The organism is Litoreibacter albidus, from assembly GCF_900107015.1.
GTDB classification, from domain to species: Bacteria; Pseudomonadota; Alphaproteobacteria; order Rhodobacterales; family Rhodobacteraceae; genus Litoreibacter; species Litoreibacter albidus.
On sequence record NZ_FNOI01000004.1, the window covers coordinates 113828 to 226266 of the forward strand.

Genomic DNA, 112439 nt, shown 5'->3' on the forward strand with positions numbered 1-112439 from the left:
CCACCGCCAAAACGGGGACCAGCCGAGGGCGGCTGGTTTGAGCACATGAAGTCGCTCTATCTTCTGCTGTTGCTTCTTGGCCTATCCACCGCCGCCATTCACCTGATGACCGGCGTGCGCATCTTTGGCGTGGTGATGGCGCTGGTGCCCGCCGCGTCAGTCCTTTGGATCGCGCTTCAGCACCGTAACCGCCCCGCCCCGCTGCAAAACATAACCAGCCGCGTGCGGGCTTTCGCCACGTCCGACATACCGAACCTCAAGAAAGAGCTGACGCTTTTGACAATGGCAGGCTTCATCGGCTCACTGGGTGCCGCCACGCTCTCCCCGTTTATTGAAGGCGCAGGGATAAACTTTGCAGCCATGCCGACGTGGATATTGGTCCTTTGCGTTTTCTGGTTCATCCCCGTCACCGGCCAGCTGGGCATGAACCCCATTCTAGCGGTGTCGTTGTTTGCGCCGTTCCTGCCCTCACCGGACGTGTTGGGGATCGACCCCGCGATATTGGTCTGCGCAATGACGAGTGGCTGGGCACTTAGTGGCGTAACCTCCCCGTTTACGGCTTCGGTCTTGCTGATCGCGGCATTCGGCAAAGTCAGCCCGCTGCACGTCGGCCTGCGCTGGAACGGCGTCTATGCGTTGGTCTGCGGCGCGACGCTGTCTGTCTGGTTGTTTTTGCTGACTTACATCTGACCCCAGAAAGCGCGGCAGCCTTAGTGCGGGTCGTCGTCCAAGGAGCCGTGGATCGCGAATTGTTCCAGCCCAGCCGCTTGCGCCTCTATCGAGCGATAGCTTTCACGCACGCCAACCTCCGCAAGCTCCCGCGCGACGGTCAGCAAAGTATTCGCATCATGCTCTTCACACAGATCGGCCATCTGGGACAGCTCCTCCAACGCGACCTTGCGGGCGACGTCGATGCTGGGTGCGCCGTAAATCTCGACAAAATGCTGAGCGAGACGATCCGCCAAGACATCACGTTCCGCAGGTTCGATCTGGGTCACAGCCACAAAGCTGACACGACCAAAGGTCTCGCAGCCCATCCAGCCGTTCGCAAAGGCCTGCCGCGCCTTGCCCGTCAGGTCAGCCTCTGACCAGTTAGAGAACTCAAAGCCGCCGGAAATGCACCATTCCCCCGTGCGGGCCGGATTGTGAAACACGCGAGTGTCGCTTTCATCGAAGTGGATAGCGCGGGCAAGTTTCATGTGGCCTCCGTCAGCAGGTCAGTCAGGGGGATCAGTTGTGAACCCTCGTGGGTCTTCAACAGCAGACCCAGATTTTCATCAAGGCCAATGAACGTGCCTTGGCGTCCGACAACCGTCATTTCCGTGTCGCGCCCATGCGCCACCGCGAGCCAGTTGCGGTGCAACCGCGCTGGCCCATCATCTGCCCAAGCGTTAATTTCAACCAATGTGTGCCTGATCCACGCCTCAAGCAGGGTGACGGCGTCAACCTCCCCACAGCCTTCCGCGTAGAGTGCTGTGGCATCCATTGTGAGGCCGGTTTCTTCTGACGGAGGCCATAGCTCCAGCGACAAGCCAATGACCAGCCATTCGGGCAATTTGTCTGGATCATCGTTCGACGCCGCCATTTGCAGCCCACCGCAACGCGCGCCGTTCACGTAGATGTCGCCGTCCCATCCAAGGTGTACCGCGACCTCGGGCGGGGCCAATGCGCCCAACGCGTTTTGGAACCCCACACCGCAAAGCGGCAACATACAAGCCGCTTCACGCAACGGCACCTCCGGCGCAAGCACCACCGCTGCCCGTAATCGGTCGTGCGCCAGATCATAGGTCACCAAGCCCGCATCACACACATCTGCGGCCTTCGCGCAGGCGAGCGCGAACGGATCCGCGCCACCTGCATCTAAGCCAGTAAACAATGGCGGGAAGGATGGCGTCATGCGTGGCCTTGGGCGATCAATTGCTGCGCGACAGAGCGGAAGCCAGCAGCCTGCGCGCTATCAGGTTTAGACACCACGATCGGCGCCCCTCCGTCTGCCGCCAGTCGGATATCCAGATGCAGCGGAATTTCGGCGAGCAAGGGAACGCCCAGCTTCTCAGCCTCTGCCGCGACACCGCCGTGCCCGAAGGTATGTTCCTCGTGCCCGCAGTTGGAGCAGATGTGGGTCGACATGTTCTCTATCATTCCAAGGATTGGCGTGCCCAATTGGTTGAACATATCAATCCCCTTGCGCGCGTCCAAAAGCGCCACATCTTGGGGCGTGGAGACGATGATTGCGCCATTCAGCTGGGACTTTTGCGCCAGCGTCATCTGCACATCGCCTGTGCCCGGTGGCAAGTCCACGATCAGCACATCCAATGCGCCCCATTGAACCTGTGTTAGCATCTGCTGAAGTGCGCCCATCAGCATAGGCCCACGCCAGACAACGGCTTGGTCGTCATTGGTCATCAGACCGAGGGACATCATGGTCACGCCGTAATTGCGCATCGGTAGAATGGTTTTCCCGTCCGGTGACGCCGGTCGGCCCGACACGCCCAACATGCGCGGCTGCGACGGCCCGTAGACATCCGCATCCAGAAGCCCAACGCGACGCCCCTCCGCCGCCAATGCACACGCCAGGTTGGAGGCCACAGTGGATTTACCCACGCCCCCCTTGCCCGAAGCCACTGCAATGATGCGGTCAACGCCGGGTATTTTCTCGGGACCGGCGGGTTCCGCTGGGCGGTTGAGCTTCAGATCAGGTGGCGCGGATGGCGCGCTGTGCGCGGTCATAACAACGGACAGCTTTTTAACGCCATCCAACGCGCCGATCTTCGCCTCGACCTCATCCTTCAGCGCGCCGTAGGCGGCCGCGTGGTTGCCACTGACCTCCAACACGAAACGCACCGCGCCATCCTCTACGGTCAGCGCTTTGACCAATCCGGCCTCCACCAACGGTGTGCCGCTGACCGGATCGCTAAGTGTGTTAAGCGCGGCCAGTACATCCTCACGTGCAAGTGTCATATGCGGCTCAACCCTTGATCGTGCCGGTCACAACGTGTTCCAGATCTACACCGTCAACAGTCAGCACCACGCGTGCCTCGAATTCCTTACCTTCGGTGCCATCGGCGGTGCGAAAGGCTTCCTCGATCGCTTGCTGCGACGTCACGCCAACCTGCTTGAGGAACTTGCGCATGGACATGTTGAGATCATCACTCATTTTATCGTCTCCTGTAATCTGGGTTAGTGGTCTTTACGCTTGGACAGGTAATCGTCTGTCGTGCGTACAGCCGGACGCTCCGCGCCGGTAAATGGGTTATTTTGCGAATGGAATTGCGCCTGAACGCGGCAGTTGTCACACATCTGGATCATCCGCGATGTCGCGGAGTTGGCAAACATCGCGTGGTTGCCCGCCAACTTTTCCATGATCTTCTCGACAGTGGACTTCACCCCGAAGAGGCTGCCGCACTCAACACAGGCGAACGGCTCTTCTTCGTTCAACACCTCTTGGCTGAGGGCCGCGTCCGTTAGGTTCATCTGTGGCTGCAATGTAATCGCATCCTCCGGGCAAACATTGGAACACAACCCGCACTGCAAACAGGCGTCTTCTTGGAAACGTAGCTGCGGCATATCGGGGTTATCCACCAATGCGCCGGACGGGCATAGGGACACACAAGCCAAGCAGAGCGTGCAGGCGTCGGTATCGACGAGGACAGCGCCGTAGGGTGCATGATCCGGCAATGACAAGGTTTCCGCCTCTGGTGACAATGCCTTTGCGGACAGCCGTGCGATTTGGCGGCGCGAGCCGAGCGGCAGGATAGGGTTCGTCACCTGCGCCCCTGCCACGTCGCGGGCAAACAGATGCGCCGACAACGCATCGGGGTCCGCGATATCAAGCAAAGCGACCGCGTCAGCCGCGCCCATAGCCGCCGCCAATTCCGCCTGCGCTTGCAGCACGTCACGGTCGCTTTGGGGGGCCAAGACCACATCAACACCGGTGAAGCCCGTCGCCAATGCGGCAAGCATCTCGGCATGGCCAAACATGGCCAACGCGTCAATTTCCATTGGGATAACATGTGCTGGCAGGCCATCGCCGTAGCGCGCTGCGAGGCGGATCATCTCTGCGCCGTGCGCGTCATGCACCAGTAAAACGCCCCCCTGACCGCCAGCCTTGCGGTAGGTAGAGGCCAGTGCACTAATCCTACGGAACACATGATCCACGGGCGGCGCATCATAGCTTATGGCACCAGACGGGCACACCGCCGAACACGCGCCACAGCCAGCACAGACCAACGGATCAATCGTCACATGTTCGCCCGCCGGTAGAATCGCGCCAGTCGGGCAGACATTCAGGCAGTTTGAACACGCAGGCTGCTCCGCCCGCGAATGCGCGCAGAGCTGCGTCTCGAGCCGAATATGAAGCGGCTTCTCGAAGGTTCCGAGCATCTGGCTGGCCTCTAGAATGACGTCCGCCACAGCCGTTAGACTTGCAGGGTCGGCGCGCAGGTAGCCGTCACGTTTTTCATGCGCCGGAAACAGCGGCGTCTCGCCAGACAGATCAAGGATCACATCGCAATCCGACTGCGCCCCGTCGCGTGCCGCAGTCAGGGTCGCCGCGCCGCGTCCACCAGGCAGAACTTGTTGGAATGCATCGATAGAGACGTGAAACTGACCCAACGTGCCTGCTGTGCGGTGCAACCGGCCCACGCAAATATCATACCCACTCACGACGCGTACGTCTTCGGCAGATGGCACCAGCACCGTCACCGCAAGAATGTCGGACAATTTTTCAGCCGCCTCGAACGACGCCTCCGTGCCCCCGACGATGAGGCACACTCCGTCGGACACAACGTCCAGCGTCTTCGGCAAAGGTTGCCCTAACGCGGCATCAGCCACCAGCGCAGCCATCTTCGGGGCGGTGTCGCGCGTGTCGGCGGTCCAGCCGGCGCGGTCACGGATGTCAACAAATGCGGGCATTTCGGTGCCAAGCTCTTCGGCCAGATCGGCAAAACGCGGGACTTCCTGCTGGCAGGCGATCATGACATCGCCACCCGCCATCGCCTTGGCCGCGACATCTATCTCGGACTGGCAAAGCGCCGTGTGCAACTTGGAGCATTGACGGCCAGTTGCCACGCCCAACGCGGCCGCGTCGACAGCTTGCGTTCCCAAACAATCGCAGATCAGCAGAGTTTTTGTCATTTGGCCCCCTAACGGCGATATACGTAAGACGGAATGACATCGGATGAAAGACGATCCGGCGATTTAGGCCAACGATTTTCTCGCTGCTGTCTGGCGATGCCTCCGAATTGCTGCAGCGCGGCTGAAAAAACCGTTCAAAAACGAGTGTTCAATTCTACATGGACCTTTGAATTTCGCCTGAAATCAGTACACTGTCGTCGAATCCTAATTATCTACAGCCAGCGGGTGCCAGCTTGTCCTTCGTCTTCCCCAACTCCCAGTCCATCCCCGTTGGGGTTGTGATCCGCAAGTCACCGGGCGTGACGCGGTGGGCCAAATGGGCTTGGCGGGCGATCGATATGCTGCCAGGCGCGGGCCCTGCGGACTGGACGGTATTGCGGCGCGACGGCGACTCAACCGAATTCCACGCGGCCACCCTGCCCCTAGAACTCTATGTTTCAGACACCGAGGCCTATGTGCACGAGCTGCAAACGCGCCAGCCGTCGATCTATGTTGTGTTAAGCCCGAACGCGGCCTCAACGGATATCCCGTGGAAAGTTTCACTGGTCACGGCCTCCCCCTATGAGGCGCAAGATTACTGCGACTCCTCTGAGGTTTTGGTCGAGAAGCTGCCAATGCCGGAAGGTATGCAAGCTTGGGTCGGGGACTTCGTGAGCCGCCACCACGAAGAAGATGCCTTTGTGAAGCGCAAACGCAGGAATTGGCGCGACGATGACGCCGAGGACGGTATTGGTGATCCGCGCATATCAAAGGATAGTGACGTTTACAGCTCCCCGCGCCGACGCAGGGAAGCGCTAAATTGAGCCGCAATGCCACATTTTGGGAACGACGCCGCGCCGCCGTTCAGGCCGAGGAAGAGGCCGCCGTTGTCGCGCAGCAAGAAGCTGCGGACGCGGAGCATCAACAGGCCTTGGCGGAGCGGAGCGACGAGGACATCCTGTCAGAGCTTGGCCTGCCCCACCCAGACACCCTGACAAAAGGCGACGACTTCGCCGCGTTTATGGTCAAGGCCGTGCCAGAGCATCTGCGCAAACGTGCGCTGCGCAAGCTATGGCGCAGTGATCCGGTTCTGGCCTGTGTTGACGGGCTAAATGACTACGACGACGACTACCTGACCGGCAGCTTCAACAACGCCCCGATCAAAACAAACTATCAGGTCGGCAAGGGACTGCTGGAACATGTGTTGGATACCATGCGTCCGGATGAAGCAGCGACGCCAATTGCGCTCGACAAAGAGGACATTCTGGCCGAAGATGCCCCAAGGGAAGATCCGGTGGAGCTTGAGGAGGCATCCGCGCCAGACACGCCAACGGTGTTGGCGGAGGCCCCTGATCATAGCAAGCCACGCAGGATGGTGTTTTATTTCGACGGGGGCAGCACATGACAGTGGCGCACGCACATTCCGACATTGCCGAAGAGGACCGCCTGCGTGCTGACCTCTACAATTATCTTGGCCTAATGCTGGCTGGCCCACCTGACGAATTGCTATTGGCACAGACGGCAGACCTTACCGGTGACGCCTCCCCCTTGGGCGAAGCAATTGGCGGCTTGGCGCGGGTTGCAAAAGTGACAAAGCCGAAAGCCGTGAGCACAGAGTACAACGCATTGTTCATCGGCCTTGGACGCGGCGAACTTCTTCCCTACGCCAGCTACTACATGACCGGCTTTCTGAACGAAAAACCCTTGGCGAACCTGCGCGCAGATATGGCGGCGCTTGGCATCACGAGGGCGGAAAACACGTTTGAGCCAGAGGACAACATCGCCTCCCTGATGGAGATGATGGGTGGCATGATTGTCGGGCGATTTGGCGCGCCAGCGACTTTGCAACGCCAAAAAGACTTCTACAACAAGCACATCGGACCATGGGCCACGCATTTCTTCACTGATTTGCAGGGCGCCAAGGGATCGGTGCTTTATGCATCTGTCGGGGCCGTCGGCTCTGAATTTCTGAACATAGAGCAAGAAGCATTTCGAATGATGACAGGCTGACGGCCTGTCGCGCAACCGGCGGCAAGGGCCGCCTTATTATAAAGACAACGGGAAAAGGACGTAACAAAATGACCGATGAAAAACAGGGCACGACCCGTCGAAACTTCCTTAAGATTGCTGGCGCCGCTGCACCAGGCGCCGTGGCAGTCGCGACTGGCAGCGCTGCACAAGCCGCCGAGCCTGCGCAGGTCGATCTGGCGTCACAAACCATGCAAGACACCGAACACACCCGCGCCTACCTCGAAAGCACCCGCTTCTAAAGTAGTGCATGTTTCCGGCGCAACGCTGGGATATACAATCAAGATCAGTACCAAGACTGCGGCAAAGCAGATGTAGGGAGAACAACCATGCTGAGGAAAAAGACAAACGGCAGCGCACGCCGGTCCGCGAGACCAGCCGTCGCAAGCGCCTCTTCAACCACCGTTGACCGCCGGACCTTCCTGCGCGGCTCTGGGCTCGCAATCGGCGGCTTGGCCGCAGTTGCAGCCACAGGCGGTACTGTTTCGCAGGCCACAGCACAATCGGCTGCGGAGCGCGCGATTGAGATTAAGAAAACTGTCTGCACCCATTGCTCTGTCGGCTGTACGGTCATCGCCGAGATCGACAACGGCGTCTGGACCGGCCAAGAGCCTGGCTTTGATAGCCCGTTCAACCTCGGCTCGCACTGCGCCAAAGGCGCATCGGTTCGCGAGCACGCCCACGGCGAGCGTCGCTTGAAATACCCGATGAAGAAAGAAAACGGAGAGTGGGTTCGTCTAAGCTGGGAACAGGCGATCAACGAGATCGGCGACGGCATGATGAAAATCCGCGACGAGAGCGGGCCAGATTCTGTTTACTGGCTGGGGTCTGCGAAGCACAGTAACGAGCAAGCGTATCTGTTCCGCAAGTTTGCCGCGTATTGGGGCACCAATAACGTCGACCACCAAGCGCGCATCTGTCACTCCACTACCGTGGCTGGCGTCGCGAACACATGGGGCTACGGCGCCATGACCAACAGCTACAACGACATTCACAACTCCAAAGCGATGTTCTTGATCGGCTCCAACCCCGCAGAGGCGCACCCCGTTTCGCTTTTGCACATCCTGAAAGCCAAAGAAGAAAACAACGCGCCGCTGATTGTCTGCGACCCACGCTTTACCCGTACCGCGGCCCATGCCGACGAATATGTCCGCTTCCGCCCCGGCTCCGACGTGGCGCTGGTTTGGGGCATCCTGTGGCACATCTTCGAGAACGGCTGGGAAGACAAAGAGTTCATGCGCACCCGCACATGGGGCATGGATGAAATCAAAGACGAAGTGAAACGCTGGACGCCGGAAGAGGTTGAGCGCGTAACGGGCGCCCCGGGCGAGCAACTGGAACGCGTGGCACGCACGCTGGCCAACAACCGTCCCGGCACCGTGATCTGGTGTATGGGGGGCACTCAGCACTCCAACGGTAACAACAACACCCGTGCTTACTGCATTTTGCAACTGGCCCTTGGCAACATGGGGACAGCAGGTGGTGGCACGAACATTTTCCGTGGCCACGACAACGTGCAGGGTGCGACGGACTTGGGCGTTTTGGCTGATACATTGCCAGGTTACTACGGTTTGTCAGCTGGCTCTTGGGCGCACTGGGCGCGGGTTTGGGACGAGGACCTTGATTGGCTCACGGGACGGTTCTCCGACGCCACTGTGGGCGACACGAAGATGATGAACCTGACCGGTATTCCGGTCAGCCGCTGGATTGACGGGGTACTGGAAGACAAGGCGAACTTGGACCAGCCCGACAACACCCGCGCGATGGTTCTTTGGGGCCACGCCCCTAACTCGCAGACCCGCATGAAAGAGATGAAGACCGCGATGGAACGGCTCGACATGCTGGTCGTGGTTGACCCCTACCCGACGGTGTCTGCTGTTATGCAGGACCGCACGGACGGCGTTTACCTTTTGCCAGCCTGCACGCAGTTCGAGACACGCGGCTCCGTGACCGCTTCCAACCGGTCGCTGCAATGGCGCGAGCAGGCGATTGAGCCGCTATTCGAGTCCCTGCCCGATCATACAATTCTTGCGAAGTTCTCCGAGAAGTTCGGGTTCCACGACAAAATCTTCCGCAACATCGCGATCGAAGAGAACGGCGAGCCGAACGTTGAGGACCTGACACGCGAATTCAACCGCGGCATGTGGACCATCGGTTACACGGGACAAAGCCCTGAGCGCATGAAAATGCACATGGCCAACCAGCACACCTTTGACCGCACTACGCTACGCGCCAATGGTGGCCCCGCGGACGGTGACGTTTACGGGATGCCATGGCCATGCTGGGGCACCCCAGAGATGAACCACCCGGGCACCCCGATCCTTTACGACATGTCGATCCCAGTAGCCGAAGGTGGCCTGACATTCCGCGCCCGCTTTGGCGTGGAGCGGGACGGCGACAACCTTCTGGCCGAAGGCGTCTATTCCAAAGGCTCCGAGATCAAGGATGGCTACCCAGAGTTCACCATGAAAATGCTGATGGATCTGGGCTGGGAAGGTGATCTGACCGAGGAGGAGAAAGCCAGCATCAACAGCGTTGCGGGTTACCCCGAAGGTGCGCCTTTAACGACTGAACCAGCGGACACTGGCGACGCCGGCGCCAACGAAGAAGTTGGCGAGACGTCGCAGCAAGGTGAGCTGCCGTCCGACTACGACCAAGCCGTCGGCGGCGTGAACTGGAAAACCGACCTTTCAGGCGGCATTCAGCGGGTCGCGATCGCGCACGGTTGCGCGCCATTCGGCAACGCCAAGGCGCGCGCGGTTGTTTGGACCTTCCCTGATCCGGTCCCCCTGCACCGCGAGCCGCTCTATTCGAACCGTCGCGACCTCGTGGCCGACTATCCAACCTACGAGGACAAGAAGTTCTGGCGCGTGCCCACGATGTACAGCTCCATCCAACAGAACGACTTCTCCGGTGACTACCCGATCATCCTGACCTCCGGCCGCTTGGTCGAATATGAGGGCGGCGGTGAAGAGACACGGTCCAACCCATGGCTGGCTGAACTTCAGCAAGACATGTTCGTCGAGGTGAACACCCGCGATGCCAACAATCTGGGCATCCGTGACGGTGAGCAGGTTTGGGTCGAAGGTCCGGAAGGCGGCAAGGTCAAAGTTATGGCCATGGTGACAGAGCGTGTTGGCGAGGGCGTGGCGTTCATGCCGTTCCACTTCGGCGGGCACTTTGAGGGCAAGGATTTGCGCGACAAGTACCCAGAAGGCGCCGACCCATATGTTTTGGGTGAATCCACCAACGTCGCACAAACCTACGGCTATGACAGCGTAACTCAGATGCAAGAGACCAAAGCGACTCTTTGCAAAATCTGGACAGCATAAAGGAAACCAATCATGGCTAGAGCAAAGTTTCTCTGCGACGCTGAACGCTGCATCGAATGCAACGCCTGCGTAACGGCATGTAAAAACGAACATGAGGTCCCTTGGGGCATCAACCGTCGCAAGGTGGTCACCGTCAACGACGGGAAGCCGGGCGAACGCTCCATTTCTGTCGCATGTATGCACTGCTCCGACGCACCCTGCATGGCCGTGTGCCCTGTAGACTGCTTCTACCAGACGGCCGACGGCATCGTGCTGCACTCCAAAGACCTGTGCATCGGTTGCGGCTACTGCTTCTACGCGTGCCCGTTCGGCGCGCCGCAGTATCCACAAGCGGGCAACTTCGGGTCGCGCGGGAAGATGGACAAATGCACGTTCTGTGCAGGTGGGCCGGAAGAAAACCACTCCTCCGCTGAATTCGCCAAGTATGGCCGCAACCGCATTGCGGAGGGCAAACTGCCAATCTGCGCGGAAATGTGTTCCACCAAGGCGCTGCTTGCAGGGGACGGTGACACCGTGTCCAGCATCTACCGCGAGCGCATCGTTGCACGCGGCTTCGGCGCAGGCGCTTGGGGCTGGGGTACAGCCTACGATCAAAAAGGCGGCTAACCCCGCCCGTCAGGACTAAATTGAACGGGCGGCCAAATTCTGGCCGCCCGTCTTTTGCGAAACACTAGAGGATTGCTCAGATGCTTCGTCTATTTGCAGCTTTTTTGCTTATCTGCAGCCTTATGGCCCCCGCTTTGGCGCAAGAGGCTGCCCCGAACCCGCGCGCGGAAACTGGCGGGGCTCAAACGCTTGAAGACATTATGCGGCGCCAATCGGCGCAGCAGGTCGACGAGACCTTCCGCAGCTCTGTAACTGGTGACCCGGACGCCGCAGCCCCGACGACGGCGCCGCTGGGCACGCGTGGGGGCCAGTCCGATCCTGATCTGTGGCGCGCCCTTCGCTATGATACCGCCGATGTACGTACCCAGACACGTGGCCCTGCTGCGAAAACCTTGATCCAAGACGGCGGCATGTGGTGGTTGCGGTTCCGCGAAGGCCCGCTGCTGACCTATGGCGCGGCCCTCTTGGGCATAACGCTGGTTTTGCTGGCGCTGTTCTACCTGATCCGTGGGCGCATCCGTATTGACGGCGAGAAGACCGGCCGCACAATCACCCGCTTCACGAGTGTTGAACGCTTTGGCCACTGGTTGCTTGCAAGCTCCTTCCTGATCCTTGGCGTAACCGGCCTGATCTCCTTGTTCGGGCGAAAGGTGCTGATACCTGCCTTCGGGCACGATGCGTTCTCAACCGTCGCCATTGCCACAAAGTGGATTCACAACAACATCTCATGGGCCTTCATGCTGGCCTTGGTCATCATCTTTGTCTTCTGGATCGTCCACAACCTACCAGACAAGACTGACCTGAAATGGCTGGCCCAAGGTGGCGGTATTTTCGGGGGCGGACACCCGCCTGCGAAGAAGTTCAACGCCGGTCAAAAGCTCATCTTCTGGTCCACCATCGTGCTCGGCACATCCATCTCGGTCTCCGGTATCGCCTTGTTGTTCCCGTTTGAGTTCAACTTGTTTGGAGCGACGTTCAGCACGTTGAATGATTGGGGCGTTCCGGGCTGGGTCGGGCAAGACGCCCTACCCCATCCACTCGCACCACAAGAAGAAATGCAATACAGCCAGCTCTGGCACGCTATTGCGAGCTTCGTCCTCCTCTCCATCATCCTCGCGCATATCTACATCGGCTCCGTCGGTATGGAGGGTGCGTTCGATGCCATGGGCAGCGGCGAAGTAGAAGAACAATGGGCGCGCGAGCACCACAGCCTGTGGGTCGACGAGGTGAAGAACGCAGAAAAAAACCAAAGTAGGGAGACGTAGAATGAAGGCTTTTCTATGCGCTATGATTGCTTTGGTGGTCATCGCTTTCGGGGCCAACCAGATCCTGCTGAACAGCGGTTTCTCGGCCCAAGACACCACGGCGTCGCCCAGTAACGTTAGGCTTCACGACTGATCACGTAACCTGGAATCGCGGCACACGACCGCACTAAGGCCAGCTTTTACGACCTGTAAACCAAAAAGGGACGGAGCAACATGCTCCGTCCCCTTTGCGTTAGTTATTCCGTATCCCCTAAGTGGCTAGCCGCACTTGGAATGTCCACAGGATCCGCATGTCATGCACCCCTCGACCATACGCAGGTCGAACTGGCCGCAGCTCGGGCATGCAGGCCCGCGGCCCTCGGACAAGTTAACGACTTGCGCTTGGGGGTCTGATTTCAGCCCCATCCCCTCACCTTCGATGAAGCCGGTTGCGATCATGTGTTTCTCGATCACGCCGCCAATCGCTGCCAGAATGGACGGGATGTATTTCCCCTGCATCCATGCCCCGCCACGTGGATCGAACACCGCTTTGAGTTCCTCAACCACAAACGACACATCACCCCCGCGCCGGAAAACTGCCGAGATCATTCGAGTGAGGGCGACTGTCCACGCAAAGTGCTCCATGTTTTTGGAGTTGATGAACACTTCAAACGGGCGACGGTGGCCGTTTAACACAATGTCATTGATGGTGATGTAGATCGCGTGCTCCGAGTCGGGCCACTTCACCTTGTAGGTCTGCCCTTCGAGTTCCGCTGGGCGATCGAGCGGTTCGGACATATAGATAACATCCCCGTCTGTTGCCGTCTCGGGGTTCTCCGACGGTGTGGTGTCCGCGGTCTCGCTCACGCTCAAAACCGAGCCGGTCACCGCATTCGGGCGGTAGGTTGTGCAGCCTTTGCAGCCACTGTCCCAAGCTTCCATGTAGACGTCTTTGAAGTCGTCGAAGCTGATGTCTTCAGGGCAGTTGATGGTCTTGGAGATCGACGAGTCCACCCACTTTTGCGCCGCCGCTTGCATGCGCACGTGATCCAACGGGGCAAGGGTTTGCGCGTTCACGAAATAGTCCGGCAATGCCTTGTCACCAAACTTCTCGCGCCACAGGTTTACCGCATAATCAACGACTTCCTCCTCGGTGCGGGAGCCGTCTTTCTGCAATACCTTGCGTGTATATGCGTAGGCAAAGACCGGCTCGATCCCCGAAGAGACGTTGCCCGCGTAAAGCGAGATGGTGCCGGTTGGCGCGATAGATGTCAGCAGCGCGTTGCGAATACCGTGTTCACGGATCGCGTCGCGCACGTCCTCATCCATCATCTGCATGGTGCCGGACGCCAGATAGGCCTCCGCATCAAACAAGGGGAACGGGCCTTTTTCCTTCGCCAAATCAACCGACGCCAGATATGCGGCGCGCGCGACCGCGTGCAGCCAGCGTTCCGTCAGACGCGCCGCCTCTTCAGAGCCATAGCGCGAGCCAACCATCAACAAGGCATCCGCTAAGCCTGTGACGCCCAACCCGATGCGGCGTTTTGCGGCCGCTTCGCGGGCCTGTGCCTCCAGCGGGAATTTGGATGCGTCCACAACGTTGTCCATCATCCGCACGGCGACACGGACCAACTCGTCCAGTTTGGCCTCGTCCAGATCGGCCCCTTCTTCGAATGGACGATCGACCAGTTGCGCCATATTGATCGAGCCCAACAGGCAGGCCCCGTAAGGTGGCAACGGCTGTTCGCCGCAAGGATTTGTTGCCGCAATCTGCTCCACGTAGGACAGATTGTTGGCCTTGTTGATACGGTCGATAAAGATCACGCCTGGCTCTGCGTACTCATAAGTGCCGCACATGATTTTGTTCCACAAATCCACCGCGCGCACTGTCTCATAGACCTTCCCGTCAAAGACCAAGTCCCACGGACCGTCAGCCTTTACGGCGTCCATGAAGTCGTCGGTGATCAGCACGCTCAGGTTAAACATGCGCAGCCGTGCGGCGTCTTGCTTAGCAGCGATGAAAGCCTCCACGTCAGGGTGATCACAACGCATCGTCGCCATCATGGCCCCGCGACGCGACCCCGCCGACATAATCGTGCGGCACATCGCGTCCCACACGTCCATAAAGGACAACGGGCCGGAGGCATCGGCGGCGACGCCCTTAACATCCGCGCCCTTGGGACGGATGGTCGAGAAATCATACCCGATGCCGCCGCCTTGCTGCATGGTGAGTGCGGCTTCTTTCAACATCTCGAAAATACCGCCCATGTTGTCTGGGATCGTGCCCATCACAAAACAGTTGAACAACGTCACCGAGCGGCCTGTGCCCGCGCCTGCAATGATGCGGCCTGCGGGCAAGTATTTGAAATCTGACAAGGCGTTGTAAAACGTCTCTTCCCACGTGGCGGGGTCGCTCTCTACTTTGGCCAAGTCCTTGGCAATACGGCGCCATGTGTCCTCGACGTCCGCATCAATTGGCGCGCCTTTCGCGTCCTTAAAGCGGTATTTCATATCCCAGATTTGCGCAGCGATGGGGGCAGCGAAAGCGGTCATAACGGTCGGTCCTTAGCAAATGGGAATCGGATTGAAGTCAGCAGTCGGAGGACTACTATAGATAGCTACAGATAGGGAACCAATGGCATATACTAATCTCGTCAAGCTCAGTGTCGGCACGGAGAGCGTCGCCAACCTACAGGACTGGCAAAACATGCGTCGGGCAGAGTTGCCGGACGGTTTGCCGCGCCATGTTACCAGAATGTGGCCCAAACGCGAAGCGGAGTTGTTGAATGGCGGCTCAATCTATTGGGTCATCAAGGGCTCCATCCAAGCCCGCCAGAAGATTTTGCGCTTGGACGAAGTGATTGGCAACGACGGCATACGCCGCTGCGCCATCGTGCTGGAGCCTGAAATTATTCTAACCGCTGCCGTCTTGAAGCGCCCGTTTCAAGGCTGGCGCTACCTGAAGCCAGAAGACAGCCCGCCCGACCTTTCCGCGCAGCGCGAAAATGACGACGCCTTGCCGCCAGAAATGTCCGCCGCTCTAGCGGATATCGGTATTTTCTAGCCCAAGGACTTCGAGAAACCCGCTAAGATCGCAATCTGCCCAATCAGCGGACTTGCTCACAAACAACGTGGCTTGCGATGCCAGTATCGGCCCGTCAGACAGCATCCGCAGGTGGTTCGCCTCCAACGTCGCGCCGGTTGATGTGATGTCGGCCACCGCCTCAGCAGTCAGGTTCGCAACGGTCCCCTCCGTCGCACCTTGGCTGTCCACCAACTGGTAGTCGGCTACACCGTGGTGTTGCAGATATTCGCGCACCAAACGGTGGTACTTGGTCGCTATCCGCAGGCGAAAGCCGTGCTCTTTGCGGAATGCGGCGGCGGCGGCGTCCAGATCATCCACCGTTTCCACGTCGGACCAGAAGTTCGGCACGGCGATGATAAGGTCGGCGTGGCCAAAACCCATCTCGGCAACCGGCGTTACCTTTTCGGACCAAAGCGGGATTTTCTCGCGCACCATATCAGTGCCCGTCACACCAAGGTGGATGCGCCCTGCTGCCATCTCGCGCGGGATTTCGCCCGCAGACAGCAGCACAAGCGAAACGTCGTCCACGCCCGACACCTCAGCCGCGTATTCGCGGTCAGACCCTGTTCGCGCCAACGTCAAACCGCGCGCAGCGAACCACGCGAAGGTGTCTTCCATCAAACGCCCTTTGGACGGTATTCCCAGCTTGATCATTGCAGCGCCTCCAACAATTCGGGCCGGATCACGCCACCCACTGCAGGGATCGAGCGCCCCTGCCCCAGCATCCGCGTCAAAGCGTCATAACGCCCGCCCGTTGCAACAGGCACGGGTGTGTCACCGTGGAATCCGAACACAAACCCGTCGTAATATTCCATCGTGGTACGCCCGTAGGCCCCTGCGAAGTTCACACTCTCCACATCCACACCGCGTTTCGACATCGCATTCAAACGCGCCTCAAGCTGGTCCAGCGCGGGGGAGATCGCAGGCATATCCCCCGCAATCAGCCGCAACCGCGCCAAGGCTTTGGGTGCCACGTCAGCGACGCCGAGGATCGATTGGATGGCGTGTAGTTCCGTAGGGTCCAAGGGTGGCGTCTTCGCGTCTTCACGCAGTGCCGCGACGCGTGTTTCCACTTCAGCAGCGGAGCGCAGGCCGATCTCTGGCACATCGCTTGGAATATCGGCCACCACTCGAGTCGACGGAACGCTGAACCGGTTCAGCAGCGCGCGAAAGCGCTCAGGCCGCCACAGATGCCGCAGCAACGCACTGCGCCGCCGCTGTGTTGTCGACAACCCCGCCACGGCGGCGATCAAGATGCCAATGTCGCCGGTGTGTGCTTTCACAGGCGCATCCTTTAACGCGGATGAGAACAACGCAAAGACATCAGCATCAGCGCCCGCAGGGTCCGAGCCATCAAAGACTTCGTAGCCCACTTGCAGGAATTCCGATGGACGGCCATTGCCCGCCTCTTGCTTGCGAAACACCAGACCTTGGTAGGTGTAGCGCGCAGGCTCCGCCCCGTCTTCCATGTGCCGCTGCACAACCGGAACAGTGAAATCCGGGCGCAGCATTTGCTCACCCAACACGGGGTCGGAGGTCACATAAGCACGCGCGCGAATGTCCTCGCCGTAGAGGTCGAGCAAAGTGTCTGCGGGTTGCAGCACCGAGGTTTCTACCGGCACGGCACCGGCATCACGAAACAGGCACGAAAGCCGCTCTGTTTGTTCACGCACGCGGTCCATACTCTAGCCCAGCATTTTCTTGATTGTGGCGACCAGATCGGCCCGCGCAACTTCGCTTTGCGCAGGCTGGCCCTTCCATTCCTCTAGCGTCGCGGTCTTGGCAATCTCCGCGCCAAGCACCAAGTCTTTGACCTGCACAACACCGCGCTCGGCCTCGTCCGAGCCTTCGATGATAGCAATAGGAGAGTTCCGCTTGTCCGCGTATTTCAGCTGGTTGCCGAAGTTCTTGGGGTTGCCCAAATAAACTTCCGCGCGAATGCCCGCGCGGCGCAACTCCCCCACGATGCCTTGGTAATGCGCCATACGCGCACGGTCCATCACGGTAACGATCACCGGACCCACGGTTTCCTTGCTCATGCGGCCTTTGGCCTGCAACGCGGCCAGCAGACGGTCAACGCCGATGGATATCCCTGTGGCCGGAACTTCTTGGCCGGTGAAACGCTTGACCAGATCGTCGTAACGTCCGCCCCCCGCAACAGAGCCAAACTGGCGCGGGCGGCCCTTTTCGTCTTTTATCTCAAAGGTAAGTTCCGCCTCGAAAACGGGACCGGTGTAGTACCCAAGGCCACGCACAACGCTAGGGTCGATCTCGATGCGGTCAGAGTTATATCCCTGCGACGCCATTAGCTCCGCAATGGTTTCCAACTCCTCGACACCCGTCACACCGGTCTCGGATCCCGTCACCAATTCATTCAGCCGCGCCACCGTCGCAGCCCCGCTGTCACGTTTCGCTTGCATGAAGCCCATGACGATTTCCGCCTGCTCATCACTAAGCCCCGCGCCCTTCGTGTAGTCGCCGCTATCATCTTCGCGCCCCGCGCCAAGCAAGGCGCGTACGCCGTCCGTGCCAAGGCGGTCCAGCTTGTCGATGGCCCGAAGAACGATCCCACGTTCGGTCACAAATTTATCCGGATCGGACGGGTCCAACACGCCCGCCACTTCCATCACCCCGTTCAAAACCTTGCGGTTGTTCACGCGCACAATGTAGTCGCCGCGCGGGATGCCAACGGCTTCCAAGGTATCCGACAGCATCGCGCAAATCTCGGCGTCAGCGGCGACCGAGGACGCGCCCACAGTATCGGCGTCGCACTGGTAAAACTGGCGGAAGCGCCCGGGCCCAGGTTTCTCGTTGCGCCAAACCGGCCCCATCGCATAACGGCGGTAGGGCGTTGGCAGATCGTTGCGGTTCTGCGCGTAGACACGGGCCAGCGGCGCGGTCAGATCATAGCGTAGCGCCAGCCAATCGGCGTCCTCGTCTTCTTGCCATGCGAACACACCCTCGTTAGGGCGGTCGACGTCGGGCAGAAACTTGCCAAGGGCCTCAACGGTTTCTACGGCGCTACTTTCCAGTGCCTCGAATCCGTAAAGCTGGTAGACTTCTGATATCTGGTCCAGCATCGCCTTGCGCTGAGTGACCTCCGCGCCAAAATAGTCGCGAAACCCTTTCGGGGTGACGGCTTTAGGGCGGGGCTGCTTTTTGACTTTGGCCATGACACGCTGTCCTGCTTGTATTGTTTGGCCAAGGCTTTACCCCGCAGCCCTTGCGGGGGCAAGCAAAGCGCCATATCTGCGACATGAAAACCGGAGGATACAATGACTGACACGACCCAGCTGGAAGAGAAAATCGCCCATCTGACCCGCACGGTCGAGGATTTGTCCGATATCGTTGCGCGCCAAGAGACTGAAATCGCAACCCTGACCCGTCGCGTGGAAATGCTGTTGCAACGTTCTGCGGAGCAGGAACTCGACGTCGGCGGCACTGCCGTTTTAGCGGATCAACGCCCGCCGCATTGGTAGGGCTAGACCTCTTCCACCATCACCACGCCGCCTAGCGACTTGATCGCGCCTTTTACCTGCGGGTTCACTGCGAAGCGGTCGCCAAGTGATACCTCGACCTCCCCCGGCAAGTCCGGTGACATCAAGCACAGCGAGACGGGGCCGCGTGAGCGGATTTTCGGGTCTTGGCCCGACCGCTCCAACACCGACGCAATAGCCGCAATCGCGCTGTCGTCTTCGACAAATATCTTAAGTCCGATGGACCCCGCGTCCGCCACGGCGCCGTCCACAGGCTGCGCGCCGCGACACAACAGCTTCAACTGCTCGGATTCCAGCGTCGCCTCGACGGTCAGCACCACATTGGCACCTGTCACCATATGCTCGCCGGATTTCTCCAACGTGTCGGAGAAGACGGTGACTTCGAATTGCCCCGTCGGATCTGAGGCCTGCACGAACGCGAACCGGTTGCCCCGCGCCGACTTACGGTCCTGACGCCCAGCGATGTTCGCCGCAAGCTGCGCGACGAACGGCCCACCTTGGGCGCGGTTCTCCACCTCTGTCAGGGTCATCACGCCTTTGCGTTTCAGCGACAGCATGTAGTCATCCAGCGGGTGGCCCGACAGGTAGAACCCAATCGCCTTGAACTCCTCCATCAACCGTTCTGCGGGCAGCCAGTCATCCACTGGAGACAAGCGCGGCTCTGGCAGGTCATCGCCTGCCTCGCCAAACAGCGATACTTGGTTGGAATTGCGCTGCTCGTGGATCGCGGCGGAATAGTTCACCAACCCGTCGAGCGACGCGAACACACGGTGGCGGTTCGAATCCAGCTGATCAAACGCGCCGGAGCGCGCAAGCATTTCCAACGGGCGTTTGCCCACACGTTTCAAGTCGACGCGCCGCGCCACATCATAAAGCGTGGTAAACGGCGTGCCGTCGCGCCCTTCAACCACCAGCTTCATTGCCTCGACACCGACGTTCTTCAACCCGCCAAGCGCGTAGACCACGCAGCCGTCCTTCACAGTGAACGTCGCATCAGAGCGATTCACGCAAGGCGGCACCACCTCGATGTCCATGCGTTTGGTGATCTCGTCGAAATACACCGCCAACTTATCGGTAAGGTGCAGATCGCAGTTCATCACGCCGGCCATGAACTCGACGGGGTGATTGGCCTTCAGCCAAGCCGTCTGGTAGCTGACCACCGCATAGGCGGCGGCGTGAGATTTGTTAAAGCCGTAGTTGGCGAATTTCTCCAACAGGTCAAAGACCTCGCGGGCCTTCTTGGCGTCGACGCCGTTCTCCTTGGCGCCTTTCTCGAATTTCGGACGCTCCGCATCCATCGCCTCTTTGATCTTCTTACCCATCGCACGGCGCAGCAAGTCGGCGCCACCAAGCGAGTAGCCCGCCATAACCTGAGCGATCTGCATAACCTGCTCTTGGTAAACGATGATGCCTTGGGTCTCGGCCAGAATGTGGTCAATCGATGGGTGGACGGACTCTAGCTCTTTGGTGCCGTTCTTCACCTCGCAATAGGTCGGGATGTTCTCCATGGGGCCGGGGCGGTAAAGCGCCACCAGCGCCACGATGTCCTCAATACATGTGGGTTTCATGCGCCGCAGCGCATCCATCATGCCCGAGCTTTCCACCTGAAACACAGCAACCGTTTTGGCGGCGGAATAGAGGTCGTAGGATTTCTTGTCGTCTAGCGGGATCGCACCAATGTCGTTTAACGCGCCTTCCGGCGGCTCGAACAAGGTGTTGCCTTCGGCGTCGATATGCAACGGTCGCAGGGGCGTGATCAGGTCGATGGCGTTTTGGATGACGGTCAGCGTTTTTAGGCCCAAGAAGTCAAACTTGACCAAACCGGCTTGCTCGACCCATTTCATGTTGAACTGCGTCGCTGGCATGTCGGACCGCGGGTCTTGGTACAGTGGCACCAACTCGTCCAGCGGACGATCACCGATCACCACACCCGCCGCGTGGGTCGAGGCGTTGCGCAAAAGCCCCTCAACCTGTTGGCCATAGTCTAGCAGGCGTGCGACGACCTCCTCGTTCTTCGCCTCCTCACGCAGCTTTGGCTCATCGGCGAGGGCCTTCTCGATCGACACCGGCTTGACCCCTTCGACAGGGATCATCTTCGACAGGCGGTCAACCTGCCCGTAAGGCATCTGCAACACCCGCCCGACGTCGCGCACCGCCGCCTTGGATAGCAGTGCACCAAAGGTGATGATCTGCCCCACCTTGTCGCGGCCATACTTTTCCTGAACGTAGCGAATGACTTCCTCGCGGCGGTCCATGCAAAAGTCGATATCGAAGTCGGGCATGGAAACCCGTTCGGGGTTCAAGAACCGCTCGAACAGCAGGGAGTACCGTAAAGGGTCCAGATCGGTGACGGTCAGCGCATAGGCCACCAGCGACCCCGCACCGGACCCACGGCCCGGACCCACAGGGATGTGGTGGTCCTTGGCCCATTTGATGAAGTCGGCCACGATCAGGAAGTAGCCGGGGAACCCCATGCCCTCAATGATGCCCAACTCGAATTCCAGCCGCGCCTCGTAGTCTTCAACGCTGGCCGCATGGGGGATCACCGCCAGCCGCGCCTTCAGCCCCTCTTCGGCTTGGCGGCGCAATTCGACCACCTCGTCATCGGCAAACTTCGGCAAAATCGGATCGCGTTTATACACTTTAAACGCGCAGCGTTTGGCAATCTCGATGGTGTTTTCCAGCGCCTCCGGCAGGTCGGCGAACAGCGTCGCCATCTCTTGTGGCGACTTGAAGTAATGCTGCGGCGTCAGACGGCGACGACCTTCTTGCTGGTCCACATACGCGCCCTCAGAAATACAGATGAGCGCGTCATGCGCCTCGTACATGTCGGGTTTCGGGAAGTACGCGTCATTGGTGGCCACCAAGGGCAAGCCCAGCGCGTAAGCCATCTCCACATGGCCGCGCTCCGACTTTTGCTCAGCTTCCGGCAGCCCGCCATCTACCGGATGACGTTGCAATTCCACATACAGCCGGTCTGGGTAAATTCGCGCGAGATCACGCATCAACTGGTCAGCCTTGGGCGTCTGTCCCGCCCTAAGCAACCGACCGATGGGGCCATCCGGCCCACCCGTCAGGCAAATTAACCCTTCGCTGTGCACATCCAACTGCTCCACCGAAACCTGAGGCAGCGCACCATCGGAATCAATGTAGAGGCAGGAATTCAGCTTCATCAGATTTTCGTAGCCGCGCTCTGTCTGAGCAAGCAAAACGATAGGTGCAGGCGCCTTGGGGCGCTCCCCTTGAACGGCCTTTTCATAGGTCAGATCAACCTGACAGCCGATGATAGGCTGCACACCCTCTCCCGACGCGTATTCGGAAAACTCTAAGGCCGCAAACATGTTGTTCGTGTCCGTCAACGCGACGGCGGGCATGCCTGCCGCTGCGCACAGGCCGGGCAGCTTCTTCAGGCGCAACGCCCCTTCCAGAAGGGAGTATTCGGAGTGGGTGCGCAGGTGAATGAATCGGGGGGAATTGCTCATGCCGCTACATTAGGTTGCGCTAAGCCCGCCGAAAACCCCGAAACGATGATCGTCAGCGCCCTCTGTTGTTGCAGGTTGCGTGCCGTCAGGTTAGTTAGGATCATGGCTAACCATTCACTCGATACGCTCTTCGCCGCCCTTGGCGACCCGACACGCCGCGCCATCATAGAGCGGCTGGCCCACGGCCCCGCAGCGGTCAAGGAACTGGCCGCCCCACACGACATGGCGCTGCCGTCATTCTTGCAGCATATAAAAGTCATGGAGGCTGGCGGCATCATCGCGACCCGCAAGGAAGGCCGTCAACGCATGTGCCGGATGGAACCCAACGCGCTTATCCCGTTGCAAGGTTGGTTGGAATGGCAACGACTGGCTTGGGAAGCCCAAATTCATCAACAGAAAGACTGAAACGCTTGCCAAAAGGCGTTTCCTGCGCTTTCCTGCGTAGCAACAAAATCCCACGCGCCTTCTACGTCGCATCGAAGGCATGCAGTTTTGGGATAACATGACACGTAACGCGGCAGGATAATTTCCATATGCTAACGTTTCTTCTGAACGGAGAGACCGTGGAGGCCGAGGTCGGCCCGACCGAGGCCTTGCTCGACTTTCTGCGCGAACGGCGCGCCCTGACAGGGACAAAAGAAGGCTGCAACGAAGGCGACTGCGGCGCGTGCTCTGTGATCGTCACCGACGAGCATGGCGTATCCAAGGCGATGAACGCCTGCATCTTGTTTATGCCCCAACTCGCAGGCCGTGCGGTGCGCACGGTGGAGGGCGTGTCCGGACCGCACGGTGAGTTGCATCCCGTGCAACGCGCGATGGTGGATCACCACGGCTCTCAGTGCGGGTTCTGCACGCCCGGCTTCATCACCACGATGGCAGCGGCGCATAAGAACGGCGCGACCAATCACGAAGACCAGCTGGCCGGAAACCTGTGCCGCTGCACAGGCTACGCCCCCATCATCCGCGCCGCCCAAGAGGCTGAGGCGCAGCCAGTGCCCGACTGGATGGACGACCGCGCGGTGGGCTCTGCCCCGCCCTACCCTATGCCGGAAAGCTCCGACGCGCTGGCGGCGTGGTACAAGGACAACCCTGACGGCACCCTGATTGGCGGGGCCACCGATGTTGGCCTCTGGGTGACAAAGCAGCTGCGTGAGTTGAACAACATAGCTTTCACCGGACGTTGCGCCGACTTGCAACGCATTGAGACCACGGAAGACGGGCTGCGGATTGGAGCGGCCTGCACGATCTCGCAGCTTCTGGAAGCCGTGGCACCGCTATACCCGTCTTTCGCCGAAATGCTCCGGCGGTACGGATCAACCCAAGTGCGCAACGCAGCCACCATTGGTGGCAACATCGCCAATGGCTCCCCCATCGGGGACGGCCCGCCTGCGTTGATCGCCCTTGGCGCGACGCTTCATTTACGATGCGGCGATACACGCCGCGACATGCCGCTTGAGGATTTCTTCATCGAGTACGGCAAGCAAGACCGCCAAGCCGGCGAGTTCGTGGAGTTTGTGACAATCCCGAAGCAGCGCGACACCGTGAAATGCTACAAACTATCGAAACGCTTTGACCAAGACATCTCTGCCGTGTGCGGATGCTTCAACATCGTCGTCGCAGGTGGCTCAGTCGCGAAGGCCCGCATCGCGTTCGGCGGCATGGCCGGCACGCCAAAACGGGCAACACATGTGGAGAACGCCCTGATCGGCAAAGCATGGTCAGAGGACAACATGGAAGCGGCGCTCGACGGGTTCGACAAGGACTACACCCCGATGAGTGACATGCGCGCATCGGCCGAGTACCGCATGCAAACCGCCAAAAACATGCTCCGCCGCGCCTACGTTGAAAGTCTCGGGATCCCCACCTCCGTGCTGGAGGTGCACCCATGAGCGTCGGCAAAAACACCGCCCATGACGCGGGCCCGCTGCATGTAACAGGCGCGGCGCGCTATACCGATGACATCCCGACGCCACGCGGCACGTTGCATCTGGCCTTCGGCCTCAGCACCGTGGCCAAGGCCGACATTTTAGGAATGAATCTCGATGACGTCCGCAGCGCGCAGGGCGTTGTCGACGTCCTTAGTGCCGCAGACCTGCCGCACGACAACGACGTCAGCCCGTCAAACCATGATGAACCGTTGCTCGCGGATGGCACCGTCCACTACTTGGGCCAGCCGCTGTTCATCGTTGTCGCAACCTCCCACTTAGCAGCGCGCAAAGCTGCGCAACTGGCCAAAGTGGACTACGCGGAGCAGACGCCAATCCTAACGATCGACGACGCAATGGCCGCGAATTCCCGTTTCGAGGACGGCCCACGCATCTACACCAAGGGTGACGCGGATACATATCTCGCGAAAGCCGCACACCGCGTACAAGGCAGTTTCGAGATCGGCGGCCAAGAGCATTTCTATCTGGAAGGTCATGCCGCGCTTGCCGTACCGCAGGAAGGCGGCGACATGGTCATCCATGCGTCATCGCAACACCCGACCGAGATCCAGCACAAAGTAGCAGAGGCCCTTGGCCGCCCGATGAACGCCGTGCGCGTCGAAGTCCGGCGCATGGGCGGCGGGTTCGGTGGCAAGGAAAGCCAAGGCAACGCGCTGTGCGTCGCCTGCGCGGTGGTTGCAGACAAACACGGCCACGCGGTGAAAATGCGCTATGACCGTGACGACGACATGATTATCACAGGGAAGCGTCATGAGTTTCGTGTGGATTACGACGTGGGCTTTGACGAGCATGGCCGCATCGCTGCGGTGGACTTCACGCACTATGTGCGTTGCGGCTGGGCGCAGGATTTATCCCTACCGGTTGCCGACCGCGCGATGCTTCACGCGGACAACGCTTACAATCTGGAACACGCCCGCATCACCTCCCACCGACTGAAAACCAACACTCAAAGCAACACGGCTTTCCGTGGGTTTGGCGGCCCGCAAGGGGTGATCGGGATCGAGCGGGTGATCGACCACATCGCTGACGTCTTGGGCATGGACGCCTTGGATGTCCGGCGCGAGAACTTCTATGCCTCCGCCGATAGCGACACCACACAAACCACGCCCTACGGGATGGAGGTCACCGATAGCATCATCCAAGAGCTGGTCGATGAACTGGTGCTCTCATCCGAATACCACACCCGCCGCCAAGCCGTGGCGGAGTGGAACGAGAAAAACCCCGTCCTGAAGCGCGGCATCGCGCTGACGCCGGTGAAGTTCGGTATTTCCTTCACGCTGACCCACCTGAATCAGGCGGGCGCGTTGGTGCATGTCTACCAAGACGGCTCCATTCACCTGAACCACGGCGGCACCGAAATGGGTCAGGGACTGTTCACCAAGGTGGCCCAAGTCGCGGCGCAATCCTTCGGGGTGCCCCTCGACATGGTCAAGATCACCGCCACCGACACCGGCAAGGTGCCCAACACATCGGCCACCGCCGCGTCGTCGGGCTCCGATCTGAACGGCATGGCAGTGCTGAACGCCTGCGAAACCATCAAAGCACGCATCGCGGCGCATCTGTCTGACGGCGAGGTTAAGTTCGACGGGGGTATGGTCCTATTCGACGGCCAGAAACTCAGCTTTTCTGAGGCCGCCGCGAAAGCCTACGAGAACCGGATTTCACTGTCCGCGACGGGTTTCTACGCCACGCCCGACGTCCAGTGGGACCGGATCAAGGGCCATGGCCGCCCGTTCTTCTACTTCGCCTACGGCGCCGCTGTGACAGAGGTGGTGATCGACACCCTAACGGGCGAGAACCGTATTCTGCGCACCGATATCCTGCATGACTGCGGACGATCCCTGAACCCTGCGCTCGACATTGGCCAGATCGAGGGGGGCTATGTTCAAGGCGCGGGTTGGCTCACCACTGAGGAACTGGTCTGGGACACTAAGGGCAATCTGAAAACACACGCCCCCTCGACCTACAAAATCCCGACCGCATCGGACCGCCCCGAGGTCTTCAACGTCGTGCTTTGGGATGGCGAGAACCGCGCCGATACTGTTTTCAAGTCCAAGGCCGTGGGCGAGCCGCCGTTCATGCACGGCATTTCCGCATGGCTGGCGCTCTCTAACGCGATTGCAGCTTGCGGCGACGCCTATCCAGACCTTGATGCGCCTGCGACGCCAGAGCGTATTTTGATGGCCTGCCAGAAGCAGCGCGCGTGAGTTTCGACGCCCATGCATTGCGTCACGCGCTCGAACAACACGGTCGTGTCGCTAGGATCGTGATAGCAGCAGACCACGGTTCCTGCCCGCGCGAAACGGGAACCGCCATGCTGGTTTGGTCTGGCGGACAATCGGGGACAATTGGCGGCGGTGCGCTGGAGTTGGAGGCCGTGAGGCGCGCCCGCGTCGCGCAGTCCGCATCAGTCACCCGCGTACCGCTTGGCCCAGCTTTGGGGCAATGCTGTGGGGGGGCTGTCACCTTGGTAACAGAGGTGTTTGATACGGTGCCGCAACTTGAAACCGGCTTCGCACGCCGCGTTCAGGGCGACAGCCCGCAGCCCTTGGCAATCACGCGTGCTATGGCAAATGCGCGCAACGGCTCTGGCGAGCAGTTGATTTTCGAGAGCGGTTGGATCTTCGAACCCGTAGAACCCGCACGGGTCCCACTATGGGTTTGGGGGGCCGGTCATGTCGGGCGTGCCATTGTAAATACCGTGGCCCCTACGCAAGCCTTCGATATAACCTGGATCGACAGCGCGTCGGATCGCTTTCCAATGGACCGACCTGCCATCCCGCATGTGACGGAGCTTGTCGCGACCAGTATTCCCGACGCCGCCCATCTGGCCCCGAAGAATGCACGGCACCTCATCCTTACCTACTCCCACGTCTATGATTTCGAACTGTGCCATCGCCTGCTCAGCCATGGGTTTGGAGCTGCGGGGCTTATTGGTTCCGCCACTAAATGGGCGCGATTTAGGTCGCGACTTCAGGACCTTGGCCATAGCAGCGCACAAATTTCACGCATACGCTGCCCAATCGGTCAACCGTCGCTTGGCAAACACCCGCAAGCCATTGCGGTGGGCGTGACAACTGAGCTACTTGTGTCGTTGCAAACGAAGACCTTGGGGAAGGATGTCGCGGTTTGATGGATGAACGGTTGAGCATAGCAGGTGAAGACCTGCTGACGATCGAGGGTCTGACCAAGGCCTACCCCGGTGTTGTTGCGAACGACCACGTCTCCCTCTCTATCCGCCCCGGAGAAGTGCACGCGCTGCTGGGCGAAAACGGCGCCGGAAAATCCACGTTGGTCAAAATGATCTACGGGCTGGTCAAGCCCGACGCTGGCACAATGACATTTAAGGGCGCGCCATTTGCCCCCGCCGAACCCCGCGCCGCGCGTGCAACGGGGGTGGCAATGGTGTTCCAACACTTCTCCCTTTTTGAGGCATTGGATGTTGCGGAGAACATCGCCCTTGGTATGGAAAACCCGCCAAAGATGCGTGACCTGTCGGCCCGCATCCGCGAGGTCTCCGAGACCTACGGCCTGCCGTTGGACCCTGATCAACTGGTTGGTGACTTGTCCGCAGGGGAGCGCCAACGGGTAGAGATCATTCGCTGCCTGCTGCAAAACCCCAAGCTCTTGATTATGGACGAGCCTACCTCGGTTCTGACCCCGCAAGAGGTCGCGATCCTGTTCCAGACCTTGGAAAAGCTGCGCGGCGAGGGTTGCTCGATCCTTTATATCTCGCACAAACTGGAAGAAATTCGCGCGCTTTGTGACTACGCCACAGTCCTGCGCTTGGGCAAGAAAGTTGCCACCTGCAACCCGCGTCAAGAAACCGCCCGCGCCATGGCCGAAATGATGGTCGGCGGGGAGTTGCATGTCCCGCAGAAAACACCGCGCCAGCCACAAGACGTCGCATTAGAGATCACCGCCCTAGATGTTGCGGCACGTGCGGCGTTCGGCACATCCCTGAAGGGCATCAACCTGTCGGTACAAAAAGGCGAAATTCTTGGCATCGGTGGTGTCGCAGGTAACGGCCAAGACGAGCTGTGCTCCGTGATCTCGGGCGAAATTCTGTCACCGGACGCGAAGGTTAAACTGGCGGGTGCGCCCATAGGTCAACTTGGCCCCAACGCGCGCCGTGCGTTGGGCGTGCTGGCCGCCCCAGAGGAGCGGTTGGGCCACGCCGCCGCGCCGGACATGTCTCTCACAGAAAACGCCCTGCTGTCGGGTGCCGTGCGAGAGGGCTTGCAAAGCCACGGCATGATCGACTGGGGCAAAACCCGCGAATTCGCGAAGCAGATCATCCAGAAGTTCGACGTCAGGACCCCCTCTCCCAATACCGCAGCGCGGGCACTGTCCGGAGGCAACCTGCAAAAATTCGTCATTGGTCGCGAGATCATTCAGAACCCGACTGTCTTCGTCGTCAACCAACCGACATGGGGCGTTGATGCCTCTGCCGCAGCGGCGATCCGACAGGCACTGTTGGACCTTGCGGCCGCAGGTGCGGCGATCGTCGTGATCAGTCAGGACTTGGACGAGCTCATGGAAATATCCGACCGCTTCGCGGCGCTGAACGAAGGCCGCCTTAGCGCACCAGTCGAAGCGGCAGGACTGACAGTGGATCAAATCGGACTGATGCTGGGCGGGGCCCATGATCTGGAACCCGCGAAGGTGGCACAGCTATGATTACCCTAGAAAAACGCCCGCAACCGTCCAAGCTGTGGACAGCAATCACCCCCGTTCTGGCGGTTATCGCCACGATGATCGCGGGCGGACTTATGTTTGCGCTGCTCGGAAAAGACCCGTTCATCGCCATTCGCACAATTTTCTGGGACCCGCTGTTCAACGAGCAATTCGCGGCATTCTCGCGACCGCAACTTTTGGTCAAAGCCGCACCGCTGATCCTTATCGCGACCGGTTTGGCCATGGGGTTTCGTGCTGGCGTCTGGAACATTGGGGCCGAGGGGCAATACATCATGGGCGCCATTTCTGGCGCGGCTGTGGGCTTGGCCTTCCACCCGACGGAAAGCGTTTTCATCTTTCCATTGATGGTCGCCGCTGGCGCATTGGGCGGCTTCCTTTGGGCGATGATCCCCGGCATCCTTAAGGTGAGGTTTCACACCAACGAAATTCTGGTTTCCCTGCTGCTGGTCTATGTGGCGGAGTTCATTCTGGCCTCGATGGCCTTGGGCGCGTTGCGCAATCCAGAGGGCAATGGCTTCCCGGGGTCACGCAATTTTAAGGAGTACCCTTCCGCCTTCAACGCGGAGCTATTGCCGAACACTGGCCTTCACTGGGGCGTTGTCGCGGCTATCGTCGCCGTAATTTTCGCATATATCTTGTTCTCGAAACACATGATGGGCTTTCACATCCGCCTCGCGGGGCAAGCCCCCAAAGCCGCGCGCTTCGGCGGGGTGGAGCCTGCACGGTTGATCTTGTTCTGCCTTGGCACATCCGGCGCACTTGCTGGCCTTGCGGGGCTGTTCGAGGTCTCCGGTCCGGCAGGTCAAATCAGCATCGACTTCAACGTGGGTTACGGCTTCACCGCGATCATCGTGGCCTTCCTAGGCCGCCTGAACCCGATTGGCATATTGCTGGCCGGTTTGCTGATGGCGCTGACCTATATCGGCGGCGAGTTGGCAAGCTTCATGCTGGGGGTGCCGTCTGCGGCCATTCAGGCGTTCCAAGGGATGCTGCTGTTCTTCTTGTTGGCGGTCGATGTGCTGACCAACTACCGCATTCGATTTGGCAAAAGGGAGGTTGTGTAAATGGACCTTTCAGCAATCTCCCCCACCCTGTTGGTCGCGTCCCTTATGGTCGCCGCAACGCCGATCTTGCTGGCCGCACTTGGCGAGTTGATCGTTGAGAAGTCCGGCGTTCTCAACCTCGGGGTTGAGGGCATGATGATCACCGGTGCCATTTGCGGTTTTGCAATTGCTGTGGAAAGCGGCTCCCCCGTGTTGGGCTTTGCCGCAGCCGCAGTGGGCGGCGCGGTGCTTTCCCTCATATTCGGGCTACTCACGCAGATCCTGTTGTCCAATCAGGTGGCCACCGGCCTCGCGCTGACGCTGTTCGGTTTGGGGCTGTCGTCGATGTTGGGGCAAGGCTATGTCGGGCTGCGCCCGCCAAGCGTTGAGAAACTTAACTTCGGCCCCTTGGGCGACATTCCTTTCATCGGCCCTGTGCTCTTCAATCACGACTGGATGGTCTATGTGACCTTGCTCTTATGCGTGGGTTCTTGGGTGGTACTTAAGTTTACCCGCGTCGGGCTAATCCTGCGCGCGGTGGGTGAAAATCACGATGCTGCCCACGCGCTTGGCTATAAGGTAGTCAAAGTCCGATTGCTGGCGATCATGTTCGGCGGGGCCTGTGCGGGGCTTGGCGGAGCGTATCTTAGCCTGATCCGCGTGCCGCAATGGACCGAAGGCATGACCGCCGGTGCAGGCTGGATCGCGCTGGCGATCGTGGTGTTTGCCTCGTGGCGCCCCTTGCGTGTTCTGCTGGGTGCCTATCTTTTTGGCGGCGTGACCGTTTTACAGTTGAATTTGCAAGCCGCAGGCTTGGCAATACCTGTGGAATACTTGTCCATGTCTCCGTATCTGATAACCATCGCCGTGCTGGTCATTATGTCTGCCCCGCGCAAGGGTGGAAAAAGCCGCGCTTCACTTGCCGCGCCTGCCTGTCTGGGCCGCGCATTCCACGCCTCCAACTGAGGCCAACATAAGTTCTAAACCTGGGGAGAAACCACACATGAAACGCAGAACCATCCTTGCAGGGGCCGTAGCCGCCCTTGCCATGACCAGCGGCGCATTTGCCGAAGACAAAACCAAAGTAGGCTTCGTCTACATCGGGCCAGTCGGCGACGGCGGCTGGACATACGAGCACGACCAAGGCCGTTTGGCTGTTGAAAAAGAGTTCGGCGACAAGGTCGAAACCATCTACCAAGAGAACGTGCCTGAAAGTGCCGACGCAGAGCGCGTTATCACGCAAATGGCCTTGTCCGGCGCGGACCTGATCTTCACGACGTCTTTCGGCTACATGGACCCGACGCTGGCCGTTGCGGCCAAGTTCCCGAACGTGAAGTTCGAGCACGCCACCGGCTTCAAACGCGCTGACAACGTGTCGACATACTCCGCACGCTTCTATGAGGGCCGTGCAGTGCAAGGTCACATCGCGGGCAAGATGACCAAGACCAACAAGGTCGGCTACATCGGGTCCTTCCCGATCCCTGAGGTTATCCGCGGCATCAACTCGGCCTACATCCACGCCAAGAAGGCAAACCCAGACGTGGAGTTCAGCGTAGTTTGGGCCTACACATGGTTTGATCCAGCAAAAGAAGCCGACGCGGCGACCGCGCTGATTGAGCAAGGCGCGGACGTAATCTTGCAGCACACCGACTCCACCGCACCGCAGGCAGCGGCTCAAAAGGCTGGTAACGTGATCACCTTTGGCCAAGCATCCGACATGTCGGAATATGCGCCAATGCCACGCGTTTCCTCGATCATCGACAATTGGGGCCCCTACTACATCGCCCGCACCAAGGCCGTTATGGATGGCACTTGGGAAAGCACCGACACTTGGGACGGCATCGCGCCGGGCATGGTTGGCATCGGTGAAATCTCCGACGCGGTTCCAGCGGACGTGAAGGCTGAAGCCTTGGCGCTGAAAGACAGCATCGCAGACGGCTCCTACATGCCGTTCACCGGCCCCTTGAAAAAGCAGGACGGCTCCGACTGGCTGGCTGACGGCGAAACAGCTGATGACGGCACTTTGGCTGGCATGAACTTCTACGTTGAAGGCATCAAAGGTGACATCCCGAACTAAGGGGCGCCATCAAATGACGACGAAGGCCCGCGCATCATCGCGGGCCTTTTTTGTGCTTACCGCATGCGGCCTAAAGCGTCGGAAACAGGTACAGCCCAAGCAGCAACAAGCCAAACAGGGTTAACGACAGGTTAAATCCGCGCCGCCACGCAGGCGCGTCAGCCAGCCCAAGATACCGCGATAAAATTAGACGCGACTTCAATAGGGCCAGCACGAGCACGACAATACCTGTGATCCGCGTGTCAGCCCCGCCACCCACCAACGTAGAGGCTGCAGCGGTCAGTCCGCTGAACACAAGTAGCGCAAGCCAAGCGCGGGTGAGAGCGTCCATTTTCAACATGCTCATGCTAGTAAGTAAATTACGGGAAACAGCAGAACCCAGACTAGATCGACCATGTGCCAGAAGGCGGCCCCCATCTCGACGTCCTCCGGCGTGTCCCGCCAAGCCACCAGCAACAGCACCAAAACACCCGCCACAACATGCGCCGCGTGAAACCCGGTTAACAGAAAGTACAACATGAAGAACGGGTGGGTGTCGTAGCTGATCCCCTGCGCGGCCTTATCGGCAAACTCGGCGGACTTGATGGCAATAAAGACCGCGCCCAACGCCGCCGCTACAACGAGCGCCAACCGCGCCGCAGTGCGCCTAGCGTTCAGACGGAGATGCAGCCCCTTCGCGGCCAAGTATCCGCTTGTGATCAAAATCACCGTGTTCACCGCCGCGCTCGTGCGATCCAAATGCGATTGCGCCTCGGCGAAGCCGATTGGATCACTGATGCGCAGCGACAAAAACACGACAAGCCCCGCGCCAAAAATCAGCAGTTCGCTGATGATCAGAACCCACATCATCAAATCGCCCGGAAGCTCCTCTAGCAGGCTAGGTGGTGCGTGGTCAGTCATCTCTTGTCCTTTTAAACCGCCCGCCAAAAGCGCTGCGATGTCTTTGGCCCTGACTATGGCAGCTTCGCACTGGCGGAGGGTTGTTCTAGGACAATGACGCGCGGAATGATCTTTATTGCCGGCATGATCTCTGCCAGTCTCATGGGCATGACACATTTGATCACGGCCAACGGGGCCCCCGCATCCAAGCTTTGCTTCGGCACCATGCAGTTCGGTGGCAAGGCTGATATCGTCGCCAGCCAGTCCATGTATGAGGATTGCCGAACCGCAGGCATCAACTTCTTCGACACGGCCTACGTTTACACCGGCGGTCAGTCGGAAACGATGCTTGGTCGCTTTGTACAGTCCGAGCGCGACGACGTCATCGTCGCCACCAAGGCCGCATACGACAAGCCCGCGACCAAATCCAACGTGCTGCAATCCTTCGAGGAAAGCCGCGAGCGGATGAAGATCGACACGGTTGATCTGATGTATCTGCACAGGTTTGACCCGGACACTCCTCTGTCTGAAAGCCTCGAAGCGCTGGCGGAGCTGCGCGAAGACGGGTTGATCCGGTATATCGGCATTTCCAACTTCGCCGCATGGCAAGTGATGAAAGCGGCGCAAGCGGCACGAGGTTTGGGCGCGACGATTGATGTGCTGCAACCGATGTACAACCTCGTAAAGCGGCAGGCAGAGGTGGAGATCCTTCCCGCCTGTGCAGACCAAGGTATCGCGGTTGTGCCGTATTCACCATTGGGCGGCGGGTTGTTGACTGGCAAATATGCCCGCGAGGACGCCAGCGGTCGCTTGGCCGAAGATGCGCGCTACAACGCGCGGTACGATGTTGCGTGGATGCATGAAGCCGCCGCCGCCCTGCCAGCAATCGCGGCGCAAAACGGGACCGACGCCGCCACATTGGCGGTGGCTTGGGTCGCCAAAAATCCGCACATCGCTGCCCCGATCATCTCCGCACGCTCCAGCGAACAGTTGGCCCCTTCATTAGCCGCCTTGGACTTCGAAATGGGTGACGCTTTGTATGACCAACTGACCGCGTTAAGCCAAGCCCCGTCCCCCGCCACAGACCGCCTCGAAGAGGTATGAGCGATTTTCTTGTGATCGGCGGCGGCATCGCTGGCGCATCCGCTGCGGCGCGGCTGTCAGAGCTGGGTAGCGTCACTTTGCTGGAGCGCGAAGACGCCCTTGCCTACCACGCCTCCGGCAGGTCCGCCGCCATGTTCGAGGAAACTTATGGAAGTCCCTCCACCGTCGCGCTGAACCGTGCGAGTAAGGATTGGCACCTGAACGTGAACGGCTCGCGGGACATGCCGCGCGGTATGATGTTGTTGGGGCGCGCTGGAAATGAACAAGCTTTCACCGACGACATGAAGTCTATGCATCTGCGTCGTCTCACGCTCGAAGAAGCCCAAGACTTGTTCCCCGTGTTGGACCCAGAAACCGTTCTTCAAGTCGCATACCACGAAGCCGCGTGGGACATCGACACCGACGCGGCAATCCAACGCTTCATCCGCCAGCTTCGCGGCAATGGTGGCACAGTGGTAACGCGGGCCGACGTCACAAAAATCACGAAAACAAGTGATGGCTGGCAGGTGACTGCGGACGAGACATATACGGCGCGCCAGATCATAAATGCGGCGGGGGCTTGGGCGGAGCAGATTGCGACGCTCGCGGGCGTCGCGCCGTTGGGGCTGCACCCCCTGCGCCGATCCATGGCGCGTGTCTCCGCACCGGACGGCTATAACGTTGCGCGGTGGCCGATGTTGTTCGGCCCCGGGGAGGAATGGTACGCCAAACCCGACGCGGGGGCGTTGCTGATCTCCCCCGCGGACGAAACGCCTGTTGCCCCAATGGATGCGTGGGCCGAGGACATGACATTGGCGGAAGGCATTGCCCGCTATGACGCCCATGTGACGCAGCCGGTTCAGCGCATGATTGCGAACTGGGCGGGGTTGCGCACCTTCACCCCAGACCGGTGCCTGGCCATTGGCGCGTCAGACACGGCAGGGTTCTGGTGGTGTGCGGGGCAAGGTGGCTACGGGTTTCAAACCGCGCCTGCCGCCAGCCAGCTATTGGTCGACCTGATAAGCGGCGACCAGTCCGAACTGGACGCCGAAACAGTTGCAGCCCTATCGCCCACGCGGTTTCAAAGCTAGCAGGGAGGGGCGTCGCCGCCCCCAACCCGACTTAACCATCGACAAGGATGGTCGCGTTCTTGGGGTCATACGGGCTGTCTTCAACGACCGTTGCGTCCCACAGCTTGCGTTGCATGCGGACCTGCACCTTGGTGCCCACCGCCGCCAAATCCGGCGTAACATACCCTATGCCGATGCTTTTCCCAAACGCGACGGAGTAGCCGCCCGACGTCAAACGCCCCACTTTGGTATCACCGGAATACAACGCCTCGCGCCCCCACGGATCCGCGTCGTCGGGCCCGTCGATCATCAGCGTTACACATTTGGACCGGATGCCCTTGGCCTCCATGGCCGCCTTACCGTGGAAGTCTTTTGACAAGTCCACGAAGCGCGGCAGGTCGGCCTCTAACGGGGTCGCGTCGCGGCCCAATTCCGTGCCGAAGGCACGGTAGGACTTCTCCATTCTGAGCCAGTTTTGCGCCCGTGCGCCCACCAGTTTCATGCCATGCGGCTCACCTGCTTTTTCCAGAAGGTCGAAGAGGTAATTCTGCATCTCAATTGGGTGGTGTAACTCCCACCCCAGCTCCCCCGTGTAGGCGACGCGGATAGCATTGACGGGACACATGCCTAACTCGATCTGCTTTGCACTCAGCCACGGGAAACGCTTGTTGCTAAGCGCAGTTTCAGGGTCGCGGTCCTTGATCACCGCATTCAGCACATCGCGTGATTTTGGACCGGCAATCGCGAACACGCCCCATTGCGTCGTGACATCCTGACATTCGATCCGCCCGAACTGAGCTTCCTTGTCCTCAATGGCCTTGCGCAGGTAATCCGCGTCATAGGCCGTCCACGCACCAGCGGATACGAGGTAGAATTCGTCATCTGACAGCCGCACGATGGTGTATTCCGTGCGCGTGGTGCCTGCGTCAGTGAGGGCGTAGGTCAGGTTGATGCGCCCCACTTTTGGCAGCTTGTTCGTGGTGAACCAATCCAAGAATGCCTCTGCGCCCGGCCCTTTGACCACGTGCTTGGTGAAGGCCGTGGCGTCCACAAGGCCCACGCCCTCTCGGATGGCTTTGGCTTCCTCGACGGCATATTGCCACCAGCCGCCACGGCGGAAAGAGCGGCTGTCATGGTCGTTGAATCCCGTCGGCGCATAATAGTTCGGGCGCTCCCAGCCATTGACCCAACCAAACTGGGCACCGCGCGCAGCTTGGCGATCGTAGGCGGGGGATGTTCGCAGCGGCCGCGCGGCGGGGCGTTCCTCGTCGGGGTGGTGAAGGATGTAGACGTGTTCGTAGCACTCTTCGTTCTTGCGCGCGGCGAACTCTGTGGTCATCCACGAGCCGTAGCGTTTGGGGTCAAGCGACGCCATATCGATCTCTGCTTCGCCCTCGACCATCATCTGGGCAAGGTAGTAGCCGGTGCCACCCGCTGCCGTGATCCCGAAGGAGAACCCCTCCGCCAGCCACATATTGCGCAGCCCGGGCGCGGGGCCGACAAGTGGGTTCCCGTCGGGGGTGTAACAGATGGGGCCGTTGAAATCATCCTTGAGGCCGCATTCCTCACACGACGGAATGCGGTGGATCATCTCCATATATTGCTGCTCTATCCGCTCCAGATCCAGCTGGAACAGATCGGCGCGGAAGCTGTCAGGCACGCCATACTCGAACCGCGTGGGTGCGTTCTTCTCGTAGACGCCCAATATCCAACCGCCGCGCTCCTCACGTACGTAGCTCTGCGCATCCGCATCCCGAATAACGGGATGCTCGGGGTTGGTTTTGCGCCAGTCTACCAGCGCAGGGTCCTGCTCCATCACGATGAACTGATGCTCTACAGGGATCGCTGGGATCTTGATCTTCAAAAGCTCCGCCGTGCGTTGCGCGTGGTTGCCGGTTGCGGTGACAACATGTTCCGCCGTGATCACGGCCTGCTCCTCGGAGGCCACGAGGTTGCCGCCCTTTTCCACCATTTTGGTGACGGTCACGCGCCATTCCGACCCTGTCCATTCGTAGCCGTCAACTTGCCACTTCCGTTCCACCGTCACACCATGTTGGCGCGCTCCCTTCGCCATCGCCATGGTGACGTCGGCGGGGTTAATGTAGCCGTCGGTGTTGTGGTAAATGGCGCCCTTCAAGTCATCCGTGCGGATCAGGGGCCAGCGGTCTTTTATTTGGGCGGGTGTCATCCATTCATGCGGTACGCCGACCGTTTCAGCAGTCGACGAATAGAGCGCATATTCGTCCATTCTTTCTTGGGTACGGGCCATGCGCAGATTACCGCAAACTGAAAATCCGGCGTTTAGGCCGGTTTCCGCCTCTAGCTGCTTGTAGAACTTGATGGAGTAGTCGTGGATGTGGGTCGTCGCGAAGGACATGTTGAAATAGGGCAGCAAGCCCGCCGCATGCCAAGTGGAGCCAGACGTCAGCTCGTCGCGTTCCAGCAGCATTGTATCCCAGCCCGCCTTGCCCAAATGGTAGGCGATGGAGGTCCCAACGGCACCGCCGCCGACGACCAATGCTTTGACATGCGTTTTCATTTTAACCGACTCCCATTGGGCTTACTTAGCTTCTGTCTAGCAAGGCATTCGCCAATTCCAGATCACCATTCGACCCAAAATCCACCATTTCCGACAACACAAGCACAGCCAGTTGCGCCAAGATTGCCGCGCGGATATTCTGCTCGGAATTGTTCTCCCTCAATTGGATTAGATCCCATGCTACGTTCCGTCGTTTTTCTAGCTGCCCTCACCCTCGCCTCGCCCTCCGTCGCCGCACAATGCGGGAACAGTGCTGGCGGGTTCAACGCGTGGAAAGCAGCCTTCGCAAGTGAGGCGGCGTCGGCAGGCGTTGGCCAGCGCGGACTCGCTGCCTTGGCTGGCACAAGCTATGCGAAGCGCACGATTGCTGCGGACCGCAATCAGAAGAGCTTCAAGTATTCCTTGGATAAGTTCATGAAAGTGCGCGGCGCGGACACCATCATCGCCCAAGGCCGCAAACGCAAAGCCAAGAGCGCGGGCTTCTACAGCTCTCTAGAGCAAAAGTACGGTGTTCCCGCTGGAGTCATTATCGCCATCCACGGGATGGAAACCGGCTTCGGCCGATTTATGGGCGACAGCAACGTCGTCTCTTCTATCGCGACTTTGGCCTACGACTGCCGCCGCTCCGACTTCTTCACCGGCCACACGTTAGCAGCCCTCAAGCTGGTCGACCGCGGTATCATCTCCCCGAACTCCGTGGGCGCGAAACACGGCGAAGTCGGTCACACGCAATTTCTGCCAGGTAATGTGCTGAAATACGGCCAAGACGGAAACGGCGACGGTCGCATTGACCTGAACAACCTATCGGACGCACTGGCGTCCACGGCGAATTTCTTGAAAGGAAAGGGCTGGAAGCGCGGCGCTGGATACCAAGAGGGCCAAGCCAACTTCGCGGTGATCAAGCAATGGAACGCGGCTGGGGTGTACCAAAAGGCAATTGCCATCATGGGCGGCAAGATCGACGGGTAACCCCGCGAAATCTACCCCTGGATGTAGAAGAGCCCCGCTAGACCAGCGGGGCTCTTTTCGTTTATGCGGCAGCGGCGAAGTTAATCACCTTGTGTGTGCCAGCGTCCGCAGTTCCATCGCCCATATTGGCGCGCAGAACCTCGAAGCCGAACATCAGCGGGTTGCCCGGAGAGGACCAAATGGCAGCTTCACGCAAAGGCATGTGCAGCAGGCAAATCTTTTTGTCCTCGCGACCATCTTCAAAGAAGGCGGCCGCTACAGCGGTCCAGATTTCGTCCAGCTTCGCCTCATCTTGGCTTTGATGGATTGGGCCTGACAAGCACGCGTAGTAATCTTGCGACGTGCTTTGGACGCAGAAGTGCGCCGTGCTGCCCTGCCCCACCGCACGCACCAAGTCGGTGTCGGTCGATGTGATGAACCACAATTCGCCCGTGTCACGGTCGAAGTAGTGGGTCATCGGCTGCATGTGCTGGCCAGAGCCTTCGACCCCAAGCATGCCCGCACGGATATCATCAAGCTGGTCGAACAGTTGGCCACGGGCATCGGTTTCAGTACGGTCAGTGTCAGCCATGATTAGCTCGCCATGAAGCTGTCGACTTCGGCGCGCGCTTCTTCCTTGGTTTTCCCGTATTTCTGCTGCAGCAGGCCTTCGATCTCTTCGCGCTTACCTGCGGCTTGATCCAACTCGTCGTCGGTCAGCTCACCCCATTTTGCTTGGGCTTTGCCCTTCCACTCTTTCCAGTTGCCTTCGACTTGATCCCAATTCATCTCGTATTCCTTTCATTCGGTTACGGTATGAAGGGACAACGGGCCGCGGCCCGAAATGTTCCGGATCGCAGGGGAAATCCGCCGACAAGTCCGGCAGAACGTTAGAGCGTCCCGGGAACGACTTGATCTGGGGGACGGTGGCCGTCTGCGAAGGTCTTGATATTCAGCAGGACTTTTTCGCCCATCTCTAGGCGCCCCTCACGGGTCGCCGACCCCATATGCGGCAACAGCACCACGTTTTTTAACTCGCGCAAGCGCGGGTTGATTTGGGTGCCGTGCTCAAACACATCCAAGCCCGCCCCCGCCAAATCGCCAGCCCGCAGCATCCGCGTCAGCGCGTTCTCGTCAATGACCTCCCCACGGGACGTGTTTACGATCACAGCGTCGGGCTTCATGAGCTTTAGGCGGCGTGCGTTCATCAAGTGATAGGTCGAGGGCGTATGCGGGCAGTTGATCGACACAACGTCCATCCGCGCGATCATCTGGTCGAGGCTCTCCCAATAAGTTGCCTCCAAGTCGTTCGCGATGCCCTCATGAACCTTTTTACGGTTGTGGTAGTGGATCTGCATTCCAAACGCACGTGCGCGGCGCGCCACAGCCTGCCCGATCCGCCCCATGCCAAGAATGCCAAGACGGCGCCCAGAAATGCGCCCTCCCATTAAGGCCGTCGGGGACCAGCCGTCCCAGTCACCCGATTGCATGACCGCGAGGCCTTCGGGAATGCGGCGGGTCACCGCCAGAATCAGCGCCATCGTCATATCGGCGGTGTCTTCCGCCGCAGCCCCCGGTGTGTTCGACACGAGTATCCCGCGCTGACGTGCGGTGTGCACATCAATGTGGTCCACCCCCGCACCGTAGTTGGCGATCAGCTTCAGCTTTTCGCTCGCTTGCCCAAGAAGCCCCGCGTCAATCTTATCCGTCAATGTCGGGACCAGCACATCAGCGGTTTTTACGGCCTCTACCAGTTCTTCCCGTGTCATGGGTACGTCGTCGGACCGCAAGGAGACATTGAACAACTCTGTCATTCGGGTCTCTACATGCTCGGGCAACCGTCGCGTCACGACAACACTCAGCTTCTGGTTTGGCATAAGGGCTCATCCTTGAGTGGAATTTCTGCACCCATAGTGACAAGATCGCAGCCAAAGGGGCAAGCCAAGAAATGCCCCGCATAAAACAAGCGCAGCAGTGCAAGCAGGACGATTAATGAAACGGGTTATCAAGATTGCGGCTTTGGTCGCATGTTTGCTATGGTCTCCAGTGCTGGCCCTCGCCGCAGAGCGTGGCCCCGTCACCAACCTACCGCTTCCGCGCTTTGTTTCGCTGAAGGCCGCCGAGGGCAACGTGCGTCGCGGCCCATCCCTGTCCCACCGCATCGACTGGGTATTTAAGCACCGCAATATGCCTTTGCAGATCGTAGCAGAGCACGGCCACTGGCGACGCGTCATCGACCGCGACGGCGCAGGCGGTTGGGTCCATTACTCCTTGTTGTCCGGCTCCAGATTCGGCCTGATCGAGGAAGACATGTCCCCGATCTACAAAACCGCAGACACCGGCTCGCTTATCGTGGCACACGCTGAAATGGGCGTCGTCGCGCGGCTGGGGCAATGCGATAAATACTGGTGCCGCGTGACTGTAGACGGCGCAAAAGGCTGGATGCCCCGCGAAAAAATGTGGGGACTTATGCCCGGAGAGATCCGCGAGTAGCCGTCCGCGACAGTGCTAAACCAAAAAGCTGAACCGCGCCGCCACATCTCGCCACAGCGCCTCTGACGCGGCAGTCAGAAGCTGGCCCTTGCGCATCGTGGGATGGTACGCACGCCCGTCCAGAAGGCGCGCGACACCGCCAGCTTCTTGGTAAATCAGCACACCCGCCGCGTGGTCCCACACATTGAGCATCCCGTTCAGGCAAAACTGCGCCCCGCCCTGAGCCAGCGTGCGGTACTCATGGCAAGAACAGCGCAACGACAACGTTCGCCGAAATGCTGGTAGCTCTGCCGCGATCTTCGCTTGCTCCGCTTTGGTGAACAACGAAATGCCAACAAACCCGAAACAATCGGTCGCCTCTGCCGGCGCATCCAACAAGAGCCGCCGGCGCTTGCCCTTCGCGTCGCGAAACCATGCGCCCTGTCCTTTTTGCGATACGATCCAATCGTCGTAGCTAGGGTCATACAGCATGCCGAACACTGTTTCCCCGTCCTCAACGACCGCTAAAATCACACCGTAGGTAGAGAGCCCGTGGGCGAAGTTCCACGTTCCGTCGATGGGATCAATGACAACGACCTGCCCCTGCCCCACGCGGTCTAGAATAGAGGCGTCAGCGGACACCGCCTCCTCCCCCACAATCGCAGCGTCGGGCAGCAGCTTTGCCACTGCCGCCGCAATGGCTAGCTCAGCCGCACGATCGGCAACCGTCACCAGATCATCTGGGGCCGATTTGCTGTCGATGTCAGACGTATCCAGATTGCGAAAGAACGGCCTGACTTCTTTGGCCGCAACATCGCGGACGATCTGGATAAGCGCGTCCACCTGCTCAGACGTAAGGCTCACGCCACGTTATCTAACCCGCGCCCCTTTAACAAAGCCTCCACCCCCGGTAGCCGCCCACGGAACTCTGTGTAAAGCTCGTCCGCCTCACGCAGCCCGCCGACGGACAGGATATGTGTCTCCAGTTTCTGCGCCGTGGCCCCATCGAATGCGTCACCTGCGTCCTCGAATGCCTCAAATGCATCTGCGTCCATGACCTCTGACCACATGTAGCTGTAGTACGCGGACGAATATCCGTCCCCAGCGAAGACATGCGCGAAATGTGGCGTGGCGTGGCGCATCCGGATCGCGGGCGGCATGCCCATCGCGTCCAGAATTTCGCTTTGCCGCGCCATCGGATCGGCGGGCGCGTCGCCTGAGTGGAATTCCAGATCAACCATCGCGGAGGCGACGTATTCAACGGTCGAGAAACCTTGATCATACGTGCCCGCGTCCAGCATACGCTTTAGCATATCAGCGGGCATGGGCTCGCCGGTCTCCGCGTGGGTCGCGAATTTTTGCAACACTTCAGGGACCTCCAACCAGTGCTCGTACAGCTGGCTGGGCAATTCAACAAAGTCACGTGCCACGGACGTGCCGGAGATGGATTCGTAAGTCACATCGGACAGCATCTGGTGCAAAGCATGACCAAACTCGTGGAACAGCGTCCGCGCGTCGTCGTAGCTTAACAAGGCGGGGCTGCCTTTCGCCGGTTTAGCAAAGTTGCAGACATTGATCACATGCGGGCGGATGTCGGCGCGCAGTTTTTGCTGCGACTGCATGGCAGAGCACCACGCACCGGACCGCTTGCCGCCCCGTGCAAAGTAGTCACCGATAAACACCGCGATGTGCTTTCCATCTCGGGTGACATCCCATGCGCGGGCGTCAGGGTGATGCAAATCGGCGGTGATCGGCGCGAACTGCAAACCAAAAAGGCGCGTCGCACAGTCAAACGCGGCCTCAATCATCCGGTCCAGTTGCAAGTAGGGCTTGATCGCGGCCTCGTCCAAGTCATGCTCCGCCGCGCGGCGTTTTTCGGAATAATAGCGCCAATCCCAAGCTTCCAGATCGCCGTTGATCCCGTCCGCATGCATCATTTCCGTCAGCTTTTGGGCGTCCAGATCGGCTTGCGCCTTTGCTGGGTGCCAAACTTGCGTCAGCAAATCGCGCACCGCGTCCGGCGTTTTGGCCATTTCGGTTTCCAACTTGTAGCTCGCAAAGTCTTTATACCCCAACAGTTTGGCCCGCTCTTCGCGCAACTTCAGGGTTTCCGCAGCGATGGCGCGGTTGTCGGTGTCGCCGCCGTTGGCGCCGCGTGCGACCCAAGCCTCATAGGCCACTTCACGCAGGTCGCGTCGCGGTGAAAACTGCAAGAACGGCACGATCAGTGAGCGCGACAACGTCAGCAGATAGCCGTCCTCGCCAGCGGCGTCAGCCGCCGCGCGGGCCGTTGCCACGACGAAATCCGGCAAGCCTTCAAGAACCTCCTCCGACAGCGGCATGGACCAGTCCCGCTCATCCGCCAGCAGGTTCTGGGTGAACTGCGTCCCGATCACTGCAAGCCGTTCTTTGACCTCTTTCAAACGGTCAAAATCAGCCCCTTCCAACTGCGCGCCAGCGCGCACGAAACCGCGCCGCGTCAGCTCCAGCACCCTCAATTGTTCCGCCGTCAGGTTCAAATCGTCTCGCTTGTTCCACAGGGTTTCGACGCGGGCGAACAGCTTGGGGTTCATCGAGACTTCCGATCCCCATGCCGCCAGCTTCGGGGAAAACCCGCGCTGCAACGCTTCGCGGGCCGGATTGCTGTCAACGCCAGCAAGCATGTAAAATGGCGCCAGAACCTTGTGCATTGCCTCACCCATCAGTTCCAACGCGTCGATCGTGTTCTCGAACGTTGGCGCGTCGGCATTATCCGTGATTGTGGCCAGTTCAGCGCGCGCTTCGTCCAACGCGGCGTCAAATCCCGGGGCGAAATCATCATCAGATATGTCGGCGAATGGCGGCAGGCCGAAGGGGGTATTCCAGTCAGCGAGAAGAGGATTGGTCATAGGGTCTAGCTCCTTTGTGCCCAACCTATGCGCTTACGCGCCGGATGCAATCAATCCTGACCGGGTTGGCGCATATGCCGTTCGAATCTGCGTAAAGCCAACGACAAGGTGACCGTCAGTGTCAGGTATATGAGCGCCACCACGTTGTAGGTCTCAAAGTAGCGAAAGTTCCCCGCCGCAGTGACTTTACCCAGTTGGGTAATGTCGCCCACCCCTAGAACGGAGACCAAGCTGGAATCTTTGACCATCGCGACAAAGTCATTGCCCAGCGGTGGCAGAATAGTGCGAATAGCTTGCGGGAAAACGATGTAGCGAAACCGTTGCCAGCGGTTCAATCCAAGCGTCTGCGCCGCCTCCACCTGCCCGTGATCTACAGAGGCAAGCCCCGCGCGAAACACCTCCGCGATGAACGCAGAATAGCCGATGGCAAGCGCCAGTGTGGCCCGCCACAAGAGCGGAAATTGCCGCGTGCGGATGAGTTCCACATCAAACGGTTGAAGCGCCCAATTCGCCAGCGCCACCAACCCCGGGGCCAGAACGAACGCCACATAGAGCAGCAATACGATGATCGGGATGCCGCGCACGACTTCGGTGTAGAACCGCGCAATCTGGCGGACGATGATGCTGCGGGAGGTGGACATCAACGCCAGCCCAAGGCCCATCAATGTCGCAACCGTGAAGCCGACCAGCGTGACAGTCACCGTAATCTTGATGCCCTTGGACAGCGTGCCAAGCACCTGCGAATACAGCTCATCCGCCACCACTTGGTAGCCCAGATAGGCAACGACGCCCCCAAGCAGCACCAGCCAATAGGGGAAGTCGTCAGAACTTTTTGATGGGCCAAGCACCTAGAATTTAGCCGCCGAGTTTGTAGTCCAAGAACCACTTCTTATTGAGCGCATCCAAGGTCCCATCCTTATCCATATCAGCGATGGCCGCGTTGATCGGCGCGACCAGTTCGGACCCTTTGGGGAAGATGAAGCCGAAGTCCTCGGTGCCCAGTTTTTCGCCCACGATCTTCAACGCACCCTCCGATGCGGCCACATAGCCGTTGCCCGCCGTGCTGTCAGTCAACACCAGATCAACGTCGCCCGTGCGCAGCGCTTGCACGCCCGCGCCGAAGGTCTCAAACTTGATGATGCGCGCATTTTCCTCGTTGCCATCCAGCACGTCGTAGACGCCCACATAAAACGGTGTGGTCCCCGGCTGTGCCGCCATCAGCAAGTCTTCGTCCGCCGCAAAGGACGCAGCATCGTTGAACCGGTCTTCATCACCGCGGACCATCATGATCATCTCGGACGTCATGTAGGCGTCGGAAAAGTCGACTTTTTCCTTGCGATCATCACGAATGGTGATGCCGGTCATCCCCATATCATACTGCTCTTGCGAGACGGCAGGGATCATCGCGTCCCAGCTTGTATTCTCATAAACCACTTTGAAATTCAGACGCTTGGCAATCTCCGCAACCGCATCGTACTCCCAGCCAATTGGTGTGCCAGTGCCTGGCTCGATGAATTGCAGGGGCGGGTAAGCGTTCTCGGTGGCAACGACGACCTCTTTGCCGTCCAAGTCGGGCAAATTCCCGTCGGCCAGAGCAGTGGTCGCGGTAAGGGCGGCAAGTGCCGCGGCAGCGAAACGAAGCATGGATCAGGTTCCCTGATTTGTTGAACTACGGGAACCTATCTGCCACCCATAGGGAATGGCAAGGCAAGCCGTCCAAACCATTCGCCGCGTGTACCGTCGTTCAGGCTTTTTTCGCGGCTGGTTTCTTTTTGGCTTCCAACGCTTCAAGACGCGCCGTCAGGGCTATGTTTTCTTCACGCGCCTTCTGCGCCATCAGTCGCACGGCTTCAAACTCGTCGCGTGTGACGAAATCGCGGTCAGCCAACCAGCGGTCCATCATGCCTTTAAGGGCATTGTCGGCCTCGCCTTTGGCACCTTGGGCCACACCCATCGCGTTGGTCATCAGTTGCGACATGTCGTCGAAAAATTTGTTACGGGTCTGCATCTAATCACTCCTTCGTCACCTGCCCCTATATGGGTCGGGTTGAGCGCGCGCACAAGGTTGACTTCGTCGCAGCCTCAGCGCACCAACCGCTTATGACAATATTTGCCCTGCCCTTCCCCGACATCAGCCCCGAAATCTTCACCTTGGAGTTGGGGAGCTTCGCCTTTTCGCTGCGCTGGTACGCCCTTGCTTATATCGTTGGACTCATCGTTGCGTGGCGCATCGTCGTGGGCCTGATGAAACGTCCCGCATTGTGGGGCGAGGGCGGCGCGCCGATGACCAAGGACCAGCCGGAGGATCTGCTGACGTGGATCATCCTAGGCGTCGTATTGGGCGGGCGCCTAGGCTACGTGATGTTTTATCAGCCGGGATACTACCTGTCGAACCCTGCAGAAATCCTGAAGGTATGGGAGGGCGGCATGTCCTTCCATGGCGGATTTCTTGGGGTTGTGGTCGCGGGGCTTGCCTACTGCTGGAAGTACAAACTACCCGCGATGCGCGTCGGTGACGCGGTGGCTGTGTCCGCGCCCATCGGCCTGATGCTGGGTCGTATCGCCAACTTCATCAACGCGGAACTTTGGGGCCGCCCGACCGATATGCCGTGGGGCTTCGTGTTCCCCGGACAGGCGGCACAAGACTGCCCGGGCGTGGATGGGCTCTGCGCGCGCCACCCCTCGCAACTATATGAAGCTGGTCTTGAGGGGTTGCTACTCGCGACCGTGATGCTGTGGCTGGCATACCGCCGTGGTTGGCTCATGCGCCCCGGCGCAATGATCGGTGTGTTTTTAACCGGCTACGGCTTGGCCCGTGGCTTCGTCGAATTCTTTCGCCAGCCTGACGCGCAATTCGTCTCGGACGGCAACCCGCTCGGCTTGGCGTGGCATCTCGGCGGCTATGGACTGACAATGGGGCAAATCCTGTCCCTTCCGATGATCGTGCTGGGGCTGGCCCTGATCGTGCGGGCCAAACGTCGATGAATGCGCTGCGCGACCTGCTCACCCGCCAGATCGCAGTCGATGGCCCGATAAGCTTGGCCGACTATATGCAGACCTGCCTGCTGCACCCTGAACACGGCTACTACGCGACCCGCGACCCCTTCGGCGCTGCAGGTGACTTCATCACCGCGCCAGAAGTCAGCCAGATGTTCGGGGAGGTCTTGGGCCTGTGCCTCGCTCAATCCTGGATCGACCAAGGCCGCCCTGATGCCTATCTCGCGGAACTCGGTCCCGGTCGCGGCACCCTAATGCGCGACGTGTTACGCGCAACGGCTGGCGTGGCGGGGTTCCCGCGAAAAGTGGTGCTGGTAGAGGCCAGCTCGCATCTGCGGGATGTCCAAGCCGAAACCCTGAACGGGCATGACGTTGAGTGGGTAGAACACGCAGCAGCCCTGCCAGACGGCCCTATACTCCTGCTCGCCAACGAATTTTTCGACGCGCTGCCCATTCGTCAGTTCATACGCGCCACTAAAGGCTGGAGCGAGCGGCGCGTCGGCCTGCACGACACCACGCTGGCCTTCGGCCTGACCGAGGATACCCGCGTTGATGCTCTGTCACACCGCCTTGCCGACACAGGTGTGGGCGACGTGGTGGAGCTGTGCCCGTCCGCCGCGCCAATCATGACCGAAATCGCCGCGCGCGTGTCCCAAGGTGGGGCTGCGATCATCATCGACTACGGTGACTGGCGGTCCTTGGGGGACACATTCCAGGCCTTGAGGTCGCATAAACCCGTTGACCCGCTCGCCACCCCTGGCGCGGCAGACCTGACAGCGCACGTCGACTTCGAGGCGTTGTCCGCCGCCGCAACCTCTTGCAACGTTAGCCCGATGACCCCGCAAGGGCTGCTTCTTGAGCGCTTGGGCATCACCACGCGCGCACAGGCTTTGGCGCGAAATATGACCGACGACGCATTGGAAACCCATATCGCAGCGCATCGCCGCTTGACGCACCCCGATGAAATGGGGACGCTGTTCAAAGCAATTGCCCTGACGCCGCACGATGCCCCCCTGCCCCCAGGCTTTGACCGAGCGAGTTCGACATGACATTGGAAATCCTTACCGCAGATAGCCTCGGCCCTGTCCGGCACGGCTTCTTCACGCGCAAAGGCGGGGCCTCATCGGGCATTTTCGAGGGGTTGAATTGCGGACAAGGCTCGTCAGATCAAACGGAAGCCGTGCTGACCAACCGCGCCCGCGTGGCGCAGGCCATGCAGGTCGCGCCCGACCACCTCGTTTCTTTGCATCAGTGCCACTCCGCCGACGTTGTCGTTGTGGACGGCCCCCTCGCCGAAAAACCCAAAGCAGACGCCATGGTCACCGCGACCGAGGGCTTGGCATTGGGCGTTTTAACCGCCGACTGCCAGCCGGTACTATTTCATGATGCCCAAGCCAAAGTGATCGGCGCGGCGCATGCGGGATGGGGCGGCGCGCTTGACGGTGTACTCGAGAATACCGTCGACGCCATGGTTGCTCTGGGAGCCGCGCGCGAAAACATCCACGCCGTCGTCGGCCCCTGCATTAGCCAAGCGGCGTATGAGGTCGGACAAGAGTACTTCGAGCGATTCTTGGACGCGGACCCCAGCTATGCGAGGTTCTTTGCGGGCGGGCACGGAGACAAAATGCAGTTCGACCTGCCTGCATTCGGGCTGCAACGGCTGCGCGACGCTGGCGTGCACGCCGAATGGACGCGCCACTGCACCTATAACGATCCCGCGCGGTTCTATTCCTACCGGCGCAGTGTCCACCAGAAAGAGGCCGACTACGGACGCCTGATTGCAACAATCAGGCTCTAGAATCGCGTTTGTCTCGCGAAACATGACGACGGCATGGCACGGTGCGGCCTTAATCACGCCTTAAACTTCCGCTGCTACTAACCAGCCCATGCAGCAGATTTCCTCAATAACCTTTGAATTACTGGCCTTTGCGTTCCTCGCTGTTGTGGTCGTCCTGCGCCACAATCGGCTTCAGAATACTTCGCAAAAAGTTAACACACGACATTCTGATGCCCCATTGCCGTGGTGGATTGGTCCTGTCCCCAAATGGGACACGAATTCATCTAATGGGGCCATAAAGCAGCGACGACGCCGCAGTGCCCCAACCAACTGAGACGGAGCAAAGCTATGCGCAAGAACAACCGCTGGATGACTTGGGTGCTGGAAGAAAGCGCGCGTGTTGATGTCGCAATGCCTTGGGCACGCGGTGCCCGTAGCGCCCCCAAAGCGCGCTTGCCGCTCAGTGCACCGAGCCTCAGCAAAGTGGCGCGCCAAGTGATACCCGCCACGCCGACAGCTTACCGCGCGGTCGCAGGGGCACGCTAACGCGGCCTTAACAGCGACAATTCAAGACGCCAACTGAACACCGGGATGAAGCGGAGAGACCGCTGCTTCATCCATCCTCGACACTGCCGTACTGCTTCAAGAACGGCTGCATGTCGCGTTCAAACCGCTTCCACGCACCGACGGACGACGAATACATAGGTTGACGCACCTGCGTGGCCGACAGCGTTCTCACCTCCCGCTTGGTCTCGTAGAACGATAAACACGTGTCTTCCCACTCCAGCCCTGCCGCCGCGACAAGCGCTTTGGATTGTCCTTCGGGGTCTGCAATCAGGTCTTCGTAGCGTATTTCGTGGAACCTGTTCGGGCACCTGTCTCGCCAGAAATCCACCATGTCTTCAAACTGGCGCAGGAAAATTGCAATGTGATCCAGCCGGTTGGCATAGCGGTGCAGCCCCGCCTTGAACTGGTTCTTGTAAATAGACAACGCATTGTCGCGCGGATCACGGCGAACCACTACAAAGCGGGCGTTCGGCATAAGTTTCGCCAAAAACCCCAAGGTCGCGTAGCTGGAGATCGACTTGTCCGTGACATGCGGCACGTCGGGGAACAACCGCGCCAAATCCGCCTCAAACTCCCTCACGGCCTCCGCGCATTTCGCCCAAAACATCTCGCCACCGCCACTTTGCCCCGTGATCAGATCTGCGATTTTCGGCTGGATAAGCCCCATCTCCCCGCCACCCTCGACGCGCGAATGGGAGGCCAGAATTTGCTCCACCAGTGTGGTGCCGGAGCGCGGCGCGCCCGTAACGAAGATAGGCGCAGCCGTGCTGGTTGGGACAGCCATGTCACCAAACTCGTCGAACAACTTCCGCGTCCGCTCCGCAATCGCCTCCACCGCCGCCGCGTCATAAGGATAGGCTTTCGCCAAAGCATGATTGGCTTGATCAAGGTAGCCGAACACCTTGGAGTGCTGGCCACTGTCCTCCATCGCTTTCGCCAATGCATAGGCCAAGTTCGGCAGGTCTTCGTCGCCCGCGCGCCGCATTTTCAACGCGGCTTTCATCTTAGGAATATTCGGGTCGTCCGCTGCCATTTTCGTCAATGACGCATAGGACGCGTAGTGCCAGCCAGCCTTGGGCGACAGATCTATTGCCTTTTGCAACGTCGCCCGCGCCTCGTCCAGCTCTCCCATAGACTGCAACAAACTAGATTTGCGCGACAGCAGCAGCGCATTCGTCGGGGCTAGCGCCAAGCCGTTCTCGATCTGCTCGCGCGCCAGCGCGTACTGCTTCAACTCGACCAATGCCGCGCTGTATTCCGCGAAAACTTGAGGTTGGCGAAATCCACCCGAAAGCGCCGCCTTAAACAGCTGCGCTGCCTTCTCCCACGACTTGGCGCGAAGCTGTGCAAGCCCCTCGTAAAACGCAAAGGCGGGGGTTTGCTTCAACACTGGGCTGGCGCGTTTACGCAGCAACTCGAAATTCTGCGGGTTGGGGTGTTTGCTCGCCATATCCAGATAGCTGATCCAGATCGCGGGCTCATTGGGGCGCAGCTTCAACGCGGCCTCAAAGCCCGATGCAGCTTGCGCGACTTTGCCAAGCAGCACGGACACTTCGGCAAGGTTGAAGTGCACCTCTGCCAAGTTGGGCGCGCCTTTCAGCAGCTTTTTGTACCCGCGCTCCGCGTCGCCCAAACGACCCGACAGCTGCGCTTGGCGGGCCTTGGCGAATTGATCCTTGATTTGCTGTTTACCTAATGTCGCCATGGACTTGCACCCTACCCCTGCTTCTGAAGCAGCACGCTATCATTGGCGCTATGAGTTATCCAGTCTCCGACAGCAGCATCAGCGCAGCGGAGCTTTGACTGCGACGCCAGACGGGTTGCGGCGCGGTTTGCGCATGGTGCGCACCTGACAAGCTTGGCATAGAAAAGCGGCGCGCCAGTGGCTTGACGCTGGGGGCCACGGTGCGCGCGGGCAGATCACGAAAATTATGCGCGAATACTCGCTCGCCGAGGAAGCTATACACAGCACCCAGCACGCGCTCCGGATCACTCAGCAATCGCTCGTAGTCGAGCAGCAACAAGCGGTCGGCGGCGGCGCTACCGAGCAAGTCTTGCACCTGCCCCATTGGCGCACCGATTAAGCCGTCTTTTGACATGAGCGACGCAGGGGAACGTGCGTCGCCAGTCTCCTCCGCGATCTCGGCAGCGATGCGTGCGGGGTCGCGCACCATGACAACAAAGCGCGACAACGGGAACAAGGTGCTCAGCCGACGCATATGTCCGAGCCACTTCGGGTTGTTGTCGATCACCACGGCATCTAGTGGACGCGCGTGGTGAACCGCATCCAGCGACCCACGCAACAGCGCCGCACGGGTATCACCATCTAAGTCTGACAGGGGCGAATCAGGCGCCTCGCGACCAGCGTCCAGAAGCCCGAACACCTGTTCTGCCGCACTGTCGCTCGACACGGAAAACCGCGGGTTTTGCGCCAGCAGCCCCGCAAAGTGACGCGCCCCCGCCGTAGGAAAGCCCGCCACAAAGTGGTAGCGGGTCATGGAGACGACCTTTAGCACCTGATCGTTGCTCTTTAACTGCACCATTCGCCTCTTTGTATGGGTGTTCCAAGTGTGACAGACCGATTCGTGGCTGTCCATCGCGCTCTGCATCACGCGCGGCTTACGATTTCCATCGTATTGAGCGCTCGGTAGAAACGGTGGGAAAGCTGCGCAGCGATTGTTCACGTAAGGCAGCTCACTGACGCCAAATATTTGACTTTACCCCTTCAAACAGCGCATTGTGGGGCTCTTATAAACAAGCAGTTCTGCGCGCCGGTGGGGACCGACGCAGTCACGCTACGACCTGAAAAAGGGACGACGCATGGCCTATAATCCCCATCTTTCCAACGACCTTCGCGCCCCGCAATCTACCGAAATGTACCGCACCGCCGCACAGCCCCGCAGGCGTGCGGTCGCCCGCCCCTACGACATCGCGTGGCTTACCCCGCAAGGTGAGCCGCGCTACGAAACTCTGGTTGCTCCCTCGCAACCCGTTATTGAAAGCGCCTGCGCAAACATGGCGCGCGGTGCGATTGTCGCGACTGCAAATGGACCGGTTGCCGTCGAAGACCTGACACCCGGTATGATGATCCACACGTCGGAGCATGGCCCGATCCCCCTGCAGTGGATCGGATCTTACGAGATGTCCCTGCGCGAGGCGCAATCCACCGACCGTGGCGCGCTCTACCGCGTCACCAGCGAAACATTCGGCCTGTCCAAGCCGTCGCAGGATTTGCTGGTCACGCCGCGCGCGCACATCTTGTTCTCCCACCCGAAATGCAAGGCGCTGTTCGGCGTTGATCAGGCATTCGCACCCGTGCGCGCGTTTGAGGACGGCATGTCGGTGTTTTCGGTTCAGCCCGTGTCGCCTGTTGCTGTTTTCAACTTGGGCTTTGACCGCCAGTCGACCATCAAGGTCAACGGTCTGGAAATGGAAAGCTTCCATCCCGGCCCGCACGCAGAGGCTTTGCTGGATCACGAAACGCTCTACGCGCTGCTTCGACTATTTCCACAAGCACGCGGTTTGGACTTCTTCGGCCCGCAACTCATCAACCGCCTGACCACATTCGAGGTGCGCGCCCTTCGCGAGGGGGCTTAGACGATCTGCGACAGTCTTTCTTCGACAATCTCGAACGGCACACCGGGGTCGTCTTTGGCGACGCGGATAACCAATGACGTCTTCACGCTGGCCACATTCTCCGCCGACGTCAGTTCTTCCGTTAGGAAGCTTTGAAAACTACTCAGGTCTGGCGCGACGCATTTGAGGATGAAATCAACTTCGCCGTTCAGCATGTGACACTCTCGTACCAGCGGCCAGTCCTTGCAGCGCGCCTCGAAGGCTGACAGGTCGGCCTCCGCTTGGCTTTGCAGCCCCACCATCGCAAAAACCTTCACCTCAAACCCAAGCGCGCGCGCCTCCACATTCGCGTGGTAACCGCGGATATACCCCGATTCCTCAAGTGTGCGCACACGGCGCAAACACGGCGGCGCGGAGATACCCACCCGTTTGGCCAGCTCCACATTTGTCATGCGCCCGTCGGCCTGCAACTCCGCTAGAATTTTGCGATCTATCTCGTCAAGTTTTGACACGGCCATTGGGGACTCCTTCGTTGCCATTTGTCTTACTCCACGGCAGCCTCACGCGCAATAATATTTCAAGCATGCGCAACATATTAAATGATATGCAATTTCCACGGACCCTTTGTTAAAGAAGCCCAGCCTGTCGCAAAATGACTCCCGCCCCCTTTCGCTTGCGGTTCGCGCCAATTATATGTTGCTGACCTCAAAAAACGCCGATGGGAATCCGCAATGACCGACACGCGCCACACCAAAGTTTTGATCATCGGCTCCGGCCCAGCAGGATACACCGCCGGGGTATACGCATCGCGCGCGATGCTGGAACCGATCTTGGTTCAAGGGATTGAGCCAGGCGGCCAGCTGACCACCACCACAGAAGTCGAAAACTGGCCCGGCGACACCGAGGTGCAAGGCCCCGACCTGATGGTGCGCATGCAAGATCATGCCAAGGCAATGGGCTGCGAAATCATCAGCGACATCATCACAGACCTCGATACATCGTCGCGCCCGTTCAAGGCGAAAGGCGACAGCGGCACGCTCTACACCGCCGACGCGGTTATCTTGGCAACCGGCGCACGCGCAAAATGGCTGGGGCTTGAGAGCGAAGAGAAATTCAAAGGCTTCGGCGTGTCAGCTTGTGCGACTTGCGACGGCTTCTTTTACCGCGGTCAGGAGATCGTCGTGATCGGGGGCGGCAACACCGCCGTTGAGGAAGCCCTGTTTCTCACCAACTTTGCATCCAAAGTGACCCTCATCCACCGCCGCGACGAGTTGCGCGCGGAACGCATCCTGATCGACCGCCTGCAAAAGAACCCCAAGATCGAAACATTGTGGTTCCATGAGCTTGCAGAAGTCACCGGCACCGAAGCGCCGCTCAGCGTTGAAGGCGTGAAGGTTAAGCACACCAAAACCGGTGTGGTTACAGAGATCCCGTGCAAAGGCGTGTTCGTGGCGATTGGCCACGCGCCGTCTAACGAGTTGGTTAAAGATGTGTTGGAAACTCACATGGGTGGCTACGTGGTCACAAAACCCGACAGCACCGAAACGTCGATCCCCGGCATCTTCGCCGCTGGCGACCTGACGGACCACAAGTACCGCCAAGCCGTCACCAGCGCCGGTATGGGCTGCATGGCCGCACTGGAGGCAGAGCGTTTCATCGCTGAGGAAACCTGACCCGCACACCGAAATATAACGTTAACAAGAGGGCGCCCCGAGAGATCGGCAGGCGCTCTTTTAGTGTTGCCGAATTGTAGCGCTGCATGTCAGGTTGCTTTCCCCGCAACTCCCCCCTTGTTTTTGGCGCAGAGTCTGCGATGTGTTCATGCGTGAACACACTTTGAGTCGACGTGATGACCCTACTGAGTAAACCCGCACTGGACGACGAAGACCTGCTCTTCCGACTTCTGCGCCAGCTTGATCTGGCGCCGGGCGCGTCCCAGCGGGCGACAGCCACAGCGCTAAAGGTGTCGCTCGGGCGGCTCAACTCGCTGCTGCGCGCGGCAGCGGACGCGGGGCTAATCACCGTGGACCAACGCGCTGGCCCCGACAAACGCCAACGCTTCGCCTATGCCCTAACCACCCGCGGGGCCGCGAAGAAAAACCAACTGATCAGTGCTTTCCTCAAACGAAAGCTTTCCGAATACCACGCCCTTCACGCCGAGTTAACCGGCACCAAATCAAGCATTTCCCCCTTAAGCGACAGGACTAGACTTATGAATAATTACCTAACACCCATTCCAGAACTCTACGTGTCGTACGACAGCGCCCAGAAGATGAAGACCGAAGCGGCGAACCTAACCTCGTGGGATCTGACGCCGCGCCAGATCTGCGATCTGGAGCTTTTGATGAACGGCGGCTTCAACCCGCTTAAAGGGTTCTTGTCCGAAGAAGACTACAACGGCGTCGTCGAAAACATGCGTTTGTCCACAGGCGAACTCTGGCCAATGCCGATCACTCTAGATGTGGGCGACGACTTCGCGCAGTCCGTTGAGGTCGGTCAAGACATCGCCCTGCGCGACCAAGAAGGCGTGATCCTTGCGATGATGTCGGTCACGGACAAATGGGAACCTAACAAAGCCAATGAGGCGGAGAAGGTCTTTGGCGCGGATGACAGCGCCCACCCAGCAGTGAACTACCTGCACAACCAAGCAGGCAAAATCTACCTCGGCGGCCCCATTACCGGCATCCAGCAGCCCGTGCATTATGACTTCCGCGCCCGCCGCGATACCCCGAACGAAATGCGCGCATACTTCCGCAAAATGGGGTGGCGCAAAGTTGTGGCCTTCCAAACGCGCAACCCGCTGCACCGCGCCCACCAAGAGTTGACGTTCCGCGCCGCGAAAGAGGCGCAAGCCAACCTGCTGATCCACCCTGTCGTTGGCCTGACCAAACCCGGTGACATTGACCACTTCACCCGCGTCCGCTGCTACGAAGCGGTGCTGGATCAATACCCATCCTCTACAACGTCCATGAGCCTTTTGAACCTTGCCATGCGTATGGCTGGCCCACGTGAGGCTGTCTGGCACGGGCTGATCCGCAAAAACCACGGCTGCACCCACTTCATCGTTGGCCGCGACCACGCAGGCCCCGGCAAAAACTCTGCAGGCGAAGACTTCTACGGCCCCTACGACGCACAAGACCTGTTCCGCGAGCATCAGGAAGAAATGGGCATCGAAATGGTCGACTTTAAGCACATGGTCTATGTGCAGGAGCGCGCCCAATACGAGCCAGCCGATGAAATCGAGGACCGCGAGAACGTCACGATTCTGAACATCTCAGGCACTGAATTGCGCCGCCGCTTGGCCGAAGGCTTGGAAATCCCGGAGTGGTTCTCCTTCCCTCAGGTGGTTAGCGAGTTGCGCAAGTCCCGCCCACCTCGCGCCAGCCAAGGCTTCACCGTGTTCTTCACCGGCTTCTCCGGCTCCGGCAAATCCACGATCGCCAACGCGCTCATGGTCAAGCTGATGGAAATGGGCGGACGTCCGGTGACACTTCTGGACGGCGACATCGTTCGTAAAAACCTCAGCTCGGAGCTGGGCTTCTCGAAAGAGCACCGCGACCTGAACATCCGCCGCATCGGCTATGTCGCGTCCGAGATCACCAAGAACGGCGGCATCGCAATCTGCGCGCCTATCGCCCCCTACGCCACGACCCGCCGCGCGGTGCGCGAAGATGTCGAAGCCTTTGGTGCCTTCATCGAAGTGCACGTCGCGACCTCCATCGAGGAATGCGAGCGCCGTGACCGCAAGGGCCTCTACAAGCTGGCCCGCGAAGGCAAGATCAAGGAATTCACAGGCATTTCAGACCCCTACGACGTGCCAGAGAACCCCGAACTGTCGGTCGAGACCGAAAATGTGGAAGTCGACAACTGCGCCCATCAGGTGATCCTGAAGCTGGAATCGATGGGCCTGATCAAAGGTTAAATCGTAAGCTTTCAAGAAAAAGGCCCTCCAGAACCGGAGGGCCTTTTTTATTTCTACCCCTGCGGCGCAATCAGGGCAGCATGGTCCCGCGCATCACAATGCGCCCCTGCCCCGCGACTTTTACGCCTGTGATTGCGTCGCGCGGGCCCAAAACCTCTACGCGCGCCAATCCAGGCCGGCCCATGTCATGCCCTTGCTCAGCGCAGTAACTTGGCGATTTAATCAACCCATGATGCCACAAATACGCCGCAGCGCAGCCCGTGGCCGATCCGGTGAACGGGTCTTCTTTCGGGCTTGGTGGCTTCATCAGCAGGCGGCTGAAGGTGTCGCCCTCTGCCGTAGCGCCGTTCAAGCTCACCAAATAGGGCTCCATCACTGGCTTGCCTTCAAAAGACACGGCGTTTTGAAACGCCTCCATCGCGCTTGCGTTCATCTTAGCACGACGCAGCGCAGCGTGGTCACGTACCACGGTTATGACAAACGGCAATCCGGTTGAAACCACCTGAGGCAGCCCCACGATATCGTTCTCGTCAAGACCTACGACCTCGGCCACACGCTCCAATGGCACCACCTGCCCGAAAACCGGCGCGTTCTGGGTCATGGTGATCCAATTATCGTCCGACACGTCGACCGTGATGATGCCCGCCCCCGTCTCCAGCGTCAGGCGCGGGCCGGACACCCGTCCCCGCGCCAACGCCGACCGGACGGATGCAACAGTCGGGTGACCTGCGAACGCGATCTCGTGCGACGCCAGAAAGTAGCGCACTTTCAGGTCCGCCACATCGGAAGGGCCGATGAAGGTACACTCCACCAGCCCCGTTTCCTTCGTGTATCTCAGGCAAACATCCGAGGACAGTTCACCCTCGTCGTAGACCACCGCACAGCCGTTTCCGGCGAACGCGGTGTCGGTAAAGGCGTCAACCCAATCGAAGGGATATTCGCTCAATGCACCGTCACCGGCGCATAGTCGTTCTGACGCGCCAGCAAGAAGGCCACATCGCGATCTTGAACGACAGCCAGTCGCTCTCCATCAGCGGCGTGCACGGCGTAGAGCTGCTTGGCGCCGTCCAGCTCCTCTAGGACTTCGGCAGACAATTCGGCCGCATCAACCGCACGCACGTAGACGATACGGGCGTCGCCACCCAAGCTTTTCAGGTCAATTTGAGTATCCATGACACTTATCCTTTGTTGATCTTGATAGTTTGCACAATCGCATCAGGTACGGCCCGCTTCAGGTCCACATGCAGCAGCCCGTTTTCCGTAGAGGCTCCGGCGACTTCAACGCCGTCGGCCAGCACAAACGCTTTCTGAAACTGGCGCGCGGCGATGCCTCTGTGCAGGAAAATACGGTCCTCGCCTGCCTCGGCTTGCTTGCCGCGCACGATCAGTTGCCGGTCTTCGACGGTGATGGACAGATCGTCCTCCCCGAACCCCGCAACAGCCAGCGTAATGCGATACGTATTTTCGGCAGATTGTTCGATATTGAATGGCGGATAGCCGTTCTCGGATTTGGCGGTGCGTTCCACCAGCCGTTCCAGCTGGTCGAACCCCAGCAAAAATGGGTGTGACCCCAAGGTTAGCTTTGTCATGGCACAGTCCTAGATGATGAAGCGACTTTGCGAAAATGGCCCCCTAAGGCAGCCACCTCATGAAAATGGGGGCAGTTTCGCGATGAATCAAGAGCGAGTTCAGTGAATCACTAGACACAGCGCCTCCGCATGCTCACATTGGATGCAACCTCAGGAAAGAGCACTAAGCCCGTGAAATCATCCGAAAACATGACCAAGAACGATGTGCTCCGCGTGAAGCTTGAGGTTCTCAAACGCGAGCACCGCGATCTGGACGACGCAATCGCAGCGTTGCAGGAAAAACCAGCGCCCGATCCGCTCACCGTGCGGCGGCTGAAAAAGCAAAAACTGTCCTTGAAAGACCGCATCTCCGTGCTTGAGGACCAGCTTACCCCAGATATTATTGCGTGACCGTCCCAACCCGCTATAAGGGCGGCTTAAAATCGGCATACTGAAAGCGGTCCCATCATGAGCAACGCATCCGTCCCCGTCGGCATTATTATGGGCAGCCAATCCGATTGGCCCACGATGAAAGAGGCCGCCGATATGCTCGACGCGTTGGGGATCCCCTACGAGGCAAAAATCGTCTCTGCCCACCGCACCCCCGACCGCCTGTGGGAGTATGGAAAAACCGCCGTGGATCGCGGCTTGCAAGTGATCATCGCGGGCGCTGGCGGCGCGGCGCACCTGCCTGGTATGATGGCGTCGAAAACCCGCGTTCCGGTGATCGGCGTGCCAGTGCAGACCAAAGCGCTGTCGGGCGTGGACAGTCTCTACTCCATCTTGCAAATGCCACGCGGGTTTCCCGTGGCCACGATGGCCATCGGTGCCGCTGGTGCCGCGAACGCAGGCCTCATGGCCGCAGGTATTCTGGCACTGCAAGACAGTGACCTCGCCGCACGCCTCGACACTTGGCGCGCAGAGCTTTCCGCCTCCATCCCGCAGGAGCCTACAAATGACTAACGCACTGCCCACTGGGGCAACCATCGGCATCCTCGGTGGCGGCCAATTGGGCCGCATGCTGTCAGTCGCTGCGTCACGCTTGGGCTTCAAAACCTGTGTGTTCGAGCCGGGCGGCGATTGCCCCGCATCGCATGTCGCCAACGACCACATGCAAGCGTCCTATGATGACGCCGACGCCTTGCGCAAATTCGCAAATTCGGTCGATGTCATCACCTATGAATTCGAAAACATCCCCGCCTCCGCACTCGATCAGTTGGAAGCGCTGCGCGATGTGCGCCCGAACCGCCGCGCGCTAACGGTGAGCCAAGACCGGATGTCGGAGAAGGCGTTCCTAGAAGACATCGGCCTGACCGTCGCGCCCTTTATGGCCGTCGACACGCTGGACGACATGCATAAAGCCGTGGCCGCCGTTGGCACCCCGTCAATCTTGAAAACCCGCACGTTAGGATATGATGGCAAAGGTCAAGCGCGTCTCAGCGCTCCGTCGGACGCCGAGGGCGCTTTCGCCGCGATGGACGGGGCAAGCGCCGTTCTGGAAGGCTTCGTGGATTTCTCATGCGAGATATCCGTGATCGGCGCGCGCTCCGCTGACGGGCAAGTCGCATGCTTCGATCCGGGCGAAAACGTGCACCGCGACGGCATATTGCACACCACCACCGTACCCGCGTCGGTATCCGCGTCCTTGCGCACGGACGCCGTACTGATGACGGGCCGCATTTTAAACGCACTGGATTACGTCGGCGTGCTCGGGGTAGAGCTGTTCGTCACTCCGGCAGGTCTGATCGTGAATGAAATCGCACCGCGCGTGCATAATTCCGGCCATTGGACGCAAAACGGATGCGTTATCGACCAGTTCGAGCAACACATTCGCGCAGTGGCAGGCTGGCCGCTGGGCGATGGAAGCCGCCACGCGGATGTTGTGATGGAAAACCTGATCGGCGCGGACATGGACACTATCCCCGCCCGGTCAGCAGACCCAGCCGTCGCCCTGCATCTCTACGGTAAAGCCGACGCAAAAGCGGGCCGCAAGATGGGCCACATAAACCGGATCAGCCCGAAGTCGTAACCTAGTCCGCGCTCACGGCTTCAAGCGTTTGCTCAACGGTTTCCGTCACCGCCGCACCCACGTCTGTGGCCGCCTCTGTCACGACTTGCCCTACGTCCGTGGCCACGTCCGACGCGGTTTCGCCCGCTTTCTCTGCCACTTGAATAACGACATCTGTAAGCGTCAGACTACGGTCAAAAGCGCCCTCTTCCAAAAAGTGAATCGTTTCAGCGACGACCAGCGGCGAATTCATCATGAACGTATGCGTCAGCGCGAATTCCATATGGTCCGCCATGCCCTCGATCTTGGTGCTTTCAACCGACACTTTGCCGTCGTCCGGACCGGGAATAAGCAGCGAATAAAACGGATTAAGCGTCTGCGTCCCAGCAATCACACCCAAAGGGAAGTCAACAGGCCCCAAAGTATTCGGCAGGGAATCCGCGCCCGTATGCAGCTGAGCGCCAGCGGGGCCATTCACCCACTCGAACGGCTCCCACGCGCTGAGCTGGTCCACCAGTTCCGAGCCTTTGTTGGGCGGGGCCAGCATCACAACGCGGCCCAAATGTTCCAGCTCGTTATTCTTCAACCAGTTGCGCACAAGTATGCCGCCCATGCTGTGGGTCACGAAATGGATCGGTGTGTTGGCACCGCACTCGGCAATCGCGGCGGGGATTGTGGCCTCGGACAATTCGTCAATTGTCTCGGTCGTGGATGGGTAGGACGGGTTCACCGTTTGGTAGCCGCTGCTGGCTAAACTTTGCTCCATCACCGACAGCGAAAAGCCGCTCCGTGCCAACCCGTGCAACAACACCACGCAGTCGGCCATTGCGGCGGTCGGAAGCATAAAGACTATCAAGGCTATGTATCTCATAGGCTCTACTTAGACGTTAACCGTTTAGATTTCACCACTGCCTGTAACGACTTTGCGTCATTTGAGCACGGAACGTGTCTTTTCCCCCTGATTCAGGCGTGAAACCCGACATCCCAACAGGCAATTGATGATGCCCCCTGTTGACAACCCTTACATCGCGGCCACATGTAACCGCTCATCGCAGTAGTCGTTTAAGGAGAGGCATTCATGCCCGTAGTTGTCGTCGAGTCGCCTGCCAAGGCTAAGACAATCAACAAATATCTCGGCCCCGGCTACACGGTGCTTGCCTCTTATGGCCACGTCAGAGACCTGCCCCCGAAGGACGGTTCAGTCGATCCCGATAATGATTTCGACATGCTTTGGGAGGTCGCAAGCGACTCGAAAAAGCACGTCAAAGCAATCGCCGACGCATTAAAAGATGACAACAACCTGATCCTCGCGACCGACCCCGACCGCGAAGGAGAAGCGATTTCGTGGCACCTTGAGGAAACCCTGCGCAAGCGCAAGGTTATCAAGAAAGACACGCCCGTCAGTCGCGTGGTCTTTAACGCCATCACCAAAACCGCCGTCACCGAGGCCATGAAAAACCCGCGCCAAGTCGACCAGCCGCTGGTCGACGCCTATCTGGCACGCCGTGCGCTCGACTACCTTGTGGGCTTCAAACTGTCGCCCGTCTTGTGGCGCCGCCTGCCTGGGGCAAAATCCGCAGGCCGTGTGCAGTCGGTTTGCCTGCGCCTGATCGTCGACCGCGAGATGGAAATCGAGAAATTCAACGCCCAAGAATACTGGACGGTGAAGGCGATGCTCTCCAATTCGCGCGGCCAAGATTATGAGGCCCGTCTGACTACCCTCGCGGGCAAGAAGCTCGACAAGTTCGATATCGCCAATGACACCGCCGCCGAACTGGCTGTATCCGCGATCAACTCGCGCGATCTGAAAGTCACCAGCGTTGAGGCCAAACCCGGCTCGCGCAACCCGTCCGCCCCCTTCATGACCTCCACCTTGCAGCAGGAAGCCAGCCGCAAGTTCGGCATGGGCGCGCGCCAAACCATGAGTGCCGCACAACGCCTCTACGAGGCCGGACACATCACATACATGCGGACAGACGGCATCGACATGGCACCGGAAGCCGTGACCGCCGCCCGCGACGCAATCAAAGACAAGTTCGGCGATAAATACGTCCCGTCCGAGCCGCGCATCTACAAAAATAAAGCCAAGAACGCCCAAGAGGCGCACGAGTGTATTCGCCCGACCGAATTGGCCAAAGGTGTCGAAGACCTGTCGATCATGGATGCGGATCAACGCAAGCTGTACGACCTGATCTACAAACGCACCATCGCGTCCCAAATGGCTGCGGCCAAGCTGGAGCGCACAACCGTTCTGATCGGTTCCGACGACAGACAGGTAGAGCTGCGCGCCTCCGGCCAAGTGATGATGTTCGACGGGTTCTTGCGCGTCTACGAAGAAGGTAAGGATGACGCCGTCATCGACGACGATGACAAGTCCCTGCCCCAGATCAACCAAGGCGAGGCCGCGCCGAAGAAGTCGGTCACGCCCGAACAGCACTTCACCCAGCCGCCGCCACGCTACACCGAGGCGACACTCGTGAAGCGCATGGAAGAGCTCGGCATTGGTCGCCCGTCCACATACGCATCGATTGTCACCACGATCCAAGACCGCAGCTATGTGATCAAGGACAAGAACCGACTGATCCCTGAAGACAAAGGCCGTCTGGTGACGGTGTTCTTGTCAAACTTCTTCTCGCGCTACGTCGAATACGACTTCACCGCCGCGCTGGAGGCCGAGCTTGACGACGTCTCCGCCGGTGACCGCGACTACAAAACCGTGCTGGAACGCTTCTGGCGCGACTTCTCCGTCGCCATCGCGGAAGCGCTGGACCTCTCGATCACGGAAGTGCTGGAGAAGCTGAACGACGTACTGGCCCCGCACATCTTTCCGCCGAACGAGGAAGGCACCGATCCGCGTCTGTGCCCCAACTGCGGCGAGGGTCGCCTGTCCATGCGGACCGCGCGTTCCGGCGGCGCATTCATCGGCTGCTCGCGCTACCCGGATTGCAAATATACGCGCCCCTTCGGCCCGCCCAACCCTGAACTGGAAGCCAGCGCCATCCCACCGGAGGGCAAACTTCTGGGCGAGGACGACGGTGACAAGATCTGGATCCACAAAGGCCGCTTCGGCCCCTACGCCCAACGCGGCGAAGTAACCGAGGAAAACAAAAAGCCGAACCGCCAGTCGATCCCGAAAGAATGGCCACCCGAGGATATCGACCTGCCGCAAGCCGTGCGCCTGCTGTCTTTGCCGCGCCTGATCGGTCAGCACCCTGAGGACGGCGTGAACGTCTGGTCCAACATCGGGCGCTACGGCCCCTACATCAAACACGCCGACACCACGTCAAACCGTGGTGGCACCAACGCGAACTTGGAAACGCTGGAAGATGTGTTCACAGTCGGCATGAACCACGCGGTGCAACTGCTCGCCGAAAAAGTCGCATCCCGCGGTGGACGCGGCGCGGCGGCGAAAACCCTGCGTGACATGGGCGAACACCCTGATGAAGGCGGCGCAATCTCCATCATGGAGGGCAAATACGGGCCTTACGTGAAATGGGAAAAGGTCAATGCCACCATCCCCAAAGAGGTCGCCCCCGACGATCTGACCGTGGAGCAAGCGGTGCAGTTGATCGAGGACAAGCAGGCGAAAGGCGGCAAGAAACGCAAAGCCCCAGCCAAGAAGAAAGCCCCCGCAAAAAAGGCGGCGGCAAAGAAACCCGCTGCGAAAAAAGCACCGGCTAAGAAGGCTCCGGCGAAAAAGGCGGCTGCTAAGGAATGATCAAGGGACTGCTGTTTTTACTGGCAATCTTTTGCACGCTGGTCGGGTTGTTGGTGTTCGCCAAATCCCGACCAGCCCCCAGCCCTGACGGCGCGGGCTTGAACGTCGGTCATCAAACTGTCACCGTCGCCTAGGTAGAAGGGTCTTGCTTCCAAGACCGCCCCTCTAACCTATAAGGCGCACCCAGATGATCCGCTCCATTCTCGCTACGTCCGCCCTCTGCATAGCGCTTGCCGCGCCGGCGCTGCCCGACACGGCGCACGTCGGGCCCAGACCGCTCTATCTCGTTGATCAGATGGCGGATGGTGCCTTGAAGGACAAGTTGCTGTCTTGCGCCGACCAACCCGTGCGCCGCACCGATTTCTCCATCGGTCATCGCGGGGCCGCCTTGCAATTTCCAGAGCACACCGCCCAAAGCTATACAGCCGCCGCCCGCATGGGGGCGGGCATTGTCGAATGCGACGTGACCTTCACCGCCGACAAGCAACTGGTGTGCCGTCACGCTCAAAATGATCTGCACACCACCACCAATATTCTGGGCACCGATCTGGCCAGCAAATGCACCGCGCCCTTCACCCCCGCATCGGGGGAGACCAAAGCCAACGCCGAGTGCCGCGCCTCAGACCTGACGCTCGCAGAGTTCCAGACCCTGCGCGGCAAGATGGACGCCGCAAACCCCAACGCCACCACCACGCAGGAGTTCATGGACGCCACCGCAAACTGGCGCACCGACCTTTATGCGGCCCACGGCACGCTGCTCACCCACGCGCAAAGCATTGCGTTGATCAAATCCCACGGTGCAAAGTTCACGCCGGAGCTAAAAGCCCCCGTTGTTGCCATGCCGTTCGACGGCATGACCCAAGAAAACTACGCGCAAATGCTGATTGACGACTACAAGGCCGCAGGCATCCCCGCGTCGGACGTCAGGCCCCAAAGCTTCAACCTTGCTGATGTGCTCTATTGGATCGATGCGGAGCCTGACTTCGGCAAGCAAGCGGTCTACCTCGTGTCTTGGGCGGGGGATTTTGACGAACAAGACCCAGCAACGTGGCAAGAAGACTTCGCTGCGCTACGCGCCCAAGGCGTCAACTACCTCGCGCCGTCAATGAACATGATGCTGACAAACGCAGACGGCGAAATCGCGGCCTCAGCCTATGCGCGCGCTGCGCGGGAGGCTGGGCTGCAGCTGATCGGTTGGTCGCTGGAACGTTCCGGCCCGCTAGATGGCGGCGGCGGCTGGTACTACGGCTCAATCAATGACCTCGTGACGTCCGACGGGGACATGTACGCGGTGATCGACGTGCTGGCCCAAGACGTGGGCGTTGTAGGGCTGTTTTCGGACTGGCCCGCGACCGTCAGCTATTATGCCAGCTGCATGGACCTGCCATAGTGCCTTGAATTCGGGCGCGCGCTGCCCGACATAGACACCATGCATTTTGCCAATCGGGGGCCGACCACTTTATGACTACGCCGAATACTGCCGCGCTGGATTTTCTTCTGACACGCCGCTCGCGCCCTCATAAAACGCTCACCGCCCCCGCGCCGGACCGCGCGGCGCTCCTGCCTCTGCTCACCGCCGCCGCACGCACCCCCGATCATGGCAAGCTGGAGCCATGGCGTTTCATCGTCCTGGAGCAGGCCGCGCTGCACCGCTTGGCGGACCTCACTCGCGCACGCGGGGCGGAGCTGGGGCAAGACGTCGACCAAATCGACAAAGTATCGGGCATGTTCAAAACCGCCCCGCTGTCTGTGGCCGTCGTCGCCTCCCCCAAACCGTCGCCGAAAGTTCCCGAAGTGGAGCAAACCCTCAGCGCCGGAGCCGCCTGTCTTGCCCTTCTCAACGCGGCGCTTGCGGCAGGCTGGGGCGCGAACTGGCTCACGGGCTGGACCGCGTTCGACCGCCCGTTCCTAAGTCAGGGGCTGGACCTCGCCGAGCATGAGTTTGTCGCGGGCTTCATCCATCTGGGCACCGAAACCTCTACCCCGCCGGACCGCCCGCGCCCCGATCTGGATGCCATCACGACATGGGTGACAGAATGATCATTTCGGACTTCCTCAAAGCCATCGGCCAGATCGGCGACCGCCGCTTCCTTACCGTGCTTCTCATTGGCGTGGCCCTCACGCTGGCGCTTTTGTTCGGGTTCACGGTGGTCTTCGCGTGGACCGTCGGGTTGGTGCTGCCAGACAGCTTCTCACTGCCATGGATCGGGGAGATCACATGGATTGACGACGTCCTGTCGTGGGCCGTTGTCCCCGTGATGATCGGGGCCTCCGTGTTCTTGATGGTGCCCGTCGCCTCCGCCTTCACCGGCCTGTTCCTAGACCGCATCGTCGACGCGGTGGAGGCCGAACACTACCCCGGCTTGGCCCCTGTCACCCCCCTGCCAATGGCGGAGGTGCTGCGCGAGACGTCCAAGTTCCTTGGCCTTCTGGTCGCCGTCAACATCGTGGCGCTGGTTTTGTGCATCATCTTCCCGCCTTTCGCGCCGTTGATCTTCTGGGGCGTGAACGGGCTGCTGCTTGGCCGTGAATACGCCACGCTGGTGGCGCAACGGCGGCTCGGCACGGACGGCGCGCGCGACTTTCGCAAGCGCCACCGCGCGCAGATATGGATCGCGGGCACGCTCATGGCGGTCCCGCTGACGATCCCTTTCGTGAACCTGCTCATCCCGATCTTGGGCGTCGCAACCTTCACACACCTCTACCACCGCTTGGCAGGTAAGGCGGTTTAGCTGTCTGTCTAGCTGTCTGGGCCGAACCGCTTATATAGGTTCATGCTGTCGGCGTTGATGTAGCCATAGATAATCGCCAGACACATCGGCACCCAGATCACCACGGCAATCATCGTGGTGATCGCAAACTTGCGCTTCATCCGCGGATTTGACGGGGCGGAGCGCGGAGTGCCATGCGCAACGTCCCCCGCCTCGCTTTGGCTCCGTGTGCCAAAAGGCAGCACGCAAAACAGCGTCAAAAACCAGATGACCGCGAACACCACGATGGCGGATGTGATGGCCATTACGCTTGCTCCAATTCAACAAGGGTGCCCGTGAAGTCTTTGGGGTGGAGAAACAAAACCGGTTTTCCATGCGCGCCGATCTTCGGCTCGCCATTTCCCAGCACCCGCGCGCCGCTGTCTTTCAGACGGTCGCGCGCCACAAGGATGTCGTCCACCTCATAGCAAATGTGATGAATGCCGCCCGACGGGTTCTTGTCCAAAAACCCTTGGATCGGGCTGTTCTCGCCCAGCGGGTAAAGCAGCTCAATCTTGGTGTTGGGCAGCTCGATAAACACAACCGTAACCCCGTGGTCCGGCTCGTCTTGGGGGGCACCCACGGTGGCGCCCAAGGTGTTTTGGTACTGGGCGCAGGCCGCCTCAAGATCAGGCACCGCGATTGCCACATGGTTCAGTCTGCCGATCATCGCTCTCTCCGTCAGGGTCATGTCAGTCCGGTCGGTTATGACGTCGCCACCAGATGCAAGCAAGCGTCATGAGGTGCGTAAAAACCGCGCTATTCACGTTCTATTAGGTATCGGCGGTCAAGCTTGGTGTCAGACCCGACTCACCCTCTAGCTGCCGGAGGCCATGATGCCCGACAACACCGCCTACATGACACTCACCCCCCACGCGACCGCGCAACGCCCCCTTTTGGGGCTGACCGTTCTGGTCGTCGAAGACAGTCGCTTCGCCTCCGAAGCGGTTCGCCTGCTGTGCATCCGCTCCGGCGCGCGCATTCGCCGCGCCGACAGCCTGACCGCCGCACGCAGGCATTTGCAGGTCTACCGCCCGTCCGTCGTCGTGGTGGATTTGGGTCTGCCGGACGGCTCCGGCGTCGACCTGATTGCAGAGCTGGCGAGCGGGTCATCCTCCGCCCGCCCCGTCATGATTGCAACAAGCGGCGCGGACGGCGATGGATACGCACAGGCCGCGCTGGATGCAGGCGCGCATGACTTCTGCCCGAAGCCCTTCACCTCGGTCTGTGACTTCCAGCAAATCATTCTAAAGCATCTTCCAGCCGACATGCGCCCCACCGGCCCGCGGTTGGTGACCCATGAAGCCGTGTCGCCCGATCCGATCGCGCTGAATGAAGACCTGTTTCATCTCGATGAGCTTTTGGGCAGCGGCTTGGACGCCCTGCCCTATGTCGCCCCCTTCCTGCAGGGGCTATCGCGCCTTGCCAAGGATGAGGAGCTTGCCAGCGTCTCCAAAACCTTAACCCGCGCGCAGCAATGCGGGGTCGGGCGGCGCAGCGCCATTCAGGCCACGCGCAACCTGATCCAGCGCCGCTTAAGCGTGCGTGAATTGGTCTAAAGCGCGGGGTCGCTTGCCACACGAACAAGGCTGGTCAATGCGCCCAACTGCTCGATCTGGCGGCCTTCCGCGTCAAAGTTCGATGGCGCCAACCACGCGCCGAAAGCCTCTTTCAGCGCTGGCCACTCAGCGTCAATACACGCAAACCACGCAGTATCGCGGTTACGCCCCTTCACCACCGCCGCTTGCCGAAAAATACCCTCAAAGCTGAACCCGTAACGTTGGGCGGCGCGGCGCGATCCAAGATTGGTCGCGTCGCACTTCCATTCAAACCGGCGGTAGCCTGCCTCAAACGCCCATTGCATCATCAGGAAAATCGCCTCCGTCGCAGCGGGTGTGCGCTGAAGCTCCGGCGAAAAATTTACGTGCCCCACCTCGATAGAGCCCGCCTCCGGCGCGATGCGCAGATAACTTGCCACACCGCTGCAATGCCCCGTGGCCAGCGGCTTGATCGCATAGAAAAACGGGTCAGCGCCTTGTGTCACATCCCGCGCCCAGCGGTGATACGCAGCCGAGGACGCGAACGGCCCGTAAGGCAGGTAATCCCAGATCGCATCGCTGGCGGAATTCGCGCGGTGCAAATCCGCCGCATGAAGGTCTGGCACCAGACGCTCCAACTGAACATACCGTCCCTGCAAAAGCTCCGCATCGGGCCTTCGGGGCGGCGTCCAGTCATCAACTGCGCGGCGGTTCGGAATACTGGATGTCATAGGGCTGCCCTTGGTGCGTAACATGTTGCGATTCTAGGACGGATCGCCCCCCAGCGCCAAGGCGCAAAACGGCCCAAGCTTGCGTTAAAATTAGCCAAGTTGATACCCGCTTGCCGACGTATTCATGCCATTTTTGCCCTGCAAATTCGCGCTCAGCACGCCCCAGTGAAGGAGACCACGGTGACCCGATTATTCAAAACATTCCTGAAAAAGGAAGACGGCGCAGCCCTTGTTGACGTAACAATGTTGCTGGCCGCAGGGTTGGGTTTGGGGCTGGCAGCGATGGCCACGGTGTCTTTGGTATCGGGCGGCGCGCAAGGCAATCAGTCGGCGACAATGGCGCAGCACACCACGCAGCCCACGCTTTAAGCCAGTAGCCCCGGATCGCGCCCCAGACGCAGACCGGGGAAAATCACCGTCTCCAAAGACGCGGTATCAATCGCGTACATGCCGCGCATCAGCCACGCGATATATGATCTGACATCCGCCGTCGGCATCAGGTCGCGCCGCGCGTAAAGCGCCGCCTCCTCCAAGCCAGGCCAGTCGCCGTAAACCCGCCCGCCGCGTATCGCGCCACCCGCCAAGATCATCGCGCCGCCCGTTCCGTGATCCGTGCCACGCGTTCCGTTCTCCCGTGCCGTCCGCCCGAACTCCGTCACCGCGACCACGGCAGTCTTGTCCCAATGCGCACCCAGCTCTTGCTTTAACGTCAAGATAGCATCCTGAAGTCCGCTCAACGCGCGCCCGATGCCGCGCGTCTGCGCGCGGTGCGTGTCCCAGCCGCCAAGCGAAAACGCCGCTATACGCGATGCCTCATTCAGGCGGCGCGCGGCAAAACTGGCCAGAACCGAGGCGTCACCCGCAGCCTGCGCCGACTTGACGGCCTCCCGCATGCCTTTTCCCGACATCCCGAAACTGTCATCACTCGCGAGCCCAAGACTTTCCGCAATCGCGATCGCGTCCATGCTGGTGCCATGAAACAACGGGTCATCATGGTAAATTTGCTCCAACAGCAGCCGCGCTTGGGGCGACATATCCAGCCGCGCATCCGGCGACCAACTCGACACTGGCGCACGCCCTGCCACCAGCTTCATGTCGGACCGCCCGATGGCGAACGCGGTCTCCGAGCCTGCATTTGGTAGGATTTGCAGCATCCGGTTCAACCAGCCGTCCCGCGACTGGGCCGCGTCCACGTCCATCCCCGTCCCTGCCTCCAGCAGGTCTTGCCCGTCAAAGTGGCTGCGCTTGTCGCGGTAAGGCGTGGACACCGCATGTGCCGCAGCCAGATCGCCCTGCTGCCAAAGGGGCATCAGGGCGCTAAGCGCGGGGTGCAGCGCAAAGAACCCGTCCAGATCCGTAGCCCCGTGGTCGCGCGCCATGCCCAGCCCCGCGCGGTACTGGCGCAGCAACGGGTCGCCTAAGGGCCGCACCACATCAAGCCCATCCATGGCCCCGCGCAAGATGATCACGACCAGCCTGTTTTCGCCCGGTGCCTGCGCAAAGGTCATCGGCGTCATCAACGGGCTTGCCGCCGCCGAGCAGCCAAGCGCCGCCCCACGCACCAAAAATCTGCGACGTGATATACTGCCCGCCATTTCTATCTCCTTTGGAACCGTGGCGAGGCGAGGACCAATCCCACCCCCTCGCGCCGCGTCTCCGCCGCGCTGGCCGCGAATTTGACCTGCGCATCCGCCACGTCCCCCAGCGCCGCGCCGACGAACAATCGCGGGTCCGGCAAGCTGCGGAAAAACGCGGACGGTGCCGACATCGACCATTGGATGCGCGCGGCCAAGCCCTGCGGCGTCACCCACGCCTCCGCCTCCTCCGGCCAGCCATCCGGGCCTGCGGGACGGAACCATTTCTGCCCCATCGCTGTCATCGGCGTCACAATATAAGCCGCGCGTTTGGTTCTGTTCAAACGCTGCAAAGACGCAGGCGGCACCTCCAGCACCCGCAATGCGGAGGCTATAAAATCCAGCGGTTGCTTGACCTTTTGGCCAAAGCTGTCCCATGCAAACGGGTGGCGCAGCATCGCCTCATAGACTGGCACCAATGCCCCGCCCGTCGACAGGTATACGTCCGCCATGTCTGCCACCATCCCCGCATCGGGACTGTCGGCGGTGAAATGCACCGCAAGCTTCTGCGCGATATGGCGTGCGGTGTCAGGGTGCCGCGCCACATCGTCCAAAAACGCCGTCACATCGCGCAGCGCGGGCGGTCCGCCGCCGTAGGTGCGCCCCAGCACGGTCTCGCCGCCCGGCTCCACTATTTTGTCACGGAAGGTAAAACCGGTGCCAAGTTCGGTCGTCAGGCCAGTCAACAGCTCCGCCAACTGGCGCACATCGGTTTGCGTGTACGCCCCGTCAACGCCAAGCGTATGCAGTTCCAGCAGCTCACGCGCCAGATTTTCGTTCAAGCCACGCCGCCCCTTCGCGCCGCGCGAGTTCGGGCCAACGGATATGTTCTGATCCAGATAATCCAGCATCATCGGGCTGGTCACGACCGCCTTCAACATATCGGCAAAGTTACCTGCAATATGTGGCCGGATCGTTTCCTCTATGTAGGCGGGCACGGCGTTGCGTGTGAGGTTGTTCTTGCCAACAACGGTAAAATGATCCGCCCAAAACCGCGTCAGCCGTTCGCGAAAAGGCTGCGTGCTGGTGATGGAGCGCGATAAAGTCGGCGCAAACGCCCCCTGAAGCCGCAAGTTCAACGCGCGGCGCGCCGCCTTATAGGCCTTGGTCAGATCCTCCGCGTCGGGACCATTCCGCCCGCGTCGGGAGGCCCGCTGCAACGCGCTAACGTTCGCGAATTCGGCATGAAGGTTGGAAAACGGCTCAATCGGGAACGCCTTGGCGGCTAAGTCCGGCCCCTTGAGCTGCGCCAGCAACGCATCAAGGGACGACGCGGGGGCGATGTCCGGCGCCAGCCCTTCGCCAAAGCGAATAGCGGCAATATCAGGTGTGAACGCCATGGGGCGGCTCTTTCCTCAACTCGGTTTGCCTCAGTCTAGCCTATAGCTGACGCAAATCCGTTGAAAAAACGTTGCGAACCGCCCCCTCAGTGGCGAATTTCCGCTTTAGTCCTGCGGGATAACGCGCAGGCCCAATTCCATCAGCTGATCGCTCATCGGCTCACTTGGGGCCGACATCATCAGGTCTTCGGCGCGTTGGTTCATCGGGAACAGGATCACTTCGCGAATGTTGGCCTCGTCAGCCAACAACATCACGATGCGGTCGATGCCCGCAGCACAGCCACCGTGGGGCGGTGCGCCGTATTTGAACGCGTTGACCATACCACCAAAGCGCTTGCGCACTTCTTCTTCGCCGTAGCCTGCCAACTCGAACGCCTTGAACATGATCTCCGGTTTGTGGTTCCGGATCGCACCGGACAGCAGCTCGTAGCCGTTACACGCCAAGTCGTATTGGTAGCCCAGCACGTCCAGCGGGTTGCCTTCCAGCGCTTCCATCCCGCCTTGCGGCATGGAGAACGGGTTGTGCGAGAAGTCGATCTTGCCGCTTTCCTCCTCCGCCTCATACATCGGGAAGTCCACGATCCACGCGAAGGCAAACCGGTCCAAATCGGTCAGTTTCAGCTCGTTGCCGATCTCGACACGCGCACGCCCCGCAACCCCTTCAAAGGACGACGGCTTGCCACCCAAGAAGAACGCCGCATCGCCAACACCCAGCCCCAATTGCTGACGGATCGCTTCCGTGCGCTCTGGGCCGATGTTCTTGGCCAATGGGCCAGCGGCTTCCATGCCTTCGCCTTGGTCGCGCCAGAAGATATAGCCCATACCAGGCAGGCCTTCTTTTTGCGCAAAGGCGTTCATACGGTCGCAGAACTTACGTGAGCCACCTTTGGGCGCAGGAATGGCGCGAATTTCCGTGCCGTCCTGCTCCAGAATTTTCGCGAAGATCGCAAAGCCGGAGTCCTTGAAGTGCTCGGACACGACCTGCATTTTGATCGGGTTGCGCAGGTCGGGCTTGTCGGTGCCGTACCACAGCGCCGCGTCCTTATAGGAAATCTGCTCCCACTCGGTATCAACCTTACGGCCACCGCCGAACTCCTCAAACACACCCTGCACCACAGGCTGGATGGTGTTGAAGACGTCTTCCTGCTCCACAAAGCTCATCTCAAGGTCAAGCTGGTAGAAGTCGGTGGGCGAGCGGTCCGCGCGCGGGTCTTCGTCACGGAAACACGGCGCGATCTGGAAATACTTGTCAAAGCCCGACACCATCAGCAGTTGCTTGAACTGCTGCGGGGCTTGCGGCAGCGCGTAGAACTTGCCCGGATGCAAGCGCGACGGGACCAAGAAGTCACGCGCACCTTCAGGGCTGGAGGCCGTGATAATCGGCGTCTGGAATTCCTTGAACTTCATGTCCCACATCCGGCGACGCATGGAGGACACGACGTCGGAGCGCAGGATCATGTTGCGCTGCAACTTCTCACGGCGCAGGTCCAAGAAGCGGTACTTCAGGCGGGTCTCTTCAGGGTATTCTTGGTCGCCAAACACCATCAATGGCAGCTCGTCCGAGGCGCCCAGAACTTCGATGTCGCGGATGAATACCTCAACTTCGCCCGTCGGCAGCTTGGCGTTCACCAACTCCGGCGCGCGCGCCATGACGTTGCCGTCAATGCGGATACACCACTCGGAACGGACCTTCTCCACGTCCTTGAACACGGGGCTGTCAGGGTCGGCCAGAACCTGCGTCACACCGTAGTGATCGCGCAGGTCGATGAAGAGGATGCCGCCGTGGTCACGGACGCGGTGCACCCAGCCGGAAAGGCGAACATTGTCGCCCACATTGGCGGCGGTCAGGTCGGCACAGGTATGGCTGCGATATGCGTGCATGATATGGGGCCCTCTTTGGCGTAAATCAGTATCGGGCTGATACACATGCCCAAGGCCACAAAGTCAAGCAAACGGGGCGCAAATTAGCCAAGGAAGCGAATTAATTGACAACCCGCGCTAAATCCGGCCCTCTGCTGCCCTAACTGCCGACGGCACTTGGCAGACAACATGACACGAGAAAGCAATATTTATGTGGGACAGACTACTTGGCACCTTGCTCAAGCAGCTTATCAAAGACGGCACCCTGACGGTCCATCTCAATTCCGGAACCATACTCACCGCAGGTAACGGGTCCATACCCGCCGTCACCGTGCGCTTTACCGACGACACTCTTCCAAGAAAGCTCATCACCAATCCAGAACTTGCCATGGGCGAGGCCTATATGGATGAGACCCTTACAATTGATAATGACGATGTGCGCGGTCTGCTGACGCTGGTGGTGCGCAACTTTCAGGGCGGGAACCTGCCCTTGTCCCAAAAAATTGCGCGGCAACTGCGCATCGCCAAACGTACATGGGATCAATGGATTCCACATGCCGTTGCCAAGAAAAACGCGGAGCACCACTACGACATCTCCACGCCGTTCTATTACCTCTTTCTCGACGACGACAAACAATACACCTGCGCCTATTTTAAAGACCCAAGCTACACGCTGGAGCAGGCCCAAGCCGCCAAGAAAGCCCATATCGCGGGCAAGCTTTTGATAAAGCCCGGCATGAAGGTGCTTGATATTGGCTCCGGCTGGGGCGGCCTCGCGATCACATTGGCCAAGGACTACGGCGCGAAGGTTGTCGGCCTGACCCTCTCGGACGAGCAGCGCAAGGCAGCAACCCTGCGCGCCGAGGAGGCCGGCGTGTCCCATCTCGTCGAATTCCGGCTGCAGGACTATAGGGACAACACCGAAGAGTTCGACCGGATCGTCTCCGTCGGCATGTTGGAACACGTGGGCCAGCCGCAATACGCGACCTACTTCCGCCAGATACAAAAGAACCTGAAGGAAGACGGCGTCGCGTTGATCCATTTCATCGGGCGCACCGGTCCGCCGGGCAATCTGTCGCCGTGGTTCCAGAAGTACATTTTCCCGGGCGGCTACACGCCCTCCTTGTCCGAAGTCGTAAGCGTGGTCGAAAAGTCGCAACTGGAGGCGGCGGACATCGAGGTCTGGCGCACCCATTACGACCGCACGCTATATGAGTGGCTGATGCGGTTCGAGGGGCGTTTGGACGAGGTTCGCGCCATGGGCTACGATGAACGCTTCATCCGCATGTGGCGCTACTATCTGATTGCGTCAGAACTCAGCCTCTCAGACATGCCGCATGTTCTGTACCATGTGCAGCTTCATAAGCATCAAACCACGGTGCCGATTACACGCGATTATCTTTACGTGGACGGCGCTGCGGAGCCGCATTCCGCGTTTCCCGACGGGTTTACCCCCGAAAAGTAAATTTTGCACAGGTTGCCAGACTTTCCTCGAAAGTCTGGCCCCAATTTCTCCTAGAGAAATTGCCACGCCAAGCCCAGACGTTCGGCGCTCTCCCTCGCGGCAAGCAAAGAATCTGATATCCCTTCTCTACATGCCCTTGCGCCCACTTGGTGGACTCCTTAAACCCACGATAATTTGCGCAAACTTGGGGTCCGGACTATGCCAAAAAGAACCGATATCAAATCCATCATGATCATCGGCGCAGGCCCCATTGTAATCGGGCAAGCGTGCGAATTTGACTACTCGGGCGCTCAGGCCTGCAAGGCCCTGCGCGAAGAAGGCTACCGCGTCATCTTGGTGAACTCCAACCCCGCCACGATCATGACCGACCCTGACATGGCCGACGCCACCTACATCGAGCCGATTACGCCCGAAGTTGTCGCGAAAATTATCGAAAAAGAACGCCCTGACGCCTTGCTGCCAACGATGGGCGGGCAAACCGGCCTTAACACGTCGCTGGCCCTTGAGGAAATGGGCGTCCTCAAGAAATACAACGTCGAGATGATTGGCGCCAAACGCGAAGCCATCGAGATGGCCGAGGACCGCAAACTGTTCCGCGAAGCCATGGACCGCTTGGGCCTTGAAAACCCGAAAGCCACCATCGCGAACACCATGCAGGAATGCATGGACGCCATTGAATATGTGGGCCTGCCCGCGATCATCCGCCCCGCCTTTACCTTGGGCGGCACCGGCGGCGGCGTGGCGTATAACCGCGACGACTATGAGCACTTCTGCAAAACCGGCCTAGATGCGTCCCCCGTCAATCAGATCCTGATCGACGAATCCCTGCTCGGCTGGAAAGAGTACGAGATGGAAGTCGTGCGCGACCACGCCGACAACGCCATCATCGTCTGCGCAATCGAGAACGTGGACCCGATGGGCGTCCACACCGGCGACAGCATCACAGTGGCCCCCGCCCTGACGCTGACCGACAAAGAATACCAAGCCATGCGCAACGCCTCTATCGCTGTGCTGCGTGAAATCGGCGTGGAAACAGGGGGCTCCAACGTACAATGGGCCGTGAATCCCGCAGATGGCCGCATGGTCGTGATCGAGATGAACCCGCGCGTGTCGCGCTCCTCCGCGCTGGCGTCCAAAGCCACGGGCTTCCCAATCGCCAAAATCGCCGCCAAGCTGGCCGTCGGCTTCACACTGGACGAACTCGACAACGACATCACAGGCGTCACACCTGCGTCTTTCGAGCCAACAATCGACTATGTTGTCACCAAAATCCCACGCTTCGCATTTGAAAAATTCGCAGGCTCCGAACCCTATCTGACCACCGCTATGAAATCCGTGGGCGAGGTCATGGCTATCGGCCGCACCATCCACGAGTCCCTGCAAAAGGCGCTCGCCTCCATGGAAACCGGCCTTACCGGTTTTGACGAGCCGAAGGTCGCAGGCATGCCCGCCCCCGACGCACAGGTCTACCAGAACCAAGACGGCACCCGCATTCTGGTCGGCAAAGACGCCGCCGCGCAAGAAGCCATCGACAAGGCCCTGACGCGCGAGCTGGCCAAGCAAACACCAGACCGCATCCGCGTCATCGCCCACGCCATGCGCTACGGCTTCTCCAACGACGAAATCAACCAGATCACGGCCTATGACCCGTGGTTCCTGTCCCGCATCCGCGAGATTATCGAGGCAGAAGCCGTGATCCGCAAAGACGGCCTGCCGATGACCGAGGACGGCCTGCGCGACCTCAAAATGCTGGGCTTCTCTGACGCCCGTTTGGCGATCCTCACGGGCCGCAATGAGGCCGACGTGCGCAAAGCCCGCCAGAACCTAGGCGTCAACGCTGTGTTCAAACGCATCGACACCTGTGCCGCCGAGTTCGAGGCGCAAACCCCCTATATGTATTCCACCTACGAGAGCCCGATGATGGGTGAGGTCGAATGCGAGGCCCGCCCGTCCGACGCCAAAAAGGTCGTCATCTTGGGCGGTGGCCCCAACCGTATCGGCCAAGGGATCGAATTCGACTACTGCTGCGTCCACGCCTGCTACGCGCTGACCAAGCAGGGCTACGAGACGATCATGATCAACTGCAACCCTGAGACCGTGTCCACCGACTACGACACCTCGGATCGCCTCTACTTCGAGCCGCTCACATTCGAGCACGTGATGGAAATCCTGCGGGTGGAGCTGGAGAACGGCACCCTGCACGGCGTTATCGTGCAGTTCGGCGGTCAAACCCCGCTGAAAATCGCGCAAGCCTTGGCGGATGAGGGCATCCCGATCCTCGGCACATCCCCTGACGCAATCGACTTGGCCGAAGACCGCGAACGCTTCCAGCAGCTGGTGCAAAATCTCGGCCTGAAGCAGCCGCACAACGGTCTTGCCCACTCCGACGCAGAGGCCTTCGAGAAGGCCAAGGAAATCGGCTTCCCGCTGGTGATCCGCCCCTCCTACGTCCTCGGTGGCCGCGCGATGGAAATCGTGCGCGATCAGGCGCAGTTGGAACGCTACATCTCCGAGGCCGTGGTGGTCTCCGGCGACAGCCCCGTGCTCTTGGACAGCTACCTGTCCGGCGCGGTGGAGGTTGACGTCGACGCGCTTTGCGACGGCGAGAAGGTCCATGTGGCCGGCATCATGCAGCACATTGAGGAGGCCGGCGTACACTCGGGCGATAGCGCCTGTTCCCTGCCACCCTATTCACTGTCCAAAGACATCATCCAGCAGCTGCGCGAGCAGACGGAGGCGCTGGCCATCGCGCTCAACGTGGTTGGCCTGATGAACGTGCAATTCGCCATCAAGAACGATGAAATTTTCCTGATCGAGGTCAACCCGCGCGCCTCGCGCACCGTGCCCTTCGTGGCCAAGGCCATCGGCTCGCCCATCGCCTCCATCGCCGCGCAGGTCATGGCGGGTGCCAAGCTGGGCGACTTCGACCTGATCGACCCGATCATCGACACTTACGCGGTGAAAGAAGCCGTGTTGCCCTTCGCCCGCTTCCCCGGCGTGGATACGATCCTTGGGCCGGAAATGCGCTCCACAGGGGAGGTCATGGGCACCGATAAGGACTTCCACATGGCCTTCCTGAAGGCGCAAATGGGCGCAGGGACGGAGCTGCCGCTGGACGGCAAGGGCATGGTCTTCATCTCCATCCGCAACGAGGACAAGACCCCCGCGATGCTAGAGGCGGGTCGCGTGCTCGCAGACCTCGGCCACACCCTGACCGCCACACGCGGCACGGCGGCTTGGCTGAACGAGCACGGTATCGCTTGCGAGACGGTTAACAAAGTCTATGAGGGCCGCCCGAACATCGTCGACCAGATGAAGGACAAGATGATCTCACTGGTGCTCAACACCACCGAGGGCGCACAGGCGGTCGAGGACAGCCGAGACATCCGGAGCATCGCCCTCTACGACAAAATCCCCTACTTCACGACAGCCGCAGCGGCCCACGCCTGCGCGCTGGCCATGAAGGCACGAGTTGAGGGTGAAATCGGGGTTAGGGCGTTGCAGGGGTGAGTGTGAAAACGGGCCGGAATGACCCTTGTTGGTGTGGATCTGGTCGGAAGTACAAAAAATGTCATTTAGACCGAGAGACACAACCTCCGACCAAGGCTTCCGACTGGATAGCCACCAAGAAAACCCAGTTTTCCAAGAAAACTTGTATGGTGCCGACAGGAATGAAGGCGGCTTGCGAAGGCAAAATCATTTCAGCCCACTCGATCTCTAAATCTGCGAATCTAAAGCCTCTTTCAGAGGGCGGTCATGTTCTCGGATTGAGCGCGAGTTTATCCGACTTAATCGAAACAAAAGGTAAAATAGTGCCAAGGCCAATTGGAGTTGGCCAAGCTTCAACATTTTTGGGATTTTGCGCAAAACATGATCGAGAACTCTTCTCATGCATTGAGAATGAGGAATTTTCAGCCCGCAACGACCAACTGCATTCGCTCGCGTTCAGAAGTCTTTGTCGCGAGTATTACGGCAAGCAAGCGGTCGACTTTATGCCGAACATGATTGCAGACATGGATAAGGGAAAATCTAATGACGATCAGTTTATGACGCAAGCCATGTCGCTATTAAATCGCACAGGAATAGAAAGCTCAAAGAACGACTTTAAGAAAGCGTACAATGAGCTTGGCAAAGCCCTAGAACTCCGTGAATTTAAAAGCCTCGAGAGTCTTGTGATCTATTTCGATGAAAAGTTGCCATTCGCATTCTCATCCGCTTGGGCACCCTTAAGGCTTCTGGACGGTTCAGACCTACAAGATGGCAGCGATCTTCAGCACGAATGCGAAGTAGTAATGTTCGCCACCGCACAATCTACAAACGGAACTTACATTTGCATCAATTGGCGCAAGGACGGCGCAAAAGTAGGGCAAGCTATTGCCCGTTCATTGCTGAATTATCCAGAGGAATCACAGCTCTCAGTATTGCTCCAGTTCGTATTTCAGCATGCTGACAACATTTTCTTCCAAAGACGCTGGTTCGAAGCACTCTCAGTCAAAAAACGGAAACAAATTGATAAGTTGATCCACGATGGCATAGACTTTTTCGGCTCGACACCAGATGCACATATCATTCCCGACATGCGTCTTCACCCTGCGACTCCTAAAAATGTTGCTTATGTAAATTGGTAAACGAGCTGTACGGTGGCTGCCCCCGCAGGTGCGAGGTTCACCACCCAATTCCTAGGCGGCGCTTGCGACCTTGTCGGCTGTCCTGCGGATATGGAAAGTCGGGGTACGTTTACCCCAGACACCGACGCCACAAAAGCGCCCCGCAAAAACGCCTACCCGCTCTACCCCCTAGCCACACCTCAACACAAAAAAATGGGCGGCAACGCCACCCATTCATAAATCATCAACTCTTTTTCTCAGCAAAAACAGCGTTCCCCGTGGGGAACCGCTGCCTGCGCTTCGAAATTAGACGGTTTCTTCTTCCAGATGCAGCTTCATCTCCACCAGCACCTTTTGCAGCTCCAGCGTCTCGGAGAGCATCCGCTTGGCCTCCGTCACCGTGATGATCCCGTCGGAGATCGACTGGTTGTACTCCGACATCAGCATCGCGAAGCGCTGCGCCAAGGCCACCACATTGCTGTTGACCGAACTCACGCTCGGGTCGTTGCTTTTGCGGCCCGTGTCGACCTCTAGGGAGTTGCCGTTGATTTCCGCCAGCGCCTGCGTCACATGCGGGAAGCTTGCCGCCGCCTCCAGCGCCGCCACCGCGTCCAGTGGCATGTAGCGATCGGCGTGCTCGTCGGATTCCGAATAATACCGCCCTAACGTGGCTTTGGAGCGCCCCGTCAGCTTACAGGCCGCTTCAACGCCCACATCCTTCACCAAGGCTTCGGTGTGCTTCTTCAGGTATCTGTTCATCTTCGTCATAGTCGTATCATCCCTCAGCCTTATGGCTTTGTCGGGGAATAGCCCAAAGCCTTTCCCCTGCGCAATTGTTTTCCCTCAAGTTAGACATCTGTAGCCCCTAGGGTATGGGGGCTATGGGGGGCGTGTTGTGCTGAACACTCCCTTTAAGGTGAGGGGCGTCGGTGTACGCGCTGCCGGGTAATCAGCGTGTGTATCGTGTGCTTTCCCTTGCACGCCCCTCACCGACCTTGCTCCTCGTGGCCGGCTTTGCTACGGGGACGCCATGGCAAAACTGTATTTCCACTATTCCACAATGAACGCGGGTAAGTCGACGCTCCTTTTGCAAGCGGCGCATAACTATCAAGAAATGGGTATGCAAACCTACCTGTTGACCGCCGACTTTGACGACCGCGCGGGCACGGGGCAAATCGGCTCGCGGATCGGCCTGTCGCGCGAAGCGGATGTTTACGGCAAAACGCACGACCTGTTCGCCATGATCGAAGCACGGCTGGCGCAGGGCAAGATTGCTTGCGTTATGGTCGACGAGGCCCAGTGGCTGTCCAAAGACCAGGTCTGGCAGCTTGCCCGCGCGGTCGATGACCTGCGGGTGCCGGTGATGTGCTACGGGCTGCGCGTCGACTTCCGTGGGGAGCTCTTCCCGGGCTCCGCTGGCCTGCTGGCCCTCGCCGATGAGATGCGCGAAGTCCGCACCATTTGCCACTGCGGCAAGAAAGCGACGATGGTTATACGAAAGGGCACTGACGGCAGTGCCGCCACGGACGGCGACCAAGTGCAAGTCGGCGGCAATGAGACCTACGTGTCGCTCTGCCGGAAGCACTTTCGTGAGGCGACTGGCGACACCAGATGAAGCGGCTGGGGCTAGGTGTCCTGCTGCTGGCCATCGGCGGCCTAGCGGGCTACGCGGTGCGCTACCTTGAGACCCTGTTCCTAGACATGAACCCCGCTGGCGTCGTGGCGTGGCAGGACGCGCGCATGGGTTTCGTGGAGGCCATGGCCGCCACCGCCTGCGCAACGACCGCCGACCTGCGGGCCGCCGCGACCGCGCGCGGCTGGGAGGTGGTGCCAGATACGGCCCGCGGCATCGCCCCATTCGACAACGCGGCGGAGGTTTTGTGGGTCGATGTCTCCCCGAGCCTGCCATTTGCCAAATGGGACGGCGATCCATTTGGGTTTGACGCCCAAGGCTGCCTGCTCCCTTAAACAGGGTTCGGGAGATCCTTACCCGCCACAAAGGCCGCCAGATTATCAAGCGCCATCATCCCCATGCTGGTGCGCACCTCTAGCGTGTTGGTGCCCAGATGCGGCAGCAGCACCACGTTCTCCATATCCGTGAGCGCGTTGGGCACCGTGGGTTCCTGTTCATAGACGTCCAGACCCGCGCCGCCGATTTGCCCGTCCTGAAGTGCGGCGATCAATGCGGCCTCGTCCACGACATCCCCGCGCGAGATATTAATGAAAATGGCGTGGGGCTGCATGGCGCTGAACACATCCGCCCCGATCAAATGCCGCGTCTCCGCGCCACCTGGGGTCGCGGCGACCAGCACGTCGGCAACCTCTGCCACCTGCGCGAGGCTGTCCAATTGCGTCGCGCCCGCGACGTCTTTCTTGGACCTGTTCGCAAAAACGATCTTGCAGCCGAACCCATGATGGCACCGCTGGGCGATGGCCTGCCCGATCCGGCCCATACCGATGATGCCCACCGTCTTGCCCGTCAGATGCAGGCCCAGCATTTGCGTCGGGTGCCAGCCGCTCCAGTTGCCAGCACGCACCAGACGCTCCCCCTCGCCAGCGCGGCGCGCCGTCATCAGCATCAACGTCAGTGCAATATCCGCCGTGGCGTCCGTGACAGCACCGGGCGTGTTGGTCACGGCGATGCCTTTGGCGCGGGCGGCGTCCACGTCGATATGGTTAAATCCAACACCGAAGTTGGCCAGCAGTTTTGCACGTGGCTTGGCGGCGGAAATTGCGGACGCGGTGAACTGGTCGCCCAACGTCGGCAGGATCATGTCGTAGCTGTCCAGCGCCTCCGTCACCTCGGCCTCGCTCATCGGCGCGTCTTTGTCGCGCAGGGTCACGTCGAAGGTAGCGCGTGCTTTTTCCTTGACTGCCGGTGGCAGAGTGCGTGAGATCAGGAGTTTCATCAGTAGAGCCTTCCGCCAATTGGCACGTCTTTGTCCGGTGTCAGCAACACCACTTCATCATCTTCATCCGGCACGCCAAGGACCAAAATCTCCGACATGAATTTGCCGATCTGGCGGGGCGGGAAATTAACCACGGCCATCACCTTTTTGCCCGGCAATTCTTCTGGCGTGTAATGCTTGGTGATCTGGGCAGAGCTTTTGCGCTCCCCCAGTTCCGGCCCGAAATCCACCCAGAGCTTTATCGCGGGTTTGCGCGCCTCGGGGTAGGGTTCGGCCTTGACGATAACACCGACGCGCACATCGACCTTCATGAAATCATCGAACGAAATCTCGGCCATTACGACTTCCCCAATTCGCGGCCACGATCTGCGGCGGCTTTCACCGCCTCGCCCAAAAGCTTCGGAAAGCCGCGTTCCTCATTCATCAGCACATTCAGCGCCGCCGCCGTGGTGCCACCGGGGCTGGTGACGTTGATGCGCAATTGCTCCGGCGTTTCTTCGGCGGCTTCGGCCAAGGCCCCTGCCCCCGCAACCGTGGCTTTGGCCAGCTGCATCGCCATCTCGGGCGGCAGGCCTTGGGCGGTGCCTGCGGCGGCCATCGCCTCGATCATGTGAAATACGTAGGCGGGGCCGGAGCCGGACACGCCGGTCACCGCGTCAATCTGGTCCTCGCTTTGCAAGCGCACCACTTTGCCCACGGCCTGCAACAGCCCGTCGGCCATATCCAGATGGCTGGGTGTTGTGTGCGCATTGCCGATGATCGCGGTGATCCCCTTGCCCACCGCCGCTGGCGTGTTCGGCATGGAGCGCACGATTGGCGTGCTTGCGCCCAAAGCGCCCTCAAAATGGGCAATCGATGTCCCCGCAGCAATCGACAGGAACAGCGTTTCTCCGTTGCCCAAAGCCACCATGCGCGGCAGCGCGTCGCCCATCATTTGCGGCTTGACCGCCAGCAGCGCAATCGCGGGGTTTTGCGGCAGGTCTTCGTTGATATGCACGCCTTGCGCGCGCAGCCAATCAGACGGGTTCGGGTCCAGAACATACACCGCATCCGCGTTGATGCCGCCCTTAAGCCAGCCCTCCAGCAGCGCGGAGCCCATCTTGCCGCAGCCTAGCAATACCAGCCCGCGTGTGTTGATCTCAGAAAAGTCCATAATGCCCCCGATTGCTGTCAGGGCCAGAAGTTAAGCGCGCCCGTAAGCTTCTGCAATGGCAACATTCATCGCGTCTTGCGGGGTCCGGTCGCCCCAGCACACCAGTTGGAACGCGGGGTAGAACCGCTCCGACGCCATGATCGCCGCCGACAGCATTTTGTCGACCTGATCCGCGCCTACGTCGCGCCCGCCCGACATGATCAGCCCGTAGCGATAGACCATCAAGCGCTGCGCGTGCCAATAGGTGAAGGCGCCCGTCCAGCAGGTGTCATTGGCGCGGTTCATCAGGTCATACAGCGCAGGCAACTTGTCCTCCGGCGGCTCCATCTCGAAGGTGGAAACCAACCGCAAAGTCTCGTCATGATCCGACCACGCCAGCGTGATGGAATACGTCCGCCACTGCCCCTCAATCGCCATGGCGATCTGGTCATCTGCAATCCGGTCAAATTCCCAATCGTGGTGGGCCGCGAGGGTCTCCACCAGATCAATCGGGTGCAAATCTTCGGTTTCAAGATAATGCTCTAAGCTCGCCATGCTCGGCCCCCTCTCCAGGTCGTATCCGGAGGATCCCAATCCCCCAACAAACTGGGCTTCATACTACAGGTCGCTTGTTTGTCGCGATCCTTGTCTAGATGTTGGGATTTATCGGAGACTCTGTAAAGGCTTTATTTAGTCTTACCCACAACACATTGTGTGCCTTGTGGGTGAATGCCACTATTTGGAGGGTTGTCCACAGACCGCGCAGGCCGGATCACGCTTCACGTTGATCAATCGCGTCTCCGCGTAGAGCGCATCGTAGATCAACATCTGCCCGCGCAGTACCGCGCCAGCGCCTGTGATGTGCTTGATCGCCTCCAGCGCCATCATCGAGCCGACCACGCCGGGCAACGCGCCGACCACCCCCGCCTCGGAGCAGGACGGCGCCAACCCAGCCGCCGCGGCGTTGGGGAAAACACACGCGTAACAAGGGGTATCCTGCGCAGGATGAAACAGGCTCAATTGTCCTTCCCACTGCGTGATTGCCCCTGAAATCAACGGCTTGCCAAGTTGGACCGCGATCTCATTCACCAAGTACCGCGTCTGCGCATTGTCAGAGCCATCAAGGATCAGATCGTAGTCCGCAAACAGCTCCGCCGCCATATCCTGCTGCAACCGACGGTTGTAGGGACGGATCGTCACGAACGGATTTTGCGCCTCCAGCGCCGCCTGCGCGGAAAACACCTTGGGCATGCCAATCCGCGCGTCGGTGTGGATCACTTGGCGCTGCAGGTTGGAGCTATCGACGACGTCGTCGTCGATCACCCCGATGGTGCCCACTCCCGCCGCCGCCAGATATTGCAGCACCGGCGCGCCCAGCCCACCGGCGCCGATGACCAGCGCGCGGGCTTTTTTCATCTTCTTCTGCCCCGGCCCGCCGATCTCGCGCAGCACGATGTGGCGGGCATAGCGGTTCAACTCGGCCTCTGTGAACTTATCGGACGGGGCCGCCGAAGGCTCTGCGGGCGCAGCGCGGCTGCGCAAACGGCCAAGCACCGCGCGGTAGCCCGCCACAACAAGCGCGACACCGCCGAACATGGCCCAGCCCGTCAGCGTGCCGGTTGCATCCTTCACCGGATTTCCAATCGGCAGCGTCAACTGGATCAGCGCCACGACCGCGAATAGCGCAACCAGTGCCGCAATCTGCACACGTTTGGCGATGCCAAACGCCCAGCCTGCCAGCAGGACCGCAGCCGCAATGAAGAGAACCGTCGCCACCTTAACCGCGCCCAGTCGACCCGAAGCCACCGGACCCGCGCGCGGTGTCCGATAGGCCTTGCGCCAGCGCGAACCGCGCCTGCACCACAGGGGCCACCACCATCTGCGCGATCCGGTCACCGTGAGTGACGGTGAACGGCTCCGCCCCGAGGTTGATCAGGATCACCCCCAACGGCCCACGGTAGTCGCTGTCGATCGTGCCGGGCGTGTTGGGCAGGCTAACCCCGTGCTTCAGCGCAAGGCCGGAGCGGGGCCTGATTTGCACCTCGAACCCGTCGGGAATTTCGACGCGCAGCCCCGTGGGAACCAAGGCCCGCGCCATGGGGGCCAGCACCACCCCGCCCTCACGGTCCGCCTCGGCCAGATTGGCGCGCAGATCGGCGCCCGCAGCGCCGTCTGTCTCGTAGGAGGGCAGCCCCAACGCCGGATCGGCGTCTGGCGTCCATGTAAAGCGCAAAACCGGCGTCACGCCAAAGCCTCCGCGATTTTGGCGGCAATTTTCATCGCAACCTGCTCCTTGTTCAGCCGTGGCCACACGTCCGCGCCCGCGTCTGAAATGATCGTCACCGCGTTCTCGCTGCCGCCCATGATCCCCGTCTCGGGGCTTACGTCGTTGGCCACGATCCAGTCGCAGCCTTTGCGCGCCCGTTTCGCCGTCGCGTTTGCTTCGACGTCGTCTGTCTCTGCCGCGAAGCCCACCACCAGTTTGGGGCGTCCTGCGGTCATCTGCGACACGCCTGCCAAAATATCGGGGTTCTCCGCGAAGCTCAGCGCAGGGGCGTTGCCGCTGCCGTCTTTCTTCATTTTGGAGCCGGAAGCGTTCTCCACCCGCCAATCCGCCACCGCCGCCGCGAACACGGCCGCATCGGCAGGCAAGGCGGCGTCGACGGCCTCTTTCATCTCCCGTGCGGTTTGCACTGCGACCACCTTTACGCCCAAAGGCGGAGCGACGTCGGCGGGGCCGGTAACAAAGGTCACATCCGCCCCGAGTGCCGCCAAGCTGCGCGCGATGGCCGTGCCCTGCGCCCCCGACGAGCGGTTGGCGATGTAGCGCACCGGATCAATCGGCTCATGCGTCGGGCCGGACGTCACAAGCACATGCTTGCCCTTCAACGGCCCGTCCGCCAGCGCCGCCTCGGCGGCGGCGACAATCTCCAACGGCTCCGACATGCGACCCGGACCGTGTTCCCCGCAGGCCATATCGCCCACGTCAGGGCCAACCGTCAGGATGCCGTCGCCGTGCAAAGTGGCCAAGTTGCGTTGGGTCGCGGGATGCTCCCACATCCGCACGTTCATCGCGGGGGCAATCAGCACCCGCTTGTCCGTTGCCATCAGCAATGTGGAGGCCAGATCATTCGCCAAGCCGCCTGCCATCTTGCCCATCAAATCCGCCGTTGCGGGGGCCACGACCACCAGATCTGCGGCGCGTGACAGCTCTATATGGCCCATCTCCGCCTCGTCGGTCAGGTCGAACAGGTCGCGGTAGACCTTCTGCCCCGCCAGCGCGGAGGTGCTGAGCGGTGTCACGAATTCCTCCGCCGAGCGGGTTAGCACCGGCGTCACCGTTGCCCCGCGTTCGCGCAGCCTGCGGATCAGGTCCAGCGACTTAAAGGCGGCGATGCCGCCCCCCACGATCAGAAGTATCCGTTTGCCTGCAAGCATGTTGCACCCCGCTTTCCTTGCCCCAAGTGTTAGGACAGCACGGCGCGGGGGGCAATCAGTTGCGTGAAAACCTGTCGCATGGATCGCCTTCACCCGCGTCAAACCCGCCGGTCATGATCCAGCGGTCATAGGGCGGGGATATCTCCCCCGTCACCAACTGCCCGACGGAAATCACCTGCGCGTCGGGGGCCACCAAATCCAGATAGAACGGCACGCCCCAGTCGGTGCGCGCATGGCCGTTGCCTGTGATCACCAGCACCGGCCCGCCAGTGTCCTCCAGCGCCTGAAGCGCCGTTTGGGCAAAGCTGGCGTCGCGCAGCCGCTGGGCCTCAACCATTTGGGGCAGCATGTCAGCGGGCAGCGCGTCGCAATGCGCCTCTGCCTGAAGCGCCTCGCGCGCCTCTTGTTGGGCGTCGGGCAATGGGGCGTCCAACCCGTAACCCTCGCCCGAAAAGCCAACCGCAGCGCCGTTTTCCACCGCCGCACGCAACTTTTCCCTCGGCACGGCCGCGCCGTATATTTGCGCCTGCGGGGCCGCCGCGAAAATCGGGTAATACATATAGAAAGAGGGCCAGCCGCCACGGCTTGTCCACTCCAGCGCTGTGTCCAGCGCGTCCAGAACGAACCGGTCGGCGGCCTGTCCAGCCGCCGCCTGCTCCGCGTCAAGCATCTCGAACACGATGGCGGACGGGTAGATGGCGCGCGCAATCGCGGCCTGATTGTTGTGGTGGAACGGGTTGTCGTGCAACTCCCCCACGATCACGATGTCCGCGCCGCCCAGCGTCTCGAAGGCCGAAGGGCTCAAGGCCTCCGCTTGGGCCTGAGCGCCCAATAGGGCAAGCCCAAGAGCCTTAATGAAGCAGGAAGTTTTTGACCTCATGGCTGTGGGCTTCCAGTGATTTGCGCATTTTGACAAAGGCTGCGGCCTCCAATTGGCGCACGCGTTCCTTTGACAGGCCCAGCTCTTGCCCCAAGCTTTCCAAGGTGCGGGGCCGGTCCAGAAGTTTGCGTTCGCGGACGATGAATTGTTCCCTGTCGCTCAACGCGGTCATAGCGTCCACCAACCAGCCGCGCAATGCGCGGTTGTCGTGGCTGTGCTCCACCACATCGGCGGCCTGCGGGCCATCATCCTCCAGCGCGTCAATCCATTCGCGGCCTTCGTCCTCGGTGGATTGCGTCGCGTTCAGCGAGAAGTCGGAGCCGGACAAGCGGCCTTGCATCATCTCCACGTCGCGCACGGATACGCCAACCTCTGCTGAAATCATCTGCCGCAACTGGTGCCCGTCAAGCGGCTCTCCGCTGGCGGTTGCCTCGCGCTCCAACCGCGCCTGAACGCGGCGCAGGTTGAAAAACAGCGACTTTTGCGAGGACGTTGTGCCAGTGCGCACCATCGACCAGTTGCGCATCACATGCTCTTGGATCGACGCCTTGATCCACCACACGGCGTAGGTCGAGAACCGCAACCCACGGTCGGGGTCAAACTTTTCGGCGGCCTTCATCAGGCCAAGTCCGGCTTCTTGGATCAGGTCATTCATCGGCGCGCCGTAGCGGCGGAACTTATACGCCATGGATATCGCCAGCCGCATGTAAGCGTTTATCAGCCGGTGCAGCGCTTCCTCGTCGCGGTCGTCGCGCCATGCATAGGCAAGCTGCAACTCTGTTTCCGCGTCCAGTAGCTCTGCCTTCATCGCTGTGCGTGACAGTGTGTTATCGGATGGTCTTGCATCTAACGCCATAGTCTCACCCCCATGTGTCGTTTTGGCCTAAGTGTTGTTTTGGCTTGGCTCTCGGGTCTGCTTTTGTGATGAATACGCGGCAGACGCCGGAATGGATCAAAACAAGTTGAAGGAAATGTTATGAGCACGCTGCCCCCCTTGACCTTGGTGCTAGGCGGTGCGGCCTCCGGTAAGTCCTCCTTTGCGGAGCGTGCGATCCGCCAGTCTGCGCCCGACTTGCAGAAAATCTACATCGCCACCGCGCAGGCTTTTGATGACGAGATGCACGCGAAAATCGCCAAACATCAAAGGCTTCGCGCCGCCGACGGCTGGCACACCCATGAGGATCCGTTGGCCGTCGCCGCACGCCTGAACGCCGCCATCGCGGGGCAAATCATCCTGCTTGATTGCGCCACCTTGTGGCTGACCAACCAGCTCATGGCAGACGCTGATCTGGACGCCGCATCGCAAGAGCTGGTGACCGCCTTGGCCCATTGCGCGGCAAGCGTTGTCGTCGTCAGCAACGAGGTTGGGCAAGGCATCGTGCCCGAACACGCCATGTCGCGCCGCTTCCGCGAGGCCCAAGGCCAGCTTAACCAACACATCGCCCGCGAGGCGCAACTGGTGGTGCAAGTCATCGCCGGCCTGCCGCTGGTCCTGAAAGGCGCCTTGCCTCAGGGGCTGTCGTGAAGGTGACCCGCCTGTGGTGGGTGCGCCACGGCCCTACCCACGAGAAGGCGTTCACCGGCTGGCGCGACGTGCCTGCCGACCTGTCGGACACCGCCAAGATTGCCCGTTTGCATAGCCACCTGCCGCCCGACGCGGCGCTGATTTCCTCGGACCTTCAGCGCGCCACGGCGACCGCCGACGCCCTTGGTGCGGGCCGCACCCGCCTGCCCCACGCGCCCGCCTTGCGCGAATTGAACTTCGGCGTTTGGGACGGGCTGCATTTCTCCAAGGTGGCGGAAATGCACCCAGAGCTGTCACGCGCCTACTGGGAAACCCCCGGCGATGTGAAGCCGCCCAACGGCGAAAGCTGGAACGAGCTGCACGCCCGCCTCAGCCCCAAGGTCAGCGATCTGCACGCAAACGACCACGGCGACATCATCGTCGTCGCCCATATGGGCGTGATCATGTCGCAGATAGAGCGCGCGCTTGGCGTCTCGCCCTACAAGGCCATGTCCCACCAGATAGAGCCGCTGTCGGTCACCCGCATCGACATAGGACCGGACGGCTGGACCATCGGTGCGATCAATCACCAACCCTGATGGGATCGCCCACAATTCTTGAGTTCCGTTTCGCGCAAAGCCGCCCTAACGTTGCGTCATGACGTATGATCTTCTTATCGGCGACCGCTCCTATTCCAGTTGGTCCCTACGAGGTTGGCTTTTGTTCGCAAAGTTCGACATCGCCGCGACCGTGCATGACACACGGTTCTACATTCCCCAGTTCCAAGAGGACTTGAAGCCCTTCGCCCCCGCGCGCACCGTGCCCGTCATCCGCTTGCCCGAAGGTGGCATCGTGATGGACAGCCTCGCCATCGCGGAGACGCTGGCCGAACGCCACCCCGACAAAGGCTACTGGCCCGAAGACCTCGAGGCGCGGGCCTTGGCGCGCGGTATGGTCGCCGAGATGCACAGCGGCTACGGCGCGCTGCGCTCCGCCTGCCCGATGAACCTGCGCCAAAGCTTTGTCGACTTCCCCGTCTCGGACGCCGTCGCGGCAGATGTTGCGCGGATCGAGCAGCTCTGGGCCGCCGCCCGTGCGCTTGCCACAGAGGGCCCGTGGCTGTTCGGTGCGTATTCCGTGGCGGATGCGTTCTTCGCGCCCATCGCGGCCCGCATGGCCGGATACGGCCTGCCGGTGAGCGAGGCGTCGAAACCCTACATCGTGCACACGATCTCTGACCCGACGTTCTTGGAATGGCGCAGACGTGGGCTGCAAGACGCGCCGCAATCGAAATATGACCTGCCCTACGCCGCAGGGAAATGGCCCGGCCCCGATTAAGTAAACCTCGCGTTAACCAAGCATCCGCCACTGTGCCCGCCAAGGGATCAACACCGAGGCTGAATTGGTTACGCGCACCTACACAGTTGCCTTCGAGGGCATCGAGGCCCGGCTGGTCGAGGTGCAATGCGCCGTGACCGCTGGGCTTCCGTCGTTCTCCATCGTGGGTTTGGCCGACAAAGCGGTCAGCGAGGCCCGCGACAGGGTCCGCGCCGCCCTGACCGCCATGTCCATCGCCATGCCGTCAAAGCGCGTGACGGTGAACCTGTCCCCCGCCGACCTGCCAAAAGAAGGCTCGCATTTCGACCTGCCGATCGCCCTTGCCCTGCTCGCGGCGCTCGACATTCTGCCTGCCGAAGATGTGCAAAACACCGTGGCCTTAGGGGAGCTTTCGCTCGATGGTTCTTTGGTGCCGGTTATCGGCACCCTGCCCGCCGCGCTGACCGCGGCGGAACAGGAATGCTGCCTGCTTTGCCCCGAGCAATGCGGCGCGGAGGCCGCTTGGGTCGACGCCGCGCGGGTGTTCGGCGCGTCCTCCCTTCTGGAGGTTGTCCAGCATTACACCGGCCAAAAGCCCCTGACCGCAGCCACACCCGGCGAAATCACGCGGCCCCAACACAGCAAAGACCTGCGCGACGTAAAAGGGCAAGAACGCGCCAAACGCGCGCTGGAAATCGCCGCGGCGGGGCGTCATCACCTGCTGCTGGTGGGCACACCCGGCTCTGGCAAATCCATGCTGGCCGCCCGCCTGCCCGGCATCCTGCCGCCCCTTTCGCCGGAGGAGGCGTTGGAAACCTCAATGATCCATTCGCTCGCCGGATTGCTCAAGGATGGCGGCATCTCGCGGGAGCGCCCGTTCAGAACGCCGCATCATACCGCGTCCATGGCGGCCATCGTGGGTGGCGGGCGCGGCGCAAAACCGGGGGAGATATCCTTGGCCCACAACGGCGTGCTGTTCATGGACGAATTCCCCGAATACCCCCGCGCCGTTCTGGAAACCCTGCGCCAGCCGATTGAAACCGGCGACGTCGTTGTGGCCCGCGCCAACGCGCATGTGCGCTACCCGTGCAAGTTCATGTTGGTCGCCGCCGCCAACCCGTGCAAATGCGGCTACATGACCGACGCGGCGCAAGCCTGCGCCCGTGCCCCGCTGTGTGGCGAGGATTATATGGGCCGCATATCCGGCCCCTTGATGGACAGGTTCGATTTGCGTCTGGACGTGCCGCCCGTCGCCTTCACCGATCTGGATTTGCCTGCGTCCGGCGACACCTCCGTAGAGGTGGCCGCACGGGTAAAAGCCGCCCGCGACGTGCAAAGCACGCGCTTCAAGGGTCATGCAGGTGTGCGCGTCAACGCGGATGCGGAGGGCGAGTTACTCAAGGAAATCGCCACACCCGACGCCGAGGGCGCGGCGCTTCTGACCCGCGCGGCGGAGCACTACCGTCTGTCCGCGCGCAGCTACCACCGTGTGCTGCGCGTGGCACGCACCATCGCTGACTTGGAGGGCAGCACGCACGTTTGCGCCCCCCATATCGCGGAGGCCGTGAGCTACCGGACCGCGTCCTGATCAGGCGCGTTTGGCCTCGATCGCTTCCCAGATTTTGGCGGTAATGTTCACCCCGTCAAAGCGCTCCAGCTCTTGAATGCCCGTGGGGGAGGTCACGTTGATTTCCGTCAACCAGCCGCCGATCACGTCGATCCCCACGAACACTTGGCCGTGGTTCTTCAAATCCGCGCCTATGCGTTCGCAAATCTCGCGGTCGCGCTCTGTCAGGCCGACTTTTTCCGGCCGCCCGCCAACGTGCATGTTGGAGCGGGTCTCCCCCTTGGCAGGCACGCGGTTGATCGCGCCAACAGGCGCGCCGTCCACCAGAATGATCCGCTTGTCGCCCTTTGCCACATCGGGCAGGAATTTTTGCATGATCAGCGGCTCGTTGTTGATCCCCGCGAACAGCTCGTGCAGCGAATTGAGGTTGCGATCCTCCGGCGTCAGGCGAAACACCCCCGCGCCGCCGTTGCCGTAAAGCGGCTTCAGGATCACATCGCCGTGGCGTTCCTTGAACGCCTTCAGCGTCGCCAAATCCCGCGCAATCGCCGTCGGCGGCGTCAAATCGGGGTAGTCCAGCACCTTCAGCTTTTCGGGCCAGTTGCGCACCCACGTCGGATCATTCACCACCAGCGTATCCGGATGGATGCGGTCCAGAATATGCGTCGTCGTGATGTAGCCCATGTCGAACGGCGGATCTTGGCGCAGCCAGACCACGTCCCAATCCGCCAGATTGACGCGTTGACGCGCGCCCAGCTCAAAGTGGTCACCTTTGACGCGGCGTACGGTCAGCGGCCAACCGTTGGCGTAGACCTCGCCCTCTTCATATGACAGCGCGTCGGGGGTGTAATAGAACAGCTCGTGGCCGCGCGCTTGCGCTTCCTCCGCGATGCGAAAACTTGAATCCCCGTCGATATCAATGTGATCAATCGGGTCCATTTGAATGGCGACCTTCAGGCCCATGCGCTGTCCTTCCATGGCATCGGGCAGAAAATCGGCCCCTCGCACCCTTAAATGAGGCAGCAAGGTCCGGCTTTCAATCCATTATCTACAAATAGCCATCGCTGCGCAGGCGCACAGGTCACGCGCCCAGCGCGTTCTCGATGATCTCGATCCGCCCGACGCCGTCCACAAGGGCCACGTCAAACCGCATGTCGGTGTCTTGGCCCGATGGTTCACTGGCGACGAATTCACAGGCGGCATCCAGCAGCCGGGCCATTTGATCCGCGCCAAGCCGCTCCGCCGCGCGGGCGTGGGATCGGCTTTGCTTGACCTCAACGAAAATGACACGGCCCTCCCAGCGCATCACTAGGTCTACCTCCCCACCGCGCCCCCTGAACCGGTGCGCGGCAAAGGTGTATCCGCGCCGCAAATAATGCCGTGCGACGCTGCGCTCTGCCTCAATCCCCGCGTGGTATCCTGTTCGCCCACGCTCGGATCGCGACATGGCTACTTTCCTTCTTTCTCCAACCGCAACGCGGCTTGGTAAACCTGCCTGCGCGGCTGGCCTGTGGCTGCCACGACCTGCGCCACCGCATCCTTCAAAGATCCCGCGTCCATTGCCTCCTTCAGCAAAATGTCGGTGTCCTTCTCGTCAAAGGCGCTCACCTCCCCGCGCGCGACCAGCACCACAACCTCCCCCTTCAAGGTGACGCCGTCCAGTTCAGCAACCAGTTCCGCCAAGCTGCCGCGCCGGACTTCCTCAAACTTCTTCGTCAACTCCCGCGCAACAACCGCCTCGCGCGTCTCGCCGTATACTTCGACCAAATCCGCTAACATTTTGTGAACGCGTTTGGGGCTCTCGTAGAACACCAATGTGCCGGGCACCTCTGCCAAGCTGCGCAGGAAGCTTTGCCGCTGGCCCTTGGAGGTCGGCGCGAAGCCCGCAAAGAAAAACGCATCCGTCGCCAGCCCGCTGACCGACAGTGCCGCCAGCACCGCCGACGGTCCGGGTGCTGCGGTCACCATGTAGCCCTCTTCGGTCACGGCACGCCCCAACTGGTAGCCGGGATCAGCGACAAGTGGCGTCCCCGCCTCCGAGGCGTAGGCCACGGACTTGCCATCCGCCAAGGCGCGCAAAATCTTCGGGCGCGCCGACGCGCCGTTGTGATCGTGGTAGGCCACCATCGCCCTACCGTCCAAAGCGATTCCATGAATGTCCATCAATCGGCGCAAAGTCCGCGTGTCTTCCGCGGCCAAAACATCCGCCGAGGCCAGAATATCCAGCGCCCGCAACGTGATGTCGCGGGCCGTTCCGATGGGCGTGGCTATGAAATACAGGCCCGAGGCCAGATTTACGCGTTTTGCAGCCGTCATGAGCTTAACCCTTCGTCTTCACGTTTACTTGGCACTCCATACCTCGTATTCAAAGGGCCACAAGTGTGGCTGTGCCGGCGGCCATTTGGTGGGGACTTTTGGAGTGATAGACATGTTCAACCTTTTGGGAAGCGCCCGCAAGGGCACACGCGCCATTTTGGCGATCGCCGCGGCCACTGCGCTGGCGGCCTGCGACGTAGATTTGACCCAAGGCGGCGGTGCCGGTGGTGGGGCCAAGTCGAAAGGGGGCGCGGTCAATGTTGCCCTGCTGGTGCCTTACGGCTCCGCGACACCGGGTGATGACGGCTTGGCCCGTGCGCTGGAAAACTCCGCGCGTTTGGCTGCCGCCGATCTGGGCGAAGGCAAGGTGAACATCACCGTTTACAAGACCGCCGGTCAGGCTGGCACGGCTGCGAGCGTGGCGAACCAAGCCGTGGCCGCTGGCGCGGACATCATCCTCGGGCCGCTGCGCTCTGACGCGGCGAACGCTGTGGCGGTCGCGGTTGCGGGCTCCAAGGTGAACGTCATTTCGTTCTCCAACAACACCTCCATCGCGGGCGGCAACCTGTTCGTGATCGGCAACACCTACGACAGCATCGCGTCGCGCCTGATGAGCTATGCCAGCGCCCAAGGCCGCACCCGCGTCGTTGTGGTTTACCCGCAAACGCCGGTCGGCCAGATCGGACGCTCCGCCGTGGTGAAGGCCACCGCAGGCACCAACGTGAAGGTCGTCGGCGACGGCTCTTTCCAGTTTAGCGAGCAAGGCATCGTTGCGGCGGTCCCGTCCATCGCGAACACCATCAAGGAAACCGGCGCGACGGCTGTTATGCTGACATCCGACAGCACCGGCGCGCTGCCCCTGTTGGCGCAACTCCTGCCGGAGCAAGGCGTCAGCCCCTCCGTGACCAAATACATCGGCTTGACCCGCTGGGACGTGCCTGCGCAAACCCTGTCCCTGCCAGGCATCCAAGGCGGCTGGTTCGCGCTGCCTGATCCTGCGCCAGTGGCCCAGTTCAACGCCCGCTACAGCAGCACCTACGGCGGTTCCGCGCACCCGCTGGCTGGCCTCGCCTATGACGGCGTGGCGGCAATCGGGGCGTTGTCCGCCAAAAAGCTGGCGATGACCAAGGGCAACTTGACTCAATCCTCTGGCTTCAAAGGCGTGAACGGGGTATTCCGATTTAAAGCCGACGGCACAAACCAACGTGCCATGGCAATCGCGCAAGTGACGAACAATCAGGTCCAGATTATTGATCCCGCACCAAAATCATTCGGCTTCGGCGGCTTCTGAGCTTAGCCCGATCGACTTATCACCTCTGGCGCCGGACGAGCTTATCGCTCCGGCGCTGGACATTTTCGACGCCTCTATCGTCCACGCACAGCTAGATGCCGCCATGGTGGACTGCCCTGATCCGAAGGCGATGCGCGCGGCCACCGTCGAAATCCTCTCTGATGTGCAAACGCGGTCCCGCAAGATCATTGCGGACTCCTTCGCCCAAAAGCCCAGAGCCGCCCGTCGCCTGACCCATTCCTACAGCTACCTGACCGACGGTTTGGTCCGCGCGGCCTTCCACGTCGCCCGCACGTATCTGCACCCGATCTCCAACCCCACTGAATCTGAACGCCTCGCCGTGATGGCCGTGGGCGGCTACGGGCGCGGTGAGATGGCGCCCTTCTCTGACGTCGATCTGCTGTTCCTGACCCCTTACAAAATTACCCCGTGGGCCGAGAGCACGATTGAGTCGATGCTCTACATCCTGTGGGACTTGAAGCTGAAAATCGGCCACTCTTCGCGCACCGTCAAAGACTGCCTGCGCTTGGGGCGCGACGATTTCACCATCCGCACCGCCCTGCTGGAACACCGCCTTGTCGATGGCGACGCCAAGCTCGCCAAACAGCTCGACAAGCAACTGTGGAGCAAGCTGTTCAACGACACCGGCGCGGAGTTCGTGGAGGCCAAGCTGGACGAACGCGAGGAGCGTTTGAAAAAGCACGGCGGCCAGCGCTACATAGTGGAGCCGAACGTCAAAGAGGGCAAAGGCGGCTTGCGTGATCTCCAGTCGCTCTACTGGATCGCCAAATACGTCAACCGCGTGAAAACCGTCGATGAATTGGTCGACCTCAACGTTTTCACCCGCGACGAGCTGACCAGCTTCCGGCAGGCCGACCGCTTTGTCTGGGCCACCCGCGCGCATATGCACCTGATCGCCAACCGCGCCAGCGAGCAACTCAGCTTCGACGTGCAGGTCGAGGTGGCCAGCCGCATGGGCTACACCGATACCGGTGGACGCCGCGCGGTGGAACACTTCATGCAAGACTACTTCCGCCACGCCACCCGGGTCGGCGAATTGACCCGCATCCTGCTCACCGATCTGGAAGCACGTCACGTCAAGCAAGAGCCCGCGATCATCGGCTTCCTGCGCAACGCGCGGCGCAAGCGGTTGAAGAAGGGCTACAGCCGCCGCCAAAACCGGCTGGACGTGGTCGACAAGCTGGAATTCCTCGCCGACCCGCTGAACATGCTGCGGGTGTTTGAGGAGGCCTTGCGCACAGGCTACCTGATCCACCCCGACGTGATGCGCCTGATCGCCGCCAACCTTGACCTGATCCGTGGTCTAGAGGGCAACAAGGTCGCCGCGCGTATTTTCTTGGATACTTTGCTCAAGCACGGCAATCCCGAACGCGCCCTGCGCCGGATGAACGAGCTGGGTGTGCTGGGGGCCTTCATCCCCGATTTTCAGACCATCGTGGCGATGATGCAGTTCAACATGTACCACTCTTACACGGTGGACGAGCACACGATCCAAACCATTTCCCACCTCGCCAAGATCGAGCGCGAGGAGCTGATCGAAGAACTCCCCGTGGCCTCAGGCATCCTGAGCGAAGGTGTTAACCGCAAGGTTCTTTATGTCGCCCTGCTGCTGCACGATATCGGCAAGGGCCGCGCCGAAGATCACTCTATTTTGGGGGCCAAAATGGCCCGCTACATCGCCCCGCGCCTTGGGTTAAACAAAGAGGAATGCGAAACCGTCGAATGGCTGGTCCGCTACCACCTGCTGATGTCGGATCTTGCGCAAAAGCGCGACATCGCGGACCCGCGCACCGTGCGCGACTTCGCCAAGGCGGTGAAATCCGTCAAGCGGCTGGACCTGCTCTGCGTCCTGACCGTCTGCGATATTCGCGGCGTTGGCCCGAACGTGTGGAACAACTGGAAGGCCTCTCTGATCCGCGCGCTGTACCGCCAAACGCGGCGCGGGCTGGAGGACGGCATGGAAGCCCTGAACCGCGAAGAACGCGGCGCAGGGGCCAAGAAGAAGCTGCGCGCAGCCCTCCCCGATTGGACGAAGAAAGACCTCAACCGCGAAGTCGCGCGCCACTACCCGCCCTACTGGCAGGGGCTGCACGTCAAGGCGCATGTGGACTTTGCCAAGCTGCTGCGCGGCATCCCCACGGATGAAATCCGTATTGAGCTGACCCCCGACGAAGACCGCGACGCCACCCGCGCCTGCTTTGCCATGGCCGACCATCCGGGCATTTTCTCGCGCATGTGCGGTGCCTTGGCGCTGGTTGGTGCAAATGTCGTGGACGCGCGGACCTACACCAGCAAGGACGGCTTCGCCACGGCGGCCTTCTGGATACAGGACGGCGAAGGCCACCCCTACAACATGACCCGCCTGCCGCGCCTGAAGTCGATGATCCACAAAACCCTGATGGGCGAAGTCCTCGCCCGCGAGGCGCTGGTGTCCAAAGACAAGATCAAAAAGCGCGAGCGCCCGTTTACGGTGCCCACATCGGTCACCTTTGATAACGAAGGCTCGGAGATTTACACCATCATCGAGGTCGACACCCGCGACCGTCCGGGGCTGCTCTATGACCTTAGCCGCACCCTGTCGGAAACCAACATCCAGATCGCATCCGCCATGATCGCCACTTACGGCGCGCAGGTCGTGGATACCTTCTATGTGAAAGACATGTTCGGTCTGAAATTCCACTCCGCCTCCAAACAGGCCACCATTGAGCGCAAACTGCGCGAGGCCATTGCACGCGGCTCGGAACGGGCGGGCGTATGAGCCAACCCAGCCGGTTAATGCGCGGTTTTGCGACCGTGGGCATGTGGACGTTGCTGTCGCGCATCTTGGGCTTCGTGCGCGACGTGCTGATCGCGGGCTTCCTTGGCGCGGGCCCCGTGGCGGAGGCCTTCCTGATCGCCTTCTCCCTGCCCAACATGTTCCGCCGCTTCTTCGCGGAGGGCGCGTTCAACATGGCCTTCGTGCCGATGTTCTCCAAGAAGGTGCAATCGGGCGATGATCCGCTCACCTTCGCCCGTGATGCCTTCACGGGGCTGGGCACCTTGCTGATCATTTTCACCGTGGTCGCGCAAATCTTCATGCCCGCTTTGGTGCTGCTCATGGCCTCCGGCTTCGTCGCGGATGAGCGGTTCGAGCTGGCCACGCTCTTTGGCCGCATCGCCTTCCCCTATATCTTGTTCATCTCCCTTGCTGCGCTGCTGTCCGGCGTTTTGAACGCCACGGGGCGCTTTGTGGCCGCCGCCGCGGCGCCGGTGCTGCTGAACGTCATGTTCATCGCCACGCTCAGCATCGCGTGGGCCTTGGGTGCCGACATCGGCCTGACGCTGGCGTGGACCGTCCCCGCCGCTGGCATCGCGCAACTGGCGCTGGTCTGGGTCGCCGCCGCGCGTGCAGGCTACCGCCTGATCCCGCGCCGCCCGCGCATGACGCCAGAACTCAAACGCCTTGCCATCATCGCCGCCCCCGCCGCCTTGGCGGGGGGCGTGGTGCAAGTAAACTTACTGGTGGGCCGCAACGTCGCCAGTTGGACAGAGGGCGCAATCGCGTGGGTCAACTACGCCGATCGCCTCTACCAACTGCCCCTTGGCGTGGTCGCGATCGCCATCGGTGTGGTGCTGTTGCCCGAACTGTCGCGCCGCTTGCAGGCCGACGACGTGGCGGGGGGGCAAGCCGCGCTCAGCCGCGCAGGCGAAGTGGCCTTGGCCCTGACCGTCCCTTGCGCCGTCGCACTCATGGTCATCCCCTCGCCGATGATTTCCGTCCTGTTCGAGCGGGGCCGTTTCACCGCAGAGGACACCGCCGCCACCGCGCTGGCGGTTGCCATCTACGGGCTTGGACTGCCTGCGTTCGTGCTTCAGAAAATCTTCCAGCCGCTTTATTTCGCCCGCGAGGACACCAAGCGTCCGTTCTACTTCGCGCTGGCCGCGATGGTGATCAACGCTGTTGTTGCCGTGGGTCTCTGGGTGTGGCTCGACTACCTTGCCGCCGCCTTGGCGACCTCCTTGGCGGGCTGGGCTATGGCGTGGCTGTTGTGGCATTACTCGCGTGATTTCGGCCCTGCTGCCAGTTTTGACGACCGCTTTCGCACACGCGCGCCGCGCATCATCGCGGCGTCGGTGCTGATGGGCGCGTTCCTCTACGGCGCGCATCTGGTGATGGCGCCGCTGTTCCAGATGGGCGCGTGGCGCTATCTGGCGCTTGCGGTTTTGTTGATCAGTGGCGGCGTCGTCTACGGCCTGTTGGGGCGCTTGCTTGGCGCATTCACCCCGTCAGATTTGAAACGCAGCCTCAAGCGCTAGCGGCGTTCGCGCAGCTTCGCCAAGACGCGATTCCAGCCGCCGGGGCTGACAAGGAACGACATCAAGAAGCCAACGGAGAAGCCCGCCACATCCGCCACCCAGTCGTAGCCGCCGCCAAACAGCAGGCCGAACACCAACTGGAACAACATCAAGAAGCCGATCAGCGAAAACGCCCGCATGGAGTTCGCGCCCACAGCCGCAAGGTTGACCCACAGCAGGAAGGTAAACGCGCCGATCAGCCCGTAAGCCCCCGGATACGCGCCGAAAAGCGGCTGTTGCGTGTCCGTCACCAACGCGTAGATCAGCGCCGCGATGATGGAGCTCCCCATAAAGACCGCGATGAACGACATGGTCGAGAAGACCTCCCCCACCGCTTTGCCGATGGCCAGCACAATGACCACCGCAAAGGCCGCGTGGGTGAAGTTGCCGTGCACAAACGGGTAGGTCACGAACCGTTGCAGGTGCTCCATCGGGAAATAGCGCTTGTCCAACATCTGCTCCCAGATCGGGCCAAAGAACGAATAGTCCTCCAGCGCAATAAGCCGCCAGCCAACGCCCTGCGCGCCGCCGACCAAACCGCTGGCACCGGCTTGGAAAATGATCTCGATGCCCGCTAGGATCGCCGCCAAGGCGATCACCACCGGCGGCAGCGTGTTGAACGGGGAAGCGTCTGCGTTTTCGTTATACATGGGACCTGCTCTGGTTGACCTCTTGTTGGCCCATGCGTATGCGACAAGGGCACATAAATCCAGACGGAGATACAAACCATGGCCAACACCGCCTTCCAACCGCGAGTGTTCTCGGGCATCCAGCCATCCGGCGGCCTGACGCTTGGTAACTACCTTGGGGCGCTCAAGCGCTTTGCAGATATGCAGAACGAGGGAAACTTTGAGACGATCTACTGCATGGTGGATCTGCACGCGATCACCGTCTGGCAAGACCCCGCTGATCTGAAGCGCAAAACCCGCGAGCTGTGTGCGGGCTTCATCGCCTCCGGCGTCGATCCTGAAAAGTCGATCCTGTTCAACCAGTCCCAAGTGCCCGAGCACGCGCAACTGGCGTGGATCTTCAACACCGTTGCCCGCATGGGCTGGATGAACCGCATGACGCAGTTCAAGGACAAGGCTGGCAAGAACCGCGAAAACGCGTCCCTTGGCCTCTTTGCCTACCCGTCCCTGATGGCCGCCGACATCCTGATCTACCACGCGACACACGTGCCAGTTGGCGAGGATCAAAAGCAGCATCTGGAACTCACCCGCGACATCGCGGCGAAGTTTAACCACGATTACGGCGTGGACTTCTTCCCGATGACAGAGCCGGTGATCGAAGGTGCGGCCACCCGCGTCATGTCCCTGCGCGACGGCTCCAAGAAGATGTCGAAGTCGGACCCCTCCGACATGAGCCGCATCAACCTGACGGATGATGCCGACGCCATCGCCGCCAAGCTGCGCAAGGCCCGCACCGACCCCGACGCCCTGCCCTCCGAGGTAGACGGGCTGGCGGAGCGCCCAGAGGCACGCAATCTGGTTAACATCTACGCGGCCTTCGCCGATATGACGGTCGAACAGGTGTTGGCCGACGTCGGTGGCAAGCAGTTCTCCGAATTCAAGCCGATGCTGGCGGAGCTGGCTGTCGCCCAGCTCTCGCCCATCTCCGCAGAGATGTCGCGCTTGATGCAAGATCAGGAGGAGATCGACAAAATCCTGCGCCGCGGGGCCGAACGCGCCCGCGAGATCACAGAGCCGATCCTCGCCAAAACATACGATATCGTCGGCTTGGTGCGCTAGGGAACTGTCACAAAGCCGATTCAGAATCGGCACATATTAAGCTCACAAACCGCGCAGGCCCCCAACGCCGTGTCCCGGCACCCCTGCGCAGTCTGGCACTTTTGCCCCCGGTCCCTCCCCGAGACCGGGGGTATTTGTTTTTTAGCGCACATAATCCGCGCGTTAGTCGGGCTACTCTTGTGCGCGATGATGGATATCTTCTGTCGTGAAAGGAGATCATCATGACACATGCGACACCCACTTTAGGCCATGTTCATCTGCAGGTGACCAATCTCGACACCTCCATTGCGTTCTACCGCGATGTTGTCGGGCTGGAGGTTCAGCAACGCAGCGACGATGCGGCGTTTTTGTCCTTCGGTGGGTATCACCACCACCTTGGGTTGAACACGTGGCGCTCCAAGGGCGCGGCGCGGGGCTCGAACACGCATCCCGGCCTCTACCATTCCGCGTTTTTGTACCCCGACCGGACCGCCTTGGGCCAAGCCGTCATTCGCGCCTACGAGCACGGCTACCGCGTCAAGGGCGCATCCGACCACGGCGTCAGCGAGGCGGTCTATCTGGCCGACCCCGACGGCAACGGTGTAGAGCTCTACCGTGACCGCGAGAAATGCAATTGGCCGCGCTGCGCCGACGGCAAGGTGGAAATGCTCGACGCGCCGTTGGACGTGCCTGCCCTGATGGCGGAGGGGCGAAAGGGTCTGGACGGCTGACCTAATCAGTCTTAGCCTATCTCCCACGTCTACGGGAGGACACTCATGGCAACTGGCATCAACATCCGCACCTATTTCAACGGCACATGGCATGCAGGCGACGTGCCCGTGATGTATGCCGCTGACCACGCCATGTGGCTGGGCACCTCCGTATTCGACGGCGCGCGCTACTTCGAGGGCGTCGCGCCAGACCTCTATGCGCACTGCAAGCGGGTGAACAACTCCGCCAAGGCGCTGATGATCACGCCGACACACACCGCCGAGCAGATGGTCGAGATCGTGCGCGAGGGGCTTGCCGCCTACCCCAAAACCGCCGCCGTCTACATCCGCCCGATGTATTGGGCCATCGCCGGTGACGAGCTGGGGATCGTCCCGAAGCCCGACGAGACAGGCTTCGCGATCTGCCTTGAAGAAATCCCGATGGCCCCGCAAGGCGCCGCCACCACATTGACCACCACGCAGTTCTGCCGCCCGACCCTGTCGTCCAGCGTGGTGAACGCCAAGGCTGGCTGCCTCTACCCCAACAACGCCCGCATGTTGTCAGAAGCCCGCGCCAAGGGCTTCGGCAACGCGCTGGTCGCCGATGCCTTGGGCAACGTGGCCGAAACCGCCACCGCCAACGTCTTCATGGTTCGCGACGGCGAAATCCTGACGCCCGTGCCCAACGGCACCTTCCTGTCGGGCATCACCCGCGCACGCCACATCGCCAACTTGGCGAAAGACGGCGTGAAGGTCACAGAAACCGTGCTTAGCTTCGACGACTTTCGCACCGCGGACGAGGTGTTCTTGTCCGGCAACATGATGAAGGTCACGCCGGTGAAAGAATTCGACGGCACGCATTACCAATCCGGCCCCATCACCAACCGCGTGCGGGAGATGTATTGGGATTGGGCCTTGTCGGAGTGACACCGCGCCCTTACCTCGGGCGCAAACCTTGTATTGCGTGATGACTGCGCTTCAAGCATGATCCGCACTCGGGAGGGCTTTTGCCATGCGTAAGTTTCTTGTTGTTCTAGATGATAGCCGTGAATGCCTGAACGCCATGCGGTTCGCGGCAATGCGCGCCGCCCGTACCGGTGGCGGGGTCGAAATTCTGGCTGTGATTCCGCCAGAGGATTTCAACCACTGGGTCGGCGTCGGCGAGATCATGCGCCAAGAGGCCCGCGACCGTATTATCGCCCACTTCGAAGTCTTCGCCAAATGGATGCGCGACAAGCAGGGCATCGACCCCGAATTGGTCATCCGCGAGGGCGAGCCCGTGCCGGAAATTCTGGCGCAGGTGACCGAGGATCCCGAAGTCGGCGTGCTTGTCCTCGGGGCGGGCACGGGCAACAATGGCCCCGGCCCGCTGGTGACGGAGCTCACGCGCCGCTCCGGCACACTGCCGATGCCGGTCACCATCGTGCCCGGCGAAATGACCAAAGAGCAGCTAGAGGCGGTGAGCTAGTCTCTGCCGTCCAGCCACTTTAGAACAGTTCCAAACTATTGACTTCGCGCCAGCGGAGTCTCATATCTATAGTCTACATCAAAGAGGCCCAGCCATGTTCATCCAGACAGAATCCACCCCGAACCCCGCCACGCTCAAATTCCTTCCGGGACAGACCGTGTTGGAAATGGGCACCGCGGATTTTCCATCTGCTGACACCGCAGGCACCTCGCCGCTGGCCAGCCGCATCTTCGCGGTCGACGGCGTCACGGGCGTGTTTCTAGGCAATGATTTCGTGACCGTCACCAAAGCCGACGCCACCGAATGGGACCACGTGAAGCCCGCCATCCTTGGCGCGGTGATGGAACACTTCCAATCCGGCCAACCCGCGATTGAAGGCGAGAACGACGCATCCGGCGGCCACGCGGAACACACCGGCGAAGACGGCGCGATCGTGGACCAGATCAAAGAGCTTCTGGACACCCGCGTGCGCCCTGCCGTGGCCCAAGACGGCGGCGACATCACCTTCCACGGGTTTGAGCGCGGTGTGGTCTATCTGCACATGCAAGGCGCTTGCGCCGGTTGCCCCTCCTCGACGCTGACGCTCAAGATGGGCATCGAGAACCTGCTGCGCCATTACATCCCCGAAGTGGTTGAGGTTCGCCCCGTCGCAGCCTAAAGCTGCGGCCATGGCTGACCAACTCACACTGGCATTCGACACATCGGCCGCGCATTGCGCGGCCGCTTTGGTATGGGGCGACACCGTTTTGGCGGTGCAGGTCGAGGAGATGGCCAAAGGCCAAGCCGAACGCCTGATGCCCCTGCTCGAAGAGGTGCTGGCGGGCGCTGGAAAAACTTGGGGCGATCTGGACCGCCTTGGCGTCGGCACTGGCCCCGGAAACTTCACGGGCATCCGCATCGCCGTCAGCGCCGCGCGGGGGCTGTCCTTGTCGCTGGGCATTCCTGCAATCGGCGTCAGCAGCCTTGAAGGCATGGCCTTCGCCCCCGCCCAAACTGGCCCCGTGATGGCCGTTCTGGATGCGCGGCAGGGCAACGTCTATTATCAAATTTTTAACCAAGGTGGCGCAGCTCACGCCGCGCCAAGCCTTTGTTCCCAAATGGATATTCCAGCGGGTTCCCCGCAGGGAACCCTGCAAATCACTGGTCACAACAGCCAAGACATCGCGGCTCGACTTGGCGCAACCTCGGTCGATACGGAGGCGCATGACACCATCACCGCCATCGCCCGTATCGCGGCGCAGCGCACGCCGGACGGCAGCCGCCCCGCGCCGCTTTACTTGCGACCGGCGGACGCCGCCCCGCCCCGCGATCCTGCCCCCGTCATCCTATGACACCGGAGGCGCAGGCCGCGCTGCACGCCAAATGCTTCACCACCCCGCGCCCGTGGTCGGCGGCTGAATTCGCCAGCCTTGCGCCAAGCAGCTTTACCCTAAGCCATCCCCACGGCTTCCTGCTGGGCCGCGTCGTGGCGGATGAGGCGGAACTGCTGACCCTTGCAGTTGACCCCGCGGCGCGGCGTCAAGGCATCGCGCGCCAGTTGGTGGAGGCGTTCAAATCCACCGCCGCCGCGCAAGGTGCCAGCACCGCATTCCTCGAAGTTGCGGCAGATAACACGGCGGCAATCGCCCTCTACCGCGCCACGGGATTTGAACCCGCAGGCCGCAGGTGCGGCTACTACCGCCGCGCAGACGCTCCGGCCCGTGATGCATTGGTGCTTCGCTGCGCGATTGATACGCAGTAACCTTGCGTAACCGCCTGAAATCACGCCGTTTGCATGAAAATCCGCCAAGAATCGGTTGACCCCTCCTTATCAGTCGGGCGTTAATACCCGATGATCTGTGGGCGCCACTTGCCCGCTCACTGCTTCGGCAGGCGGGGGGACGGCCCCGTTCGAACCAAAAACATCAGGGAGACCACCTACATGACAATTATGCATAAATTCCTCGGCGCTGCCGCGACTATGGCGCTTTGCACAGGCGTTGCTGCGGCTGATCCGGCGATCATTTTCGACCTCGGCGGCAAGTTCGACAAATCCTTCAACGAAGCCGCCTTCAACGGCGCAACACGCTGGGCCGAAGAAACCGGTTCGCGCTTTGCCGAAGTTGAATTGCAGTCCGACGCCCAGCGCGAGCAGGCTCTGCGCCGCTTTGCCGAAGCTGGCTCCAACCCGATCGTTATGGCCGGTTTCGCATTCGGCAACGCCTTGGGCGAAGTTGCGGGCGACTATCCTGACACGCGTTTCGTGATCATCGACATGGTTGTGGACGCGCCGAACGTGCGCTCCGTTGTGTTCAACGAGCACGAAGGCTCCTACCTTGTGGGTTACATGGCGGCGCAAGCGTCCAAGACCAACACCGTGGGCTTCATCGGCGGCATGGATATCCCGTTGATCCGCAAATTCGCCTGTGGCTACGCACAAGGCGCAAAAGCGGCGAATCCGGACACCAAAGTGATCTCCAACATGACCGGCACCACCGGCGCGGCTTGGAACGATCCGGTTAAAGGCGGCGAGTTGACCCGTGCGCAAATCAGCCAAGGCGCGGACGTTGTCTACGCAGCGGCTGGCGGCACTGGTATTGGCGTTTTGCAAACTGCGGCAGATGAGGGCATCTTGTCCATCGGCGTCGACAGCAACCAGAACCACCTGCACCCGGGCAAAGTTCTGACCTCCATGATGAAGCGCGTCGACAACGCTGTTTACAATGCGATGAAAGACGGCCCCGGCTTGGAAACAGGCTTCAGCGTTATGGGCTTGGCCAACGAAGGCGTGAGCTACTCCATGGATGAGCACAACGCATCGCTGGTGTCTGACGAGATGAAGGCAACCGTTGACGCGGTAGCCGCGAAGATCATCGAAGGCGAAATCACCGTGCATGACTACATGTCCGACGAGAGCTGCCCTTCCCTGTCGTTCTAAAACAAAAGGCCCCAAGCCATGACAGACTGCATCCACACTTTCTTCTCGGCTTGGGGTGACCCATCAGCAGAGAGCCGCGCGGCGAAAACCGACGCGGCTCTTTCCCTTAATTTTTACTACGCAGACCCGAATGCGCCGGAGCCGATCACTGACCGTGAGATGTATCTGGCGTACGTGAAGATTTACGGAGACATGATGCCCGACGGCTCCGCCGAAGTGGTGCATGTCTCGGATCACAATGGCCACGCCCGCGCGACCGTCGCGTTTTGCAAGGACGGCGTTCCGATGCAGCATGGCCAGTATTTCGCAGATATATCTGACGGAAAAATCACACGTCTTATCGGGTTTTCTGGCATGGGAGACCCCGAGTGAGCACTGCTCCCGCAATCGAATTAAAAGGCATATCCAAGGCCTTCGGCGCTGTCCAAGCGAACAAAGACATCTCGATCCGCGTGATGCCGGGGACGATCCACGGGATCATCGGCGAGAACGGCGCGGGCAAGTCGACGCTGATGTCGATCCTCTACGGCTTTTACAAAGCCGACAAAGGCGACATCTATATTTCCGGCCAGAAAACCGCGATCCCTGACAGCCAAGCCGCCATCGCGGCGGGCATCGGGATGGTGTTTCAGCACTTCAAACTGGTGCAAAACTTCACCGTGCTGGAAAACGTCATTCTGGGTGCGGAGGACGGCGCGTTGCTGGCCCCGTCCCTGCGCAAAGCCCGCAAGGAGCTGACCGCGCTGGCCGCCGAATACGAGCTGAACGTGAACCCAGACGCCCTGATCGAAGAGATCGGCGTGGGCATGCAGCAGCGCGTGGAAATCCTCAAAGCCCTGTACCGACAGGCCGACATTCTTATTCTGGACGAGCCAACCGGCGTGCTGACCCCCGCCGAAGCCGACCAGCTGTTTCGCATTCTTCACCGCCTGAAGGATGAGGGCAAAACCATCATCCTGATCACTCACAAGCTGCGCGAAATCATGGAAGCCACGGACACCGTGTCCGTGATGCGGCGCGGGGAGATGACGGCGACGGTCAAGACCTCGGAGACCTCGCCAGAGCATCTGGCAGAGCTGATGGTGGGGCGCAAAGTCTTGCTGCGCGTGGACAAGACCCCCGCCCAACCGGGCGAGAAAGTGCTGGAAGTCGAAAACCTGCGCGTCGTGGACGCCGCTGGTGTGGAGCGTGTGAAAGGCATCTCGCTGGAAGTGCGCGCGGGCGAAATTCTGGGCATCGCAGGCGTGGCCGGCAACGGCCAGTCAGAGCTGCTTGAGGTGCTTGGCGGCATGGAAAACGGCACCGGCACAATCCGTGTGAACGGAAAAGAGCTGGACCTGACGGGCAAATTCTCCGACGCGCGGTCGCGGCGCAAACGCGGCATCGCGCATGTGCCCGAAGACCGCCAGCGCGAAGGCCTGATCATGGACTTCAAGGCGTGGGAAAACACCGCCTTTGGCTATGACGACGACGACGCCTACCGCGCTGGCCTGCTGATGGACAACGCGGCGATCCGCGAAGACGCGCAAGGCAAGATCGAGCGCTTCGACGTGCGCCCCGCCAACAGTGAGTTGGAGGCCAAGAGCTTCTCGGGCGGGAACCAGCAGAAGATCGTTCTGGCCCGCGAAATCGAACGTGACCCCGACCTGCTGCTGATCGGCCAGCCGACGCGCGGCGTCGACATCGGGGCGATTGAATTCATCCACCAACAGATTGTAGCCCTGCGCGACAAAGGCAAAGCCATTTTGCTGGTGTCGGTGGAGTTAGAAGAAATCCTGTCCCTGTCGGACCGCATCGCGGTGATCTTCGACGGCAAGCTGATGGGCGAACGCCTGCCCGCCGAGACAGACGAAAAAGAGCTGGGCCTAATGATGGCCGGCATGACTGGGAAGGACAGCTGAGATGGAACAATTGCCAAAGTGGGCTGACCTGATCGTCGTGCCCTTGGTGGGGCTGATCCTTGCCTTTATCCTGTCGATGTTGATGGTCTTGGCCACGGGCCACGACCCGCTCGACGCGCTGAAACTGATGGTGTCGGGCGCGCTTGGGTCCACCTACGGGTGGGGCTACACGCTCTATTATGCCACGAACTTTATCTTCACCGGCTTGGCCGTTGCCGTGGCCTTCCACGCATCGCTGTTCAACATCGGTGGCGAGGGGCAAGCGGCGCTTGGCGGACTTGGCGTGGCGCTGGTGTGCCTGTTCATCCCATGGCCGCATTGGACCATTGCGCTGCTGGCGGCGACCGCTGCGGCGGGTATATTCGGCGCGCTATGGGCGCTGATCCCTGCCTATCTGCAAGCCAAGCGCGGCAGTCACATCGTGATCACCACGATCATGTTCAACTTTATCGCGGCGTCCCTTCTGAACTACGTGCTGGTGAACCAACTGCGCCCGAAAGGTGCTATGGACCCAGCCACGGCCAAGTTCCCAAAGCCGTCGCATCTGCCGTCCTTGGGCGAGATCCTGAACAGCGTTGGCATCCCCTTTGCCAAGGGCACCCCTGCCAACGTTACGCTGCTGGTCGCGCTGGCGGCCTGCGTGTTCGTCTATTACCTGATCTGGCGCACGCGGCTCGGCTACCAATTGCGCGCCTTTGGCAAATCGCAACCTGCGGCCGTTTATGCGGGCATCAATCCGGTGAAAATCACCATCATCACGATGATGATTTCCGGCGCGCTGGCGGGGCTTATGGCGATTAACAACGTTATGGGCGAGGCCGAACGGCTGATCCTTGGCTCCGTGGAGGGCGCGGGCTTTATCGGCATTGCGGTGGCCTTGATGGGCCGGTCGCACCCGATTGGCATCCTGTTTTCGGCGCTGCTGTTCGGCGCGCTTTATCAGGGCGGAGCGGAGCTTGGCTTGTGGACGTCGATCCCGCGCGAGTTGGTGATTGTGATCCAAGCGCTGGTGATCCTGTTTACCGGCGCTTTGGACAACATGGTGCGCCTGATGGTCGCCAAAGTCTTGGTGCGACCCAAGCGGGCGGAGGCGTAAATCATGGATTATTTGACACTTCTACAGATCCTCGACAGCGCGTTGCGCCTTGCCACGCCGCTGCTGTTCGCCTGCCTTGCGGGCCTCTTTTCAGAGCGTGCGGGCATCTTCGACATCGGCCTTGAGGGCAAGATGTTGATGGCCGCGTTCTTCTCGGCGGCGACGGCATATTCAACCGGCTCTGTCTGGTTGGGGCTTTTGGCGGGGATCGCGGGGTCGATGGTGCTGTCGGGCATCCACGGGCTGGCGTCGATCACCTTCCGTGGCAACCAACTGATTTCCGGCGTGGCGATTAACTTCTTGGCATCCGGCCTGACAGTTCTGATCGGGCTGAGCTGGTTCAAACTGGGCGGGCAAACCCCGTCGCTGAGCGGCGACGCGCGGTTCCAAGGCATCGACCTGCCGTTCGCGGAGGCCGCGATGAGCGTGCCGCTGATCGGGCCGCTCTACGCGGAGGTGCTATCCGGGCATACGCTGCTGGTTTACGTGGCGCTGCTGTGCGTTCCGGCGACGTGGTACATCTTGTACCGCACCCGCTTCGGGCTGCGGCTTCGCGCTGTGGGGGAGAACCCTGCGGCGGTGGACACGGCGGGTATTTCCGTGGTCGGGCTGCGCTATGCGGCGGTGGCAATCTGCGGCGTGCTATGCGGTTTGGCGGGGGCGTATTTAGCGACCGGCCTTGGCGCCAGCTTTGTCAAAGAGATGACAGCGGGGCGCGGCTACATCGCGCTGGCGGCGCTGATCTTTGCCAAATGGCGTCCGTGGTATGCGTTATCCGCAACCTTGTTGTTCGGGCTGCTGGAGGCGGTCTCCAACCGTTACCCTAGCCTTGACCTTGGGTTCATTACTCTGCCATCCCAGTTTATGCAGGCCCTGCCCTACATCTTGACCGTGGTGATCCTTGCGGGGTTCGTCGGCAAGGCGACGCCGCCACGCGCTGGCGGTCAGCCTTACGTGAAAGAGCGGTAAGGCACGGATATAAGTCTCAATTTCGCGGCTTTGGCCGCGGAATTAGCAGTTTTCGCAACTGGACTTATCATTTTGAATTGCTCAGTCCAGTTGACGGGGTCTAAGGAACGTAAATGCAAATATACCTTCCCATAGCCGAAGTCTCGGTAAACGCTTTCTTGCTGCTGGGGCTCGGCGGCATTGTGGGAATTCTGTCTGGCATGTTCGGCGTTGGCGGCGGCTTCCTGATGACGCCGCTTTTGTTCTTCATAGGCATCCCGCCAGCCGTGGCTGTGGCCACCGAGGCGAACCAGATTGTGGCGTCTTCTTTCTCTGGCGTTCTGGCGCATTTCAAGCGGCGAACCGTGGACCTGAGGATGGGGTTGGTGCTGCTGGTCGGCGGCCTTATTGGCGCGGCCTTAGGTGTGCAGCTCTTCACGATGCTGCGCGAGATGGGCCAAGTCGACCTGCTGGTCAAGCTTTGCTACGTGGTCTTCCTTGGCATTATCGGCGGGTTGATGTTCCTTGAGAGCCTGCGCGCAATCCGCCGCTCCAAGAACCCAACAACGGTGCCGGAGCGCAAGAAACACGGGCTGGTCCACGCCCTGCCCTTCAAGATGAAGTTCCGCACCTCGGGGCTTTATATCTCGGTAATCCCGCCGATTGTTGTGGGGCTGTTCGTGGGCATTCTGGCCGCGATCATGGGCGTTGGCGGCGGCTTTATCATGGTGCCTGCGATGATCTATATCTTGGGCATGCCAACCAAAGTGGTGATCGGGACGTCGCTGTTCCAGATCATCTTTGTGACCGCCTTCACCACGTTGCTGCACGCGACCACGAACTACACCGTAGACATGGCCTTGGCCGTGCTA

The 112439-nt window shown here is 60.4% G+C and carries 114 protein-coding genes and 1 pseudogene (2 of these 115 running past the window's edge); 66 read left to right on the forward strand and 49 right to left on the reverse strand.

Going from position 1 to position 112439, the window contains the following annotated elements:
* Window positions 1-690, forward strand: the 3' portion of a protein-coding gene (locus tag BLW66_RS10970; protein WP_089947202.1) for a hypothetical protein. It extends 672 nt beyond the left edge of the window; only the last 690 of its 1362 coding nucleotides appear in the window; the start codon falls outside the window, past its left edge; it ends in the stop codon at window positions 688-690.
* A 20-nt stretch (window positions 691-710) separates the two neighbouring features.
* Here the strand turns inward: BLW66_RS10970 and BLW66_RS10975 are convergent, their stop codons facing one another.
* The 5 genes from BLW66_RS10975 to BLW66_RS10995 are packed head-to-tail and all read right to left on the reverse strand — an operon-like array spanning window position 711 to window position 5136.
* On the reverse strand, window positions 711-1199 hold the full coding sequence (locus BLW66_RS10975; RefSeq protein WP_089947203.1) for a DUF6505 family protein: 489 nt from the start codon (window positions 1197-1199) through the stop codon (window positions 711-713).
* Window positions 1196-1897 carry a biotin/lipoate--protein ligase family protein gene (locus tag BLW66_RS10980; RefSeq protein WP_089947204.1) on the reverse strand — a complete coding sequence of 234 codons (702 nt, stop codon included), beginning with the start codon at window positions 1895-1897 and terminating at the stop codon, window positions 1196-1198. Before BLW66_RS10980 ends, BLW66_RS10975 begins: the two co-directional genes overlap by 4 nt.
* The gene (locus BLW66_RS10985) at window positions 1894-2961 is read right to left on the reverse strand and encodes an Mrp/NBP35 family ATP-binding protein (protein WP_089947205.1); all 1068 of its coding nucleotides are present in this window, start codon (window positions 2959-2961) and stop codon (window positions 1894-1896) included. Before BLW66_RS10985 ends, BLW66_RS10980 begins: the two co-directional genes overlap by 4 nt.
* Window positions 2962-2968: 7 nt before the next feature.
* Window positions 2969-3157 carry a DUF6494 family protein gene (locus tag BLW66_RS10990; RefSeq protein ID WP_089947206.1) on the reverse strand — a complete coding sequence of 63 codons (189 nt, stop codon included), beginning with the start codon at window positions 3155-3157 and terminating at the stop codon, window positions 2969-2971.
* Between the two features lie 23 nt (window positions 3158-3180).
* Complete coding sequence (locus BLW66_RS10995) at window positions 3181-5136, reverse strand: 4Fe-4S binding protein (RefSeq protein ID WP_089947207.1); 1956 nt, start codon at window positions 5134-5136, stop codon at window positions 3181-3183.
* A 233-nt stretch (window positions 5137-5369) separates the two neighbouring features.
* Between BLW66_RS10995 and BLW66_RS11000 the strand changes: the two genes are divergently transcribed.
* From BLW66_RS11000 to BLW66_RS18230, 8 genes are all read left to right on the forward strand, one after another.
* Window positions 5370-5939, forward strand: a complete 570-nt coding sequence (locus BLW66_RS11000; RefSeq protein ID WP_244508628.1) for a DUF3305 domain-containing protein — start codon at window positions 5370-5372, stop codon at window positions 5937-5939.
* Entirely contained in the window at window positions 5936-6520 is a 585-nt protein-coding gene (locus tag BLW66_RS11005; RefSeq protein ID WP_089947208.1) for a DUF3306 domain-containing protein, read from the forward strand. The genes BLW66_RS11000 and BLW66_RS11005 overlap by 4 nt, the downstream gene beginning before the upstream one ends.
* Complete coding sequence (locus tag BLW66_RS11010; RefSeq protein WP_089947209.1) at window positions 6517-7125, forward strand: TorD/DmsD family molecular chaperone; 609 nt, start codon at window positions 6517-6519, stop codon at window positions 7123-7125. The genes BLW66_RS11005 and BLW66_RS11010 overlap by 4 nt, the downstream gene beginning before the upstream one ends.
* Before the next feature lie 68 nt (window positions 7126-7193).
* Window positions 7194-7385, forward strand: coding sequence for a twin-arginine translocation pathway signal protein (locus tag BLW66_RS11015; RefSeq protein WP_089947210.1), 192 nt, complete (start codon window positions 7194-7196; stop codon window positions 7383-7385).
* A gap of 87 nt (window positions 7386-7472) precedes the next feature.
* Window positions 7473-10475 carry a formate dehydrogenase subunit alpha gene (locus tag BLW66_RS11020; protein WP_089947211.1) on the forward strand — a complete coding sequence of 1001 codons (3003 nt, stop codon included), beginning with the start codon at window positions 7473-7475 and terminating at the stop codon, window positions 10473-10475.
* Window positions 10476-10487: 12 nt separating this feature from the next.
* A complete protein-coding gene (gene fdh3B / locus BLW66_RS11025) occupies window positions 10488-11081 on the forward strand; it encodes a formate dehydrogenase FDH3 subunit beta (protein ID WP_089947212.1) in 594 nt (197 codons plus the stop codon).
* Window positions 11082-11161: 80 nt separating this feature from the next.
* Window positions 11162-12346: a formate dehydrogenase subunit gamma gene (locus BLW66_RS11030; protein ID WP_089947213.1), complete on the forward strand. Its 1185-nt coding sequence runs from the start codon at window positions 11162-11164 to the stop codon at window positions 12344-12346.
* 1 nt (window position 12347) lies between these two features.
* Window positions 12348-12479 carry a hypothetical protein gene (locus BLW66_RS18230; RefSeq protein WP_280140682.1) on the forward strand — a complete coding sequence of 44 codons (132 nt, stop codon included), beginning with the start codon at window positions 12348-12350 and terminating at the stop codon, window positions 12477-12479.
* 125 nt (window positions 12480-12604) lie between these two features.
* Here BLW66_RS18230 and BLW66_RS11035 read toward each other — a convergent pair whose 3' ends face one another.
* Complete coding sequence (locus tag BLW66_RS11035) at window positions 12605-14878, reverse strand: adenosylcobalamin-dependent ribonucleoside-diphosphate reductase (protein WP_089947214.1); 2274 nt, start codon at window positions 14876-14878, stop codon at window positions 12605-12607.
* Between the two features lie 82 nt (window positions 14879-14960).
* Between BLW66_RS11035 and BLW66_RS11040 the strand changes: the two genes are divergently transcribed.
* Window positions 14961-15389 carry a DUF1489 family protein gene (locus tag BLW66_RS11040; RefSeq protein WP_089947215.1) on the forward strand — a complete coding sequence of 143 codons (429 nt, stop codon included), beginning with the start codon at window positions 14961-14963 and terminating at the stop codon, window positions 15387-15389.
* On the opposite strand, the gene hisG is transcribed toward BLW66_RS11040, so the two are convergent.
* From hisG to hisS, 3 genes are read right to left on the reverse strand one after another with little or no spacing between them, the layout of a single operon-like run.
* A complete protein-coding gene (hisG, locus tag BLW66_RS11045; RefSeq protein ID WP_089947216.1) occupies window positions 15366-16064 on the reverse strand; it encodes an ATP phosphoribosyltransferase in 699 nt (232 codons plus the stop codon). The two genes, BLW66_RS11040 and hisG, sit on opposite strands and share 24 nt — an antisense overlap.
* Entirely contained in the window at window positions 16061-17092 is a 1032-nt protein-coding gene (locus BLW66_RS11050; protein WP_089947217.1) for an ATP phosphoribosyltransferase regulatory subunit, read from the reverse strand. The genes hisG and BLW66_RS11050 overlap by 4 nt, the downstream gene beginning before the upstream one ends.
* 3 nt (window positions 17093-17095) lie before the next feature.
* Window positions 17096-18583 (reverse strand): histidine--tRNA ligase, encoded by a 1488-nt coding sequence (hisS, locus tag BLW66_RS11055; RefSeq protein ID WP_089947218.1) that lies wholly within the window; start codon window positions 18581-18583, stop codon window positions 17096-17098.
* A 102-nt stretch (window positions 18584-18685) separates the two neighbouring features.
* Here hisS and BLW66_RS11060 point away from each other — a divergent pair, with 102 nt between their 5' ends.
* Entirely contained in the window at window positions 18686-18889 is a 204-nt protein-coding gene (locus BLW66_RS11060; protein ID WP_089947219.1) for a SlyX family protein, read from the forward strand.
* Window positions 18890-18891: 2 nt separating this feature from the next.
* Here the strand turns inward: BLW66_RS11060 and dnaE are convergent, their stop codons facing one another.
* A complete protein-coding gene (dnaE, locus tag BLW66_RS11065) occupies window positions 18892-22389 on the reverse strand; it encodes a DNA polymerase III subunit alpha (protein ID WP_089947220.1) in 3498 nt (1165 codons plus the stop codon).
* Between the two features lie 102 nt (window positions 22390-22491).
* On the opposite strand from dnaE, the gene BLW66_RS11070 reads away from it, so the two are divergent.
* The 8 genes from BLW66_RS11070 to BLW66_RS11105 all read left to right on the forward strand — a co-directional run bounded on the left by BLW66_RS11070 (window position 22492) and on the right by BLW66_RS11105 (window position 32153).
* Window positions 22492-22794, forward strand: a complete 303-nt coding sequence (locus BLW66_RS11070) for an ArsR/SmtB family transcription factor (protein ID WP_089947221.1) — start codon at window positions 22492-22494, stop codon at window positions 22792-22794.
* Window positions 22795-22922: 128 nt separating this feature from the next.
* Window positions 22923-24278, forward strand: a complete 1356-nt coding sequence (locus BLW66_RS11075; RefSeq protein ID WP_089947222.1) for a xanthine dehydrogenase small subunit — start codon at window positions 22923-22925, stop codon at window positions 24276-24278.
* Window positions 24275-26542, forward strand: a complete 2268-nt coding sequence (gene xdhB / locus BLW66_RS11080; RefSeq protein ID WP_089947223.1) for a xanthine dehydrogenase molybdopterin binding subunit — start codon at window positions 24275-24277, stop codon at window positions 26540-26542. Before BLW66_RS11075 ends, xdhB begins: the two co-directional genes overlap by 4 nt.
* A 59-nt stretch (window positions 26543-26601) precedes the next feature.
* Window positions 26602-27468 carry a xanthine dehydrogenase accessory protein XdhC gene (xdhC, locus tag BLW66_RS11085; RefSeq protein ID WP_342027823.1) on the forward strand — a complete coding sequence of 289 codons (867 nt, stop codon included), beginning with the start codon at window positions 26602-26604 and terminating at the stop codon, window positions 27466-27468.
* A complete protein-coding gene (locus BLW66_RS11090) occupies window positions 27468-29015 on the forward strand; it encodes an ABC transporter ATP-binding protein (protein WP_089947225.1) in 1548 nt (515 codons plus the stop codon). Before xdhC ends, BLW66_RS11090 begins: the two co-directional genes overlap by 1 nt.
* Window positions 29012-30097, forward strand: a complete 1086-nt coding sequence (locus BLW66_RS11095; protein WP_089947226.1) for an ABC transporter permease — start codon at window positions 29012-29014, stop codon at window positions 30095-30097. The genes BLW66_RS11090 and BLW66_RS11095 overlap by 4 nt, the downstream gene beginning before the upstream one ends.
* Window positions 30098-31042 (forward strand): ABC transporter permease, encoded by a 945-nt coding sequence (locus tag BLW66_RS11100; RefSeq protein ID WP_089947227.1) that lies wholly within the window; start codon window positions 30098-30100, stop codon window positions 31040-31042. It abuts the gene before it with no gap.
* Between the two features lie 37 nt (window positions 31043-31079).
* Window positions 31080-32153, forward strand: coding sequence for a BMP family ABC transporter substrate-binding protein (locus tag BLW66_RS11105; RefSeq protein ID WP_089947228.1), 1074 nt, complete (start codon window positions 31080-31082; stop codon window positions 32151-32153).
* A 70-nt stretch (window positions 32154-32223) separates the two neighbouring features.
* Here the strand turns inward: BLW66_RS11105 and BLW66_RS11110 are convergent, their stop codons facing one another.
* On the reverse strand, window positions 32224-32499 hold the full coding sequence (locus BLW66_RS11110) for a cytochrome C oxidase subunit IV family protein (RefSeq protein ID WP_089947229.1): 276 nt from the start codon (window positions 32497-32499) through the stop codon (window positions 32224-32226).
* Window positions 32496-33053, reverse strand: a complete 558-nt coding sequence (locus BLW66_RS11115) for a cytochrome c oxidase subunit 3 (RefSeq protein WP_089947230.1) — start codon at window positions 33051-33053, stop codon at window positions 32496-32498. Before BLW66_RS11115 ends, BLW66_RS11110 begins: the two co-directional genes overlap by 4 nt.
* 105 nt (window positions 33054-33158) lie before the next feature.
* Between BLW66_RS11115 and BLW66_RS11120 the strand changes: the two genes are divergently transcribed.
* Together BLW66_RS11120 and BLW66_RS11125 are read left to right on the forward strand one after the other, a co-directional pair.
* Window positions 33159-34136, forward strand: a complete 978-nt coding sequence (locus BLW66_RS11120) for an aldo/keto reductase (RefSeq protein ID WP_425283332.1) — start codon at window positions 33159-33161, stop codon at window positions 34134-34136.
* Complete coding sequence (locus BLW66_RS11125) at window positions 34133-35206, forward strand: NAD(P)/FAD-dependent oxidoreductase (protein WP_089947231.1); 1074 nt, start codon at window positions 34133-34135, stop codon at window positions 35204-35206. Before BLW66_RS11120 ends, BLW66_RS11125 begins: the two co-directional genes overlap by 4 nt.
* Window positions 35207-35237: 31 nt before the next feature.
* Here the strand turns inward: BLW66_RS11125 and BLW66_RS11130 are convergent, their stop codons facing one another.
* Together BLW66_RS11130 and BLW66_RS17930 are read right to left on the reverse strand one after the other, a co-directional pair.
* Window positions 35238-37724, reverse strand: coding sequence for a GcvT family protein (locus BLW66_RS11130; protein ID WP_089947232.1), 2487 nt, complete (start codon window positions 37722-37724; stop codon window positions 35238-35240).
* 25 nt (window positions 37725-37749) lie between these two features.
* Entirely contained in the window at window positions 37750-37887 is a 138-nt protein-coding gene (locus tag BLW66_RS17930) for a hypothetical protein (RefSeq protein ID WP_170833461.1), read from the reverse strand.
* A 14-nt stretch (window positions 37888-37901) separates the two neighbouring features.
* On the opposite strand from BLW66_RS17930, the gene BLW66_RS11135 reads away from it, so the two are divergent.
* Complete coding sequence (locus BLW66_RS11135) at window positions 37902-38693, forward strand: lytic murein transglycosylase (protein WP_089947233.1); 792 nt, start codon at window positions 37902-37904, stop codon at window positions 38691-38693.
* Window positions 38694-38754: 61 nt separating this feature from the next.
* On the opposite strand, the gene BLW66_RS11140 is transcribed toward BLW66_RS11135, so the two are convergent.
* The 3 genes from BLW66_RS11140 to BLW66_RS11150 form a co-directional block, all read right to left on the reverse strand.
* Window positions 38755-39264 carry a pyridoxamine 5'-phosphate oxidase family protein gene (locus BLW66_RS11140; protein WP_089947234.1) on the reverse strand — a complete coding sequence of 170 codons (510 nt, stop codon included), beginning with the start codon at window positions 39262-39264 and terminating at the stop codon, window positions 38755-38757.
* A gap of 2 nt (window positions 39265-39266) precedes the next feature.
* A complete protein-coding gene (locus tag BLW66_RS11145) occupies window positions 39267-39461 on the reverse strand; it encodes a CsbD family protein (protein ID WP_089947235.1) in 195 nt (64 codons plus the stop codon).
* Between the two features lie 101 nt (window positions 39462-39562).
* Complete coding sequence (locus BLW66_RS11150) at window positions 39563-40549, reverse strand: 2-hydroxyacid dehydrogenase (protein WP_089947236.1); 987 nt, start codon at window positions 40547-40549, stop codon at window positions 39563-39565.
* A gap of 115 nt (window positions 40550-40664) precedes the next feature.
* On the opposite strand from BLW66_RS11150, the gene BLW66_RS11155 reads away from it, so the two are divergent.
* Window positions 40665-41165, forward strand: a complete 501-nt coding sequence (locus BLW66_RS11155; protein WP_089947237.1) for an SH3 domain-containing protein — start codon at window positions 40665-40667, stop codon at window positions 41163-41165.
* Window positions 41166-41180: 15 nt separating this feature from the next.
* Here the strand turns inward: BLW66_RS11155 and BLW66_RS11160 are convergent, their stop codons facing one another.
* The 5 genes from BLW66_RS11160 to BLW66_RS11180 all read right to left on the reverse strand — a co-directional run bounded on the left by BLW66_RS11160 (window position 41181) and on the right by BLW66_RS11180 (window position 46040).
* Window positions 41181-42008 carry an inositol monophosphatase family protein gene (locus BLW66_RS11160; RefSeq protein WP_089947238.1) on the reverse strand — a complete coding sequence of 276 codons (828 nt, stop codon included), beginning with the start codon at window positions 42006-42008 and terminating at the stop codon, window positions 41181-41183.
* The gene (locus tag BLW66_RS11165; protein ID WP_089947239.1) at window positions 42005-44032 is read right to left on the reverse strand and encodes a M3 family metallopeptidase; all 2028 of its coding nucleotides are present in this window, start codon (window positions 44030-44032) and stop codon (window positions 42005-42007) included. The genes BLW66_RS11160 and BLW66_RS11165 overlap by 4 nt, the downstream gene beginning before the upstream one ends.
* A gap of 50 nt (window positions 44033-44082) precedes the next feature.
* Entirely contained in the window at window positions 44083-44880 is a 798-nt protein-coding gene (locus tag BLW66_RS11170) for an amino acid ABC transporter permease (RefSeq protein ID WP_089947240.1), read from the reverse strand.
* 7 nt (window positions 44881-44887) lie between these two features.
* A complete protein-coding gene (locus BLW66_RS11175; protein ID WP_089947241.1) occupies window positions 44888-45676 on the reverse strand; it encodes a transporter substrate-binding domain-containing protein in 789 nt (262 codons plus the stop codon).
* Between the two features lie 100 nt (window positions 45677-45776).
* Window positions 45777-46040: an accessory factor UbiK family protein gene (locus BLW66_RS11180; protein WP_089947242.1), complete on the reverse strand. Its 264-nt coding sequence runs from the start codon at window positions 46038-46040 to the stop codon at window positions 45777-45779.
* Window positions 46041-46132: 92 nt separating this feature from the next.
* Here BLW66_RS11180 and lgt point away from each other — a divergent pair, with 92 nt between their 5' ends.
* The 4 genes from lgt (at window position 46133) to BLW66_RS11200 (ending at window position 49352) form a co-directional block, all read left to right on the forward strand.
* On the forward strand, window positions 46133-47017 hold the full coding sequence (gene lgt / locus BLW66_RS11185; protein ID WP_089947432.1) for a prolipoprotein diacylglyceryl transferase: 885 nt from the start codon (window positions 46133-46135) through the stop codon (window positions 47015-47017).
* Complete coding sequence (locus BLW66_RS11190; protein WP_089947243.1) at window positions 47014-48078, forward strand: class I SAM-dependent methyltransferase; 1065 nt, start codon at window positions 47014-47016, stop codon at window positions 48076-48078. The genes lgt and BLW66_RS11190 overlap by 4 nt, the downstream gene beginning before the upstream one ends.
* The gene (gene pgeF / locus BLW66_RS11195) at window positions 48075-48827 is read left to right on the forward strand and encodes a peptidoglycan editing factor PgeF (RefSeq protein ID WP_089947244.1); all 753 of its coding nucleotides are present in this window, start codon (window positions 48075-48077) and stop codon (window positions 48825-48827) included. The genes BLW66_RS11190 and pgeF overlap by 4 nt, the downstream gene beginning before the upstream one ends.
* A gap of 327 nt (window positions 48828-49154) precedes the next feature.
* Window positions 49155-49352 carry a hypothetical protein gene (locus tag BLW66_RS11200; RefSeq protein WP_089947245.1) on the forward strand — a complete coding sequence of 66 codons (198 nt, stop codon included), beginning with the start codon at window positions 49155-49157 and terminating at the stop codon, window positions 49350-49352.
* 67 nt (window positions 49353-49419) lie between these two features.
* Here the strand turns inward: BLW66_RS11200 and BLW66_RS11205 are convergent, their stop codons facing one another.
* A complete protein-coding gene (locus BLW66_RS11205; protein WP_089947246.1) occupies window positions 49420-51078 on the reverse strand; it encodes a tetratricopeptide repeat-containing sulfotransferase family protein in 1659 nt (552 codons plus the stop codon).
* Between the two features lie 55 nt (window positions 51079-51133).
* Window positions 51134-51916, reverse strand: a complete 783-nt coding sequence (locus BLW66_RS11210) for a sulfotransferase (RefSeq protein WP_170833462.1) — start codon at window positions 51914-51916, stop codon at window positions 51134-51136.
* Between the two features lie 277 nt (window positions 51917-52193).
* Between BLW66_RS11210 and BLW66_RS11215 the strand changes: the two genes are divergently transcribed.
* On the forward strand, window positions 52194-52970 hold the full coding sequence (locus tag BLW66_RS11215) for a Hint domain-containing protein (RefSeq protein WP_089947248.1): 777 nt from the start codon (window positions 52194-52196) through the stop codon (window positions 52968-52970).
* Here BLW66_RS11215 and BLW66_RS11220 read toward each other — a convergent pair.
* The gene (locus BLW66_RS11220) at window positions 52967-53467 is read right to left on the reverse strand and encodes an Lrp/AsnC family transcriptional regulator (protein WP_089947249.1); all 501 of its coding nucleotides are present in this window, start codon (window positions 53465-53467) and stop codon (window positions 52967-52969) included. The two genes, BLW66_RS11215 and BLW66_RS11220, sit on opposite strands and share 4 nt — an antisense overlap.
* A 213-nt stretch (window positions 53468-53680) precedes the next feature.
* On the opposite strand from BLW66_RS11220, the gene trxB reads away from it, so the two are divergent.
* Window positions 53681-54622, forward strand: a complete 942-nt coding sequence (gene trxB / locus BLW66_RS11225; RefSeq protein ID WP_089947250.1) for a thioredoxin-disulfide reductase — start codon at window positions 53681-53683, stop codon at window positions 54620-54622.
* A gap of 176 nt (window positions 54623-54798) precedes the next feature.
* The gene (locus BLW66_RS11230; protein ID WP_089947251.1) at window positions 54799-56871 is read left to right on the forward strand and encodes a bifunctional sulfate adenylyltransferase/adenylylsulfate kinase; all 2073 of its coding nucleotides are present in this window, start codon (window positions 54799-54801) and stop codon (window positions 56869-56871) included.
* Between the two features lie 70 nt (window positions 56872-56941).
* Here the strand turns inward: BLW66_RS11230 and BLW66_RS11235 are convergent, their stop codons facing one another.
* The 3 genes from BLW66_RS11235 to BLW66_RS11245 are packed head-to-tail and all read right to left on the reverse strand — an operon-like array spanning window position 56942 to window position 58460.
* Window positions 56942-57817: a PhzF family phenazine biosynthesis protein gene (locus tag BLW66_RS11235; protein WP_089947252.1), complete on the reverse strand. Its 876-nt coding sequence runs from the start codon at window positions 57815-57817 to the stop codon at window positions 56942-56944.
* Window positions 57814-58044 carry a DUF1150 family protein gene (locus BLW66_RS11240; protein ID WP_089947253.1) on the reverse strand — a complete coding sequence of 77 codons (231 nt, stop codon included), beginning with the start codon at window positions 58042-58044 and terminating at the stop codon, window positions 57814-57816. Before BLW66_RS11240 ends, BLW66_RS11235 begins: the two co-directional genes overlap by 4 nt.
* 5 nt (window positions 58045-58049) lie before the next feature.
* Window positions 58050-58460 carry an Hsp20 family protein gene (locus BLW66_RS11245; RefSeq protein WP_089947254.1) on the reverse strand — a complete coding sequence of 137 codons (411 nt, stop codon included), beginning with the start codon at window positions 58458-58460 and terminating at the stop codon, window positions 58050-58052.
* Window positions 58461-58649: 189 nt separating this feature from the next.
* Between BLW66_RS11245 and BLW66_RS11250 the strand changes: the two genes are divergently transcribed.
* From BLW66_RS11250 to BLW66_RS11260, 3 genes are read left to right on the forward strand one after another with little or no spacing between them, the layout of a single operon-like run.
* Window positions 58650-58850, forward strand: coding sequence for a YdcH family protein (locus BLW66_RS11250; protein ID WP_089947255.1), 201 nt, complete (start codon window positions 58650-58652; stop codon window positions 58848-58850).
* Window positions 58851-58907: 57 nt separating this feature from the next.
* Window positions 58908-59402: a 5-(carboxyamino)imidazole ribonucleotide mutase gene (gene purE, locus BLW66_RS11255; RefSeq protein WP_089947256.1), complete on the forward strand. Its 495-nt coding sequence runs from the start codon at window positions 58908-58910 to the stop codon at window positions 59400-59402.
* Window positions 59395-60468 carry a 5-(carboxyamino)imidazole ribonucleotide synthase gene (locus tag BLW66_RS11260; RefSeq protein WP_089947257.1) on the forward strand — a complete coding sequence of 358 codons (1074 nt, stop codon included), beginning with the start codon at window positions 59395-59397 and terminating at the stop codon, window positions 60466-60468. The genes purE and BLW66_RS11260 overlap by 8 nt, the downstream gene beginning before the upstream one ends.
* Before the next feature lies 1 nt (window position 60469).
* On the opposite strand, the gene BLW66_RS11265 is transcribed toward BLW66_RS11260, so the two are convergent.
* Window positions 60470-61291, reverse strand: a complete 822-nt coding sequence (locus tag BLW66_RS11265; protein ID WP_342027822.1) for an esterase/lipase family protein — start codon at window positions 61289-61291, stop codon at window positions 60470-60472.
* 234 nt (window positions 61292-61525) lie between these two features.
* Here BLW66_RS11265 and topA point away from each other — a divergent pair, with 234 nt between their 5' ends.
* The 5 genes from topA to BLW66_RS11285 all read left to right on the forward strand — a co-directional run bounded on the left by topA (window position 61526) and on the right by BLW66_RS11285 (window position 66897).
* Window positions 61526-64165, forward strand: a complete 2640-nt coding sequence (topA, locus tag BLW66_RS11270; protein WP_089947259.1) for a type I DNA topoisomerase — start codon at window positions 61526-61528, stop codon at window positions 64163-64165.
* On the forward strand, window positions 64162-64299 hold the full coding sequence (locus tag BLW66_RS17935) for a hypothetical protein (protein WP_170833463.1): 138 nt from the start codon (window positions 64162-64164) through the stop codon (window positions 64297-64299). Before topA ends, BLW66_RS17935 begins: the two co-directional genes overlap by 4 nt.
* Window positions 64300-64352: 53 nt before the next feature.
* Window positions 64353-65555 carry a glycerophosphodiester phosphodiesterase family protein gene (locus BLW66_RS11275; RefSeq protein WP_089947260.1) on the forward strand — a complete coding sequence of 401 codons (1203 nt, stop codon included), beginning with the start codon at window positions 64353-64355 and terminating at the stop codon, window positions 65553-65555.
* A gap of 71 nt (window positions 65556-65626) precedes the next feature.
* Entirely contained in the window at window positions 65627-66205 is a 579-nt protein-coding gene (locus BLW66_RS11280; protein WP_089947261.1) for a nitroreductase family protein, read from the forward strand.
* Window positions 66205-66897 carry an EI24 domain-containing protein gene (locus BLW66_RS11285; RefSeq protein ID WP_170833471.1) on the forward strand — a complete coding sequence of 231 codons (693 nt, stop codon included), beginning with the start codon at window positions 66205-66207 and terminating at the stop codon, window positions 66895-66897. Before BLW66_RS11280 ends, BLW66_RS11285 begins: the two co-directional genes overlap by 1 nt.
* Window positions 66898-66905: 8 nt before the next feature.
* Here the strand turns inward: BLW66_RS11285 and BLW66_RS11290 are convergent, their stop codons facing one another.
* A complete protein-coding gene (locus BLW66_RS11290; RefSeq protein ID WP_089947263.1) occupies window positions 66906-67181 on the reverse strand; it encodes a DUF1467 family protein in 276 nt (91 codons plus the stop codon).
* Window positions 67181-67585, reverse strand: coding sequence for a methylmalonyl-CoA epimerase (gene mce / locus BLW66_RS11295; protein ID WP_089947264.1), 405 nt, complete (start codon window positions 67583-67585; stop codon window positions 67181-67183). Before mce ends, BLW66_RS11290 begins: the two co-directional genes overlap by 1 nt.
* A 187-nt stretch (window positions 67586-67772) precedes the next feature.
* On the opposite strand from mce, the gene BLW66_RS11300 reads away from it, so the two are divergent.
* Window positions 67773-68474, forward strand: a complete 702-nt coding sequence (locus tag BLW66_RS11300) for a response regulator (protein WP_244508629.1) — start codon at window positions 67773-67775, stop codon at window positions 68472-68474.
* Here BLW66_RS11300 and BLW66_RS11305 read toward each other — a convergent pair.
* Window positions 68471-69184: a GNAT family N-acetyltransferase gene (locus tag BLW66_RS11305; protein ID WP_089947266.1), complete on the reverse strand. Its 714-nt coding sequence runs from the start codon at window positions 69182-69184 to the stop codon at window positions 68471-68473. The two genes, BLW66_RS11300 and BLW66_RS11305, sit on opposite strands and share 4 nt — an antisense overlap.
* 180 nt (window positions 69185-69364) lie before the next feature.
* Between BLW66_RS11305 and BLW66_RS11310 the strand changes: the two genes are divergently transcribed.
* Entirely contained in the window at window positions 69365-69553 is a 189-nt protein-coding gene (locus tag BLW66_RS11310) for a hypothetical protein (protein ID WP_089947267.1), read from the forward strand.
* Here the strand turns inward: BLW66_RS11310 and BLW66_RS11315 are convergent.
* The 3 genes from BLW66_RS11315 to aspS form a co-directional block, all read right to left on the reverse strand.
* A complete protein-coding gene (locus BLW66_RS11315; RefSeq protein ID WP_089947268.1) occupies window positions 69550-70779 on the reverse strand; it encodes a DUF1501 domain-containing protein in 1230 nt (409 codons plus the stop codon). The two genes, BLW66_RS11310 and BLW66_RS11315, sit on opposite strands and share 4 nt — an antisense overlap.
* A gap of 2 nt (window positions 70780-70781) precedes the next feature.
* On the reverse strand, window positions 70782-72158 hold the full coding sequence (locus BLW66_RS11320) for a DUF1800 domain-containing protein (RefSeq protein WP_089947269.1): 1377 nt from the start codon (window positions 72156-72158) through the stop codon (window positions 70782-70784).
* A 105-nt stretch (window positions 72159-72263) separates the two neighbouring features.
* Window positions 72264-74039, reverse strand: a complete 1776-nt coding sequence (gene aspS, locus BLW66_RS11325) for an aspartate--tRNA ligase (RefSeq protein WP_089947270.1) — start codon at window positions 74037-74039, stop codon at window positions 72264-72266.
* A 190-nt stretch (window positions 74040-74229) separates the two neighbouring features.
* Between aspS and BLW66_RS11330 the strand changes: the two genes are divergently transcribed.
* From BLW66_RS11330 to BLW66_RS11340, 4 genes and pseudogenes are all read left to right on the forward strand, one after another.
* The gene (locus BLW66_RS11330; protein WP_089947271.1) at window positions 74230-75483 is read left to right on the forward strand and encodes an SAM-dependent methyltransferase; all 1254 of its coding nucleotides are present in this window, start codon (window positions 74230-74232) and stop codon (window positions 75481-75483) included.
* 198 nt (window positions 75484-75681) lie between these two features.
* Window positions 75682-78993 (forward strand): carbamoyl-phosphate synthase large subunit, encoded by a 3312-nt coding sequence (carB, locus tag BLW66_RS11335; RefSeq protein ID WP_089947272.1) that lies wholly within the window; start codon window positions 75682-75684, stop codon window positions 78991-78993.
* 2 nt (window positions 78994-78995) lie between these two features.
* A pseudogene (locus BLW66_RS18280) lies at window positions 78996-79061 on the forward strand (SEC-C metal-binding domain-containing protein); the annotation flags it as partial.
* A 78-nt stretch (window positions 79062-79139) separates the two neighbouring features.
* Complete coding sequence (locus tag BLW66_RS11340; RefSeq protein ID WP_244508631.1) at window positions 79140-80111, forward strand: hypothetical protein; 972 nt, start codon at window positions 79140-79142, stop codon at window positions 80109-80111.
* Window positions 80112-80396: 285 nt separating this feature from the next.
* Here BLW66_RS11340 and BLW66_RS11345 read toward each other — a convergent pair whose 3' ends face one another.
* A complete protein-coding gene (locus BLW66_RS11345) occupies window positions 80397-80858 on the reverse strand; it encodes a hypothetical protein (RefSeq protein ID WP_089947274.1) in 462 nt (153 codons plus the stop codon).
* Window positions 80859-81120: 262 nt separating this feature from the next.
* On the opposite strand from BLW66_RS11345, the gene BLW66_RS11350 reads away from it, so the two are divergent.
* Together BLW66_RS11350 and BLW66_RS11355 are read left to right on the forward strand one after the other, a co-directional pair.
* Complete coding sequence (locus BLW66_RS11350; RefSeq protein WP_089947275.1) at window positions 81121-81705, forward strand: thymidine kinase; 585 nt, start codon at window positions 81121-81123, stop codon at window positions 81703-81705.
* Complete coding sequence (locus tag BLW66_RS11355) at window positions 81702-82058, forward strand: hypothetical protein (protein ID WP_089947276.1); 357 nt, start codon at window positions 81702-81704, stop codon at window positions 82056-82058. The genes BLW66_RS11350 and BLW66_RS11355 overlap by 4 nt, the downstream gene beginning before the upstream one ends.
* Here the strand turns inward: BLW66_RS11355 and BLW66_RS11360 are convergent.
* From BLW66_RS11360 to BLW66_RS11400, 9 genes are all read right to left on the reverse strand, one after another.
* Window positions 82055-82999 carry a 2-hydroxyacid dehydrogenase gene (locus BLW66_RS11360; protein ID WP_089947277.1) on the reverse strand — a complete coding sequence of 315 codons (945 nt, stop codon included), beginning with the start codon at window positions 82997-82999 and terminating at the stop codon, window positions 82055-82057. The two genes, BLW66_RS11355 and BLW66_RS11360, sit on opposite strands and share 4 nt — an antisense overlap.
* A complete protein-coding gene (locus BLW66_RS11365) occupies window positions 82999-83337 on the reverse strand; it encodes a tRNA-binding protein (RefSeq protein WP_089947278.1) in 339 nt (112 codons plus the stop codon). Before BLW66_RS11365 ends, BLW66_RS11360 begins: the two co-directional genes overlap by 1 nt.
* The gene (gene proC / locus BLW66_RS11370) at window positions 83337-84152 is read right to left on the reverse strand and encodes a pyrroline-5-carboxylate reductase (protein ID WP_089947279.1); all 816 of its coding nucleotides are present in this window, start codon (window positions 84150-84152) and stop codon (window positions 83337-83339) included. The genes BLW66_RS11365 and proC overlap by 1 nt, the downstream gene beginning before the upstream one ends.
* Window positions 84153-84182: 30 nt before the next feature.
* A complete protein-coding gene (locus BLW66_RS11375; RefSeq protein WP_089947280.1) occupies window positions 84183-84686 on the reverse strand; it encodes a type III secretion system chaperone family protein in 504 nt (167 codons plus the stop codon).
* A 180-nt stretch (window positions 84687-84866) separates the two neighbouring features.
* A complete protein-coding gene (locus BLW66_RS11380; RefSeq protein ID WP_089947281.1) occupies window positions 84867-85907 on the reverse strand; it encodes a HesA/MoeB/ThiF family protein in 1041 nt (346 codons plus the stop codon).
* 1 nt (window position 85908) lies between these two features.
* Window positions 85909-86376 (reverse strand): dUTP diphosphatase, encoded by a 468-nt coding sequence (dut, locus tag BLW66_RS11385; RefSeq protein ID WP_089947282.1) that lies wholly within the window; start codon window positions 86374-86376, stop codon window positions 85909-85911.
* A complete protein-coding gene (gene coaBC, locus BLW66_RS11390) occupies window positions 86373-87569 on the reverse strand; it encodes a bifunctional phosphopantothenoylcysteine decarboxylase/phosphopantothenate--cysteine ligase CoaBC (protein WP_089947283.1) in 1197 nt (398 codons plus the stop codon). Before coaBC ends, dut begins: the two co-directional genes overlap by 4 nt.
* Window positions 87570-87624: 55 nt before the next feature.
* Entirely contained in the window at window positions 87625-88449 is an 825-nt protein-coding gene (locus BLW66_RS11395) for a ChaN family lipoprotein (RefSeq protein ID WP_089947284.1), read from the reverse strand.
* Entirely contained in the window at window positions 88421-89305 is an 885-nt protein-coding gene (locus BLW66_RS11400; RefSeq protein ID WP_089947285.1) for an RNA polymerase factor sigma-32, read from the reverse strand. Before BLW66_RS11400 ends, BLW66_RS11395 begins: the two co-directional genes overlap by 29 nt.
* A gap of 120 nt (window positions 89306-89425) precedes the next feature.
* On the opposite strand from BLW66_RS11400, the gene cobU reads away from it, so the two are divergent.
* The 4 genes from cobU to BLW66_RS11420 all read left to right on the forward strand — a co-directional run bounded on the left by cobU (window position 89426) and on the right by BLW66_RS11420 (window position 92858).
* Complete coding sequence (gene cobU / locus BLW66_RS11405) at window positions 89426-89974, forward strand: bifunctional adenosylcobinamide kinase/adenosylcobinamide-phosphate guanylyltransferase (protein WP_089947286.1); 549 nt, start codon at window positions 89426-89428, stop codon at window positions 89972-89974.
* 2 nt (window positions 89975-89976) lie between these two features.
* Window positions 89977-90552 carry a histidine phosphatase family protein gene (locus BLW66_RS11410; RefSeq protein WP_089947433.1) on the forward strand — a complete coding sequence of 192 codons (576 nt, stop codon included), beginning with the start codon at window positions 89977-89979 and terminating at the stop codon, window positions 90550-90552.
* 58 nt (window positions 90553-90610) lie between these two features.
* Window positions 90611-91291 carry a glutathione S-transferase gene (locus tag BLW66_RS11415; protein WP_089947287.1) on the forward strand — a complete coding sequence of 227 codons (681 nt, stop codon included), beginning with the start codon at window positions 90611-90613 and terminating at the stop codon, window positions 91289-91291.
* A gap of 64 nt (window positions 91292-91355) precedes the next feature.
* Entirely contained in the window at window positions 91356-92858 is a 1503-nt protein-coding gene (locus tag BLW66_RS11420) for a YifB family Mg chelatase-like AAA ATPase (RefSeq protein ID WP_089947288.1), read from the forward strand.
* On the opposite strand, the gene gshB is transcribed toward BLW66_RS11420, so the two are convergent.
* From gshB to rsmI, 3 genes are all read right to left on the reverse strand, one after another.
* Window positions 92859-93800: a glutathione synthase gene (gene gshB, locus BLW66_RS11425; protein ID WP_089947289.1), complete on the reverse strand. Its 942-nt coding sequence runs from the start codon at window positions 93798-93800 to the stop codon at window positions 92859-92861. It abuts the gene before it with no gap.
* 118 nt (window positions 93801-93918) lie between these two features.
* Complete coding sequence (locus tag BLW66_RS11430) at window positions 93919-94284, reverse strand: YraN family protein (RefSeq protein ID WP_089947290.1); 366 nt, start codon at window positions 94282-94284, stop codon at window positions 93919-93921.
* 2 nt (window positions 94285-94286) lie between these two features.
* Window positions 94287-95153 (reverse strand): 16S rRNA (cytidine(1402)-2'-O)-methyltransferase, encoded by an 867-nt coding sequence (gene rsmI / locus BLW66_RS11435; protein WP_089947291.1) that lies wholly within the window; start codon window positions 95151-95153, stop codon window positions 94287-94289.
* A gap of 112 nt (window positions 95154-95265) precedes the next feature.
* Between rsmI and BLW66_RS11440 the strand changes: the two genes are divergently transcribed.
* Genes BLW66_RS11440 through murJ form a run of 3 tightly spaced genes read left to right on the forward strand, consistent with a single transcriptional unit; the run spans window position 95266 to window position 100761 of the window.
* Window positions 95266-96444: a penicillin-binding protein activator gene (locus BLW66_RS11440; protein WP_089947292.1), complete on the forward strand. Its 1179-nt coding sequence runs from the start codon at window positions 95266-95268 to the stop codon at window positions 96442-96444.
* Window positions 96404-99223: a [protein-PII] uridylyltransferase gene (locus BLW66_RS11445; protein ID WP_170833464.1), complete on the forward strand. Its 2820-nt coding sequence runs from the start codon at window positions 96404-96406 to the stop codon at window positions 99221-99223. Before BLW66_RS11440 ends, BLW66_RS11445 begins: the two co-directional genes overlap by 41 nt.
* On the forward strand, window positions 99220-100761 hold the full coding sequence (gene murJ / locus BLW66_RS11450; RefSeq protein WP_089947294.1) for a murein biosynthesis integral membrane protein MurJ: 1542 nt from the start codon (window positions 99220-99222) through the stop codon (window positions 100759-100761). Before BLW66_RS11445 ends, murJ begins: the two co-directional genes overlap by 4 nt.
* Here murJ and BLW66_RS11455 read toward each other — a convergent pair.
* A complete protein-coding gene (locus BLW66_RS11455) occupies window positions 100758-101450 on the reverse strand; it encodes a rhomboid family intramembrane serine protease (RefSeq protein WP_089947295.1) in 693 nt (230 codons plus the stop codon). The two genes, murJ and BLW66_RS11455, sit on opposite strands and share 4 nt — an antisense overlap.
* A gap of 78 nt (window positions 101451-101528) precedes the next feature.
* Here BLW66_RS11455 and trpS point away from each other — a divergent pair, with 78 nt between their 5' ends.
* The 13 genes from trpS to BLW66_RS11520 all read left to right on the forward strand — a co-directional run.
* Window positions 101529-102548, forward strand: a complete 1020-nt coding sequence (gene trpS / locus BLW66_RS11460; protein ID WP_089947296.1) for a tryptophan--tRNA ligase — start codon at window positions 101529-101531, stop codon at window positions 102546-102548.
* A gap of 221 nt (window positions 102549-102769) precedes the next feature.
* Window positions 102770-103258: a VOC family protein gene (locus BLW66_RS11465; RefSeq protein ID WP_089947297.1), complete on the forward strand. Its 489-nt coding sequence runs from the start codon at window positions 102770-102772 to the stop codon at window positions 103256-103258.
* A gap of 45 nt (window positions 103259-103303) precedes the next feature.
* Window positions 103304-104164: a branched-chain amino acid aminotransferase gene (locus BLW66_RS11470; RefSeq protein WP_089947298.1), complete on the forward strand. Its 861-nt coding sequence runs from the start codon at window positions 103304-103306 to the stop codon at window positions 104162-104164.
* 85 nt (window positions 104165-104249) lie between these two features.
* Window positions 104250-104705, forward strand: coding sequence for a universal stress protein (locus BLW66_RS11475; protein ID WP_089947299.1), 456 nt, complete (start codon window positions 104250-104252; stop codon window positions 104703-104705).
* 94 nt (window positions 104706-104799) lie between these two features.
* Window positions 104800-105363, forward strand: a complete 564-nt coding sequence (locus BLW66_RS11480; protein WP_089947300.1) for a NifU family protein — start codon at window positions 104800-104802, stop codon at window positions 105361-105363.
* A gap of 10 nt (window positions 105364-105373) precedes the next feature.
* Window positions 105374-106036, forward strand: a complete 663-nt coding sequence (gene tsaB / locus BLW66_RS11485; protein WP_089947301.1) for a tRNA (adenosine(37)-N6)-threonylcarbamoyltransferase complex dimerization subunit type 1 TsaB — start codon at window positions 105374-105376, stop codon at window positions 106034-106036.
* Entirely contained in the window at window positions 106033-106446 is a 414-nt protein-coding gene (locus BLW66_RS11490) for a GNAT family N-acetyltransferase (RefSeq protein WP_089947302.1), read from the forward strand. The genes tsaB and BLW66_RS11490 overlap by 4 nt, the downstream gene beginning before the upstream one ends.
* A gap of 180 nt (window positions 106447-106626) precedes the next feature.
* On the forward strand, window positions 106627-107622 hold the full coding sequence (locus BLW66_RS11495; RefSeq protein ID WP_089947303.1) for a BMP family lipoprotein: 996 nt from the start codon (window positions 106627-106629) through the stop codon (window positions 107620-107622).
* A gap of 18 nt (window positions 107623-107640) precedes the next feature.
* A complete protein-coding gene (locus BLW66_RS11500; protein ID WP_089947304.1) occupies window positions 107641-107994 on the forward strand; it encodes a nuclear transport factor 2 family protein in 354 nt (117 codons plus the stop codon).
* Complete coding sequence (locus tag BLW66_RS11505; RefSeq protein WP_089947305.1) at window positions 107991-109523, forward strand: ABC transporter ATP-binding protein; 1533 nt, start codon at window positions 107991-107993, stop codon at window positions 109521-109523. Before BLW66_RS11500 ends, BLW66_RS11505 begins: the two co-directional genes overlap by 4 nt.
* A 1-nt stretch (window position 109524) precedes the next feature.
* Complete coding sequence (locus BLW66_RS11510; RefSeq protein WP_089947306.1) at window positions 109525-110619, forward strand: ABC transporter permease; 1095 nt, start codon at window positions 109525-109527, stop codon at window positions 110617-110619.
* Between the two features lie 3 nt (window positions 110620-110622).
* Window positions 110623-111588, forward strand: coding sequence for an ABC transporter permease (locus tag BLW66_RS11515; protein WP_089947307.1), 966 nt, complete (start codon window positions 110623-110625; stop codon window positions 111586-111588).
* Window positions 111589-111701: 113 nt separating this feature from the next.
* Window positions 111702-112439, forward strand: partial view of a sulfite exporter TauE/SafE family protein gene (locus BLW66_RS11520; protein ID WP_089947308.1) — the 5' portion only. It continues 177 nt past the right edge of the window; 738 of the gene's 915 nt are visible here — the first part of the coding sequence; the start codon lies at window positions 111702-111704; the stop codon falls past the right edge of the window.

Coding starts and splice junctions, on each gene's coding strand:
- BLW66_RS11125 (WP_089947231.1), top strand. CDS start 34,133: ATGAGCGATTTTCTTGTGATCGGCGGCGGCATCGCTGGCGCATCCGCT.
- tsaB (WP_089947301.1), top strand. CDS start 105,374: ATGGCTGACCAACTCACACTGGCATTCGACACATCGGCCGCGCATTGC.
- dnaE (WP_089947220.1), bottom strand. CDS start 22,389: ATGAGCAATTCCCCCCGATTCATTCACCTGCGCACCCACTCCGAATAC.
- BLW66_RS11015 (WP_089947210.1), top strand. CDS start 7,194: ATGACCGATGAAAAACAGGGCACGACCCGTCGAAACTTCCTTAAGATT.
- BLW66_RS11395 (WP_089947284.1), bottom strand. CDS start 88,449: ATGAGGTCAAAAACTTCCTGCTTCATTAAGGCTCTTGGGCTTGCCCTA.
- BLW66_RS11070 (WP_089947221.1), top strand. CDS start 22,492: ATGGCTAACCATTCACTCGATACGCTCTTCGCCGCCCTTGGCGACCCG.
- BLW66_RS11175 (WP_089947241.1), bottom strand. CDS start 45,676: ATGCTTCGTTTCGCTGCCGCGGCACTTGCCGCCCTTACCGCGACCACT.
- purE (WP_089947256.1), top strand. CDS start 58,908: ATGAGCAACGCATCCGTCCCCGTCGGCATTATTATGGGCAGCCAATCC.
- BLW66_RS11260 (WP_089947257.1), top strand. CDS start 59,395: ATGACTAACGCACTGCCCACTGGGGCAACCATCGGCATCCTCGGTGGC.
- BLW66_RS11320 (WP_089947269.1), bottom strand. CDS start 72,158: ATGGCGTTCACACCTGATATTGCCGCTATTCGCTTTGGCGAAGGGCTG.
- BLW66_RS11135 (WP_089947233.1), top strand. CDS start 37,902: ATGCTACGTTCCGTCGTTTTTCTAGCTGCCCTCACCCTCGCCTCGCCC.
- BLW66_RS11230 (WP_089947251.1), top strand. CDS start 54,799: ATGACCCTACTGAGTAAACCCGCACTGGACGACGAAGACCTGCTCTTC.
- BLW66_RS11330 (WP_089947271.1), top strand. CDS start 74,230: ATGTGGGACAGACTACTTGGCACCTTGCTCAAGCAGCTTATCAAAGAC.
- BLW66_RS11345 (WP_089947274.1), bottom strand. CDS start 80,858: ATGACGAAGATGAACAGATACCTGAAGAAGCACACCGAAGCCTTGGTG.
- lgt (WP_089947432.1), top strand. CDS start 46,133: ATGACAATATTTGCCCTGCCCTTCCCCGACATCAGCCCCGAAATCTTC.
- BLW66_RS11340 (WP_244508631.1), top strand. CDS start 79,140: ATGGTGCCGACAGGAATGAAGGCGGCTTGCGAAGGCAAAATCATTTCA.
- BLW66_RS11215 (WP_089947248.1), top strand. CDS start 52,194: ATGGCCTATAATCCCCATCTTTCCAACGACCTTCGCGCCCCGCAATCT.
- trxB (WP_089947250.1), top strand. CDS start 53,681: ATGACCGACACGCGCCACACCAAAGTTTTGATCATCGGCTCCGGCCCA.
- BLW66_RS11480 (WP_089947300.1), top strand. CDS start 104,800: ATGTTCATCCAGACAGAATCCACCCCGAACCCCGCCACGCTCAAATTC.
- proC (WP_089947279.1), bottom strand. CDS start 84,152: ATGGACTTTTCTGAGATCAACACACGCGGGCTGGTATTGCTAGGCTGC.
- BLW66_RS11105 (WP_089947228.1), top strand. CDS start 31,080: ATGAAACGCAGAACCATCCTTGCAGGGGCCGTAGCCGCCCTTGCCATG.
- BLW66_RS11010 (WP_089947209.1), top strand. CDS start 6,517: ATGACAGTGGCGCACGCACATTCCGACATTGCCGAAGAGGACCGCCTG.
- BLW66_RS17935 (WP_170833463.1), top strand. CDS start 64,162: ATGATCAAGGGACTGCTGTTTTTACTGGCAATCTTTTGCACGCTGGTC.
- BLW66_RS11510 (WP_089947306.1), top strand. CDS start 109,525: ATGGAACAATTGCCAAAGTGGGCTGACCTGATCGTCGTGCCCTTGGTG.
- BLW66_RS11220 (WP_089947249.1), bottom strand. CDS start 53,467: ATGGCCGTGTCAAAACTTGACGAGATAGATCGCAAAATTCTAGCGGAG.
- BLW66_RS11115 (WP_089947230.1), bottom strand. CDS start 33,053: ATGACTGACCACGCACCACCTAGCCTGCTAGAGGAGCTTCCGGGCGAT.
- BLW66_RS10985 (WP_089947205.1), bottom strand. CDS start 2,961: ATGACACTTGCACGTGAGGATGTACTGGCCGCGCTTAACACACTTAGC.
- BLW66_RS11430 (WP_089947290.1), bottom strand. CDS start 94,284: ATGTCGCGATCCGAGCGTGGGCGAACAGGATACCACGCGGGGATTGAG.
- BLW66_RS10980 (WP_089947204.1), bottom strand. CDS start 1,897: ATGACGCCATCCTTCCCGCCATTGTTTACTGGCTTAGATGCAGGTGGC.
- BLW66_RS11300 (WP_244508629.1), top strand. CDS start 67,773: ATGACACTCACCCCCCACGCGACCGCGCAACGCCCCCTTTTGGGGCTG.
- BLW66_RS11275 (WP_089947260.1), top strand. CDS start 64,353: ATGATCCGCTCCATTCTCGCTACGTCCGCCCTCTGCATAGCGCTTGCC.
- BLW66_RS11400 (WP_089947285.1), bottom strand. CDS start 89,305: ATGGCGTTAGATGCAAGACCATCCGATAACACACTGTCACGCACAGCG.
- BLW66_RS11290 (WP_089947263.1), bottom strand. CDS start 67,181: ATGGCCATCACATCCGCCATCGTGGTGTTCGCGGTCATCTGGTTTTTG.
- pgeF (WP_089947244.1), top strand. CDS start 48,075: ATGACATTGGAAATCCTTACCGCAGATAGCCTCGGCCCTGTCCGGCAC.
- BLW66_RS11465 (WP_089947297.1), top strand. CDS start 102,770: ATGACACATGCGACACCCACTTTAGGCCATGTTCATCTGCAGGTGACC.
- carB (WP_089947272.1), top strand. CDS start 75,682: ATGCCAAAAAGAACCGATATCAAATCCATCATGATCATCGGCGCAGGC.
- BLW66_RS11305 (WP_089947266.1), bottom strand. CDS start 69,184: ATGACATCCAGTATTCCGAACCGCCGCGCAGTTGATGACTGGACGCCG.
- BLW66_RS11190 (WP_089947243.1), top strand. CDS start 47,014: ATGAATGCGCTGCGCGACCTGCTCACCCGCCAGATCGCAGTCGATGGC.
- BLW66_RS11180 (WP_089947242.1), bottom strand. CDS start 46,040: ATGCAGACCCGTAACAAATTTTTCGACGACATGTCGCAACTGATGACC.
- BLW66_RS11090 (WP_089947225.1), top strand. CDS start 27,468: ATGGATGAACGGTTGAGCATAGCAGGTGAAGACCTGCTGACGATCGAG.
- BLW66_RS11035 (WP_089947214.1), bottom strand. CDS start 14,878: ATGACCGCTTTCGCTGCCCCCATCGCTGCGCAAATCTGGGATATGAAA.
- BLW66_RS11415 (WP_089947287.1), top strand. CDS start 90,611: ATGACGTATGATCTTCTTATCGGCGACCGCTCCTATTCCAGTTGGTCC.
- murJ (WP_089947294.1), top strand. CDS start 99,220: ATGAGCCAACCCAGCCGGTTAATGCGCGGTTTTGCGACCGTGGGCATG.
- BLW66_RS11455 (WP_089947295.1), bottom strand. CDS start 101,450: ATGTATAACGAAAACGCAGACGCTTCCCCGTTCAACACGCTGCCGCCG.
- BLW66_RS11280 (WP_089947261.1), top strand. CDS start 65,627: ATGACTACGCCGAATACTGCCGCGCTGGATTTTCTTCTGACACGCCGC.
- BLW66_RS11210 (WP_170833462.1), bottom strand. CDS start 51,916: ATGGTGCAGTTAAAGAGCAACGATCAGGTGCTAAAGGTCGTCTCCATG.
- BLW66_RS11350 (WP_089947275.1), top strand. CDS start 81,121: ATGGCAAAACTGTATTTCCACTATTCCACAATGAACGCGGGTAAGTCG.
- BLW66_RS10995 (WP_089947207.1), bottom strand. CDS start 5,136: ATGACAAAAACTCTGCTGATCTGCGATTGTTTGGGAACGCAAGCTGTC.
- BLW66_RS11265 (WP_342027822.1), bottom strand. CDS start 61,291: ATGCTTCCGACCGCCGCAATGGCCGACTGCGTGGTGTTGTTGCACGGG.
- BLW66_RS18230 (WP_280140682.1), top strand. CDS start 12,348: ATGAAGGCTTTTCTATGCGCTATGATTGCTTTGGTGGTCATCGCTTTC.
- BLW66_RS11075 (WP_089947222.1), top strand. CDS start 22,923: ATGCTAACGTTTCTTCTGAACGGAGAGACCGTGGAGGCCGAGGTCGGC.
- BLW66_RS11375 (WP_089947280.1), bottom strand. CDS start 84,686: ATGGCGAGCTTAGAGCATTATCTTGAAACCGAAGATTTGCACCCGATT.
- hisG (WP_089947216.1), bottom strand. CDS start 16,064: ATGATCAAGCTGGGAATACCGTCCAAAGGGCGTTTGATGGAAGACACC.
- BLW66_RS11250 (WP_089947255.1), top strand. CDS start 58,650: ATGACCAAGAACGATGTGCTCCGCGTGAAGCTTGAGGTTCTCAAACGC.
- BLW66_RS11145 (WP_089947235.1), bottom strand. CDS start 39,461: ATGAATTGGGATCAAGTCGAAGGCAACTGGAAAGAGTGGAAGGGCAAA.
- BLW66_RS11130 (WP_089947232.1), bottom strand. CDS start 37,724: ATGAAAACGCATGTCAAAGCATTGGTCGTCGGCGGCGGTGCCGTTGGG.
- cobU (WP_089947286.1), top strand. CDS start 89,426: ATGAGCACGCTGCCCCCCTTGACCTTGGTGCTAGGCGGTGCGGCCTCC.
- BLW66_RS11155 (WP_089947237.1), top strand. CDS start 40,665: ATGAAACGGGTTATCAAGATTGCGGCTTTGGTCGCATGTTTGCTATGG.
- BLW66_RS11205 (WP_089947246.1), bottom strand. CDS start 51,078: ATGGCGACATTAGGTAAACAGCAAATCAAGGATCAATTCGCCAAGGCC.
- BLW66_RS11050 (WP_089947217.1), bottom strand. CDS start 17,092: ATGGACCGCGTGCGTGAACAAACAGAGCGGCTTTCGTGCCTGTTTCGT.
- BLW66_RS11165 (WP_089947239.1), bottom strand. CDS start 44,032: ATGACCAATCCTCTTCTCGCTGACTGGAATACCCCCTTCGGCCTGCCG.
- BLW66_RS11150 (WP_089947236.1), bottom strand. CDS start 40,549: ATGCCAAACCAGAAGCTGAGTGTTGTCGTGACGCGACGGTTGCCCGAG.
- BLW66_RS11495 (WP_089947303.1), top strand. CDS start 106,627: ATGACAATTATGCATAAATTCCTCGGCGCTGCCGCGACTATGGCGCTT.
- BLW66_RS11490 (WP_089947302.1), top strand. CDS start 106,033: ATGACACCGGAGGCGCAGGCCGCGCTGCACGCCAAATGCTTCACCACC.
- BLW66_RS11315 (WP_089947268.1), bottom strand. CDS start 70,779: ATGGCGGGCAGTATATCACGTCGCAGATTTTTGGTGCGTGGGGCGGCG.
- BLW66_RS11500 (WP_089947304.1), top strand. CDS start 107,641: ATGACAGACTGCATCCACACTTTCTTCTCGGCTTGGGGTGACCCATCA.
- BLW66_RS11120 (WP_425283332.1), top strand. CDS start 33,159: ATGATCTTTATTGCCGGCATGATCTCTGCCAGTCTCATGGGCATGACA.
- BLW66_RS10975 (WP_089947203.1), bottom strand. CDS start 1,199: ATGAAACTTGCCCGCGCTATCCACTTCGATGAAAGCGACACTCGCGTG.
- rsmI (WP_089947291.1), bottom strand. CDS start 95,153: ATGACGGCTGCAAAACGCGTAAATCTGGCCTCGGGCCTGTATTTCATA.
- BLW66_RS11365 (WP_089947278.1), bottom strand. CDS start 83,337: ATGGCCGAGATTTCGTTCGATGATTTCATGAAGGTCGATGTGCGCGTC.
- trpS (WP_089947296.1), top strand. CDS start 101,529: ATGGCCAACACCGCCTTCCAACCGCGAGTGTTCTCGGGCATCCAGCCA.
- BLW66_RS11475 (WP_089947299.1), top strand. CDS start 104,250: ATGCGTAAGTTTCTTGTTGTTCTAGATGATAGCCGTGAATGCCTGAAC.
- coaBC (WP_089947283.1), bottom strand. CDS start 87,569: ATGCTTGCAGGCAAACGGATACTTCTGATCGTGGGGGGCGGCATCGCC.
- BLW66_RS11020 (WP_089947211.1), top strand. CDS start 7,473: ATGCTGAGGAAAAAGACAAACGGCAGCGCACGCCGGTCCGCGAGACCA.
- BLW66_RS11470 (WP_089947298.1), top strand. CDS start 103,304: ATGGCAACTGGCATCAACATCCGCACCTATTTCAACGGCACATGGCAT.
- mce (WP_089947264.1), bottom strand. CDS start 67,585: ATGATCGGCAGACTGAACCATGTGGCAATCGCGGTGCCTGATCTTGAG.
- BLW66_RS10990 (WP_089947206.1), bottom strand. CDS start 3,157: ATGAGTGATGATCTCAACATGTCCATGCGCAAGTTCCTCAAGCAGGTT.
- BLW66_RS11110 (WP_089947229.1), bottom strand. CDS start 32,499: ATGAGCATGTTGAAAATGGACGCTCTCACCCGCGCTTGGCTTGCGCTA.
- BLW66_RS11060 (WP_089947219.1), top strand. CDS start 18,686: ATGACTGACACGACCCAGCTGGAAGAGAAAATCGCCCATCTGACCCGC.
- BLW66_RS11030 (WP_089947213.1), top strand. CDS start 11,162: ATGCTTCGTCTATTTGCAGCTTTTTTGCTTATCTGCAGCCTTATGGCC.
- BLW66_RS11200 (WP_089947245.1), top strand. CDS start 49,155: ATGCGCAAGAACAACCGCTGGATGACTTGGGTGCTGGAAGAAAGCGCG.
- BLW66_RS11440 (WP_089947292.1), top strand. CDS start 95,266: ATGTTCAACCTTTTGGGAAGCGCCCGCAAGGGCACACGCGCCATTTTG.
- BLW66_RS11095 (WP_089947226.1), top strand. CDS start 29,012: ATGATTACCCTAGAAAAACGCCCGCAACCGTCCAAGCTGTGGACAGCA.
- aspS (WP_089947270.1), bottom strand. CDS start 74,039: ATGCACGCATATCGCAGCCATACCTGTGCCGACCTGACCGCCGCCAAT.
- BLW66_RS11040 (WP_089947215.1), top strand. CDS start 14,961: ATGGCATATACTAATCTCGTCAAGCTCAGTGTCGGCACGGAGAGCGTC.
- BLW66_RS11100 (WP_089947227.1), top strand. CDS start 30,098: ATGGACCTTTCAGCAATCTCCCCCACCCTGTTGGTCGCGTCCCTTATG.
- BLW66_RS11360 (WP_089947277.1), bottom strand. CDS start 82,999: ATGAAACTCCTGATCTCACGCACTCTGCCACCGGCAGTCAAGGAAAAA.
- fdh3B (WP_089947212.1), top strand. CDS start 10,488: ATGGCTAGAGCAAAGTTTCTCTGCGACGCTGAACGCTGCATCGAATGC.
- topA (WP_089947259.1), top strand. CDS start 61,526: ATGCCCGTAGTTGTCGTCGAGTCGCCTGCCAAGGCTAAGACAATCAAC.
- BLW66_RS11240 (WP_089947253.1), bottom strand. CDS start 58,044: ATGGATACTCAAATTGACCTGAAAAGCTTGGGTGGCGACGCCCGTATC.
- BLW66_RS11515 (WP_089947307.1), top strand. CDS start 110,623: ATGGATTATTTGACACTTCTACAGATCCTCGACAGCGCGTTGCGCCTT.
- hisS (WP_089947218.1), bottom strand. CDS start 18,583: ATGGCCAAAGTCAAAAAGCAGCCCCGCCCTAAAGCCGTCACCCCGAAA.
- gshB (WP_089947289.1), bottom strand. CDS start 93,800: ATGGGCCTGAAGGTCGCCATTCAAATGGACCCGATTGATCACATTGAT.
- BLW66_RS11245 (WP_089947254.1), bottom strand. CDS start 58,460: ATGACAAAGCTAACCTTGGGGTCACACCCATTTTTGCTGGGGTTCGAC.
- BLW66_RS11355 (WP_089947276.1), top strand. CDS start 81,702: ATGAAGCGGCTGGGGCTAGGTGTCCTGCTGCTGGCCATCGGCGGCCTA.
- BLW66_RS11140 (WP_089947234.1), bottom strand. CDS start 39,264: ATGGCTGACACTGACCGTACTGAAACCGATGCCCGTGGCCAACTGTTC.
- xdhB (WP_089947223.1), top strand. CDS start 24,275: ATGAGCGTCGGCAAAAACACCGCCCATGACGCGGGCCCGCTGCATGTA.